This is a genomic window from Vibrio hippocampi (genome assembly GCF_921292975.1).
GTDB lineage: Bacteria > Pseudomonadota > Gammaproteobacteria > Enterobacterales > Vibrionaceae > Vibrio > Vibrio hippocampi.
The window spans coordinates 1-115,343 of record NZ_CAKLCM010000002.1 but is presented as its reverse complement, the minus strand read 5'-3'; the positions used below and the strand labels follow the sequence as shown (position 1 = coordinate 115,343).

The following is a 115,343-nucleotide window of genomic DNA, read 5'->3' as shown; positions in this document are numbered from 1 at the left end:
GTCTCTTATGCAATTGATTTGAGGTGATATTGGAATAAATTCAGTAACTTATAGTTAAAATTTGAACTTATGCCAATTTCTCCTACCTTGATGCGGGCGTATTATAGTGCATTTTTTTTTGTGACGTAACCGAAAACGCAAACGTTTTCGTCATTTTTTTATCATAACGGCAGTTTCCCCCAATAAAGTTCAAAATTTGCCCAGTAATCATGGTTTCATCAATCTGTGTTTGCCAATAATCCCAGCTTTGGTATAAAGACAGCACACTTTCTGTGATGTAGTGAAATTCATGTTAAAGCTATTCGTTGATTCTTGGTTAAAACTCACCTCTATTGTGGTACTTGGCGGCGTACTGGCTGGCTGCCAAATTGATTCCGAACCTAAAAGTGAATTGGAATCCATTCGCGAGCGAGGAGTGCTGCGTGTCGGCACGTTGAATAACCAGCTTTCTTATTACATCGGTCCCGACGGTCCGACTGGATTAGATTACGAATTAGCACTCAGATTCGCCCAAGAGCTTGGGGTTGATCTGGAAATGAAGCCCGCGTTTCGCCAGTCCAGTCTTTTTCCGGCGCTACAAAAAGGCGAGATTGATATGATTGCGGCAGGTTTAAGCCAACTGCCACAACGACTCGACAAATTCAGAGCCGGTCCCGCTTACTATTACGTCAGTCAGCAAATTGTCTATAAGAAAGGACAATGGCGTCCAAGAAACATGGAGCAGTTGGTCAATAACCAGCAGAAGCTAAAACAGGAAGAAAAACCTTCTGACACTCTGGCTATCGTGCAAGATTCTCACTTTGAGCAGACCTTAGAAACGTGGTCACAGACCTACCCTGAGTTAAGTTACCAAATTGACCCCGATGCGGATGTAAACGACCTGCTTAAACTGGTCTCCTTGGGCGAACTGCCTTTCACGATGGCGGACTCGGTAGAGTTGTCTCTTTCACAACGCATCTACCCCGATCTCGCCCTTGCCTTTGAAGTCACCGAGGATCAACCGATCTCCTGGTATATTCGTCAATCGGACGACGAAAGCCTTTATGCGTTGTTGATTGAGTTCTTCGGCGGTCTGAAACAGAGTGATGAACTGGTCAACTTAGAAGAAAAGTATTTGGGTCATATTGGAGTGTTTGACTATGTTGACACCCGTGCGTTTATTCGCGCTCTTGATGGTAAATTGCCTAAATGGTCATCGCTATTCCAACAATACTCCAACGAGTTTGATTGGCGATTGATCGCCGCATTGGCTTATCAAGAATCGCACTGGAATCCAACCGCAAAATCACCAACCGGGGTTCGAGGTATGATGATGCTCACCCTGCCAACAGCGAAAAGTGTCGGCGTCACCAATCGCTTAGATCCTGAGCAATCGGTGCGTGGTGGTGTTGAATATTTGCGTCGCATTGTCGCTCGTGTTCCCGACTCGATTTCTCAGCATGAGAAGATCTGGTTTGCTCTCGCGTCTTATAACGTGGGTTATGGTCACATGATGGATGCCAGACGGCTAACGAAAAAACAAGGCGGCAATCCTGACGCTTGGGCAGATGTTAAAGAGCGACTGCCCCTACTTCGTCAGAAGAAGTACTACAGCCAAACAAGATATGGTTTTGCCCGCGGTGATGAAGCCCAAAATTATGTAGAAAACATTCGTCGCTATTACCAAAGCATCATCGGTCATGTTGATAAGCAATTGGCTGCGCAAGAAGCGCTCGATAACAACACCGACGATCTCACCGTGATACCACCACTTGAGGAAGAGGCAGAAACGCTTTTGGAGCAAGATGAAGTAGAGAAGGCGATTGAAACGGTTGAATAAAGCGACAACATTGAAGATAACCATCAATAATGGATCGTTGCTGGCTATAAGAGACGAGGTAACTTGGGTATATGTTGGTGAATTTGCTGGTTTTTCACTCTAGGAATTTGCAGCCAAAAACGCTTGAATTTACACCAATAAGCCCATAGAGTATCACGCGTATAATATGTTGTTACAAGAGGCGCTATCATGCAGTCTAGAAAAAGGTTAAGAGCGAATAAACTGAATAAAACGGTCTCAGCCAACCGCCGTAAGCGTTACTTAGCAAATAACAAAAAAAGGGTTATCTGGCGTAATCGAGCATTTATGATGCAAATCTTAGATGCGCGTACCTAATCTCGCCCCTACCGACCCACCTCGCTAAAGCATATTTCGTTTAAGTATATGCTTAGTTATGCTTTAGCAAGGTCTCCCTTCTCGACGCGTTAACCCTCAGGCACTAATTTCCCAACGCCTGCTGCTGATGGCGTTTATCCTGTTTGCTTTTTTTGATTTCATCTCGACGACGTTTAAAGAAAGCTTGCAGCTGATGGCGGCATTCCTGCTCCATTAAACCCGATTCTATCTGCGCCTTATGATAAGAGGCTTGGCTTTCAAACAAATTCAATACGGTTCCAGCCGCGCCAGCTTTTAGGTCCGGTGCACCATACACAATACGTTTGACTCGACTGTGTAATAAAGCACCGGCACACATAGGGCAAGGCTCTAAGGTGACATAAAGAGTGGTATCTAACAGGCGGTAGTTTTGCAGCTGCTCTCCGGCTTTACGCAGCACCTGTATCTCAGCATGTGCCGTTGCGTCATGTTGGGAAATAGAACGGTTCCACCCTTCCGCAATCACGTCGCCATCTTTGACCAATAGCGCACCAACGGGAACTTCACCTTCAAGCTCAGCTTGTTGTGCCAATTCCATTGCTCGTGCCATAAATTTGTAGTCATTATCACTAAAGGTCATCGGTTTTCTTCCACTTTCTGGATCATTATCTGAGGTTCGATATTGCGGTGCGACTAAGGTCAAAAACTGCGCGATAATAATGACATTGCTCGCCGCTTAGCTGAAAATCACCACCAAAATGCCGCAAAGCAGCTAATCTTAATGGAGTTTACTCTATTCGTCACATTGAAAGTCTTCTTACCCCTACCTCTAACCCATAAGTAAGGAAGGATCATGGCTGAAAAAATGATTAAATCCCGAGCGGCTATCGCTTGGGCTGCAAACCAACCTCTCTCCATTGAAGAAGTCGACGTTATGTTGCCAAAAGCGGGCGAGGTGCTCGTTCGTATCGTTGCTACCGGGGTATGTCATACCGATGCCTTTACCCTATCGGGAGACGACCCGGAAGGGATCTTCCCTAGTATATTAGGACATGAGGGTGGCGGTATCGTAGAAATGGTCGGCGAAGGCGTCACAAGCGTTGCCGTCGGTGACCATGTTATCCCGCTTTACACCGCTGAATGTGGTGAATGTAAATTCTGTCTATCAGGCAAAACCAACTTATGCCAAGCGGTCAGAGAGACGCAAGGTAAAGGGTTAATGCCCGACGGCACGACGCGCTTCTACAAAGATGGTGAACCTATCTATCACTATATGGGCTGCTCAACCTTTTCCGAATATACGGTATTGCCAGAAATATCCTTAGCCAAAGTCAATAAGCAAGCGCCGCTCGAAGAAGTCTGTCTGCTCGGGTGCGGCGTAACAACGGGGATGGGCGCGGTGCTAAACACGGCCAAAGTTGAACAGGGTGCCACGGTGGCTATCTTTGGTCTTGGTGGCATTGGCTTATCTGCCATTATCGGTGCTCGTATGGCAGGGGCGAGTCAGATTATCGGTGTTGATATCAACGAAAGTAAGTTTGAACTGGCACAGCAATTAGGGGCGACGGATGTGGTCAATCCACAAAAGCTCAGCAAGTCGATTCAAGAGCAGATTATTGAAATGACCGATGGTGGCGTTGATTACTCTTTCGAGTGTATCGGCAATGTCAACGTGATGCGCCAAGCACTTGAGTGCTGCCATAAAGGCTGGGGCGAATCCGTTATCATCGGAGTTGCAGGTGCGGGGCAAGAGATCGCGACCCGTCCATTTCAACTCGTCACTGGACGAGTCTGGCGTGGTAGTGCATTTGGCGGTGTCAAAGGACGTAGTGAACTTCCCGAGATCGTCGAACGTTATATGGCAGGTGAATTTGGTTTGCAGGAATTTATCACTCACACCATGTCATTAGATAAAATTAACGACGCCTTTGATTTGATGCACAAAGGAGAAAGCATCCGTTCGGTTATTCACTATTAAGATCGTTGGAGTCTCTACTTATGCTAGAAAAAATAAGCCAAGCTAAAGTCTTTGGCGGTTGGCATCAGCAATTTACCCACTTATCCAAGGTCGTCAATTGTTCGATGCGTTTCGCGATCTACCTACCGGAAGAAGCAAGCAGTGATAATCCTGTTCCTGTTTTGTACTGGCTATCGGGGTTAACCTGTACTGACGAAAATTTCATGCAAAAAGCAGCAGCATTCAAAGCGGCGGCTAAGCTAGGTATCGCGATTGTCGCGCCAGATACCAGCCCCCGAGGCAAAGAGGTGCCAGATGATGCGGATGAAGCCTATGATTTTGGCCATGGCGCGGGGTTTTATGTCGATGCGCTGCAACTTCCATGGAAAACTCATTATCAAATGTACAGCTATATCGTCGGTGAGCTGCCCGACCTTATTGAAGCTCATTTCCCGGTTAGCAAACTACGCTCTATTTCCGGTCATAGTATGGGAGGGCATGGCGCGTTAGTCATCGGTCTTAGAAATAGCGAACGTTACTGTTCTATTTCTGCCTTTAGCCCAATCAGTCACCCAATAGACTGCCCTTGGGGCACCAAAGCACTGAGTCACTACTTAGGAAAGGATATCGAACTTTGGAAACAGTACGATGCGGTTGAACTGCTCAAACAAGCCATGGCTCGCTTACCTATCCTTGTCGATCAGGGAGAAGATGACCCATTTTTAGCATCACAACTGAAGCCTGATTTGCTGCTATCTGCCGCTGAGCGTTCCGGTAGTGACGTTAAACTTCGTATGCAACCGGGCTACGATCACAGCTACTTCTTTATCCAAAGTTTCATTGAAGATCATCTGCGCTTCCATGCGGGATTTCTTCATAACCAAGAGCGCGCCGAATCTTAGTTATTCTCAAAGAGTAGCCACTATCAGAGAGTAGAAACAAAAAATCCCGCCAACGTTGAAGTTGGCGGGATTTTTACGTGTTATCTAAGAACGACTACGCGACTTACATGGTGTAAGTGTATGGCGCTTGGATACCTAGAGGAATACCCAGAGCCCAATATGCTAGCAAGAAGATCGTCCAACCAATCAGCATTGCGATTGAGAACGGCATCATCAATGAAGCCAGAGTACCGATACCCGTCGACTTAACATAGCGTTGGCAGTACACCACAACCAGTGGGAAGAACACCATCAGTGGAGAAATGATGTTAGAAACAGAATCACCCACACGGTATGCCGCCTGAGATAGCTCAGGAGAGATGCCGACAGCCATCAACATTGGGACAAGGATTGGACCAATCAGTGCCCATTTCGCTGATGCTGAACCCACAAGCAAGTTAACCGCAGCGGTAAGTAAAATCATACCCACAATCGTCGCTTGACCCGGCAGGTTCATCGCTTTAAGACCTTCCGCGCCGTAAAGTGCCAGCATCGTACCAATATTAGATTGACCAAATGCCGCTAGGAACTGCGCACAAAAGAATGACATAACAATGTACGCACCCATCGTCGCCATGGTGTTAGACATCGCTTTGATCACATCGTTACTGGTTTTGAATGTACCAGCAACACGACCGTAAACATAACCAGGGATGATGAATAAGATGAAGATCAATGGAACGATAGACTTCATTAGCGGCGCAGAGAATGCGGTGATTTCGCCTTCTGGAGAGCGAAGAGCTGAAGTTTCAGGAACCACTGCTGCAACCAGCAGCGCAATACCTGCGACCATCGCCCAACCGGCAGCTCTGAACGCTTTCGATTCCGTCGCCGTAAACGTACCAAGATCAGGCGCTTCTTCGGCATCTTCATCAATTGGCGTGTTCGCAAGACGAGGCTCAATGATTTTCTCAGTCACATACCAACCAATCGCAACGATAATCACTGAGGATAGACCAGTAAAGAAAATATTCGCTAGAGGGTTGATCACATACTCAGGGTCTAATACTTGTGCCGCTGTTTGAGTGAAGCCAGCAAGCAGTGGATCGATGCCCGATGGGATAAAGTTTGCAGAGAAACCACCCGATACACCCGCAAACGCTGCCGCAATACCCGCTAGAGGGTGACGCCCTGCTGCGTGGAAGATGATACCACCAAGAGGGATAACCAATACGTAGCCCGCATCCGCCGCTGTGTGTGAAACAATCGCCACAAGAATCAACATAGGCGTGAGTAGTTTCGCCGGCGTGAAGTTCAACATCTTCTTTAGGCCCGTCGTGATGAAACCTGAAGAATCAGCCACACCGACACCCAGCATTGCCACAAGCACGATACCCAGAGGCGCAAAGCCCGTGAATGTTGTTACCATATTGGCAAGGAAGCTCGCAAGCGCTTCACCTGTTAGTAGGTTTTGTACTTGAAGTGCTTCACCAGTACGTGGGTTGATAAGATCAAAACTGACATTAGAAAGCAGCGCTGAAGAGACCCAAACAATGATTAAAGCCCAGAAGAACAGGATTGCAGGATCTGGGATCTTGTTCCCTGCCTTTTCGATAAAGTTAAGAAAGCGATCCATGCCACTCGGCTTTGGCGCAGGCGCTTGGTTGATCGATTGGTTACTCATGGTAACTCCGTAGTTATGTTGTGTTATTGCAAATCGCAGCGAGGTTAGCGCGACGAAAAATTTCTGGGCGCTATTCTATTCGAAATTCAACAGAAAAGTATATTATTTGGTAGTTTTTACGATTACCTTGACATAATTTGAAAAATTTTAGATTTAACACAACAATCATCTAACATTGAAGCTTATTTTGATGAACATTAAAATAACTGGCACATAAAAATCCGTATACAACTAGTCACCATTCGTCATCATTTAGCGAGGGTCATCATTTATCGAAAGGTAGAGAGTGAGTGAGTGAGTGAGTGAGACAGAAAGAGGACTTGGTGTTATCGACTTCAAATACCATCTCTAGAATCGCCTTCTAGAGCCATCCTCTAGAACAGGGCTATCTGTGTTTGAAGCTCAACTCGCTCATTTTGCTCAATATCATCACCCCACCCAACACTGACTCGAACCGAAATCAAATTCAGCAATAGCACTGGTTCAATGGTTCGTTGTATCTCAAAAGGGGGAGCATCAAACTCCACCGTTTGATGTTGATAAGCCAACTTGGACAGTTCGCTATTCATGTTAGTTGCATAAATGTCAGCGTAAACCTGTTCGATTTGGGACTCAGCAATAGCCAGTGCTTGCGTTGTCATCATGACATTATCGACACTTCGTGAAAGCAGCACCTGCCCTTGGCTTATCCCCAAAACAGACGTCGCCAAAATCAGCATACTGACCACGACTTCCAATAGACTGATACCTAAACATTTAGAAATCACGCCAACTTCCTCTCATCCAATAGTCATTGGTTCCCGTTTTAACAAGGTGGGTATCCATGGCAATGACAGAGTCATGATTGATTTGAATTGAGATCTGATATCCCTGCCCCGTAGGTGTGACTTGCAGTGGCAAATCATCATGATGACAGCGAGTAAAGTCATGCTCACTCAACAACGCGTTAGGGTCGCCATTTAACACGGCGATAGCACATTCAACCGAGCTATTGGCTAACCAGAACCTTTGCCTTGATAACACCTCATTACCGACCCGTTTACTTTCAAAGTAAGCGTTTTGATGAGTGGCAATTAACACACTTGAGGCGATCAATAGCATCAAGACACAGGTTAACAAAAGGGCTAATCCGCGGTGGCGAAATAATGGATATTTTTGCTGTTTACTGACCATTTCTCACCCAAATTTGCCGCTGCAAACTCTGATTGATCTCAGGGTTTTGTTTCAGTTGCAACTCAATAATCAAATTCAGCCCTTGTCTCACCCTATCCTGCTCGTTGAGCCAATGTGATTGCACAGAAAAGTCTGAAACCGCCACCCGATGAGGTTCAAATACCGATGTGCATCCCATAGACTCATCAAAGCCCAACGACTTTGCCCCAGAAGCAACACTACTGGTCAGGTAACAAACCGATAAGGTTTGCTCTGTCGGGTTATAACGCCAAACATAGTTTTTTACTGCCTCTAAGCTATTGCCCTGTCTATAATCCCAATAACTGTATTGGATTTTATGCCCATCAGCCGCGACATAAACCGGTAACAAACTGCCTACTGGCATCAATACTTGGTTGATATCATCAGAGCTTCCCGCTCGAGTAAGATCATTAACTAAACGTCTGGTCACGACGGCTATCTCTTGATTCAGCATCAACTGTTTCGATATCTGCCAAGCCTGTGCGTTGAACTGACTGAGCAGCGCGAGTACCACCAACAGCAAACTCACACCTATTGATGAGGCAATCAGTGTTTCCATCAATGTATTGCCATCATTTCGAGTCATCAACAAACGCCTAGCCCCGATAAACTCACTAACTCTGAACAGATAATAATTCGACCTGAAGCGCTATGGGTCTTGATATTGATTTGCCCTTGTAGATTAGACAGGGTGATCGTCCCCGAACTGCGAACCATGCCACTCACCGGATCAAATTTGATGCGCTGATTACCATGATTAGACTGTACTGCGATACCAAGAAATAACTCGCTGTCTTGCTGATAAAAGATCGTCTGCTCACTACTGCCCAATTCATGCTGGTCGGTCAGCCATAACTTCCACTCTGCTTTGCCTGTGACATCAGGTAAGCCTTCAAAGTGCAGCCATAGCGCTTTATTGTGCGCAATGCTTAGTGCTTGGGATTGATTTAGTAAGGTATAAATCTGTTCTGCTGCACCGGTGAGTTGATGCGAATGCTTTTGTTGAGAAAGGTGAGGAGAGCTATAAAGCGCGAGAATTGACATAATCGCCAGGCAAACAAGTAGCTCAATAAGACTAAAACCGTGCATCATCAACCTCTTCTCCAAGCCCAAAATCTGCGTTTAAGCGCTAGACTAAATACTCGGCGGCAGGAAGAAAGTTTAGATTGTTGGTCTTTGCACAGAGTTAGAATGAGTCACTGCAACAAACGATAAAGATGGACTAAGAGTTTGAAGTCTATTCCTAGTTTTACGTCTTCTCGGTCAATTTAACGCTCAATCAGCGATATTGAGAAAAGTTTAGCGATGGATCTTGTGAGCGTTCATTGTCGATAAGACAAACAAAAAGCCCACAGCATGTGCCGTGGGCTTGGTCATCATAAAATAGCGGTTATGCTATTCATTAATTATTAGTTAAGCTGTCTCGTGAGCGAAACAGTCTCGCTCGCTAAAGCGTCTAGTTGGTTAAATCGTCGAAGAATTTCTTAACACCGTTGAAGAAACCTTCCGATTTTGGCTTATGCTTATTAGCGGCTTCGCCACCACAACTTTCTTCAAATTCACGTAGTAGCTCTTTTTGACGCGCGCTTAAGTTGACGGGTGTTTCTACCACTAGCTTAACGATTAAGTCGCCCATGGCACCGCCACGCACGCCCTTCACGCCTTTACCACGCATACGGAACATACGACCGGTTTGTGTCTCTTCCGGTACTTTTAGGCTCACTCGACCATCAAGCGTAGGCACTTCCACTTCGCCACCAAGCGCAGCTTGAGCAAAGCTGACTGGGACTTCACAGTATAGGTTGTTGCCTTCACGTTCAAAAATGTGGTGTTCTTTGACATGCACTTGAACATACAAATCACCAGCTGGAGCACCCTGCTCACCCGCTTCACCTTCGCCAGTTAGACGAATGCGATCACCGGTATCGACGCCTGCTGGGATCTTAACGTTCAGAGTCTTAGACTTCTGTACCCGACCTTCGCCATGACAGCTATTACAAGGGTCTTTGATAATTTGACCTTTACCGTGACACGTTGGACAAGCCTGCTGTACCGCGAAAAAGCCTTGGCGCATCTGTACCTGACCGTGACCATGACAAGTGCCACAGGTTTCTGGTGATGAACCTTTCTTAGCACCGGTTCCCTCACAAGTGTCACAGCCAACTAACGTCGGGATCTCAATTTCTTTATCACAACCACGAACGGCTTCTTCTAAGCTCAATTCCATGTTGTAACGAAGATCAGCACCACGTTGTGCGCGTGTTTGACCACGACCGCCACGTCCACCACCAAAGATATCGCCAAACACATCACCGAAGATGTCACCGAAATCCGCACCGCCGCCACCAAAGCCGCCGCCGCCCATACCACCTTGTTCAAAAGCTGCATGACCGTACTGATCGTAGGCTGCTTTCTTCTGAGGGTTGGTCAGAATTTCATACGCTTCTTTTACTTCTTTAAATTGATCAGCGGTGCTTTCGTCACCCTGATTGCGGTCAGGGTGATATTTCATCGCAAGACGTTTGTACGCCTTCTTGATATCACGCTCTGATGCGTCGCGGCTAACGCCTAATACTTCGTAAAAATCACGTTTTGACATATTGCTCGTTACCAATTACTTACTGCTGCATACAGCTTTCGCTGTCTGGGATTTGTATCGTTCTAGATAAGGATTGTCTCAGATTTCCTTATCTAGAGCGACAGTTTACAAACATGCGGGCGTCAAGGTTACCCAAAACGCCCGCATAGTATTTCTTCAAGAGTTGAAGGCTCATGGCTCAACTCTAACCAGAGCCCAGAGCATGAACGCTGGACTCTGACGTGACCACAATTACTTCTTGTCGTCTTTAACTTCTTCGAACTCTGCGTCGACAACATCATCATCTTGCTTTGGTTGCTCACCCGCTTCTGCGCCAGCTGCTGCCGCTTGAGCTTGTTGTTGAGCAATTTCCATTAGCTTTTGAGACGCTGCCATTAGCGCTTGAACTTTAGCGTCGATAGCTTCTTTGTCGTCGCCACCTTTCACTTCTTCAAGTTCTTTAATCGCTGCTTCGATCTTCTCTTTCTCTTCTGCTGGTAGAGCGTCACCCGCTTCTTCTACCTGCTTACGAGTACCGTGAATCATCTGGTCAGCTTGGTTACGCACAGCCGCTAACTCTTCAAACTTCTTGTCTGCTTCTTTGTTAGCTTCTGCTTCTTGTACCATTTTCTCGATGTCTTCGTCGCTTAGACCACCCGATGCTTGGATAGTGATCTTCTGCTCTTTACCCGTCGACTTATCTTTGGCAGATACGTGTAGGATACCGTCAGCATCAAGGTCGAAAGTCACTTCGATCTGAGGCATACCACGAGGTGCAGGCTGAATGCCTTCTAGGTTAAATTGACCTAGAGACTTGTTGTACATCGCTTGCTTACGCTCACCTTGCAGTACGTGAATCGTTACCGCATTTTGGTTATCTTCAGCGGTAGAGAACACTTGGTTCGCTTTCGTTGGGATAGTTGTGTTCTTCTCAACCAGAGAAGTCATCACACCACCCATGGTCTCGATACCTAGAGAAAGTGGCGTTACGTCTAGAAGTAGAACGTCTTTCACTTCACCCGCAAGTACACCACCTTGAACTGCTGCACCCATTGCAACCGCTTCATCAGGGTTCACGTCACGACGAGCTTCTTTACCGAAGAACTCAGCAACTTTAGCCTGAACCATAGGCATACGAGTCTGACCACCAACAAGGATAACGTCAGTGATGTCGCCTACAGATAGATCCGCATCCGCTAGAGCCACTTTTAGAGGCTCAAGAGAACGTTGTACTAGGTCTTCAACTAGAGATTCTAGCTTGGCACGCGTCACTTTAACGTTCATGTGCTTAGGACCCGTTGCATCAGCGGTCACATAAGGTAGGTTCACGTCAGTTTGAGAAGTAGAAGAAAGCTCAATCTTAGCTTTTTCAGCTGCTTCTTTAACACGCTGCATCGCTAGTGGATCGTTCTTAAGGTTGATACCTTGCTCTTTTTGGAACTCTTCAACTAGGTAGTTGATCATGCGGTTATCGAAGTCTTCACCACCAAGGTGAGTGTCACCGTTCGTTGCGAGTACTTCAAATGTTTTCTCGCCTTCAACTTCGTCGATCTCAATGATAGAGATATCGAATGTACCACCACCAAGGTCATAAACTGCGATAGTGCGATCGCCGCCAGATTTGTCTAGACCATAAGCTAGCGCAGCAGCTGTTGGTTCGTTGATGATACGCTTAACTTCTAGACCAGCGATACGACCAGCATCTTTAGTTGCTTGACGCTGTGCATCGTTGAAGTATGCAGGAACAGTGATAACCGCGCCTGTTACTTCTTCACCTAGGAAGTCTTCTGCTGTTTTCTTCATTTTCTTAAGAACTTCAGCCGAAACTTGAGGAGCCGCCATTTTTTGGCCTTTTGCTTCTACCCAAGCGTCACCGTTATCAGCCTTAACAATTTTGTAAGGCATGATTTCGATGTCACGCTGAACTTCTTCGTCTTCAAAACGACGACCGATAAGACGCTTAATAGCAAATAGCGTGTTCTCTGGGTTAGTAACCGCTTGACGTTTAGCTGGCTGACCTACTAGCGTTTCACCGTCAGTATAAGCGATGACCGATGCGGTTGTACGCTCACCTTCAGCATTTTCAATTACGCGTGGTTTGTCACCGTCTAAAACAGCAACACAAGAGTTAGTAGTACCTAAGTCAATACCAATGATTTTACCCATCAGGCTATCTCCGAATAAATTCTATTGTTTGGCAATATCGTCCCGGACTTGGGACATCGAGGGACAGTAGGTCCGCTCGCAATAGTTTGTTTCTGTATGACCCTTAGATAGGGGCGGCAAATTTCTTTTCAAGGGAAGAAAATAAAAAAAATTTACTTTTTTACAGAAATAACCAAGATTTCGTAGTGAACACCTAAAAAGAGAAGCGAAAAATATCGTGTTAAATCCGCTAGATAGGCAATCAAAAGTTCTCAAACTCAAGGAAAAACGAAAAAAGCCCCTGCAAAACAGGGGCTCATCAATCTTTTTGTCTAAATGCTATGTTTTAAATGCCACGTTCTCAATGCCCATGTTCTAAATACAATACTTAGACGCCATGATCATTATTTAGAGACCATAACCATCGCTGGGCGAATCACACGACCGTTAAGTTCGTAGCCTTTTTGCATCACGAACATCACTGTGTTTGGCTCATGGTCAGCACTTTCTTGAATCGACATCGCTTGATGCAATTCTGGATTAAATGCTTCACCTTCTGGGTTGATCTCTTTTAGACCGTTTTTCGCAACCACATCAGCAAACGTCTTATGTGTTAGCTCAACACCTTCAAGGATTGGCTTCACCACTTCATTGTCAGCATCCGCCGCTGCAATCGCGCGCTCAAGGTTGTCGATGACTGGCAGCAACTCTTCAGCAAACTTGTTCAGTGCGTATTTACGCGCTTTGTCGACCTCTTGCTCGGTGCGACGACGCATGTTTTCAACATCAGCCTTGGCACGTAATACCGCTTCTTGCTGCTCTTTCACTTTGTTTTCGCTTGATAAAAGCGCCGCTTCAAGTTGGGCGATTTTCGCTTCTTGAATGTCTTGCTCGGATTCTTCGTTCCACTCAACATCTGCATCAGAACCTATCACTTCAGCTTCAGCCTCGTTCACGACTGCTTCCTGTGCGTTTAGTTCGTCTTGATTTACTTTGTTCTCTTCGTTGCTCATGGTCTCTCCGCAATCTTCACTTGTGTCAGTGTCTGGGCACAAAGTTGGATCAAAATTATTCCAAACAGTGCCTCTAACTATACTTTGGGTATATTATGGGGATGAAGAATTTTGATTCAAGCATTAATCGAACAGTTTGGAAGTGATATGAACAAAACCTTTGAGGTTATCGCCATAATTGGTAAACCCCGAGCACAGCAAGCGATTCAAACTCATAAAGAATTATTTAATTGGCTGACTTCAAAAGGCTACCAAGTATTAGTCGACGACAGACTGGAGGAACTCTTGGTAGATATTCCTCAACAGCACTTTGTCGGCTTAGTACAGATAGGCAACCAAGCCGATTTGGCGATTGTTGTTGGAGGGGACGGTAACATGCTGGGTGCCGCTCGCGTCTTGTCTCGCTTCGATATTGCGGTCATTGGCGTAAACCGCGGTAGTTTGGGCTTTTTAACTGATCTCAACCCTGAAGGTTTTGAGCACGCATTAGAATCGGTGCTTGAAGGTAACTATAAAGAAGAAAAACGCTTTCTCCTTGAAGCAGAAGTGCACCGCCATGGTCAGGTCAAAAGCCATAATGCCGCCCTCAATGAAGCAGTATTACACCCCGGACAAGTCGCTCATATGATTGAGTTTGAGGTTTATATCGATGAAGTTTTTGCGTTTAGCCAACGTTCAGACGGCTTAATTGTCTCGACTCCAACCGGTTCGACAGCTTATTCACTTTCTGGTGGTGGTCCCATTCTATCAACACAACTCAACGCGATTTCCCTTGTGCCGATGTTCCCGCATACCCTATCCAGTCGACCATTAGTAGTGGATGGTAATTGTCGCATCAAACTCGTGGTCTCTCCCGATAATCGAGGCACGCAAGAAGTCAGTTGTGATGGGCAGATCTCCCTGCCTGTTTCACCAGGCGATGAAATTCACATCTATCAGAGCCCAAATCACCTCAAACTCATTCACCCCGAAGAATACAATTACTATCACGTTCTCAGAAACAAACTGGGCTGGTCGAGCAAATTGTTCTAACCACTAGATAAATCTATTAAATCAAAGCAATACCGACAAAACCCAAGCAACTTTGCCGCAACAAAATCACCGCCATTGCATCAATATTGAATTCTGGTCACAAATTTTATCTGACCAGAATTTTTTTTACCTGGACAACTTTACTGTATAAAGAAACAGTATATACTGAACGCATATACAGTAATGTTAATTTAAACAGGTAACGTAAAATGCTGTCCCATCTAAGTGTTAATAATTTTGCTATCGTAAAATCTCTGCAGTTAGAACTCTGTCATGGAATGACAACAATAACCGGTGAAACTGGCGCAGGTAAATCCATTGCGATTGATGCGCTGAGTCTATGTCTAGGCGGTAGAGCTGATGCCGGCGCTGTGCGCACGGGTGAAGATAAAATGGAGGTCAGTGCGACTTTCTCTACTGACAACAATCTTCACGCGACTCGCTGGCTTGAAGACAATGACTTGCTCGATGGACAAGACTGCATTTTACGCCGCACCATTACCAAAGAGGGACGCTCACGCGCTTTTATTAATGGCAGCCCTGTGCCTCTGTCCCAATTAAAAGCACTCGGTCAACTCTTGATTAACATTCATGGTCAACATGCTCACCACCAGTTGATGAAAAGTGACTACCAACTCTCTTTGCTTGATCAATATGCGGGCCACCATGGATTACTAAAGCAAGCTCGCGCCAGTTATCAGCAATGGCGTAATGCGGATATCGCTCTGACTCAGCTAAAAGAAAATAGCAAAAACAATCTCGCTCAACTTCAATTGCTTGAGTACCAAATTAAAGAACTAAACGAATTAGCGATTGAAGAACAAGAGTTTCCAGAGCTAGAACAAGAACATAAATTGCTCACGAACAGCGGCGAACTGGCAATGACCTGCCAGCAAGCGATGGATATCGTTTATGACAATGAAGAGGCGAACGCCCTATCTATCCTGCAAATGGCAAGCGCTAAGCTCACCGATTTAACGGAACTTGACCCCTCGCTCGCATCACTTCCTACTATGATTGAAGAAGCCATTATTCAAATCGAGGAAGTCAATGGAGAGCTCAGACATTATCTCGACAAAATTGATGTCGAGCCTGAGCGCTTAGCTTATGTAGAGGAGCGCTACAGCAAAATCATGTCACTCGCACGAAAGCATCATGTGATGCCAGATGAGTTATATCAGCACCATCAAGATTTATTGCAACAGATCGATGCATTAGATTGCTCTGACGAGAAACTCGCGACTATGGAACAAGAAGTGGCTGAGTTATATCAAGGGTACGTGGTCGTGAGTGAGAAACTGAGTAAGTCTCGTGGTCGATACGCCAAAGAGTTAACCAAGCTCATTTCGCAAAGCATGCAAGAACTGAGTATGGAAAAAGCGAAGTTCCTGATCGATGTGTCATTTGAAAATAAACACCCCACACCAAACGGGATGGATTCCGTGACATTTTTGGTAACGACTAACCCTGGGCAACCGATGCAGCCGATCGCCAAAGTAGCCTCCGGTGGTGAGCTGTCGCGTATTTCATTGGCAATTCAAGTCATCACGGCGCAGAAAGTCGATACGCCAAGCCTGATCTTCGATGAAGTCGATGTGGGTATTAGTGGTCCTACCGCTGCTGCTGTGGGTAAAATGCTAAGAAAACTGGGAGAGTCGACCCAAGTGCTGTGTGTGACTCACTTGCCACAAGTGGCTGGTCACGGGCACCAACAGTTATTTGTGACCAAAACGACCAAAGCCAATAAAACAGAGACCAATATGGTCACTCTGAACCAAGATGAACGAATCAGTGAACTGGCACGTCTATTAGGCGGGAGTGAAATCACGCAAACCACCCTAGCCAACGCAAAAGAGCTATTGATTGCAGCTTAACAGGTAAGTTCCATCATCATGGCAGAATAAACAAGGTTTGTCGGATTAATCATAAATTTGGCAACTGTTACAACCTTGAACAAAGACAAGTTTTTACTTCTGGCTCATCCTTGTTTATTATCTGTCACAGTTTAAGCAATCACAGTAGTAGTAAAGACTATGCAATTCAAAAAGTGGTTATTAACTCTACCACTCGTTTTTAGTGTCCTGACTGGGTGCTCAGTAATAGAGAAAATCGTTTACCGCATCGATATCAACCAAGGCAACTTTGTTGAACAAGAGTCTGTTGATAAATTACGAGTCGGTATGACCAAAGAGCAAGTACGCTTTGTACTCGGCTCCCCTATGCTCGTTGAAAATGGTTACCCAAATACTTGGTACTACATTCAACATACGACGAAAGGTCATGATGATTCCGAGCAAAAGAACCTAGTGGTTAATTTTGACCAAACGGGTGCTCTAAAGGATATCAGTGGTGATTACCAGCAAAGTGCTTTGTTCGAGCAGCGCCTGAACTAATTCCACTCATCATGAAAAGTTAACCGTCATGAAAAGATAAAAGCTCGCATTGATTGCGAGCTTTTTGTTTTTACCTTGCTGATTTAAGCCCTATCCGCTTTTACGCACAGACGATGGTTTGCCGCCCGTTACGGGATCTGCTCGCCCAGACTCTTTAGCCTGTTCAGCTCGCTTACGGCGGATTTCTTTCGGATCGGCAAGCAACGGGCGATAAATTTCAATTCTATCTTTGTCTCGAACCGTAGCGTCTAAACGAACATTGCGGCTAAAAACACCGACTTTGTTCTGTTTTAGATCTATTTCAGGGTAGGCAGACAATACGCCAGAGCGCTGGATAATATCTTCGACGGTTGAGGCTTCATTGACGACCAAAGCAAACACACGTTGTTCATGAGGCAAGGCATAGACAACTTCAACGTGAATAAGCGAACCTTCAACACTCATAGTGATACACCTCTTTTGCGCGTTTGGTAAACGCAGAAACCATGTTTGAAGTGAGTTCATTAAAGATTTTGCCAAACGCCATCTCGATCATTTTACTCGAGAACTCAAATTCTAAACGAAGCTCTACCTTACATGCCTGCTCATCCAACGGAATAAATGACCAGACACCTTTCAGTGCTTTAAATGGACCATCCACTAGCTCCATAAAAATCTCACTGCCTTGTACTAGGGTGTTCGCTGTTGTAAAGGTTTTACTGATCCCAGCTTTTGACACATCAACTGACGCAACCATACTTGAACGAGATGACTCTAAAACTCTAGATCCTGAACAACCGGGTAAAAACTCATGATAACGGGTTACATCGTTAACCAAGTTAAACATCTGCTCAGCGCTAAACATAACCAGCGCAGAGCGCGTCACTTGCTGCATAACAACTCCTAAAGACAAAAAGCTGGTGTGATTCTACTTTTATACGCTTGAGCACACAAGTCACGTCGAGCGAGACAATATCACCATATTTGCAATAAAAGCCTTTCCTTATCTCGAAAACAGCACTTATAATGGCGCCACTATGGCAAAGAAGAATTCAAAAAATAAAGCGGGTAGCAATACCATCGCTCAAAACAAAAAAGTACGTCACGAGTACCAAATCGATGAGCAAATCGAAGCGGGTCTTGAGCTGCAAGGCTGGGAAGTTAAATCCTTACGCCAAGGTAAAGCCAACATAGCAGAAAGCTATGTCTATATTCGTGACGGTCAAGCTTATATCAGCGGTATGTCAATCATTCCACTTAATCAAGCCTCTACACACGTTGTAGCTGAGCCAACGCGCGTGCGTAAGTTGCTCATGAACCGACGTGAACTCGATAAGCTGATTGGTCTGGTAAACCGCGACGGTATGACGCTAGTCGCAACGGCTCTATACTGGTCACGCTCATGGGCTAAACTAAAAGTAGGCGTTGCTAAAGGTAAGAAACTGCACGATAAACGCGCAGATCTAAAAGAAAAAGATTGGGCTCGCGATAAAGCGCGCATTATGAAGAGTAACAATTTGCGTTAATCTTAACCAATCAATCTCGCAAAGCTAGACAGTTAAAGCTTTTCTGGTACTATGCGGGGAACACTTTGGGGCTGATTTAGGATTCGACAGGAATTTTGCAGTCTGAGGTGCATGCCGTGGGGCGGTTGGCCACGTAAAAAGCCGCAAAAAAATAGTCGCAAACGACGAAAACTACGCACTAGCAGCTTAATAACCTGCTCAGAGCTCTCTCGCCCTAGCTTCCGCACGTAAGACGGGGAATAACGAGAGATCAAATCCAAACGCGCTAGCCCGGATTCTCCCACCTGAGAGATGAACGGCGAAGTATAATTCAGGTTAGTCATTCATTAGCGTGTCGGTTCGCAGGTGGATGGTGAATGTAAAGATCGACTAAGCATGTAGTACCAATGATGAATGGTTTTTGGACGCGGGTTCAACTCCCGCCAGCTCCACCAAACGTTTGGAAAAGGTCACCTCCGGGTGACCTTTTTTTATGATTTCATTGTGCTCCTCCAGCTCAGAAATCCGTTTTTTAAGATCAGGGATCTCGATTCGTTCAGGAGTATGCGGTGAAGCTTTCGGTGTTACACCTTGCTTCTCTTGCTTAAGCTGTCGCACCTACTTGTCCATTGCTGACTTGCCTACATTCAAAGCTTTCGCTGATTCAACAACAGTATAGCCTTGCTCAACGACCAACAGAGTAGACTCGAGCTTGAATTCGGGACTGAAAGTTCTTCTCACACGTTTTTTCATCATTTCATCTGTCGGGTACGAAGTGCATTTTAGCACCTCTAATCAGGTGACCAAATTCACTATGCCACTATACCCGCAGGAGGCGCGACTTTCGGTGGGCTATTGTAGAGCCTCATTTAACCGTTTCAATCCACGCGCCCACAGGAGGCGCGACCAGCCATCAACTTTAAGTGCGTAAACAAGGCTTTGTTTCAATCCACGCGCCCGCAGGAGGCGCGACTTTAGGGAGTTGGGTATATTGCCCGTCTTTGCCGTGTTTCAATCCACGCGCCCGCAGGAGGCGCGACTGAGCATTCGCAAAACTTCTACCGCGCGGTGACAGTTTCAATCCACGCGCCCGCAGGAGGCGCGACTTTTAACTGCGCACGCTTGCCTAAACCCTGTTTTTGTTTCAATCCACGCGCCCGCAGGAGGCGCGACCTAAGAGAGAAAACAAATCAAACCGCTAGTAATAGTTTCAATCCACGCGCCCGCAGGAGGCGCGACCGTATTGAACTGGTCGTGCGTGCGCGAGGTGATGTTTCAATCCACGCGCCCGCAGGAGGCGCGACCGTATTGAACTGGTCGTGCGTGCGCGAGGTGATGTTTCAATCCACGCGCCCGCAGGAGGCGCGACAAGGCGTGGTGCGACGATGAGCTGATACTAATAGTTTCAATCCACGCGCCCGCAGGAGGCGCGACGTATAGAGCCCTTCATTCATAACCACGTTTGCTGGTTTCAATCCACGCGCCCGCAGGAGGCGCGACTTATTACAAATACTGCATTTTAATTTAGTTATTTGTTTCAATCCACGCGCCCGCAGGAGGCGCGACGGTGGATGAGATGACTGACACCAAAGTGTTCAGTGTTTCAATCCACGCGCCCGCAGGAGGCGCGACCTTTTTTCATAAAGTCGCCGGACTGCATTTGCTTGTTTCAATCCACGCGCCCGCAGGAGGCGCGACTTGACCGTTTGGTCCTAACGCGCCAGCATCATAGTTTCAATCCACGCGCCCGCAGGAGGCGCGACTACCACCATAAGCACAAAACCCAACGATGGAATGTTTCAATCCACGCGCCCGCAGGAGGCGCGACCGATAAATCTCTGTTTCTTCAAGTGTATTAAATTGTTTCAATCCACGCGCCCGCAGGAGGCGCGACCACTATTGATGTCAGTCTCATAAGATTTAGGCTTGTTTCAATCCACGCGCCCGCAGGAGGCGCGACCTATTGCAAATAATGACTCGTCCACAGCGACGCGTTTCAATCCACGCGCCCGCAGGAGGCGCGACAGCCTATAATGAGGGTGTCTTTTTGTTTAACGAGTTTCAATCCACGCGCCCGCAGGAGGCGCGACCGTTTTTGCAATCAGGATACCCAAGGCATGACCAGTTTCAATCCACGCGCCCGCAGGAGGCGCGACTTTAACTGCGCACGCTTGCCTAAACCCTGTTTTGGTTTCAATCCACGCGCCCGCAGGAGGCGCGACCGTTTTTGCAATCAGGATACCCAAGGCATGACCAGTTTCAATCCACGCGCCCGCAGGAGGCGCGACGTATTACGACTAGCATTACTGCTCGACCTTTATGGTTTCAATCCACGCGCCCGCAGGAGGCGCGACCGCATCGCGTTGATCAATGCGCGAGTGTTTGAAGTTTCAATCCACGCGCCCGCAGGAGGCGCGACTCTTCGCTTTATATAACGCAGTGCGGCAGGACTGGTTTCAATCCACGCGCCCGCAGGAGGCGCGACGCCAGCCACATAGATAGTATGCTCTGCATCATGTGTTTCAATCCACGCGCCCGCAGGAGGCGCGACCTCACTCACCCATTCGGACACCTTTTTACTGATTGTTTCAATCCACGCGCCCGCAGGAGGCGCGACCGATCAAATGATGCTGTCGCAGCAACTCCTTTTGGTTTCAATCCACGCGCCCGCAGGAGGCGCGACAATGTATTAGCAGGGTTTGTAACTATCTCTAGAGTTTCAATCCACGCGCCCGCAGGAGGCGCGACTGCCTCTTCTTAAAGGCGTGTATAAACTAACACACTCTATTGTTTACCGCTAACTTTGCGCGGTAGAGCAAAACTATTTTGTGTGAATCTATACAAATAAATATTTCCTATATTTTTAAAGAACTTATGTGATCGCTAGATCCCCAATGTTTTACTGAGAACTCAAGCCTAGCGATTATAAAATAAGGGTATCTCTGAATATATCTATGGCGACTTTCGCGCCGTGGTGCTCTACTTTTTTTTGCCAGTTTTTGCCGAGCTTATAAAAACGCAAACTGTCTACTTCAGGCTCGTAAATTGACAGCAGTTTATTTTTAAAACGCAGCCATTGCGCGGCATCTATTTCACATTCGAATACAGAATATTGCACTCTTATGCCATAGTCTAAGCATACTTTTGCTAATTGCCTGAGGCGTTTTTGACCATCTTTACTGGCAAAAGATACATCGTAGGTGACCAATACCATCATTGCTCGCTCTCCTTATTTTTTGATCACAAATGGCGGATAATGGGCCAGATCACCACGAAAATGACGTGCCAGTAGCATAGCTTGAACATGCGGTAATAAACCAATTTGCACCTTTTCTTGCAAAAAAGGGTGCATGACTTCTTCTTGTTTTTTAGCTTGATAAGCCTGAAAAACTAACTTACGTGCTTCGTCTTTTATGGTTACACCACCGAGACAATCTGTCTCAAAGTCCTTCGTTGTGAGGGTTTTATTGTTAAAGAGTTTTAAGGCAATGCTATCGACAATATAGGTCCTAAACTCTTCTAGTATATCAAGGGCGAGGCTATTTCTGCCCGGTCGCTCTTTGTGTAAAAAACCGACTTGTGGGTCTAACCCAACCCCTTGTAACGCGCCACTGATCTCCTGCCCTAACACAGAGTAAAGTAGTGAAATAACGGCATTAACTGGATCCTTAGGCGGCCGTCGAGTGCGCTTATCAAACAGCTGTTTGCTTTCGTTGCCTTTAAACATGTCAGCAAACGCGGAGAAGTAATGCGATGCCGCCTCGCCCTCTAGCCCTAAAATTGTATCGTAGGCGGTAACGCCTTTTAGTTGCTCAATAATTTGCTTTAAGCGCGAAATGGCTTTTTCTAACTGTGGTGTACTACTGTGATTGCGTCTAAAGCGTAAAAGCAACATACGAGATGAACGTATTTTTGCGGCGACAATATGCTTGGCTAGTTCGTTTGCAGCCTGCTCTTTAACGTTAAACTGCTGCCTACGCAGCAATACATTACCCGTTTGTTTACCAACAACATTTGCTAGAAAACGACCATACATATCAAAAAAGGCGAGATGTGTGCCATTTTCACCACAAAAGCCAAGTAGTTGTGGTGAAACCATAATATTGCCAAAACAAAATATACTGCCAATAGAATGAATAGGAAGCTGCATCAGTTTTTGCTTTTTGCCATCCACTTTTTGCTCTATCAGCAACGTTTCGCGCTGTTTATGCAAATACGCTCCGTCTTTGGTGATATAGAGCGCGTTTTGTAGTTTTTTCATTCAGCCTCCATGTTAAACAATGCGGCTACGTAACCGCTTGAACCATCATTATTGGTTAAATCTGGCTGACATATTTCAATCAGAGAACATGCCTTACAGTGTTTACCCTTCGTTGGGGGAGGCGTCTTTCCGTTTGCAAACAGCTGTTGCACTTTCGTAATTAAGGCTTTTGTTTGCGTTCGCAGTTGGTTATCGAATTCAACATCAATGCGTTTGCGTGTTTGCCAATACCAAAGTGCACCATTTGCGACTTCAACTGATAGCATTTCTTCAATACATAACGCTTGCGCGCACAGCTGTACTTTGTCGATATCGCTGGCTTTTGGCTTACCTCGTTTATACTCAACTGGGACGAATTGGTTACTTAGTTTATGGTGCTCTAATAAGTCCAATTTACCCGTGACACCTAATTGTGGCGCAGTAACGACTACGCCACGTTCAAAACGCACGCCTTTGCGGGTTTCTGGCTCACCGTTATCAACTCGCTCATGTAACTGCCTACCTTGTGCCGTCAGGTAGTTTTCTTGCCACACCTGCTCTAAGTGGATCAGCGCACATTGGCGCTGACAAAAAGCAAAATGTTGTAGAGCGGATATGTTGATTAGGCGAGCATCATTCATTAGAAACCTTCAATCACTTCTGGCTCTAAACCTTGTAAAGCACTTACCAGTGAATCATTTAACGCCGATGTTTCAATCGGTAAGCCTTGTTCAATATGCGCTCGTAATGTTTGGTGAACTTTTGCCGAAGAATACTGGCCAGACTTCGAGTCATGCTTCCACCAGACAAGGTGCGAAATACTCATAGAACCTTCAGGGCGCGCTGATGATGCATCACCTTCAAAAAGTTTCACTAACACGTTTTTGATTTTATCGGCATCTTCATTATTAAAACCTGCTTTTTCAGCCAACTGTGGTGTCATAGCACCAAAAGCAACATAGGTTGCTTTGTCGACGCGGTGTTTCATACCCATGGTATCGGACGATTTTTTAGTACCATCACCTTCACCACTCACACTTTTTGTGATTTGCGTACTGGTAATACTCACAGGCTCAATACTAAAAGCACTTTGAATAGTCACAGGTCCTCGAATTGGAATAGACACACCGTCTGCCCCCTTACTTTTAGAAAAGGCAAACACTTGACCAAACGCACGTACATCAAGCCACTTCTCGCAACACTTTTTGGCGGCTTCATCTGGTGCAGTTTTTTTACTATTAAAGGTATCTTTACCTAAACCAACCTCGTCTGATTCAGCGCGGTTGCGCAAGCTTGTCATACCATCGGTTTTCTTTTCATCAGATTGAACAAAAATGCTTTCACCTGCTTCTTGTAAACGATCTCGAATTTTTCGCTTTAAACACACATCAGTAATTTCGCCAAAGCCGTCGTAATCTGTTCGTGGGCGATTGCCATTGAGTGGATCGCCGTTAGGGTTAGCATTTAACACATTGAAAATTAGTGCAAAGTCGATTTTATTTTGTAAAGTCATGGTGATTTCCTTTTCTTAAACTGTTTCTTCTAAATTTTCTTTAACTTGTTCGTCGTTTACTTTCTTAACCCATTGACCTTTCTCTACTTTATGGGTTTCCAACCATATCATTTGGTTATGAAAGCCAAGCAAAAATTCAGGGCTAAGCTTTTGGTTTGACGTAAAGTCTGTTGGGTTAAACATATCGGTAACTTGGCTAATAAGCGCTTTAGTTGCTTTGTCGTACCCTTGGTAGTTATTGAATAGTCGCTGCTGATAAGGCACTAAAGCATTGCTGATATTCAGCCACGTTGAAGAGGGTTTATTAACAAACTGCGTCATAAAACGCTCTGCCGTTGTTAAACGATTGGCTTCGCTGCTTGAGAGCGCAATTTTTTCAACCTTGTTTGCCACCGCCAGTAAACGACCAAACAAATAGTCGCGACTGGCATTGTCTTGCTGTAATGCCATTGGGAATTCCTTTTGAATAGTTGAATGGGTTGCTCGGGTGTAAAACCCTTTGATCAGTGAGCAGGCAATGCCTAAATTTTGTAACCAAAGCCAAGTTTTATCTGATTTATAGGCGACACGGTTAATTGCACGGTGAAACGCGCTTTGCATTATGTCTTGCGGAATTGGTTTACCCTCAACGATACAGGGGTATAAACGGGTAATGAGGTTTTTCTTCAAGGTATCGGCTGATTTAAGTACATCACCGTATACACCATCAAGCACTCGAAATAAACTCGGGGCACTATAAACCCATTGCCACTGTTCGTTTATTTTGACTCTCTGTTGCCACCCAAGCTCGAGTTGCCATTGCTCTAATCGCGCTAGAAACTCTTTTGCTATGGTTTCACGATAATACAAAATGCCCATTCGTCCGGGCGTGGCTGAATCTAGCCCTAGTAATGCGATTTGCTCGTTGTCATCCAGTTGGTTTTTAGTTTTTATACCGTTAAAGTAACGCTTTAACTGATTAGCGTAAGCTCGACCTAAATCCTGTGAGTGATCAACACTGTCGGTTTCTTCTAAGAAACTTGTTAAGTCACTAAAGTCTAGTTCGGTAGGTTCAGGCACCTCTTTACCTGATACCGCCCAAGCTAAATAAACTTGATCGCCATTTCTAAAAACACTTTGCTTAGTTAACAAACTACGCAGTGCATTGTGCGCTTTTTGTGTCACTTCAAAGCTAATGTTGCAAGCTTCTTCATTGGATAAAAAACGACCTCGGAAGGTATAGCCGCTTTTATCGTTAGCAGAGATTAATTTGGCTTTATCACCACTGTGACGTATTTTTGCTGGGTGGTTGCTCGCAGCAAGTTTATTTTCACCAGTGGCGTAACACATGGCTGTGCTATCACCATTTTGGCTATCAAAAGCAATCCAGCTTTGTTGGATACTTGGGTCAAGCCAAGTTTTAGATTGAGGTTCACGGGATGTTTCTACACTCCAACAAACTAAAGCAGAACCTTGGTCAAACACCCCTTTTTCTTTCGGCAGGATTTTTAATAATGCTGGGGCTTCTCCCTCATCTTGCCACCTAGTCAGCAAGTGCCCATCTTGCTCGTGCAACACCTTTTCAGCAATTAAATCTGCAACGACCAAGCCCCTATCTATGTATTGATAGACAGCCCGCACTGCTGGGTGACTATGCTCTGAGTCACACCAAGCTTTTAATTGCACTTGATACAACTCAAATCCAGACTTTTTAATACCACCGAAATCAGCGTAATCTTTCGCAACGTATTGAATTTTATCTGCCAATGCATGTGCACATAAACCACTGCTGCGTCCTGCAGACTGCTCAGTTGCAGGTAAGACTACTTGTGTTTTTTCAAGTACTTCAGCACGAACAAACTCACCTTGATTGTTAATAACGATATGAATGTGTGCTGTTTGTGGAGTGTGACAAATTGGCATCACTTGCTGTTCAAATAGCAAGGTGTCATTAAGTTTTTCAAGTTCATCGTAGGTTTTGTAGAGCGTAGTTAACCAAGTCATAGGCAACTCTCCGTTTGCTCAACACTCTGCACATTTTGTTCAAGCTCAAAACTTTTTGCGTTCATTTTTCTCACATGACGCGTTACTGGGCACGCTGTAACGTGAGGGTATTCAATTACACCGTTTTTCATTACGCCGTGCCAGAATCGACTAATCAGTTCATTGTTGCCCGTTTCATCTGGGTAGCCAAAGCTGTGAAACATTAAACCAAAACCAAGCTCATCAATATTATCGTAAGCACCTTCGCCCTCACCAAATAGACAAGGTTCAACATAACCTTGGCAATCGCGAGTACCAAGAAAGATGTCTTGTCGTCCACCTTTTTCAAGCATGCGTTTAGCAATGGCAAAATGTTTGCCGTCGACACGGTCTTTCGCTAGTTCCGGGCGGTGTTCATTCCACTCAAAATGAGCTTCAATTTGGTATTCAACGTCATGCAAAAAGGTGTAATACGCCAAAGTATTACCACCTCCCCAGTTCAACGGCTTTGTTCCCTTCGTTTGGGTGCGTAGTGGTTTTATCACCCTAACTCTATCAACATGCCAAACAAGCGTTGGTTTCCAGTAGATTGATTTTAAAATCCCCTTAATCGCCTCGTATGTTGGAATGTGATAAGTACACTTTTCACCTCCCACTTTAGTTATGGGGTCGGTAAATAACGCGTACCTGCCCCATAATCTAAAACTAATACTGTTCTTCACATGACTCTCCTTGTTAAAAACATGGTTGCTTTTAAAAAATTAAATCTTGCTGAGCGTTTGTTACCTCTATGCTCAAGCCAAAATCTTGGCTGTAAAATTCTTCACTTAAATAAAACACGGCTTCGTCTTGAGCTATTGGGTACACAGCCTGTTGATCAGTCAATTTTTGCCATACATTCGGAAATATATTCACACTGTACTTTTGCGCCGATTTTAATAAGCTGCGGTAGCTTGCAGCATCAAAGCGTTTATCAAGCGCACATAATTGTGTGATTATGCTTTTCGATTCATCATTAAATGGCACTATTACTGAATGCACGGGTGCATCAATGGCTTTAAACTGTTTCGCAGCCGTCATAAAAGATTGCTTTAGGGCAAATGGTGTTTTATTGATATTTCTTTGATTACTGCTTAGCAAGTTAAGTAAAGTTTGCTCTTGCTTAACGGGATAGGTCATCTCTTTATGACGATCATAAAAGTAGTATTGAAAATACTGACTCATTGCTTGCGGTTTAAGTAAGTCTTCTTCTGAAAACTCAGTGAATATACGGCTTGAGGCTGCAATACCTGTTTTAATATCGTGAAGCATACCGACATTTTCTTGAGCTGGGTTAAGCACAAAAACATAGCCTTTTTGTTGCTTACCATTTCGATTACAACGCCCAGCAGCTTGAGCAATTGAGTCAAGACCAGCGACAAAACGTATAACGCTGCCAAAATCAACATCAACACCCGCTTCGATAAGCTGTGTACTGATACACAAAGTTGCCAGCCCGTTTGACAAACGCGCTCTGACCTCATCTAGAATTTGTTTGCGATGAGCCGAACACATGCCCGTACTTAAATGAAATATTTTTGTTTCGACAGTAATTTGATTTTGCAACGATTGAAACAAGGTTTTTGCCCAGGCTTTGGTATTTACAATCACTAAACAGCTTTGTACTGCTGATAGTTGTTTTTGCACTAGTTCCGTGATTTCTACCTCGCTCCACCCCTCCTTTTTGGTAATGTTCTTTAAACTCACTCGTTCTAATTGTTGATAAAGTTTTTCAATATTTGGGGTTAGTTCATTTTCAAGCGGTAATTGCAACTCACCAAACTGTTTTATTTGTTCGGGTAACTGATTAAGCAAAGGCTGAGTAGCTGTGCACATCAACACCGTGGTGTTACAAAAACGCGATAAATAGTTAATGGTGTTATTGAATAAATGAACACAACGAATAGGGAGCGTTTGGATTTCATCAAACACCAGTACCGCATTACTTAGTTGATGCAACCGCCTTGATCCACGCGTACCACTGGCAAACATACTTTCAAGAAACTGTACCATGGTTGTGAGCACTATGGGCTTATCCCAATTTTCGCATGCGAGCTTTGAACGCCACGTTTGTTGCTCTGGCTCTAAGCTTGAGTGATGCTCTAATACCCAATCATCTGCGTTTATTTCATCCAAAACACCGCGAATGGCATTGGCATTTTGCTCAATGATTGAGGTAAACGGAATTATGTAGATGATCCTATCAAGGTTATGTTTTTTAGCGTGATGCAGTGCAAAGCGCAGGCTAGCGTAAGTTTTTCCTCCACCAGTTGGAACTGTCAAACTGTAGATGTCAGTTTCGCCTTGTGCGCGATTAAAACAGTTGTCTGATATTTCAGCACGAATATGGTCGATTGGATTGACTGGCTCAAACTGTGCGATGAAGCTTTCAATTTTATCGCAAGCAGACGCCCAATCAGGTTGCTTAAAACGCTCAGTTTTATTACTTGGCTGCTCAAAGTCGGCACTGTCAATCCGGTCGGCATCAATCAGGCAACTAAACAGCATTTTAGTAAACATGCCAAGGTAATAATCATGCTCAATTGCTGAAAGCTCGAACTTATCAAACACGCCTTTAAGATGTTGGCTGCTTTCTAAGATAAACTCAAAACTCACGAGTGACTTAGCCTGCTCAATTAATTCAGGAGCCGCATTTTTACTACATTCTTTTAGGTGGGTTAGTTCATTGAGCTTTTTAATTCGGTTTGCAAAAACGTTTTCATTTTCTGACAAGCTATCAATCAACCCGCTGTGGTGCGATGCGATACACATACTTAGTGCTTGAGCAATTGCTAAGCCATAAGATGCAAGCGATTGGTCCTGTTGCTTTAGCTCCCCGCAATGGGGTAAAAGCGAATTTAGAACCCACTGAGCACCCGCACTGGAGTGGTCTATTTTACCTTTTAAGCTTTTGCTCGTTAAAGTTATAGAGCTACCCTCATCATTATCAGGGTTATAGCCTGTTTGCTCAGCAATAATCAGGCGCATGTACTCTTGAAATGCACTGCTGTATTTACCAAAATCATGCATTAAGCCAATTAGTTGTCCTTGCTCGGCAAAACCTATTTTTGCAGCAAGCCTGCCAGTTAATTCGCTAACCGCTTTTAAGTGAACATAAACGCTTTGGTGATGCCCATGCTCAATATCTGGATGGGCAACATAAGATTCACTAGGGCTAAAATCATCCATCAACATCGCTCCCACTGCGTAATGTTCTCGATAAACCTATTGCAAGTCAGTTAATTAAACTTATATCGGTACTTACTTCTATCTTTCATAAACCTCCAAAGGGAAAGGAGCTATAGTTATTTCTGGTGTATAGGAAGGAATGTAATGTAACGAGTTGATTGATCTCGCTAGATCAACAACCAACAATCAACAATCAACAATCAACAATCAACAATATGCATCGACAGGCATAATAACATTGCAGAACTGCACAAACTAGAGAACCCATTGAATGAACTTTTAAAATGGGATCTCACAATTTATTGGCTCAAGCGATTGAGGCTGAACAGCAAGCCTTACTCGAACACTTATCTTCACTTCATTTACTCTACCAACCCAACAGCATCACCTGCACAACCGATACTCACTAAACCTATATTCTATAATCACATTCTGCATACCAAGTATCCCTATAAAACTATGTAATCACTTTTTTACGCGCATTAAAAAGATGCTAACCCACACTTTTATGCGCATAAAAGCGTAAAATAACAACACAAAAATGTGCAGAAGAGAGCCTCCAAGAACGTGCAGCCTATTTCTGTATCTGAGCGAAAAAGTCGCATAAACCAAGTCATTCACGCTTTGCTAATGGGGGAGCTGACGCAAGGGTTAGCACTTAAGGCGCTTAGAATGGAAGTGTTAGGCATTAAACAGGATGCATTTGCCAAGATGGTTGGAGTTTCGAGAAAGACCATCTCTGAGATTGAGAATGATCGAGGCGCTTTCAAAACCGACATTCTCGATAAAGTTTTTAAACCATTCGGATTAAAAGTAGGACTTGTCCCCGTTTCAGTAAGCCTTCTAAGCTCAGTCCTGAATGAATAGGTGTTGATCGCAACCCCCGAACTATACACCCTACCTCTTATTTTATTGTATTAATCGAGGTAAGAATGACTCACCAAATTGAGGAGGGTTCGACTCAAAGTAATCACAAACGGTTGCACCAATATCGGCTAGGGTAAGGCGCTCACCAATACTGGTGCCTTTAACCTGCTTACCATAGGCTAAAAGTGGGGTGTACTCTCTCGTGTGTTTGCTATGACCGATGTATGGATCATTACCATGATCCGCAGTCACGATAAGAATATCATTTTCATTCAAAATTTTGAGGATTTCACTTAAACCTTGGTCGGCTTTTTCTAAAGTAGCCCAATAGCTTTCAGGATCTTGTTTATGACCAGCAAGGTCGGTTTCTTGTACATTGATACAGAAAAAACCGGTTTCTGATTTAGCGATCTCCTCAATACTGATACGACAGATCTCATCAGTATTACTGATTTTCATAAAATTTGTGCCATGTGGGTTTTGAACAATATCGGCTACCTTGCCCACTAATGTAGTGCTGATTCCTTTCGCATTCAGCATTTCAGGTACTTGAACTAAACGATCAACACCGTAACCAAGATGAATGACTTTAAAGCCTTTATCATAAGCACCTGACTTAGGAGCATTCACGCCAATACATTCTCCTTTCACTTCAATAGCATCGATAAGGTTCTGATTTGAAGCTAACTCACCACCAAAGACGACGTTTCTTGCCACATCATTGCTATTGCGTATAACTCGCCCAATTTGCTGAACATCTTCAAATGAAATCTCACTAAGATTTGCTGTTACGTTATAAACCTGACCCAACTCGGCTTCAAGATTATCGCCGACAATCACGCAGTCATTGATCATTAGCAGTGATTGCCCACTGCGGGTAATTCGATTAACTGTATATCCCTCAGAGTGAAGAGAATGTTCAATTTTATCAATAGAGTAGTGAAACGGTTTTACTAGGGGCTTTTTAGGCTTTGTTCCCATAATCTCTTGATGTCCTGCGAAAGTATCACACCCTTCATGCTTTAACTGACTCTTACCAACACAAGCTGTCGAAACAGGCTGCATTGCAGATGTTTTACAACCTACGACATTATTTAAACCAAGCTTTTCAAGTGTCGGCAGCCTTTTATCTGTAAAGGCAGATAAAAGCTTAAATGCAGTGTTAGAACCTATATCTTGAGAACGCTCTGTTGCAACATCTGGCATCTCTCCAATACCAAAGCCATCCAAGACAAATACTATAAACCTACTCATTGATTGCGTCTCCCAATGCGGTATAACAGCCTACAATTTGTGGTTGACCCGATTGAACTCCATCGACGATAACCACATCTGATCGCGTCACAAACACTTGAGTTCTAAATGCCATAATCAGCGGATGACCAATCGGGTGAATCCCTTCAACTTTCAAGTGGTAATCAATTGAATCTTTATCATCATTAATGATCTTAACGACTTTCGAGTTGAGCAGTGCTTTGTCTAAATGTCCTCTGCGGTAATACCCTCCGGCAAAACAGTAAGAATCATTACCGTAATGATGGGCAATCTCGGAAACATATAACATTGCGACTTTTTCAGGTTGCGAACCATCCGTATTCTCCGGAAACGTGCCTGTTAGAGCATGCCCTGGTTCTCCGTGAGTTCCTCCAAAATGAGAGATCATTGGCAATGTTGCGCAGCAAGTTGTCGAGGGCATATTCACTTGGTTCAATGAAAAATCAGACGGCCACTGCTGTTTCGCTTTCACCAATGAGTTCAAGTTATTTGTTGGCTTGGTACTTTCTCCATCGTGCAGAAAACATGGGAAATGAGTCAGACCTTCAACTTTAATACCCACCATTTTCGATAGCTCAGACAATACCGTCGCCATATCCGTCAACTGGAAACCAGACTCTTGGTTAACGTAAAGCAAATCCCCCTCATCAATAAATTTCACCAGCACTCGCTGTGTAACACCGAACTTCTCGGCAATATCAGAAATCGCTTGTGCTTTTTCTAATGAATACACAGTCATCACTTCAGGTTTAATCGCTTGGATGATCTCACTCAACATATTTTCTGGCGGCTGAACTAAATGTCCAAGGTGGCTAATTTTTATGCCTTTCTGATGTAAAACTCTTGCCTCTTTATAATCAACAGCTACGATGCCTTCGTACCCTATATCTTCTAATACTTTCGCAAGAACTGCATTGCGACCAACCTGCTTGGTCATTCCATAAAGTTTTATTCCAAATTCATCCGCTTTATCTTTGATACATTGGGCATTGAGCTTAAATTGTTCCAAATCAACCACATAAGAATCCGGTAATAATTGACCGTCTTTGTGCAGTTTCAGTGTTGCGTCTATCAGTTTGGAGTTTTGAATTTGTAAGGCTTTTAGAAACATTTGCTGATCTACCTCATTTGACGACAAGGTATAAGCCTTACCGCCAACAGTCATTAAGCAGGAACAAATAACCCTAGAACAAATAGGATATTTAGAATGACACCAGTAAGAATTGCAGCAACTGCTGGAGCAGCAATCTTCAATACTGGACGTCCCATTACTTCATTTAAGTAGTACAGGACAGCAAAAATAGTGAAACCTGTGGTGCTGCCCATCTTCATAACAGCCAGTACACCACCAATCAATAGTGCAAATTCCATCAGGATATTCATACTGTTACGAATGTTGTCAGAAGCATTTCGAATCGAGGGGAATTGCTCCAAGAAGCGACCAATACTACGCAGGAGAAGAATTTCCAAGCAAATTGTTACCGCGCCAAGAACCGCTGCCACTGGAACATTGGGAGATAAGTAACCCACTACAAATACAAATGTGAAACCAACGACACCATAAACACCTGTTGCTAAAGCTGTTGTTGCGATTAATGGAATGAAGCCAAGACCACGCATAAATTCAGATAATGCGACCTGATTTAAGGCTTCTTTTTGTGCTGCTGCATCTTCGATTTTATAAGCCTCAGCGAGTGAATAAATCGACACTTCAGAGCCTGCAAAAATACCTGATGCGGCTGCCGCTGCGATCAATGCTCCTGTAACCGCAAGAAACGGCATATTTTTAAAGATGCGTTTGGTACGCTCCTCGAACAAACTACGCATACCACTCATATCTGGTGGCGCAGTGCCATTAGCTTTATCTGTCATATCTTTTCTAATTGCGATGCCCACTAGCATCACCATACCGACAAAAATCTGAATCGATTCTGGGTATATCGCCGTAAATTTAATAACAAGAAGACGAGAAATGAGAATGACAACTGCAGCTACCGCACCGGGTTTCCAGCCAAATTGGTAAAAAATGGCAAGCAATGGGAACAGTGCGAATGCAGACATGACCGGTGTTCCCAACTCGCCTAGAGCCCCTAACGCATCAATAGGCAGACCGGTTAATACTGCATTAACACCCGCTAAACTGGTTACAACTAACACCCCCCAAATTCCGCCACCGATAGCGGCAATGACTCGATTAGCAGCCATAACACCAATGATGTCTGTTGGAAGAAAAAGCAGCCATGGGTTTAAAAGACCTGTAGATAAAGTAAAAGAAATACCCACCGAAGCAACAAAACCAATCGAAAGACCAAATGCTACAGAACCTGCATCGCGTCTCGTCATATTACCTTCAATTAATTGAGGCAAGATTGGACGAATTCCATCGTGAAATACCGCTGCTGACATATGGGCAATTAACGCCGTCATCGCACACAACGCTGCAATTAAACCAATATTGTAAATTTCCATATTACACCTCTTCAGCTAACACCCTAGTTAACATGGGAACAGCATGATCGACATGCTCCACTGATAAACCAAATGCTTTCTTGCCTTCAGAAATAAATTTCCGAACTTCATCTTCTTTTGCTTGGATTGATGGCTTTGCAATAGTACAAGATTCATTAAACCCAATAATTGCAATTGCCATACTGAGTGCGGCACCAGCTCCTGTATTACATGCCCCTATGTAATAATCAATTTCACCAGCTTTAACTTTCATTGCTGCCTCCATATCATTCATAATGTGACACAAAAATGTTCCAGGCGAGGTTTTCTCTATTTCATCTTTTATTTGTTCACGCTGCAATCCAACAATCGCTATAGACTTCATAATCACTGCCTCTATTTAGTAGGAAAAGAATTTATTGGGATTATCCTTCATCATAACTTCAATATAATTGTCATTTACCCCTTTCTTCTTTAATCGCGGGATAAAATTATCGATCAGATATGAGAAACCTAATCCTCCATTGGCTTTTAAATGAGAGCAGCGTGTTATATCCATAGATAGCATTATTTGCTCAACATACCCTCTATTGATCAGCTCCATTATCGTGTTTGCCCTTTTTTCATCAGGGTAATAATTGTTCTTTCCAATCGTGTCGAATTGGATCATGCACCCTGAGTCAACTAACCGAAGTAAATAATCAAAGTTGTCATCAAGATCGCAATGACCAATAGTTACGTTTTCTAAATTAACCTTCATGCTACGTAGCAAATCAATTTGCTCTATGCCGCATGTAGTAAAGGATGTATGGGTTGAAATCGGCGCTCCAGTTTCTAAATGAGCAATGGCAGCTGCTCTAAAAATCTTTTGTTCTGCCTCCGTAAATTGGTTTTCACTACTACCGATTTCACCGATCAATGACGCTGTGAGTCGTGAACCGTCAATCCCTGACGTCAGTTCTACTATCATTTCATCAGCAATTTGCCTTTCACTAAAATGCTGAACTCTATCAGGAAAAAATCCATCAATGTAATATCCTGTCGAGAGCAGTACATTCATCTCTGTATCCCTCATTAAACTTTCAATAAAATGAGGATTTCTTCCCATAAAACGATTTGTTACTTCAATGATGTTCGAAACCCCTTGATTCTTTAAAGAAGCAAGTTCATCTCTAATGTTTTCATATTGATTTAACAAGCAATCTGGATCACCTTTCACATATGAAAGGTCTATATGCAAATGCTCATGGCAATAGGTATAACCACTCTTATCAATTGTCATAATCGTTAGCTTCTCATCTCATAAAGTGATGTGATATTAAATAAGAAAAAAGAGTTCTCTGTTTCAGGTACTTCTCTTAATCCCATCATTCCACATATATAACTATTAATCTCTTTAATAAAAGAAAATTCAGACATTGATTCCATTTCATTGTAAATATCGCAATCCAACCCGTCTTGTATTTCTTTCCCTTGTTTTATTCGATCCGTCGCTCTTACCAAATGAGTCATTATCATTTGATATTGCTCATTTGACTCAGACAACCCCCATTCACGGTTAAAATAATCAATCACCAATAGGATTGATTCAAAAGACTCTTTAGTGATGACATTGTTAGATAACAAAATTTTCATTCTTTCTTTCATTATTTCCACCTAATAAGTAGGAGTTCGGCTACCGGATATAACTTGCTCCTGATGTGATTTTAATTCTTCAATATTTAACATATGATTTAACAGTGCTTTTGTGAAGTTTGCATCCTTTCTGACCATCAAAACAGCAATTGAAAAGTTATCTACATTATCTAAATCACTGATCGCCTCTTGTCTTAGGCTGGAGTATTGCTCATTACTTTTTGAACTTGGATTCCATATAGTCGCATCTATATAATTTGAATTCACTTTATCCAAGCACTCATTATATGGCACAGCAACAATGTCAACATTTCTACCTTTGAAAATCATTTCAGTGAGCACTTTCTGATCTGGTGAATCAGGATCAACGCCAATACGTTTAATCGAATCTCTATCGTCACCTTTGTAGATCAACTTATGCTCGGAAACATAACTATGTACTGGCAGTTCTATCGCTATCTGTAATGTACCTTCTTCAATATAACTTTGTGCGGCCAACTTCGACATGATAGCGATGTCGTATACTCCATTCTTAAGACACTCCGCTCTTACGTCAGCCCCTCTCATATGTGCAAAGTATAGAGGCACGATATCGATCTGATCCTTAATCGCAGAAGCAAGCCCTTCATAACGCTTTGTATAAGGTAAAGGCATCGCACAAACCAAACGACCAAAATCAGCCAACTCCACGAGTTTTTTGAAATTGATCGATTTAACTATGGTTCCATTTCGACCTTGCCTTTCAAGGTGGATAGCGCCGATTGCCTCTATCTCTTTAATTGATTTGGCAATATACCCAACCGAGCAGGCAATTTTTTTGGACAATTCATCGACGGTCAGCACTCTTGTTCCAACCTCCATTAGCATAAAATAACGTGCGAGTTCGATAATTGCTTGACCATTTTTTTTAATATATTGCTTCATCTTCTTAAATCTTCACTTATTTGAATATTTATAATACACAATTAGTCCGAACAAAATAGTGACCTATCGCTCACTTTTTAACAAGCTGTATCCGCACACCGGTGAGCTGATATGGTTAGTAACTTCAGAATTTAGTGACTTTAGGATTGTTCGCTTCAAAGCTCTACTGAACATCATTGTGAGTATTGTGGCTAGACAAGTTACCAAGAAATTAAACCGCAGGGGTAACTGAGAAAAGTGTTGTCCGAAACTCGCCGTTCGAAAAAAAGCGGTCATAATGACCGCTTGCTTATCTTATGGTTTAAAGTGAGGCGAAAGCCGCGTTAGAGACTTTCGATATTCACGGTATGAGTGGCATGATTCTGTCCATGAGATACCCACTTCTTCGTCGTTTTATATCCGGGTGCGCTCACTTCAACATGATAGTTACCCGCTGGCAGTTCCATTCCTGACTTGTAGACAGGTCCAATATTCAAGACTCGAATCCGCGCTTGCTTGACATTGGTTTTCACCGCAAAAGGCACATCTTTAAGCTGACCCGTTTTTTGAATCGCTTGTCGCTGCTCTTCTAAGCTTTGCTGCATCGTCGCATCCGTCACTGCGGTGACTGGGTTTAGCTTAGCCATTATTGTCGTATCAAGATGATGTATGCTGCTTTCGAGATGTGTTTTAAACAACTCCGTGATGCGCATATTCTGATCAAATCGTGCGCCGACTGGCTGAACAACGGGCTGAGTATGCAGCACCCACTTCAACGCCAATGAACCGACCGGTGACACTTTCTCATCAAACTTATCTAAGAAATAAGACGTTGTAGATTGTTCCTTCGTAAACTTAGAGCTGCCCATCGTCAGCGGGATCACAAACACCAGCCCGAGAACAAGGATCGACAGCAGTGGTCCAACGAACTTCTCCCAAGGCTTCGGTTGACGAACGACTGGTTTATCGTAATCAATCAGCGCCCAGAACTTAAACGGCAATTTCACCACAGTTAATAAGATCAGCAGTAGTGACAGTGACATAGAGATTGGCGGGACAATGATAGAGCGTAATGCCGATTTACCGTTCTCCGCCAATGGACCGCCATCGGCAAACTGGGAGCGAGCTGATTCGATATATCGCAACCAATACTCGGTTTCGCGCTGGATGTTAGTCTTAATCACCTTGTTGTAGAATTGCTTGTTGTTCCAGTCCGCCATCATAGGCTTAACGTAATTACGCTGTCCCATTTGACTAGCAATCTGCTGCTGAGTATGCGAGTGAGTCTGAAACGCTTTCCATGACAAGTTTGGCTTCATATCTATGCCGCGCTTCGCCATTTCTTTATTCCACTCTCGCTTGACCTCGATACGAACTTTGTTTTTTACCGTGTTCTTAAAAGTGGTGATTTGCGCCACGGTCCAAGAACTCTTCAGGTGAATACCCTTGCGCTTAACTCGCTCGCGTACTTTCTTACTGGTCACTGGATGAGAACGGAAGGTGCGAATATTCTCAATCCCCATCGGATATCCCGTCTCTTTCTCGAACTTACCTTTCCATAGATTTAAGATACGTGGGGTATAGAAAGCTACTTCATTGGTGTAGATCCATGAAACATCCTGTTTGCCAGAGTCGCCGCTCATTATCTCTAAACCGGCCAGAATAGCCGATAACCCCAAGGTACTTGCGGCTTCACCAAACGAGGTTTCACCCTTGGTGCGTTTAACCTTCTTGGTCAGCCAGTAATCCATATCCACATAAGGAATACCTGCTTTACTCAAGGTTTTGGCATAGCTTTTCTCGACTTTGGCAATACAACTTTGCTCACGACTCCCCTTATAGCGGTCAATACAACGGTTGCGACTCTTAAAGTGATCAAAAATCTTACTCGCCACATCCTGAGCCCTAGCCTCTGCTCGAGCCAAATAGGCTTTCTCCGCATTTTGGTAGCTTTTCCAACCTTGGGCTATCTGAGTTTCGATTTCTTCCCAGCCCTCATTGGCGTGCTTATTCGCCATGCCCATCTGTTGGTTATAGCGTTTAACGCCTTGTTGATACTCCTTATAGGCATCAACTACCTGCACGCGCATCGCTTTATAGTTGGTAAAGTGTTGCTCAAACTGGTTATTGGCGCGATTTTCAATATAGCGGTTCAGTATGGCGCGCTTCTTATCCTCAACATGAACAATGAAGTCGTCATTGGCGTACACCAAGCCACCCATCATGGCTAAAAAGGTCATCTCTGTCGGAGACGTTGCGTGTTCCGGGATATAAGGGAGACCATTAATCTGCACCGCGTTCGCCGCTAAACTGGAGCGCAATACCGAAGAGAAAAACGCTTCTTGACGCTGCTTAGCAGTCGATGGCTCGACTAAGATTTTGTCCACTGCCAATTTTTGGCCAAAGAAAACCGTTGGCCAAACAATAGCGGCAACCACCGCAAAGCTGATCAGGGTTCTTGGTATAGTTTTAACGATTTTGCCTTTTAACAGCAAATCGGCGATTAATAAGGTAACGCCGATACCGGAGATAGAACGGCCAAACAGTTCGACCAGATGCAGCGCTTCTTCATCCGCATCCATGCCTCCCGCCACTTCAACCAACTTGGCATTGAATACAACCTCAGGAATCAAATACAGCAGCGTCAGTACAAAAAAGGTGATCGCCAGCCACTTAGGTTTCCCCTGCTTATTGGTCGATACTTGTGTTTCTTCAGTCATAAATCAGGGTTTCCTTACTGTGGAACGGTAATGATGATTGGGGTTGATTCGAGATCCATCTCTTCATCGACAGGAATAAAGATCGATGACAGCGCTGGCTTGGCACTGGATGTCGAAGAGGATGTTTTTTTGCTACTTGACGCTGTTTTTGTACTGCTACGCAATGGGGTCGGTGTTAACGAGCGCACGCGACCATCGTATGTGAGGTAATGGTTATCCGCGACGTACATCACTTGCTCTTGCAGACGCGTAAAATCGGCATTATTTGGCAATTTCATTATTGCACGACCGTACTCTGTTGTTGGCGTGTAATGCTTGGCTTGTTTCTTCAGCGTTGGATTTAAACGATGACAAATTTCAAATTGAGAGGTATCCATGATCACCTCATCAGGCAAGGCTCTGCCCCGCTGCTTTAACGTGACCAACGCCTGCTGATGATACTCGGTGCCATTGATGGTATAGGTCGCGACACGCGCTAATCCCGCTTGCTTAGAGCGTGATTGAATCGTAGGGGCATCCATATAGCTGCGAATATCGACATGCAGTCCACTGTTGGATCCCAGCGCTTTTTTTACCGTTCTAGCGGAGTATTTCTTGGAGGCTTTTCGGGTGCGTCGACGATATTCATAGTCAGATACCCAACCGATCTGGCGCTGGTATTTCTGATAGAGATCGTCAGAGCGTACCGCTTTTTTCGCTGTCTGTTTCGCTTTAGCAATCGAGGTAGGATGTGGTTCCCAGACATAGCCGAGATAAACGTTAGCATCGATTTGACGCATCAATTCGAGTACCTCAAAGTTAAGGGAACTGTAGAAGTAACTGCCCTTCGGCAACTTAGAGGTGACGATACGGTTCAGCGCAGCAAGTTCGGAAATATCAGCGTCTTGTTTAATTTCGATATTCAACTGTTGCCCACGATAGTAGAAATCACGCCAAGGCTCTAACACATCCACGAGGTATGGCGCACGTTCGTTGGTTAAGCGACCATCTTTGTCACGTACTACCAAAGAGTTCCACTCTTTACCTTTGATTCTCGACATCTTGTAACGCTTACCATCGCTTCGACCAGTAGCGCGTCCGGTTTGGCTATCGTGGTGCACGACCCAATAACCATCTCGAGTCAGCATGACGTCAATTTCAACCCCATCAAAGCCACCAAAAACGCCCATAATTAACGCTGAAACAGAGTTTTCAGGGTAGTTATAATGACCACGGTGGGCATAAACATTGACGGAACATTGGTTATCTAAGTAAGCCGGTGTTTGACCTGCCGTCCAGTATAAACCTCTAGTCTGTAGCGCCAGTTGAATATCAACAACTTGTTGATCGGTAAAGCTTGATTGACGCATCGCGCGCCCTTCAGCTCCCATTGGAAATGAAGATAAACCGTAGAGTGAGTCATCTTTGGTCTGCTGAGTGCTATCTGAAGATGTGGAAGCACACCCTACCAAGCTGAGCATACCCACTAGCACTAATAATCGACGAAAGTTCACTGTCTGTTCCCTGCTTATTGTTATGTTGTTGTATTGTTCTATTGCTGTACTGATCTATTGCTGTACAGCTATTTGGTTGTCCAGTTATATGGTTGCACGGTTATATTGCTATGCCGTTGATATTACATCGGTTCGATATGACTGTTGGCTCGCTCTAACTGCGCTTCAACTTCTTGGTTCCGCTGTCTTAACTGCTCACTTCTCTCATCGCTCACTTGTAACTCGGTTTGGCGAGACTGGCTCTGTTTTTCCAGTGCGCGCATTGCCTGCTCATACTCATCCTCGATACCGGCGGCTTTAAGCAGCAGTTGCGACAGTTCGCTCAGTTTGTCGGCGGTCTGTTGACCGATATGAGTCTGCTGCTGGCAGGTTTGGGTTAGCTCTGAGTAGTTGTCACAAAGAGGCTCTATGATACGCAGTGCGATATTACGACTGGCGTTGTCCTGCCATTGAAGTCGCAGAGTACTCCAGTGGTCAACGTAGTGCGCTTTGGCATACGAAACATTCTCACGCTGTTCATCGAAATGATTAAGTTGATTCTGATAAAAGCTGGGCTCAAAAGAAGGCATGATTTCAATCCATTAATACGAGCGATTGAGTGGTTGATCAAAAGCAATCAGTAGGTTGATCTTGTCTTGTAGGGTGTACTTCAAAGTATAGGTTTCACCCTGCACAGTTTCTTGCTGCGTCTCGAGTTGACGCATATTAATCAGCGCGTCGTTGTGGTCATTATCCAATCGTCCTAGCATGGTACTTTGCTGTTCGTATACCTGCTTGAATTGCTCCAAAATGACTTGAATTTGCGACAACACCGCGGAACATTCATCACTGTATTTAACGCTCAATACCGCGTGGTGCTTGGCATCTCCAGCCAGTTCCACGCCCGATTTAGATAAAGCAACAGCCTCGATAGCATCGTTTCTGGAATCTATTGCCCCATCTCGTTGACGCTCCGCTTGCGCACACTCGTGTTTAGCACGCTTTAACTGCCCTGCTGCAGACTGCAGTGCTGATTGACAACGATTAACATGACTAATCGCACTAGAAACCTGAGCACGTTCATATGAGGTGTCCGGCGGATCATAACGATACTGGGGTTCACCACGGCTATTGTCGCCAATATAAACGCGCACCGGCGGGCGACGGCGGGCGATGTCCAGTTGAGTTTCGGCGTGTCGAAGATCCCGTTGCGCATTATCTAGCTTGTGGCTGGCATCGTTATAGATATCCACACAACGGTTATGCTCTTCAATCGCATACTTAACCCATTGGATAGCTTTGTCTACCTGATGTTGCCAGTGATGCTGAACCTGACCACAGTGATCGAATTGTTGTTCACTCTGCTGTTCTGCTTGAATAGACGCTTCAAGCTGATCTTCAACTCGTTGTGCGCGCATGGCATTCAGCTCAAGGGCTGCCTGATAGCGTTTTTCTAACGTTAGATATTTTTCATAACAGGCATGAACATCGGACTTAGATGCCTGAATCACGTCCGACGTTAACATCAGCAATGACTGAACCTGCTGCACCAACCCTCTGATCATATCTGACTGATAGTCAGTCTGATAATCAAACTCCTCTAACTGAGCCGTTAGCCATCTTGGTTGCATTCAAACTCCTCACTGCTCGGATTCGATAACGCATCCAATTGACGCTGGCAATTTTCAAGCAATTCAAACAAGGTCTGACTTTGCATTTGAATCGAGTTAACTACCTGCTCAGTATCTTCTGCGCCCATGCCCACATAGTGCTCACGCAGCGCAAACCAACGCGCTTGCAACGCATCATAAGCACTTTTTATCTGGTTATGGGAAGTCAACGTCGCTTGTGCTAACTCTTTTGCAGCTTCAATTTGACGAATCTGATCATTGCTAATCGGATCACTCATAAAGAAACGTCCTTAATAGTGACAGCTTGTGATTAAGTTGCTCTGCTAACTCTGAAGCACGAGATTGCGCAATCACAGAAGCAAGCTGCTCTATCTCAGTCAACTGCTTCTCAAATTGCTGCTGATGCTCAGCCGAAAACTCCGGCACATTGCGCTCAGCTTGCGCTATCAACAACTGTATTTGCTTCTCGACCTCTACCGAAAAGACTTGCAACTCCGCCAGAAACAGCGGCAGTTGCTCTTCAACATTCTGTAACGACATGCTTATTCGCTCCAGGCATCACATGCTTGAGAGAGATAGGACAGGTTACGTTCCAGTTCTGCCTCATCAGTATGGCAGTAAGGCATAAACTTGTTCGGGCGATTCTGCATCTGATCGGTATACAAGGCATAGATCGGTTTCTTGCCGTCCATCTGCAACTTGGCGGCATCACGGGATTTCAGCAGTCGGAAGCTATCTTCTTCAGACATCTGTAGTGCCACCTTATGGCGGAACTGGTCAATATCATTACGATCAAAGGCTTTAGTGACCGAGAGAACACTATCAAAATTCAGCAATAGGTGAATACCATATTCAGAGCCGACTTCCAGTAGGGTATTGATGATTTGACCGCCCTCGTCGTCGTGATTACGCATACCGTAAGAGTTTTCTTTTTTGGCTAGCTCTTTAACGCGCTGAGCATCATTGATGACAACAAAGATAGACGGCAGATTCATCATTTCTTCTTCGTCCATCTCCTGACGCTGCTGCAACTCTTGCATCACGTGAGCCAACTGCTGTTCAAACTCGGCATAGGTTTCCGATATCGTTCCCTTGCGTTCACCTAAACTGTTGTTGGCTTGCTCCAGCACCCCGTGCCATTGCGAACCTTTGATTGTGCGCTCTAAAATATGCAACTCAAAAGCTTGTTCACTGACGGTTATCGACAACTGACCGATCATGTAAGCTAACATACCAATCCGAGCCTCAGTGCTATCGCCGACCAGCAACAGATGCTCGTGGGCGCGGCGGCGAAGAATAAACTTGGCATAGCCATGAATGTTCATCTCTTTACCCAACCAGAATACGGTCGGCTTTTCGATTGGATACCATTCACTTTCCTCAAGACCACCCAAGTGTTGTGACTGATTGGCATGCTCTTTACGTGCTTTATCATTCGGTTTTGAACCAAAGTCAGACGTCAATCGGCGCAACTGTTCGTTATTGATCAGCTGTGGCTGCTCGGCACCATCTAGCAAAATAGTCTTGTACTCTTGACCTGATGCCGCTTGCGCTTTTTCATTTAGGCTCGCTAGCATCTGACTACGCTGCTCATCGTCGATATAAGCGACACGACCAGCATCACACGGCACTTCGTCTGCACCACCGCTATGGCTCACCACCACTTGTCCAGTTTCAGTACAACCGCGGATCAGTTGTTTGCCTTTTGAGCCAAACTCTTGCAGTGATGTCACCTCTTCACCACTCATTTTCATCGCGACACGCAAGTTAATGTTACTGAAAATGGCTTGCGGCTGAGACATGCCCGGCACCACAAACTTTTGCGAGCCAACAAACATATGTATCCCAGCGCTTCGGCTCTGCGACGCGATGGCAATCATCAGTTGAGAACCGAAGCCCGTCTTGTCATCTTCAAACAGGGTTTGATACTCGTCGATAATCAGCATCAAGCGTGGCAATTTACCGTTCGGTGAACCCGCTTTGCGATAACGGATAAAGTCAGCAAAACCCAACTCTTTAAACATATCATTGCGGCGGTTCATCTCTTCCAGCAACTCTTCCAGCACACTACGGGCTAACTGAGGGCTGGTATTAAGAGAAACAACGCGCGCATGGGGCAGTTCAGGGTAGCTTTGGAATTCCACCCCTTGCTTACCATCAATCAGATAAAATTGCAGATCGTCTGGGCTATAGCGCGTTGCCAATGACAGAATAAAAGCGTGATATAGGTTCGATTTACCCGCACCGGTCATCGCCGCCAACATACCGTGAGAAGACGGTTGTTTGTTCTTTTCACCAAACCAGAGATTAATATCGTTCTTTTTACTTCCCGAGCCACCAATCGGTGCTGCAATCAGTTCGGTTGCACTCTCTTGCCACCATTGCTCTGGGTCGGTGACAATCACATCACTGATGCCCAGTTTGGTCTCTTTCGGTTTCGCTCGTGCCAAACCATCCAAGATGTGATCGATGGTTTTATCACTGACTGAATCATCAAACTGGTTATCACAGTCAAAGCGCTCTCTTGGCAATCCTTTTTGCTTTTGTAGCGATTGCAAGTTTGGAAACAACTCGTTAGCCGACAGTCCGGCAGGCAACTCCGCCTGACGATCTTGCTCAAGCACTAACATCTTGCCCGCTTTAGGACCCGTGTTAGCAATCTTAGCAAGCAACTCAATCGAGCGGCGGTCATAGGCTTGCGGGAAGTCTTTGGCGATAATCAGCTCAAACTTGGTATTACCCAAGATATCTTCACTCACATCGGTCAATCGCTGAATATTGTTATCCAGATAGCTGTTTTGAATACGGACAATATCCGACAGGATCTCTTCTAGAACACGCGAAACATCGTGTTCCAAGACACGCTTAGACGGCAGACGTTTGGTATACGGAAAGCTTTGTCCCAACTTCGCAGGATCCAGCAGAGTAAACTGAGATGAGTACGGCAGCATGACCGCAAATCGGAACACCAGCGCATTGATCATATCGATTGAGTGTTCACTCTGATCAATGGTGTAACTGTAGTCAGAATCTAAAAATGGGATATGAATCGGCGCGTTGAGTTCAAGCTTACCGAAACGTAAAAAGTCATACTCATAAGGTGCTGCACCCACGACTAATCGCTTAGGGAGGAAAGTGCCCGAAAAATCATATTGGGTCCAATCAACTTGATCGAGAATAGGCTGCAATGGTGCTGGAATACGTGCAATTAATTGCTGTTGAGCATGGGCAATAACGTTGTCGACTCTCGGCTGCAATTCTTGCTGTGACGATTGTTCACGCTCTGCAATGCCGGGCAACATGGTATTTTTGATGAAATCGGTAAGTGCTGCTCTTTTCTCTGTCAGTTTGCTGGAGACTTTAGCTATTTCACTGGCAAATTGCTTTCGCTCTTTCTCAAGGGCTTTGTATTGTTTCTCTTCCGCTAACATATTGGTACTTCCTAACCCATCTGAACTTTAACAAACGCCATAGCGGCAACGATAAATGCACAAGTAAACATCATTTTTTTCACCAAGCTCTTACGGTGCGCTTGAGCGGCAGCCTCCACTTCTTTTTGTTTTCGCTCTGCAATCTCTGCGGCACGTCGTTCTAGCTTTAATTTTATTTCGCGTTCTTCAATTCGCTTCTGTTCTTGGTTCCATTGATTTTGGCAGTACTGGAAATACTCTTTACGGGACTGGTTATTGCGCTTGACGATAGATTCTAATTCGCCTCTTGCCTGGTCGTAGTCACCCATAAGCTGTTTAGCTTGATGATAGAGAGGAAAGTCTTCTGGAAGTTCACGATAAGCGCTATCAAAAGAAGTCACCACCTTATGGATAGAACCACTAATCAACGGAGTTGCATCACTCAAATAGTGAGCAAGCTGATTTTTCACCACTTGCTCAACCTCGTTATCAATTTTCATTTCTGCTTTTTGTTGCAGAGAGAGTAGAGATGATTCAAACTCCGGCTTATTCATGATCAAATTAGTGTACGCTGTACTAAAATGTGCGTTATGGCGGCTTATTTTTGAGCCCCAATCACTAATTCTACGCTGTGCATTGAGCAGTGAAACTTCCTGCTCTGCAAACTCCTTATCGAACTCTTCTATGCTGGTAAATAAGGCATTTGGGTCTTGTTGCTGCATAATTAATCCGTTTTATTATTAACGCTGAATATCAAGATTTGCGTGCTCTCAATACCGCTCATTGAGTTAGGCTCAGCCAAAAATAGAGATTAAATTAGCATGCGTTTTTTTCAGTTTCAATACAGCAATAACGGCATGATCCCCTGCTTTTATTATCTATTCAATAAAAGGATATAAAAATTGAAAGTAAGAGGCGCTTAAATAACTTTAATAGTAATGACAGCTGCGCCTTTAGGTTAATAATTATACAAATCCACATCCAAATAGAAAAAACGTTATTATTTTGACACTCACTGCGTCAAAATAACGTCCGTAGAAATAAAATCTCACACTGAAATAAAATAATATTTTTGTGATTGAAATCGCACTTTCACCGAAAACCGCATCACACTATCATCCTTAATCGCTATTTGCTTTCCATCAATAGCCACTTTTTCTACTGATCTAACTAGAAAAGCATAGCCTGAAAAACGCTCTATTTTTTGGTTAGGCCAAGAGTGGTAATTTTTCATCACTCTGGTTTTGGTGTTATTTAAACAACCCAAACATTATACTCTACTAGTTTAATACTCTATCTATAAGCGGTTTTAATCAATACCTCACCGTCTCTTTGATTAAGATCAAAAATATGTAACCACACCCAAAAATATCATTTACAACTTACATTAAAATGATAAATTTCAAACGCTTAAATGAGTTTCATTACTCATTAATAATAAGGTAACGATAATTCGAAATCAGAAAGGATTCTTATGAACAATAAATTAAAACTATTTTTGGTGGCTATGACGAGTTTTTACTTAATAGGTTGTGTTAGCCCATTAAGTGTTGAGGAGTCAGCACCACAAGTGACGATTAACAAGGTAAATGGAATTTCAATTGCTGTACTTGATCAACGCCCTTATGTATTAAACAAAGACAAAGAACCTAACTTTGAAGGCATTATTCGCAGTGGCTTCGGTATTCCATACAGTTACAGCACCATCACTGGTGAGCCAATGTCGCTCTATCTAGGTAAACGCCTTGAATACGGTATCGAGCAAAAAGGCGTTAACGTTGAGCAACAACAGACCGATACTGCAACCCAGTTCTCTGATTTAATGAGCAAATTGAAGAACGACCAACAACCATCAATCGTTGTTGTACTCAATGAATGGAAATATGACTTCCATGCGCTTTCCGACAACTCTTGGTATGACGTAGATATCACTGTTGCTGATAGTACGGGTAAAACTGTACTAACAAAAAACTATAAAGGCGAGGATGACATTCCCGACGGTGGTGTTATCGGTAATGAAATGATGCTTATCTACAAAGCGCGCTTCGAGAAAATTTTCTCCGATCCTGAATTACGACAAGTGATCGAGCAATAATAATAATCAGGCGAGCTACTCTACAGCTCGCCTTTCTCTGCCACATTTTTGCCTCTTATAATCTTTCACCTATTGAACTCCAACCGAGTTAATCCCCTAGCGACCCATTGCGTATAAAATAACCTAAATTGTTTACTGTAGCTTATAGCTGATATTAGCCAAGCGAAATAGAAAACTCATTACAATCGCCCGCCTATATAACTATAAGGAAGTTGTAATGAAAACAGTTAATAAAGTTGGCTTAATTGGCTTAGCCATTGCGCTCGCTGGGTGCGGTAACGATGTGGAATTTAAAAGTCATAGTGATAAAGACTTTGACTTCTCAAATTACGAAGGCGCTTTGATTGACGCGAAAAAAATCAAAGGTACTTTCTTAGATCGTGACTATGTTGAAGGCATTGTGTCACAAATCAATTCAGCGCAAGACGCGATTAGCTCACGTGGTTTCTTACGCAATACCCCAGAGCCTGTAAAAGTACTGGATCAACATATCGCTAATCTCTCTTCCATTACCGATATCGACACGGCTCCCCTTGTCGCTCGCCTTGGGCAATACAAGAGCAATATTGAACAGTATCTGCTTGCTGAAGAACAACGTAAAAAGCTGACCATTGAGCGTCTAGAAAAAGACCTTAAGCCTCTATTTGCTGATCTCGATGCAAAAACCGCTCAGCTAACGGAATATAAAGCGTTTTTACAACAAGATACTGACGACTACAAAGCAAAAAAAGCCGCTGTTAAGGCGCAAGAAGCGTTGGTTAAGCAGTTAGATGCGAAAACAGAACAAGCTATTGATCAATATATTATCGACAAAGAGATCCCAATCTCTGTAGACAGCGTCGGTCTGAGCGTCGATTTTTCCAATGCGCAACGATTTCGTGACGGTCAGACTTGTAGCGAAGATAGAAAGGTGAAAGCCGATTACCGAGCGACACTTATGACCACTTCTAGCGGTGAAACGGCTTGTATCTACGACTTTGAGTACAAGTTAAGCTACAGCAAATATCGCGTTAGCTTTGATGCAAACACCAAAGCAGATTTGGAAGCCATTATCGCTAAAGCTGAAGCCGCTGATAAAGAGCAGTACATTAAGCTAGGTTATCTAGAACGTATGTACTATAAAGCCGATGATGCTTTATCTCAGAAAAAAACCATCGCAACCAATAAGTATGGTCGCTCATTGCAAAGCACAGAAAATGCCGTGAACAGTATCAAACGTGAAATTGGTCGCTACCCAGAAGGTCTCATCAACGAAGACCGCACGTTGAATCTAGAATCACCTGCATTTGCTAAGACCATGCGTTATACCCGTGGTGTGAAAAGTGTCCGTATCGATACTGACACGCGTATTTTCCGTGACTACAACCAAGTGTCAGACCGCCTATACAGCCAAAAAATCAAACAACAACTTGCGCAAAGCTTAGTGCGATTTGAAGTGGATGAAGCGGGCTTTGATCTTCCCGACGGTATTGCTCAAAACGAGATTGCCTACCTTTATATCACCAGCCAAGAACCAATCCAAGGTCAGCAGCCTGGCTACTTATGGCATGGTTCTTCACTGGCTAAGACCGAAGGTGAGTTGCGCTTGAATGATCGTTTTTCTGAATACTTCAGCAACTCAGATTCTATTCTAGACCGAATTCAACGCGATATTCTCTAACTCTTATTTCGCCAGTTTAGCTAGAACTGGCGTTTTTAATGGTATTCACTATGACAGAACAAGTATCACCGACAATGCTTATTGCACGCGTTGTTAAACTTCCCAATGCAATCTACGCCTTAGCGCCTCTATTGCTGTTAATGGCACTGTGCCAGCCTATTGTCCAAGATCGCGATCTCTATTTTAGTTTTACCCACGCTTATCCAGCTTGGCTATTGGCAATCATTCTGCTTCCAGCCTGCTTTTGTTATCTGTTGGGTTTGCAGGCTCGCTGGTCACGTATCGCTTTGGCTTGTGCCCTTATCCTGCTGTTCGCGATGCCGTTTATTGAGGCATTCCTCGATGAAGAAAGACTAAGAAACATCACCCGCCTATTCGGTGATGACATCCAGTTTCTCTCCAACCAGCACAACTATCGATATTTCCATCGATTCGAAGACAACTGGCAGGACTTTATCGGTCTGGCCTGGCTAACAGTGCCGGCGTTATTGTTTTGCATCGTGGCTTTGATTGCGCCCAAATATCGCCCAAACCAAGAAGGTTTTCCTACTCTTGCTGAAATCAAGTCAGCTTTTTCTAAGCAAGCCTTCTCTAAACAAGCAGTCGCTGAATTTGCAACAAGCTCACTATCGGGCATGCAAGCTCGTGCAGAACTGGCAAAAACGCAACTTCAGCAAAAAGTCGGCGACAACGAGGCGGTAACCAATATGGCAAAAGATAAGATGTCACAACTGAGTCAAGCGGGTAAAGGCTTACTCAACGATGCTCAACCGATTAAAGATAATCTTAAACAGCAGATCAACCAAATCGGTTCTGCCGATGATATTAAGCAACTGGTTATCAAAAATAAGATCTGGGTTGGCGTAGCGGGTATCGTTGTTGTTATTTTAGGCTCGTGGTTGCTCTCCTCCTCAGACTCACCGAGTGCTCGCGATGTGGAAAAACAGGTCGTCGCGATTGTAGATGAAATCGAATGGAAAATTGATATCGACAACTTGGATATCGAACAGTGCGAACAAGCACATAATGGTATCGATTACCGCTGTCTAGTAACGGCAGAAGTCGAGCTTTACGATCCTAACAACAACCGTAAGCGTCTAAAGTCGAGCATCAATGAAACGCCTCGAACCTTTAAATACCGTGACGGTGAATGGCAAATTACCTTGGATCATATATTGTCAACGGACGCACAATTTACTTTGGGGATGATGGTTATTGGCGACATGTTTGAGGGGCTTAAGCGACGCTAATCGCGGCACCTAACCACATGCAATTATCTTAACTCTCTCATAATAAAAAGCCCCTTGGCGTCATTCGCTCAAGGGGCTTTTTGTGTTTTTATCGCCGATTAAGCGGTAACAGGTTGCTGCTCAGCCACGACTTTTTTCTTTTCGCCGACGGGAAGAATAGTACGACCATATTCAGCATTAAGAACCTGTGCCATTGCAAAGTACATCGCACTTGCACCACAGAAAATACCTTCAAAGCCAGCGATGGTGCCGATCAATTCGCTGTCGAAAAAGTCTCGCGCAGCTAGCAAGAAGAACAGAATGGTGAGAGAACCAAAGACCACCTGTTTTGCTACCGGATAGCACAATGAACCAATAAACATAAAGCCAGTGAAAACACCCCAAAGCAGCAAATACCAACCCATAAAGTGCTCTGGACTCGCTGGTAGACCCATTTTCGGCATCACGATTAGACCAACTAGGGTTAACCAAAATAAACCGTAAGACGTAAACGCTGTAGTACCAAAGGTGTCACCACGCTTGAAGCACATCATGCCAACTAGCACCTGACCGATACCGCCGTAAAAAATACCCATCGCTAGGATCATAGAATCCACAGGGAAAAACCCAGCATTATGAATATTAAGTAGAATCGTTGTCATACCGAAACCCATCAAGCCAAGCGGCGCTGGGTTAGCAAGTTTATTTTGCATCAAAAAGAGCCCTAATTAAAAAATAGTGGTAAAAATTACACGAAAATTTTAAAGCAATTCCGAAAAAAGGGCAGATCCGTTATTGGCAATCTTAGATTGAGGTTTTCGTTATATAAAATGGCACGCATAGAAGCGGAAATTGATATTGCTTCCAAGTTACCCAAAGATAAGAGGTAAGGAGCGTGTCGCTTGGAAAATAGACAAAAAAAGAGCCGGCTATTGACCGGCTCTGATTGCTACTGGAATATTATTCCCATTCGATGGTCGCTGGTGGCTTACCAGAAATATCATAAACCACGCGAGAGATACCACCGACTTCATTGATGATACGGTTAGACACCTTACCAAGGAAATCATAAGGAAGATGTGCCCAGTGCGCGGTCATAAAGTCGATCGTCTCAACGGCACGCAGAGAAACCACCCAGTCATACTTACGACCATCGCCCATCACGCCTACCGAACGTACTGGCAAGAAAACAGTAAAGGCTTGAGACACTTTATTGTAAAGGTCGGCGCTGTGCAGTTCTTCAATGAAAATCGCATCAGCGCGACGCAGTAAGTCGCAGTACTCTTTCTTGATTTCGCCAAGAACACGAACCCCTAAACCTGGACCCGGGAATGGGTGGCGGTAAAGCATGTTGTAAGGTAGACCAAGCTCTAAACCAATCTTGCGAACTTCGTCTTTAAACAGTTCACGCAATGGTTCAACCAGACCCATTTCCATATCGTCAGGCAGACCACCTACATTGTGGTGAGATTTAATGACGTGTGCTTTACCCGTCTTAGAGGCCGCAGATTCAATCACGTCTGGATAAATAGTGCCCTGAGCCAACCACTTAGCGTTCTTCAGCTTTTTAGACTCTTCATCGAACACATCAACAAATACGTGACCGATGATCTTACGTTTTGCTTCAGGTTCCGCTTCGCCTTTCAGTGCATTAAGGAAACGCTCTTCAGCATCAACCTTAATGATGTTGAGACCAAACTTATCGCCAAACATTTCCATGACCTGCTCACCTTCGTTAAGGCGTAACAGACCATTATCAACGAATACACAAGTCAGCTTGTCGCCGATGGCACGGTGTACCAGCATAGCAACAACCGAAGAATCAACACCACCGGATAGACCTAGAATCACTTCATCATCACCCACTTGCTCTTTAATGCGTGCAACCGCATCTTCGATGATGGATTCAGAGGTCCATAGACGCTCACAACCACATACGCCAAGAACGAAGTTCTCTAGCATCTGTAGACCTTGTTTGGTGTGAGTCACTTCTGGATGGAATTGTACACCGTAGTACTTCTTCTCTTCGTTCGCCATCGCTGCGTATGGACAAGTATCTGTTTCAGCCACTTTGACGAAGTCCGCTGGGATCTCAACCACTTTGTCACCGTGGCTCATCCAAACGTCTTGAGTCGCTTCAAGATCTTTAAAGATTGCTGACTCGCCAGATACTTTAACCTGCGCATAACCAAATTCACGCTCATCAGATCCGGCAACTTTACCGCCCAGCTGTTCAGCCATGGTTTGCATGCCATAACATACACCAAGTAAAGGAACACCTGAGTCGAATACATACTGTGGTGCGCGAGGAGAGTTTTCTTCAGTGACACTTTCTGGACCACCAGAAAGGATAATACCGTCTGGGTTGAATTCACGAATGTCCGCTTCATCAACATCCCAGCTCCATAGCTCACAGTAAACACCGATTTCACGAACACGGCGAGCAACAAGTTGAGTATATTGAGAACCGAAGTCTAGGATTAGAATTCGTTGATCATGGATATTTTTCGTCATTTTGGGCATCTTTTCAGCTAAATGGGGAGAACGGAGGCGAGTTTACTCGCCTCTATGCAATGCTTCAAGGAAAAAAGCAAACGTTTACGTGAAAGACAGCCGATGCGACTGCCTTTGATAAATACGTTACCTAAGCGCTTAATTTAAGTGCTTAGCCTAAACGTCTAACCTAAACGCCTAACCTAAACGATAGTTAGGAGCTTCCTTAGTGATTTGCACGTCGTGTACGTGAGACTCTTTCATACCTGCGCCAGAGATTCGTACAAACTCTGCTTTGGTACGCATATCTTCGATCGTGGCAGAGCCAGTTAGACCCATGCTTGAACGTAGACCACCCATCTGCTGGTGAACGATCTCTTTTAGACGACCTTTGTATGCGATACGACCTTCGATACCTTCTGGTACCAACTTATCTGCCGCATTGTCCGTCTGGAAGTAACGATCCGAAGAGCCTTGAGACATTGCGCCCAAAGAACCCATACCACGGTAAGCTTTGTATGAACGACCTTGATAAAGAATCACTTCACCCGGTGCTTCTTCGGTACCAGCGAACATAGAACCGACCATCACGCATGATGCACCCGCCACGATAGCTTTACAGATATCACCAGAGAAACGGATACCGCCATCAGCAATAACTGGAATGTCGTATTCATTTGCTACAGACGCTGCATCCGCAATCGCTGTTACCTGTGGAACACCAACGCCCGTGACGATACGAGTAGTACAGATAGAACCTGGACCAATCCCCACTTTAACAGCACTTACACCCGCTTCGATTAGGGCTTTAGCACCTGCTGCTGTGGCAACATTACCGCCGATGATTTCAAGATCTGGGAAAGCGGCACGAGTTTCACGAATGCGTTGTAGAACACCTTCCGAATGACCATGTGAAGAGTCGATAAGCAGAACATCAACACCCGCTTCAACCAAGGCTTTAACACGCTCTTCGTTACCTGCACCAGCGCCTACTGCTGCGCCAACACGTAGACGACCTTTTTCATCTTTACATGCGTTTGGTTTACGCTCGGCTTTGTGGAAGTCTTTTGCTGTGATCATACCGGTCAATTGGAACTCGTCGTTCACAACCAGAACTTTCTCAACGCGTGCACGGTGCATCTCTTCTTGAACGTCTTCACGAGACGCGCCTTCTTTAACTGCTGCAAGACGCTCTTTTGGCGTCATCACGGCTGAAACTTGTTTGCTTAGGTCGGTGACAAAGCGAACGTCACGACCAGTAATGATGCCAACTAGCTCGTTATTTTCACTGACGACTGGGAAACCAGCGAAGCCGTGTTTCTTAGTCAGTGCCATTACGTCAGCAATGGTTTCTTCTGGGCGAACCGTCACTGGGTTAGCAACCACACCCGCTTCGAAGATCTTAACAAGACGAACTTGCTCAGCCTGTTGCTCAATTGACATGTTTTTGTGGATAAAGCCGATTCCACCCTCTTGGGCAAGCGCAATAGCAAGGCGCGCTTCAGTCACTGTGTCCATAGACGCAGAAATCATTGGAATGTTGAGGTCAATACTTTTTGTTAGCCGAGTGCGAAGATCAGCAGTATTTGGGAGAACGGTGGAGTGAGCTGGAACGAGTAGTACATCATCGAACGTCAGCGCTTCTTTGGCAATTCTTAGCATTTGCAATATCTCACAATTAGAGGTAATTAAAGGAGTAATCCGACCTTATCGTTTCGCATAATAAGGCGATTTGGATTAGATATTGCGGTGGGATTATACGCCCGAGAAAATCGATTGGCTACACATTTTTCTGTTTTTTATTTGCATTTACCCCCTTGATATGTATTATATTGCCGCTAATTTCCATACTCACGTCTATGAGATTAGCTGTGTCCCTATCCCCTCGTTCACCTTCTCGCACCTCGGCAAATAACAGCAATATTTTCACTGTTTCGCGTCTTAACGCCGAAGTTCGTCTGCTATTAGAAAATGAAATGGGGATCGTATGGCTCGTCGGTGAGATCTCTAACTTCTCAGCACCCGTCTCGGGTCATTGGTACTTAACCCTCAAAGACAGTCGCGCCCAAGTCAAATGTGCCATGTTCCGTGGCAACAATCGTAGTGTGAACTTTAAGCCAGAAAACGGCAAGCAAGTCCTCGTTAAAGCTCGCCTCTCTCTGTACGAACCCAGAGGGGATTATCAGCTGATCATCGAATCAATGCAGCCTGAAGGCGATGGTCGATTACAACAAGAGTTTGAGCAGTTAAAAATGTCACTGGCTGGGGAAGGTTTGTTTGCTCAAGGCAATAAAAAGCCTCTGCCTTCTCATCCTCAATGTGTGGGAATCATCACGTCCAAAACTGGCGCAGCCCTTTTTGACATTCTCAATGTATTGAAACGCCGTGATCCTTCACTGCCTGTGGTGATTTACCCAACAACCGTACAGGGTGATAGCGCGGCCATTGAGATTGCTCAAGCCATTGGTCGCGCAAACAGCCGTAACGAGTGTGATGTGTTAATTGTCGGTCGCGGTGGCGGTTCGCTGGAAGATTTATGGTGCTTTAACCATGAAGTGGTTGCGCGCACCATTGCGGCCAGTCAAATTCCAATCATCAGTGCCGTTGGGCATGAAGTTGACGTGACGATTGCCGATTATGTTGCCGATGTCAGAGCGCCAACGCCGAGTGCAGCTGCGGAGTTGGTCAGCCAAGATAGTTCTCATAAGCATGAACAGGTGACGCGAAGAAAGCAGAGACTTGAACAAGCGATGCGTCACTTTATGTCGACCCAAAGTCATCGGCTTGCAAGGCTTGAGCAAGCGATGAATGGTCAACATCCCAAGCATCGTTTACAGCGCCAAAGTCAACGGTTAGATGAAATGGAGCTAAGACTGATCACAGCAATGAAGCAGCGTATCGATCAGCAAGCCTTGAGCCTTAACAATAAGCAACACCGGCTTATGCTCTCTTCTCCGGTCATTAAGCTTAATAATAACAAGCAGCAGATCAGTTACTCTGAGTCTAAACTTAAAGCGGCAATGACACGCTATCTTGAACGCCTACAACATCAATTTGCTAGCACGACAGCAAAGCTGAATACCGTGAGTCCTTTGGCTACTCTAAATCGCGGTTATTCGATTACGCAAAATAGCCACGGCGATGTGGTGACAAACGCTGAACAAGTACAAAAAGATGAAGTGATCACCACCAAGTTAGAGCAAGGGATCGTGACTTCGAAGGTAATAAAAAGCGAGCTGTAATGCTCGCTTTTGCGTTGACTCGGTTTTGTGTTAACTCGCTTTTACGTTAATAAGCTACAGAAAGCGGTTCAGTATTAACCTTGAGCGACAAAGTAAAATTGCAGGCGTGATTTAGATTTCAATTCATTGCAGCTATTACAGAAGTAGTTCGCAGCACCGCAAGCCTGTAGTTTCTCTAATTCTGCACCACAATCCGGGCAATCGGCTTTCTTTTGGTAGTGCTTATCACATTGGCGACAGAGATAGCTGCCATCCCAATCCAATTCATTAGCACACACCGGGCATTCATTGATCGTTTGAGTCATTCCAACACCTCGCTTACTCATGACACAACTAGACGATTTTAAATCGAATCGCTAACTTAGGCTAGATTTCACTCGGATCTTTTAGTGATCATTCGCTCTTTCTATTTTGATCAGCGATCTGCTATAAAAAGAACATTTATATCACCACCCACCGAAAGCATAAGTTACATATTCTGCATTTGGATTATAGATAGAATAAAATTCTAACGCGGAGTGAATAAACACAATAATTCAGACGTTAATAAAAAGATCTCTTGTTCGTCACGAACGAATATTTTCATTTACATGAATCTGTCAGTTCAATCTACTGTCGTCAGCATCTCGATATAATTGCTATCCGTCGCACTGAGCTGGATTCGTATTCCAGTCAGTTCTGCCATGTGGCTTGCGTGTGTGCCACCACAAGGCATTGCTACGGTTTGTTCATCGAGTTCACATAGCCAGTAGCGCGAACTGGTAAGGTAAGGACCTTCCAGTCTCATCTCGATGGGCACGGCGTTGGTTAGCCATGCTTGTAGTTGCAGGTTACACGCCGCCTCAATTTGAGCAAGATCTTCAATCATTTCGGCTGTATTCAAGCCACGTTTTCTTAACGTCTTGCCTAAACGGTAGCTATCGACGCATTGATTGGCTGTCACAAAGCTGGTTTCTTGGGCGTAACTATTAAAATCATAATGCCCTAATCCGTCCTTGCGGTCAGCATCCTTTCGCCAGTAGTTTGCAGCCAGCACTTTATTTAGTGCGAATGAAGCGATATGACCAGCACTGTGTCCACGACTCAGCGCCTGCTGAAAATTCTGATCAACTTGCAAACCAATTGCGTCTCCAACAGTCAATTGGTTGCTTGCTTGAATTCGATGTACCACCACAAAAACCCAACCGTCGCTATCCCGCTTCACTGGAATATCTTGACCGACAAATAGAGCTTGAGACGCAGTTTCTACCGCCCCAACCAAACAATCATCAACAGCATAGCTTTGGCTATTAACAGTCAGCGTACCTCTATCGGCAGGATGATCAGGCCACAAATGACTAATGGGATGAAATGGCGTCGCAGCGACCACAATATCGGTGTATTGCTGGTGACAATCAATCAGTAGGATCTCAGACTCAAGTTGCCAAGTCTGATGACAAAAGTAGGTTTTGGTTGCAGGAATCAATGAGCTATCCTTGTAAAAACGCCCTCTAAAAATAGAGGGCGTTATTGGTGTTAAATTATTTCTTTGGACGACCTTTCATCATGCTCATCAAGCGTTTGCGCTTGCGATCTTGAGATAAGGTCATCTTGTTAGATTTACCCTCAAACGGGTTGTCGCTGCTTTGGAACTGGATACGAATCGGCGTGCCCATGATCTCAAGAGAACGACGATAGTAATTCATCAAGTAGCGCTTGTAGCTATCCGGTAATTCATTGACTAGGTTACCGTGAATAACAACGATCGGTGGGTTGTAGCCACCCGCATGCGCATACTTAAGCTTAACACGACGACCACGAACCATAGGTGGTTGGTGATCATCCGTCGCCATCTTCATGATACGAGTAAGCACGGAAGTACCGACGCGTGTTGTCGCCGACTTATAGGCTTCTTGTACCGATTCGAACAAGTGACCAACACCTGTGCCATGCAGAGCAGAGATAAAGTGAATACGCGCGAAGTCGACAAAGCCTAAGCGACGATCTAGCTCTTTCTTCACGTGTTCTTTAACGTCCATATCCAGACCGTCCCATTTGTTCACCGCGATGACAATGGAACGACCCGCGTTAAGTGCAAAGCCCAATAGGCTCAGATCTTGGTCTGAAATATTTTCACGCGCGTCGATTACCAGTAGAACAACGTTAGCGTCTTCTACCGCTTTTAGGGTTTTCACCACAGAAAACTTTTCGACGGTTTCATTAATGCGCTTACGACGACGAACACCTGCCGTATCAATTAAGACGTACTCGCGCTCATCACGTTGCATCGGGATATAAATAGAGTCACGGGTTGTACCCGGCATATCGTAAACAACAACACGTTCTTCACCCAAAATACGGTTAGTTAGTGTTGATTTACCCACGTTTGGACGACCGATAATCGCCAACTTGATTGGCTGGTCTTGCAGACGCTGGAATTCCGCTTCCGCTTCTTCTTCGGTGTAATCCAGTTTCTCATCTTCTGGATCTTCGAAACCGGTTAGGTCTTCAATTTCCGCTTGGTCATTCAGTGATTCAGCAAACGGATTAAGAGCACGATCAATAAGTGCAGACACGCCGCGTCCATGAGCCGCCGCGATCTGATACATGCTTTCAACGCCCAATTGCCAAAATTCGGCACTTGCAGCATCGGCATCAATTCCATCTACCTTGTTAACCACAAGAAAAGCCGGCTTTTCAATCTTTCTTAAGTGTTGAGCAATGGCTTCATCGGCAACCGTTAGACCCGCACGACCATCCACCATAAACAGCACGACATCGGCTTCATCAATCGCTGCAAGCGACTGAGCTGCCATCTTGGTTTCTACACCTTCTTCCGTGCCATCAATACCGCCGGTATCAATTACAATAAACTCATGCTCGCCTAGTTTCGCCTGACCATATTTACGATCGCGAGTGAGTCCCGGAAAGTCAGCAACCAACGCATCACGGGTGCGTGTTAGTCTATTAAACAGGGTCGACTTACCCACATTCGGGCGTCCAACTAGGGCAACAACAGGTACCATATTAACCTCTACACTTATTCTTTATATTGTAGTTATAGGTAAAAAGTCACTATTTTACCTATCTACTTAGAATGATTCTCTTATCTGTTCGCAACTCGGCGACGGAATCACCTAAGTACAACCACTTCATCTATCCAAATGGACAAATCCTTTTGCTTCGCAGCAATAAAACGGCTCCTAACTGAAAACAGAAAGGAGCCAGATGTGAATTGTATCACGAAATTATTATTGGATCGTCAGTTTCTTTAGCTGACCGTCACGAGCCATGATGACGTAACCACCGTCGACTAAAGTCGGTCCGACAGCCATGCCACTATCGTGAATCAATTGCTGAGCAACGAACTCTCCAGTCTCACGATCAAGCCAGTGCAAATAACCCAGGCTATCACCAACAACGAGATAACCATCAATGATCACGGGATCCGTTAACTGTCGGTACTCAAGTTGGTTATTTTTCCAAAGTTCAGTGCCACTACGTGCATCAACAGCGACTAAATGATCGGTATCCGTGACCACATAGAGGTTACGATTGTCCGTCGCCATATCACTCACTGACGAGTAATTACGTTTCCAAACCGGATTACCCGTTCGCAGATCAATAGAGATCAGCTGACCATTAAAGCCGATAGTGAAAAGCTGTCCACCCAAAATAATCGGTGAGGCGTCTACATCCACTAAACGATCAATCTCGGTCGATCCTTTTGGTGTGCCCACGGGTTGTTGCCAAATCAATTGACCACGTTCGACGATTGCCGCAGCAATACGACCATTCGCTGTACCCCAGAAAACACCACCTGATTCTGCAACAGGCGTACTATCACCGCGCAATGTCAGATTTGGCACATCGGTGCTAATTGTCCAGCGCTCGCTGCCATCAGCTTGATCCAGTCCCACTAACAAACCTTGGCTGGTGTGAACCATAATTAGACTGGCATCCGCGACAGGGTTTGCTAAGACTTCACCTTTGACATTCGCTCGCCATAGCTCTTCGCCATTTTCAATAGAAAGTGCAATCACTTCGCCATTTTCGGTGCCGATATACAGCTTTTCATAAGCCGCTGACAGACCACCAGACAAGCGGGGCAACGTTTCAGATTCAACTTTGGTTTGCCACAGTGTGTTTCCTGTCTCGACGTCATAAGCTTTCACAACACCATCACGGCTTGCGACAAACAGGTTGTCGTAAGCATACACAGGTGACAAGTTGGAAAAGTATTGACCAACGCCGCTGCCGATACTAGAAGACCACTCTGTGCTTGGAGTAAATTCACTGTCTACAACAGGTAGAGGCGCCATCACGATAGAGTCTTCTTCGCTAGAACAACCAACGATAATCCCTAATACCGAGATTGGTAACAGCCACTTTTTAAACAGTTTCTTCATTGGCTAAGCCCTTACTTGGCAAGATCGTCCAATTTAACTTGCAATACCTGACTGGCGTCGGCTGATTGCTGAGCTTCTGTGTAGGCAATATAAGCCGCATCACGGTCACCTTCGCTAATCGCGATGTCGCCACGCAATTCGGCAACACGACCTGTCCAAGACTCTTGTTTGATCTTGTCTAGTTCAGCACGAGCACCAGCATTATCGCCTTGTGCCGCCAGTACACGAGCAACACGGAATGTCACCATCGGTGTTAAAGCAGCGTCTTTAGTATTGCTTTGTGCCCACTTTAATTGCGCTAGCGCAGATTCAAGCTCACCCGCTTCCACTTGTGCTTTAGCAAGTTGCATCGCCGCAAGTACTGAATATTCCGTGCCTTGGTTAGCATCAATGAAATCTTGAACGTCTGAGCTAACTTGACTGCCATTTTCAGCAACAGCCTCTACCACTTTCATGTATTGCGCAGAAGCTTGCTCTTGTGCAGCAATGGTCGAATCTTGGTAGTAACGCCAGCCAAACAGACCGCCTAAACCCACCACTACACCGAGAACCACAGCTTTGCCGTTCTCTTTCCACCAATCTTTAATTGCTTCTACTTGTTGTTCTTCAGAATCGTAGAGTTCCACTTCCTGTCCTCATTAAACTTAAACTTTTTAACATCCCGAATGATGGAATGTACTCGCATCATCCGGTTGCTGAATCCAATACTTAGATAATATGAGCTAATTTAACGGCTAACTCAGTTTGAGCAACTGTTTCTTGGTCGCCACCCTGCAAATCTTTGACAACGACCGTATTCTCAGCAACTTCGTTCTCACCAAGCACCAGAGCAAACAGCGCACCGACTTTATCTGCACGCTTAAATTGTTTCTTAAAGTTACCGCCACCAAAGTGATTCATGACACGGATACCAGGAAGAGTTTCACGCAGATTTTCTGCCAACTTCATCCCTGCCATCATCGTTCCTTCGCCACCAGTTACGATGTAAACGTCAACGCTACGACGCACATCCGTCAGTTCAAGCGTTTCCATCATCAGCACAAGGCGTTCTAGCCCCATCGCAAAACCAACGCCTGGGGTTGGTTTACCACCGAGTTGTTCAACTAGACCGTCGTAACGACCACCGCCACAGACAGTACCTTGGGCACCAAGGCTGTCAGTGATCCATTCGAATACAGTACGGTTATAGTAATCCAAACCACGAACGAGACGCTGATTCACGGTATATTCGATACCCGCAGCGTCTAAAAGTTCACAAAGACCGGCAAAGTGTGCTTTCGACTCTTCATCAAGATAATCAGACAGTTCCGGCGCATCGACCAAAATCGCTTGAACCTCTGGGTTCTTGCTGTCTAGAACACGCAGTGGATTGCTGTGCATACGACGCTTACTGTCTTCATCGAGCACATCAATATGCTGTTCGAGGTGCGCAATCAGCGCGCTTCGGTAGTTAGCACGGGCTTCAAGAGAACCGATAGAGTTCAGTTCCAAGCGTACGTGCTTATCGATGCCTAACTCACGCCAAAGACGTGCCGTCATCATAATCAGTTCTGCGTCAACATCAGGACCATTTAGACCAAATACCTCAACACCACACTGGTGGAATTGACGATAACGACCTTTTTGTGGACGTTCATGGCGGAACATAGGACCCATGTACCAAAGACGCTGTTCTTGGTTGTAAAGTAGACCGTTTTCAATCCCAGAGCGAACACAGCCTGCCGTACCTTCTGGACGAAGTGTTAAGCTATCACCGTTGCGATCCTCAAAGGTGTACATCTCTTTTTCTACCACGTCAGTGACTTCACCAATCGCTCGGCTAAATAGATGCGTCATCTCAACGATTGGCATACGGACTTCGTTGTAACCATATGCACTGATAACATGTTTCACTGTATTCTCAACTTTTTGCCAAAGTGGAGATTGAGTTGGGAGACAATCGTTCATGCCTCGGATTGCTTGAATAGTTTTTGCCACAGCTAAATACCGTTTTATCGTTGAGATTATTTGTCTTCGACTTGATTCACTTCAATGCGGTTATTTTCATCCATCATTGAAGCTTTTGCGCGAATTTTCGTTTCGAGTTGGTTGACGAGATCATCGTTATCAAATCGTTCTTTTTGACGAATGCCATCTTGGTAAAATGCACTTTTACGATTGCTGCCAGCCAAGCCAAGGTGGGACACTTCCGCTTCACCCGGACCATTCACCACACAGCCAATAATCGACACATCCATTGGGGTGATAATATCTTCTAGACGCTGCTCAAGCGCGTTCACGGTGCCAATGACATCAAACTCTTGACGAGAACAACTCGGACAAGCGATGAAGTTAATACCGCGCGAGCGAATACGAAGTGATTTTAGAATATCAAAACCGACTTTGATCTCTTCTACTGGATCAGCGGCCAAAGAAATACGCAATGTATCACCAATACCTTCCGCCAACAGCATCCCCAAACCAACCGAGGATTTTACTGCACCAGCTCTCGCCCCACCCGCCTCAGTAATTCCTAAGTGCAGGGGTTGATCAATTTTTTGTGCCAGTAAGCGATAAGAGTCAACGGCCAAGAACACATCGGATGCCTTAACACTGACCTTAAACTGATCAAAGTTGAGTCGGTCTAGAATATCAACATGACGCATGGCTGATTCAACCAAGGCTTCCGGCGTGGGTTCGCCGTACTTCATTTGGATATCTTTTTCCAATGAGCCGCCGTTAACACCAATACGGATAGGAATATTGTTATCTCGTGCACAATCCACAACTGCACGGATACGGTCTTCTTTACCGATATTACCTGGGTTGATACGCAAGCAATCCACACCGTATTCTGCAACTTTTAATGCAATACGGTAGTCAAAGTGGATGTCCGCGACCAGTGGGATCGCAACTTGCTGCTTGATTTGTCGGAAAGCTTCAGCCGCTTCCATCGTCGGAACAGAGACGCGAACGATATCTGCACCCACATTCTCAAGCGCTTTGATCTGAGCGACAGTCGCCGCCACATCTGTGGTGCGAGTGTTGGTCATGGACTGAACTGCGATAGGAGCGCCGTCGCCAATTGGCACATCGCCCACGTAAATCCTTGTCGATTTACGACGTTTAATAGGTGATTCCTGATGCATAGTAATATCTAAGGTAAAGTGAATCGTGCAACTTTACCCGAAGTATAACCAGAAAGGTCGACAGGTTCACTCGCAAATGTCATCGAAACCTGTTCTGGCGCACCTAAAATCACTTTAAATGGCGCTTTACCATTAATATCGACATTTTCACCGGTTTTTTTGATGCCAGTGACGACAGTTTTGCCATTCGCATCTTTAACTTGGATCCAACAGTCGCCAGTAAACGTCATGGTGATTTTTGTCATGCCTTCAGGCACTGGTGTTTCGTCAACCACTTCGGTAACGGCAACCGGCTCAGGTTGAATGTCTGCTGTCGTTGCCGCCTCTTCTGTGCCCTGCGGAACCTCAATTACTGACGGTGCTTGCGGAGCAGTTGCATCTTGCGTGGATAAAGCGGTAGGTTCTTGACCGGTTGGCGGTTGAGGCTGAGAAAGCGCATCGTTTGAACTTGGCTCGACTTGTAAAGTGTTCACTTGAACTGGATTTAACGGCTCAATGCTCGGCTCTGATGGAATGTCACTGTCAGGGTTAACCGCAATCTCGCTCAAGGTATCTTTTTGTTGATTTTGAAACCACCAAACCGATGAAATACCAATAATCACCACCAGAATGCCCCAAGTGAGTTTCATTATACGGCTATCGTGTTTCTCTTTGTTGGTCTTTTTAGAAAAGCTCTGCATCGGCTGCTCGTGAACTTGAGAGCTGGCTTCATCAGGTGAAATCGCACCTAATACCAGTGTCTCATCAACACCTACCGCCTTAGCATACGAGCGTAGATAGCCGCGCGTAAATGTCGCGACTTGTTCACCATCAAACTCGTCTTCTTCAATTTTTTGTATGATAGCGACACGCAAACGAAGTCGATCAGCAATTTGCTTCTGTGTCAGCCCTAAAGCTTCACGCTTCTGCTTGAGCAACACACCTGCTGGTACAAATTCAGTTTCACTATCATTGTTGTCGATTTGGGTATTTTGGTCAGTACTCATTATTGTTGTACTTCTTCTTGTTTGTACTTAATCAGATAGTCGCACTTTATTTATTTTTGTTAACGGCTTTTATCTAACGATAAGTTTAGGTAATACACATACACTTACTCTGACTACAGCATAGTAGTAAATGGCTTATCTCATAACCAACATTTACAGCAAAGTGTCCATTTTTATTAATTCGCTACCCTCAACCACGACCTTGTGATTGATACAAATTTTAGCTATTCATAATAATCGTTTTTGTCCCTGAGTGTAAAACGACTCGTACGCTAAATAGCGAATTTGACAGAAGTTTTGCTAAAAAGAGCACATTACACCGATAGTTTTCGCTCTTTGAATGAGTTAGATTGCAAAGCAAGCCGTTAGTTCATTAATTTACACAACAAATGTAACCAGAGTCATAGCGTTAACCATTGCTTTCGCTTCGGCGTTTTCTCAATAACCATTTTGGGTTAATAGAGACAAAATAGCCCTGAATGAATTCAGGGCTATTTAGAAAAAAAATATCAGATATAAGATTAAGAAACCGACTTCACTGGTATTTCTTCACCCTTTTCCTGAGCTAACTGTTGTTGAGCTAACTGCTTAGTGCGTTTGGTACGGTCGATAACATCACCAACTAGTTGACCACATGCCGCATCAATATCATCACCACGAGTCTTACGAACCGTCACCGTATAATCGTATTGCATCAATGTCTTCATAAAGCGATCAATACGTGAATTGCTCGGTTTTTTATAAGGCGAACCTGGGTACGGATTAAATGGAATCAGGTTGATTTTAGCTGGCGTATCTTTTAATAGCTCAGCCAATTCGCGTGCATGGTCCATGTCATCATTAACATGATCAAGCAAGACATACTCTACCGTTACCTTACCTCTGTTTGCATTTGACGAAGCAATATAGCGACGAACCGAAGCTAAGAATGCATCAATATCCCAGCGATCATTGATCGGCATGATTTCGCTACGCAATTTGTCATTGGGCGCATGCAGAGAAATCGCCAAGGCAACATCGATCTCGCCAGTCATTTGATCCAGCCCAGAAACAACACCAGAAGTGGAGACTGTGACACGACGTTTTGACAAACCAAAGCCAAGATCATCAAGCATAAGCTCAAGCGCTGGCATTAGGTTCTTCATGTTCAGTAGCGGCTCACCCATCCCCATCATAACAACGTTGGTGATTGGACGACGACCCTTATCTTTTTCTAAGCCGACCTCGCGCGCTGCACGCCAGACCTGACCAATGATTTCAGACACTTTTAAGTTGCGGTTAAAACCCTGCTGAGCCGTTGAGCAAAATTTACACTCCAATGCACAACCTACCTGAGAGGAAACACATAACGTTGCGCGGTCATCATCAGGAATATAAACCGTCTCTACATCTTGATCACCCACGCGCATCGCCCATTTGATGGTGCCATCGGAAGAGTGTTGCGCTTCAGAAACAGTAGGCGCTTTGATCTCAGCAACACGAATCAATTTCTCGCGCAGCTTTTTATTGAGGTTAGTCATCTGTTCGAAGTCATCACAACCGAAGTGATAGATCCACTTCATCACTTGATCAGCTCTAAAGGCTTTTTCACCTAGCTCTTCTTGGAAAAACTGTCGCAAGCCTTTGCGATCAAAATCGAGTAGATTAACTTTTTGTGTGGTCATGGTGCCTCGTAAACGACTCTAACTTGGATTAAGGGCGCGAATTGTACAGCCTTTAGGCTGATTCAACAAGCGCTACAAGTCCCTACAATCTTAAGGTATTCATTTTTAAGTGAACATTTTTTGTACAGGCTTTATACGTTTAAATTTTGCTTTATCGCTCACCCAAAAAACAAAAAGCCCGCAGCGACACTAAGCACGCTACGGGCTTTCAAGCTATAAAAAATCACCCATTAAGATCGCGGGCAAATCTCTTGAGTTGGGAAGAAAAATTCAATTTCTCTCGCCGCAGATTCTGGACTGTCTGAACCATGTACGGAGTTATGTCTCATACTCAGAGCATAATCCGCTCTGATACTGCCACATGCCGCTTCTTCTGGGTTCGTTTTCCCCATCAGTTCGCGGTAGCGTGCAATCGCATCTTCGCCTTCCAGTACCTGAACCATAATTGGACCTGATGTCATGAAATCACGCAGATCGTTAAAGAAGGGTTTACCTTCATGCTCAGCATAAAAGCCCTTGGCTTGCTCATCAGTTAAATGAACCATTTTCGCCGCGATAATGCTCAGACCCGCTTGCTCAATACGATGGTAAATTTCACCAATAAGGTTACGTTTTACCGCATCTGGTTTTACGATTGAAAAAGTTCTTTCTAGACCCATAGTTATTCCTTTCTATTGCTCTATTATTGACAGTTTTCTGCTTGTGACGTCAGTAGCTTAGCAAGGGTACGAAGTCCCATACCCGTTGCACCTGCCGCCCACTTTTCAGTCCCTGACTTACGGTAAGTACCTGCGCAGTCAAAGTGCAACCAACCTTTTTTGTAGTCAGTCACAAAGTAAGACAAGAATGCAGCGGCGGTACTTGCGCCCGGTGAATAGTCTCCCGTTGAGATATTAGAGAGGTCTGCAAAATTTGATGGCAACATTCCACGGTGGAAATCTGCCAATGGCAATGGCCATAGACCCTCTTTCTCTTGCTGAGCATTGGTCAGCACTTGATGTGTTAATTCATCATCAAATGACATAACGGCGTGATAATCGTTACCTAATGCATTTTTTGCGGCACCAGTGAGCGTGGCACAATCGATGATCAATTCTGGATTCTGTTCGCTGGCATAAATAAGACCATCGGCAAGAACAAGACGACCTTCAGCGTCGGTGTTCATGATCTCAACCGTCTTACCGTTTTTGTAAGTGATAATATCACCCAGCTTTAGCGCACGACCTGACACCATATTCTCAGCGCAGCAGAGAATAAGCTTAACGCGCTTGTTCAGACCACGAAGAATTGCCAATGCAAAACCACCTGTAATGGTTCCCGCACCGCCCATGTCCGCTTTCATCGCGGTCATAAAGTTGGACGGTTTTAGGCTATAACCACCGGAATCAAAAGTGATCCCTTTACCCACAAGACAAGCAAATACCGGCGCATCGGCATCACCCGTTGGGTTGTAGTCAAGTTGCAGCATCGCTGAAGTACGCTCAGAACCACGACCTACTGCGTAGATCCCTTCCCAACCTTCGGTTAGCAGATCTTTATCTTTAATAATCTTGTAGCTGACATGCTCAGGTGCCAAAGATTTGATAAATTCACCAGCCATCGTTGCAAGCTGACGAGGCGCCACTTCTTCCGCGCTCTTGTTGATGATGTCACGAGTCCAATCCGATGATTTGATGCGGGCATCAAGCTCTTTGCTGTCGGCTTCTGAGAGTTCTGGAAGTGTTAATGAGGTTGATTTTTTGGCATTGCGATAACCTTGATAGAATGCCCAAGCAGACTCAAGATCCCAATCTTTACCGGCAAGCTCAGCTTTACTGATACCTTGCGAGTCAAGTTTACGGGCAGCGCGCTGAATAGCACCTAAGTCATGCCCTTCACCTAAATGGATAGTCGCGCCTTGTTCTGAAAATGAAACGATCGCTTTTTCGCCCCATTGCGGAGCGGCACTTTCCTGACTAAGGAATACTGACATTATTTGGGACATACTGTCTCCTGCCTCTTCTGTTTTTATATCATCCTAAAGTTTGGAACGATGTTAGCATTATGTAGAGGTAATACCAATGTCCCCTAGGACGGAATTAATATCAATGTAACATAGAGGTACAAAAAAACGGACCGTAAGTCCGTTTTTGGGATTGTTGTCAGTAATTTATCTGTATGAGATCAGTCACTGACGCAAAAATGAGATCGCTTTAATCGTATTCATCCAACCAACATAAAATCACAGCTTCAAGAATCTTCTCATTAGAACGATTTGGATCGTCATCAAAGTCTTCCAGCTCGGTAATCCACTTATGGAGATCAGTAAAGCGAACTGTTTTTGGATCCATATCTGGAAACTGGTCACACAGTTCAATGGCAATATCGCGTGAATCGGTCCATTTTAAGCTCATATTCTCTCCCTATATCATCGTCTCATTGTTCACACAGCGTAGCTATCGTGACTAGTGGTCTTCAGATGCGTGATTTAGTGTATATTTTGGGATCTCGACCACGAGATCTTCATCCGTCACTTTTGCCTGACAACCGAGACGAGATTCAGGCTCAAGCCCCCATGCTTTATCTAGCATGTCATCTTCCAGTTCATCGCTCTCATCCAGAGAGTCAAAACCCTCCCGGACCACAATGTGGCATGTGGTACAAGCGCATGATTTTTCACAAGCATGTTCAATAGCGATGCCATTTTTAAGCGCTACATCCAATACGGTCTGACCCGCTTCCGCTTCAAGTACAGCACCTTCTGGGCAAAGTTCATCATGAGGCAATACAACAATTTTTGGCATGATTAGTGGTTCCTATAAATTATCGACTGATTGACCAGATAAGGCTTCACGAATGGATTTATCCATGCGTCGAGAAGCAAATTCTTGGCTCGCTTTATCAGTATCTTTTATCCCTTGTTCAATGGCAGCGGTATCGTCACCATTGCGTAATTCAATTAAGGATTCTATCGCTTGCAGCAACGACGCTTTTTCTTGTTCTTCAAGCAGTGCATCGCCATCGGCTTGCAGCGCAGCAATCAATCCTTCAATGACACGATCCGCTTCAACTCGCTGTTCAGCAAGTGCACGGGCATTCATGTCGTCTTGAGCATAAGTCATCGAGTCTTGTAGCATATCACTCACTTCATTGTCACTGAGTCCGTATGAAGGTTTGACTTGAATATCTGACTTAACTCCAGTGCTTTTTTCCATCGCAGTCACAGACAAAAGACCATCGGCATCAACCTGATAGGTAACGCGAACATGGGCTGCGCCTGCTGCCATCGGTGGAATGCCTTTTAACGAAAATCGAGCCAGTGAGCGACCGTGTTCAACCATCTCACGCTCACCTTGTACCACGTGTACTGACATCGCCGTCTGACCATCTTTAAAGGTAGTGAACTCTTGAGCTCGTGCGACTGGAATGGTGGTATTGCGAGGAATGATCTTTTCAACCAGTCCGCCCATGGTTTCAATACCCAGCGACAGCGGCAATACGTCAAGCAATACCATTTCTGACTCTGGCTTGTTGCCCACTAATACGTCGGCTTGGATTGCAGCGCCAATCGCCACCACTTCATCGGGATTGATACTGGTCAATGGTGTCTTACCAAAGAAGTCACCGACCATTTCTCTCACTAAGCGCGTACGAGTTGAACCGCCTACCATAACGACTTGCAACACGTCTTCCGAAGTCACTTCAGCATCTTTCAATGCGCGACGACAGGACATCAGCGTCTTTTTCACTAGCGGTTGGATCAGTTGATTACACTCATCTATCGTCAGTGTGCCCTGCCAGCCCAGTACATTCACCTCAGCCACTTCGCTGTTGCTCAAGTCGATTTTGGCTTGAGTCGCGGCATCCAACAGTTGGCGTTGTTGTTGCACAGTCAACGTTGATAGACCTACTTGCTGCTGCAGATGATCGGCAATCAGGTGGTCAAAGTCATCGCCACCTAGCGCAGAGTCTCCACCAGTCGCAAGCACTTCAAACACGCCACGAGACAGACGTAAGATAGAGATATCAAACGTGCCTCCACCAAGATCATAAACGGCAATAATGCCCTCTTGACCGCTGTCTAAACCATAAGCGATCGCAGCCGCTGTTGGTTCATTCAATAGACGTAGCACATGCAAACCGGCGAGATTAGCCGCATCTTTTGTGCCTTGACGCTGAGCATCATCAAAGTAAGCTGGCACGGTAATCACCACACCGGCTAACTCGCCACCCAGAGTACTTTCGGCTCTTGCGCCAAGTTTTTTGAGGATGTCGGCGGACACTTGAATGGGGTTCTTTGCCCCTTGGGGTGTCTGAATAATCGGCAGACCGTTATCGCTGGCGGTAAAATCGTAAGGCAGAGAAGGATAGCGTGCCTGCACATCTTCTAACGAACGACCTAGAAGACGCTTTACCGAAGCAATGGTGTTTTTGGGATCTTGCGCCGCATTGTTGCGAGCCTGCAAACCTACCGATATGTCGTCTGCTGAATAGTGCACGACAGAAGGTAGGATCTTAGACCCATCCGTTGCAGCAAGAGGCGCTGCTTCGCCGCTTCTGACACTCGCCACTAACGAGTTTGTAGTGCCAAGGTCAATACCTGCGGCAAGTTTATGTTCATGGGGCGCAGAGCTTTGTCCTGGCTCTGCAATCTGAAGTAATGCCATTCAATTATCCTTGAGTACTTCGATCAACCAAGCAAACTTTCTTCTAATCGTTCTATTTCGCTTTGTAGCTTGGCAATAAATTTCAATTTTCGCACACCATCTGCGGCCACTGGCCATTCGCTTGCAGTCAAATGCTGCTCTAACTCAGACAGTTGCTGTTGATACATTTTGCTAACCTTGGTATCAAAGTCAAATAGCTGTTCATCAGCTGTATCCGAATCAGCAATATCTTCCAGTTCTTCGCGTAATTCCATTTGCTCCATCAGAAACATAGGATCCTGCAAGGTTTGCTGCTCTGCTCTAATATCAACACCGTGCTGCGCAAGCAGATATTCAGCGCGAGAAATCGGACGCTTCAATACATCATAAGCATCATTAATCTGCGCTGCTTTTTGTACTGCGAGTAAACGGTCTCGTTCTGAGTGTGTGGCAAAGTTATCGGGATGAAAACGCTTTTGCAGTTCGAGAAACTGAGAAGAAAGAAGGCTACCGTCAACTTGAAACTGAACCGGTAGCCCAAAGAGTTCAAAATGATTCATGGTATAGACTCACTGAAAAAGAGCTTGGTTAAATAACCAAGCTCCATTAACACTAAACGTTGAAGCTTTCGCCGCAACCACATTCACCTTTGGCATTTGGGTTATTAAACTCAAAGCCCTCATTCAAGCCTTCTTTGACATAGTCCAACTCGGTACCGTCCAAATAGACTAGGCTCTTGGGATCGATAATGACCTTGACACCCGCATGCTCAAAGACTTGATCACCCTCATCGAGATCATCAACGAACTCAAGTACGTAAGCCATACCGGAACAGCCAGTGGTTTTCACGCCTAGGCGGAGTCCAATACCTTTGCCGCGATTATCAAGAAACGCTTTTACTCGGCTTGCTGCTGCTTCTGTCATTGATATGGCCATACTACAACCTTAATTACTTCGTTAACTCTTATGTGAATGAACTATGTGAATGAATGTGTTTATCTAAAAGATTAATCGTGCTTTTTCTTGTAATCCGCAACCGCTGCTTTAATGGCATCTTCGGCAAGGATTGAACAGTGAACTTTCACTGGCGGCAACTCAAGCTCTTCGGCAATCTCTGCATTTTTGATTGCTGCAGCTTCATCAATAGATTTACCTTTTACCCACTCAGTAACCAATGAGCTAGAGGCAATAGCAGAACCACAGCCGTAGGTTTTGAACTTCGCATCTTCGATAATACCTTCTGGCGTTACCTTGATTTGCAGTTTCATTACGTCACCACAAGCAGGTGCGCCTACCATACCACTACCCACATTTGGGTCATTTTTATCGAATGAACCCACGTTTCTTGGGTTCTCGTAGTGGTCAATTACTTTTTCACTATACGCCATAATAAATTCCTCGAATCCTCTACATCCGTGAGACTACAACAGCCTGATTAGTGGTGTGCCCACTCAACCGTGCTTAAGTCAATCCCTTCTTTATACATATCCCATAGAGGAGACATGTCACGTAATTTGTTCACTGCTGTTGTGATTTGCTCAATCGCATAATCAATGTCTTCTTCGGTAGTAAAACGACCGAAAGAGAAACGCACTGAGCTGTGTGCAAGCTCGTCGTCTAGACCTAAAGCACGAAGCACATAAGAAGGTTCTAGACTCGCTGATGTACATGCCGAACCTGATGATACCGCAAGATCTTTAAGGGACATCAGTAGCGACTCACCCTCAACAAAAGCAAAGCTGATGTTTAGGTTGTGTGGTACACGCTGCTCAAAATCACCGTTCACTGTGACGGCTTCAAGACCTTTAACGCCGTTAAATAGGCGATCACGCAACGACTTAGCATGCTCGTAGTCTTTTTGCATATCTTGTTTAGCAATCGCAAATGCTTCACCCATACCGACAATTTGGTGAGTCGGCAATGTACCTGACCGGAAACCGCGCTCATGACCGCCACCATGCATCTGTGCTTCAAGACGAATACGTGGTTTACGACGCACGTAAAGTGCACCAATGCCTTTAGGACCATAAGCTTTGTGAGCTGAAAGTGAAATCAGGTCAACTTTCATTTCTTGTACATCGATTGGCAATTTACCCGCCGATTGAGCCGCGTCCACATGGAATACAATTTTCTTGCTACGGCATAACTCGCCGATTGCCGTAATATCTTGAACCACGCCAATTTCATTGTTGACATGCATAATAGACACTAACACCGTATCTTCACGCATCGCCGCTTCTAACTTGGTCAGATCGATCAGACCATTCGGTTCTGGCTGAAGATATGTAACCTCAAAACCTTCACGCTCTAGTTGACGGCATGGATCAAGCACCGCTTTGTGTTCTGTTTTGCAAGTGATGATGTGCTTGCCTTTCTTGCTGTAGAAATGCGCCGCACCTTTAATCGCTAGGTTATCCGACTCGGTAGCACCCGAAGTGAATACGATTTCACGCGGGTCAGCGTTTAATAGATCAGCAATTTGCTCACGAGCGTTATCGACTGCTTCTTCTGCTTGCCAACCAAAACGGTGCGAGCGTGACGCTGGGTTACCAAAGGTACCATCCATTGTCATAAATTGGACCATTTTGTCCGCAACGCGAGGGTCAACAGGACAAGTGGCAGAATAATCTAAATAAATCGGCAGTTTCATTCTTTACTCCAATGTAAAAGCAGCACTACTTAAGAGCGTACATTGATACCCAAAGGGTTCGTACTGGTACTTTTTCTTGCAAATCCGTGATTTACCGCAAGATCGATATCTTGTCGGCCTGAAATTTCTAATACTTCGTTATCAACCATTAACTCACCGAGAGTAATGTTGTTTAAAAAGTCGCTGATACGAGAGCTTAAATCTCTCCATAATGTATGCGTCAGACAGCGAGTTCCGCCTTGGCAATCGCCCTTGCCTGAGCATTTCGTGGCATCCACTGACTCATCTACAGCTGCAATCACAGTGCCAATCGAGATGTCTGTTGCCTCTGCACCCAAACGATAGCCTCCACCTGGACCACGTACACTAGCCACCAGACCTGCTTTACGCAACTTAGAAAACAGCTGTTCTAAGTAAGACAATGAGATACCTTGTCTTTCCGAAATATCCGCAAGCGGCACTGGGTTTTGCTGTGAGTGCAGTGCGACATCGAGCATCGCTGTTACTGCATATCTTCCTTTAGATGTTAGTCTCATATCACGCTTTCCACATTATCGATGTGGTTGAATCTTTTCATACCTGACTATTTTAATCAAGTATTTATTTGACTAATTTACTCAGGTATTTAACCCAATAGAAAAAGTGGTTATTTTTTATTCGTTATTTGCTTTTCTACTGCGGTCAACACACCACGTAAAATATTGATTTCTTGAGACTCTGGTCTGGAACGACTGAATAATCTACGCAGCTTATTCATCACCAAACCCGGCTTATCTTGTGAAATAAACTGGGTACGATGTAACACTTTTTCAAGATGTTGATAGAATAATTCCAACTCTTTATGCCTTGGATACTCTTGTTGAGCTGCCTCAGCAAACTGCTGTTGTTGCAAATCTAAGTGCGCTACGCGTACTTCGTAGCTCAAGGTCTGCACTGCCATTGCCAGATTTAAAGAGCTGTATTCTGGATTCGCTGGAATGCAGGTATGGAAATGACACAGCTGTAACTCTTCGTTGGTTAAGCCGGTACGTTCGCGCCCAAATACCAAAGCGACAGGATGATTCATCCCTTCTTTAGCAAACTGTACGCCACACTCTCTTGGAGAGATCATCGGCCAATTTAAAGTTCGGCTTCTTGCACTTGAGCCCACCACAAGACCACAGTCAGCAACTGCCTCTTGTAAGGTGGCGACTTTTGTCGCACCGAGCGCGATATCACTGGCACCTGCCGCTAAAGCAACTGCTTGTGAATCCACTTCACATTGAGGATCAACTAAGACCATTTGACTCAAGCCCATCACTTTCATTGCGCGAGCTGCCGAGCCAATATTGCCGGAGTGAGAAGTACCTACTAAGATAATTTTTACGTTGTCTAACATGTGCAAATTGCGTTGGGGTTACAGAACCGAAGAATAATATCATAAACCTGAGTAAATTAGTCTGACTATTTTTATCTCAGATCATAAGAGGTCAATAAATAACCGCTTCCCTTTTATGAAAACTTTGATATACTCCCCGCCGCTTTTTGTTCTTTAACATCCGTTGGGAAAATTCGTATGCATCCAATGCTAAACATCGCAATACGCGCTGCGCGTAAAGCGGGCAATCATATTGCAAAATCTCTAGAAAACACTGATAAGATCGAGTCGGTACAGAAAGGCACTAATGACTTTGTTACTAATGTAGACAAAGAAGCTGAATCTATCATTATCCACACTATTCAGGCGTCATACCCTGATCACTCAATCGTTGCTGAAGAAAGCGGCGCTATTGAAGGTAAAGATAATGAAGTTCAATGGATCATCGACCCACTGGATGGCACTGCTAACTTCGTTAAAGGTATACCTCACTTCGCGGTTTCTATCGCTGTACGCATTAAAGGTAAAACTGAAGTAGCCTGTGTTTACGACCCTATGCTTAACGAGCTATTCACAGCTCAACGCGGCTCAGGCGCACAGCTAAACAGCGCACGTATTCGTGTCAACCCACTGAAAGATCTTAAAGGTGCCACAATCGGTACTGGTTTCCCATTCAAGCAAAAGCAACACTCTGAAAGCTACTTCAAGATCATGTCTGCTATGTTTGTTGAGTGTGCGGACTTCCGTCGCGCAGGCTCTGCCGCTCTTGACCTTTGCTATCTTGCTGCAGGTCGTCTAGACGGTTACTTCGAACTTGGTCTAAAACCATGGGATCTAGCAGCTGGCGATCTTATTGCTCGTGAAGCTGGCGCTATCATCACTGACTTTTCTGGCGGCACAGACTACATGAAGTCTGGTAACGTGGTTGCAGCAAGTGCACGCGGTACTAAGTCAATGCTTAAGCATATTCGTGAAAACGGTAACGAAGCGATTCTTAAATAATCGCTACTGAGATATTACTGGCCCGTCACGCCTGAATTCTGAAGCCCTATCCTAGCGATAGGGCTTTTTTATGCCTTCAGTAAAATATTCTACCTAACGTAGCCCCCAACAAAAAAGGTCTAGCACATGTGCTAGACCTCTATACTTTTAAAATGCAAAACTTTTCTAACGAAAATTTCCCAACAACGCCTTAAGGCATCTCGTCGAACTCTGCGCCTTCTTTTTCGACTTGCGGTGGCATTAGGTGTTCTCTCTCGATACCTAGTTTCAGCGCTAGCGCTGACGCAACATAGATAGACGAGTAAGTACCCACAGTAATACCCAGTAGCAATGCAGCCGCAAAGCCATGGATCATTGCGCCGCCTTGAGTAAACAGTGCGATAACCACGAATAAGGTGGTACCTGAAGTGATCAATGTACGACTCAATGTTTGAGTGATTGAGTTGTTCATGACTTCGGCAGAGTCACCTTTACGCATCTTACGGAAGTTTTCACGAATGCGGTCAAATACTACGATGGTATCGTTGAGTGAGTAGCCCACAACCGTTAGCAACGCAGCCACGATGGTCAGGTCGACTTCAATCTGCATCAACGAGAATACCCCAAGAGTGATAATCACGTCGTGCGCCAAAGCCAATACGGCACCCGCCGCTAAACGCCATTCAAAGCGAACCGACACATAGAGAAGAATACAGATCAGAGAAACGAGGATCGCGAGACCACCCGCCTCTGTCAGTTCATCACCTACATTAGGACCCACGAACTCGATACGACGCATCTCAACGGCATCACCCGTACCTTGCTTAATCGCATCCAGTATCTGGTTGCCTAGAGCTTCCGCTTGCACATCGTCACGAGGACGAAGACGAACCATCACTTCACGAGATGAACCAAAGTTCTGTACCGTTGCATCCCCAAAGCCTTTTGCTTCCAGAGAGCTACGCACTTCTTCTAAATTTGCTGGCTGTTCAAAGCCAACCTCAATCAGCGTACCACCGGTAAAATCTAGACCCCAATTCAACCACTTGGTCGATAGGGTAAAGATAGCCGCTGCGATCATGACGATAGAGAATGCAAACGCTACTTTTGACCAACGCATAAAGTCGATCGTTTTGTCTGCCTTCATTATTTGAAACATAACTAACCCTTAGATCGACAGCTTGTTAACACGCTTACCGCCATACACTAGGTTCACGATGCAACGTGTACCAATGATAGCTGTAAACATTGAGGTGATAATACCGATAGATAGCGTGACCGCGAAACCTTTGATCGCACCCGTACCCACAGCAAATAGAATGATTGCCGTAATTAGGGTTGTGATGTTGGCATCGGCAATGGTACTGAACGCGTTAGCGTAGCCTTGGTGAATTGCTTGCTGAGGACTGCGTCCATCTTTAATCTCTTCACGAATACGCTCGAATATCAGTACGTTGGCATCCACCGCCATACCGACCGTCAGTACGATACCGGCGATCCCGGGTAGCGTCATTGTTGCCCCTGGAATCATAGACATAACACCGACGATCAACACAATATTTGCCATCAGTGCGATATTGGCGAATAGACCAAAGCGACGGTAGTAAACCAAGGTAAACAGCATGACGAGAATCATACCGGTAATACACGCCTTGACACCCATATCAATGTTCTGCTGACCCATTGATGGACCAATGGTGCGTTCTTCAACAATCGAAATCGGCGCAATCAATGCACCCGCTCGTAGCAATAGTGCTAGGTTGTGTGCTTCCGAAGCAGAATCAATACCTGTAATACGGAAGTTGCGACCAAGAGCCGATTGAATCGTTGCTTGGTTAATCACTTCTTCGTGCTTATCAAGAATCACTTTGCCTTCTGGTGTACGGCGACCGCTGTCTTTATATTCAGCGAAAACCGTTGCCATTAGCTTACCGATGTTCTGACGAGAGAATGCCGCCATTTTGTTACCACCTTCGCTATCTAGCGAGATGTTAACCTGTGGACGACCGTACTCGTCGGCACTTGAACTTGCATCGGTAATACTGGCACCGCCAAGAATGATACGCTTTTTCAGTACCACTGGACGACCATCACGATCTTGCTTAATTTCACTACCTGCTGGCGCTCGACCATTGGCAGCGGCTGAGAGATCAGCAGTGCTGTCTACTTCGCGGAATTCTAGAGTGGCTGTCGCACCTAAGATTTCCTTAGCGCGAGCAGTGTCTTGAACACCGGGTAGTTCGACAACAATACGACTAGCGCCTTGACGCTGAACAAGAGGCTCGGCGACACCAAGTTCGTTAACACGGTTACGCAAAATAGTGATATTTTGCTCTACCGCATAGTTACGAATTTCTTGTAGGCGAGTCTCTTTGAAATTAGCCACGATAGCAAAACGACCATTGTCATCTGAACTGATAAAGTCCATATCTTGGTGTTTCGTTTTCAGCAATGCAGTCGCTTCAGCAAGCTGCTCTGCGTTACGTAGTAGGATCTCTACACCATCGTTAGACGTTGGACGAATAGAACGATAACGAATACGTTCTTCACGCAATTCACTGCGGAACGCTTCTTCTTGTTGACCCACCAATTTTTCCATTGCGGCGTCCATATCCACTTCCATTAAGAAGTGAACACCACCACGCAGGTCAAGACCGAGTTTCATTGGAGCTGCACCAATAGCATCAAGCCAATGAGGGGTAGCCGGCGCTAGGTTTAGCGCAACGATAGAATCATTTCCTAAGGATTGGCTAATAACGTCACGGGCACTAATTTGAGTGTCGGTATCATTAAAGCGGACTAGGATTGAACCGTCTTCGAGGGCGATAGATTTGTGAGAAAGTTGCTCTTTGTCTAGAGCTTGGGTGACAGTATCCAGCGTCGACATATCAACAGAGGCGCCACGCGCCCCTGTAATCTGAATAGCCGGATCTTCACCGTATAAGTTGGGAAGTGCATATAAAGCAGTAATGGCGATGATAAAAACCACCATTAGATACTTCCACAAAGGGTAACGGTTTAGCACAGCGAGGATCCTTAAGCTGTTTTTATAAAGACTTCAGCGTACCTTTTGGCAGCACTGCAGTGATAAAATCTTTTTTGATAACAACTTCGTTGCTGTCGTTAAGAGCAATCGCGATATATTCGTTATCTTCAGCGATTTTAGTGATCTTACCAATTAGACCGCCGTTAGTAAGTACTTCATCGCCTTTGCCCATCGAAGCCATCAGGTTTTTATGCTCTTTTGCACGCTTAGATTGCGGGCGGTAGATCATAAAATAGAAAATCGCCGCAAACATGCCTAGCATAATTAGCATTTCAAAACCTGTACCTTGTGGTGCAGCTTCAGCAGCATAGGCTGGAGAAATAAAACTCATCGAAAAACATCCTCTTTAATGTATTTATATATCCCAAATTGGGTTATCCCCATATCTTTTCAAGAAGCAAAGCGTAACTCAATCTTTCTTATTCACTAACAGGCTCAAAAAATGTGACCTATAGCTAGGATTTGTTACCAATCTTGAGGATAACCCACATTATATCCGTTATTTCATGTCCAGTGGTGGGACTTCACGATCACGACGAGCGTAAAATTCTTCCACAAACTGTTCAAAACGGTCTTCATCAATCGCTCGACGAATACTCTCCATTAAACGCTGGTAGTAGCGTAGGTTATGAATCGTATTGAGACGCGCGCCTAATATCTCGTTACAACGATCTAGGTGATGCAAATATGCCTTAGAGTAGTTTTGGCATGTATAGCAATCACAATGCGGATCAAGCGGAGTGGTATCGGTTTTATTCTTAGCATTACGGATCTTGATGATGCCGCCAGTCACAAATAGGTGACCGTTACGAGCATTTCGAGTCGGCATCACGCAGTCGAACATATCGATACCACGACGTACACCTTCAACCAGATCTTCTGGTTTGCCTACACCCATTAGATAGCGTGGTTTATCTTTTGGAAGCAGTGGCGTGGTGTGTTCAAGCACACGGTGCATATCTTCTTTAGGTTCGCCCACCGCAAGACCGCCGACAGCATAACCGTCAAAGCCAATATCCGTTAAGCCTTTTACCGACACATCACGCAAATCTTCATAGACGCTACCTTGAACAATACCAAACAGTGAGTTTGGATTTTCTAGCTTGTCAAAGTGGTCACGAGAGCGTTTAGCCCAACGAAGCGACATCTCCATCGACTTTTTCGCTTCATCGTGTGTGGCTGGATATGGCGTACATTCATCAAAAATCATCACCACATCTGAGCCTAAGTCTTTTTGGATTTCCATAGACTTTTCGGCATCCATAAAGATTTTGTCACCATTAACAGGGCTGCGGAAATGCACACCCTCTTCAGTGATCTTACGGATGTCACCTAGGCTAAATACTTGGAAGCCGCCTGAGTCAGTCAGAATGGGACCCTGCCAGTTCATAAAGTCGTGCAAGTCGCCATGCATCTTCATGATCTCTTGACCCGGACGCAACCAAAGGTGGAAAGTATTACCGAGCAAGATTTCTGCCCCCGTTCCTTTCACCTCTTCTGGTGTCATACCTTTAACCGTACCGTAGGTGCCTACTGGCATAAATGCCGGCGTTTGCACGGTTCCACGTTCAAAGGTAAGTTGACCGCGACGAGCGTGGCCGTTGTTCTTTTTAAGTTCGTATTGTAATTTCACGAAGCCTCCAAATTGCCAGAGACACAGTCTGACTATATTGTAAAACGCACTAACAAGCGTAGCTTGTCGCACTGAAATACACGAGCCGAGAAAACATAAACGACTCGTGCATTGGGATCGTCCTAATCCACTGCTAATGCAAATCGACGATGATTTACGCCGGTTTATCCCTGCTTTTTGGTAATGAACATCGCATCACCATAGCTGAAAAATCGATACTGTTGCTCTACCGCATGCGCGTATGCCTTCATCACGTTGTCGTAGCCAGCAAACGCACTCACCAACATTATCAACGTGGATTCTGGTAAGTGGAAATTGGTTACCAAGGCATCAATCACCTGATACTCGTAACCTGGATAGATAAAGATCTCGGTGTCACCGAAAAACGGCGCTAACGGTGTGCCGTTAGCCTTGGCATTTTGCGCGGCACTTTCTAAAGAACGCACCGACGTAGTGCCGACTGCCACCACACGACCACCCGCAGCTTTGGTGCTTGCGATTGCATCGACCACCTCTTGAGTGACCTCAACATATTCTGCATGCATGTGGTGATCATTGATATTGTCAACACGAACAGGCTGGAATGTGCCCGCGCCCACATGCAGAGTCACATAGGCAAAGTTAACGCCTTTTTGCTCTAGCTGCTCAAGGATGTCATTGTCAAAATGCAAACCAGCCGTTGGCGCTGCGACTGCACCCGGCTTTTGGTTATAGACGGTTTGATAGCGCTCTTTATCCGCATCTTCATCAGGACGGTCGATGTAAGGAGGCAAAGGCATGTGACCAACATCATTTAAGATATCGAGTACCGCCTTCTCTGATTGGAACTCAATCTCAAACAGCGCATCATGTCGTGCAACCATCTCTGCTTGATATTCGTCGTTTTCACCCAAAAACAGGGAGGTTCCCGGCTTTGGTGCTTTCGAGGAACGAACATGAGCAAGAATACGCTTATCATCAAGCATACGCTCTACTAAGACCTCAAGTTTACCTCCTGAGGCTTTGCGTCCAAACATTCGAGCTGGAATCACACGTGTATTATTGAACACTAACAGGTCGCCTGCTTGAACAAGATCGACGATATCCTTAAAGCTACCATCCACAACCTCACCTGTATTGCCAGTTAGTTGTAATAATCGGCTTGCGCTACGTTCGGCTTTTGGATAACGAGCAATAAGCTCATCGGGTAATTCAAAATGAAAATCTGAAACTTGCATAACACTCATCTTGTAAAAGTAGGAGACAAAAATCGGTGCGTAAAAACGCAGGCGCCTAGTATAAAGTGGCACCATGGAATAGCAAGCGAACCAGCAGCGATTCCCGCCTCTTTTCCATTGAGACTAGGCGGTATGACGTCCGGTCTATCTCTTTTATTGAAAAACGACTACCCTCTCAGTTTTCATTGCCAATTGATCTTATATTCTAAGGAGATAATTAAGAATAGGTGGGAGAAAACCATGATCAAGGTTGAAGACATTATGACCCGCAACCCTCACACTCTTTTGTGTTCGCACACTCTTAGTGACGCAAAGGACATGATGCAAGCGCTAGATATTCGACATATCCCTATTGTCGACGTTAATAAAGCCCTACTCGGCATTGTTTCGCAGCGAGATGTATTGGCGGCTCAGGAATCGAGCTTACATAAAGTACCTAATAATCAGTCATACACTCTTTCTACCCCTCTGCACGAAGTGATGCGTAGTGATATCGTGACCGTTGATCCCAAAGGCAGCCTAAGAGCTAGCGCACTTTATATGCAAAAGCATAAAGTTGGTTGTCTGCCCGTAGTTCATAAACGTCAATTGGTGGGGATTATTACGAATAGTGATTTTGTTGCTATTGCGATTAATCTACTAGAAATAGAAGAAGATATTGAACCCGAAGAGATCGATTAATCCTCTGATTGCAGACAGAAAAAAAGAGCGGTTGATATAAAACCGCTCTTAGAAGTGGCGTAAACCACTACTTAAACTGTTGTTCTTCAGTCGAGCCTGTGAGTGCCGTTACCGAAGAATTCCCCCCTTGAATCGTATTGGTCATGCGATCAAAGTATCCCGTCCCCACTTCTTGTTGGTGAGCCACAAAGGTGTACCCTTTCCCAGCCGCTTCAAACTCTGGACGCTGAACTTTTTCAACATAGTGACGCATACCTTCACCTTGCGCATAAGCATGGGACAGTTCAAACATGTTAAACCACATATTGTGAATACCCGCCAAGGTAATAAACTGATATTTGTAGCCCATATCTGCCAACTCTTGTTGAAACTTGGCGATCGTCTCTGAGTCCAAGTTCTTCTCCCAGTTGAAAGATGGTGAGCAGTTATACGCCAGTAGCTGATCGGGGTATTGTGCATGAATAGCTTCAGCAAACTTTCTCGCCTCTTCTAAGCAAGGCGTTGCCGTTTCACACCAAATCAAGTCTGCGTATGGCGCATAAGCCAAACCACGAGAGATCGCTTGATCAATCCCCGGTTTCACTCGATAAAAGCCCTCAGATGTCCGTTCACCAACGATAAAATCGCGGTCATAGGGATCAACATCTGAGGTTAACAGGTCTGCAGCATTGGCATCGGTACGCGCAATAACCAGTGTGGTCGTACCCGCAACATCCGCCGCTAAACGGGCTGCAACTAACTTTTGTACCGCTTCTTGCGTTGGCACCAGCACTTTACCGCCCATATGGCCGCATTTTTTAACCGATGCCAACTGGTCCTCAAAGTGAACGCCCGCAGCGCCCGCTTCGATCATACTTTTCATTAACTCGTAAGCGTTCAGCACGCCACCAAAGCCCGCTTCCGCATCAGCAACAATCGGTAGGAAATAATCAACCGCGCCCTCATCACTCGGTGATTTACCCGCGCTCCACTGGATCTGATCGGCACGACGAAATGAGTTATTAATTCGTTTAACCACCGCAGGGACAGAATCGACCGGATAAAGCGACTGATCGGGATACATAGTACTGGCACTATTGTTATCCGCGGCGACCTGCCAACCCGACAGATAAATGGCTTCAATTCCAGCCTTAGCTTGTTGCACCGCTTGACCGCCAGTTAAAGCCCCCAAGCAATTGACATAACCTTTCTTAGACGAGCCATTGACCAGCGACCAAAGCTTGTCAGCACCTCGTTGAGCAATGGTATTCGCCGGTGTCACCGAACCTCTTAGCTCAACCACTTGCTCTGCGGTATAAGTTCGCTTTACCTGTTTCCAGCGCGGATTGGTTTCCCAGTCTTTCTCTAGTGCTTCAATTTGTTGTCTGCGAGTTAATGTCATCGTTTGTCCCTCTTGGCTGGTTGCTCTGCCGTTCGATACCTTCAAATAAATGGGGTCGAAGCAGCGAGAGCCGTCAGTACTGCTTACTCTGACAATCCTGTTTCACGGTATGGTTTAAGTTATTGTTATTAATCTAAATATTCATAGGCAGATAGCGTTAGGAAATCGGCAAGCTGGTCACTGGTCGTCAGAGCCAACATCAATTGCGCCGCTTCTGAAAAACGTCCATTGCTAAATCGTTCTTCACCCACTTCATTGCGCACTACCTCAATCTCTTCCACTAGGTACTGTTCAAATAGCGGCTTGGTAACACGCTCGCCATTATCGAGATCTTTGCCATGCTGTATCCATTGCCATATCGAAGCGCGTGCAATCTCTGCCGTTGCCGCATCTTCCATTAATCCATAAATCGGTACACAACCATTACCACTGATCCACGCTTCAATGTATTGCAAAGAGACACGGATGTTATGGCGCATCCCCTGTTCTGTTCTTTCACCCGCACAAGGCATCAAAAGATCGGTTTCCGTTACCGGAGCGTCTTGCTCGCGCATCACATCAAGCTGATTGCGCCGCTCACCCAATACCGAGTCAAATACTGCCATCGCTGTGGTCGCAAGTCCGGGGTGGGCAACCCAAGTGCCATCGTGCCCATTATTCGCCTCCAGCGATTTATCGTGGTGGATTTTGTCCAGCACCTGTTGATTGGTCACCGGATCTTTTGAGGGGATAAATGCCGCCATTCCTCCCATCGCAAAGGCACCTCGGCGGTGACAGGTGCGAATCAAAAGTCGGCTATAAGCATTGAGAAACGGTTGATCCATGGTGACGCTTTGTCGATCAGGTAAAACACGGTCTCCATGATTTTTCAGCGTTTTGATATAACTGAAGATGTAATCCCAGCGACCGCAATTGAGTCCGACGATATGCTCTTTCAGTGCAAATAGAATCTCATCCATTTGGAACACCGCAGGCAATGTCTCGATAAGAACCGTCGCTTTAATGGTGCCATTGGCTAACCCAAATCTTTGCTCAGTGTAAGTAAACACGTCACTCCACCACTGCGCTTCTTCGTAAGCTTGTAACTTAGGCAAGTAAAAATACGGTGCGGTGCCATTTTTAAGCAGCGTTTGGTAGTTATTGGCAAAGTAGAGCGCAAAATCAAACAAGGCGCCGGGAATCGATTGACCGTTAAACAGCACATGCTTTTCTGGTAGATGCAAACCGCGCACTCGGCAAATCAATACCGCAGGGTCATTGTTTAAGGCGTAGTGTTTACCGCTATTGGGATCGGTAAAATCAATCTGCCTTAGGTTGGCATCTCTCAGGTTTACTTGACCATCAAGCATTTTGCTCCAATCTGGCGACATGGAATCTTCAAAGTCGGCCATAAATACTTTTACGTTGGCGTTAAGGGCGTTAACCACCATTTTTCTATCGGTAGGTCCGGTGATTTCTACTCGTCGATCGCTCAAATCTTCTGGAATGCCTTTAATCGTCCATTCACTTTGGCGTAGAGTTTGGGTATCACTGCGAAAGTCTGGCAACTCTCCTGCATCGACCTTAGCTTGAAACTCAGCGCGCTGTTGCAATAACTGAGGAATTCGCTCAGCAAACTTGCTGCACAATTCGCTCAAAAACAACTGGGAATCTTCACCGAGAATCGCTTGATGCTCACCTTCGACAGGATGGGTCAACACTACAAATGACTGGTCATCCATGTTTGCTGCTGTTTGTTGTTGTGTATCACTTGCTAACATAACCCTCTCCCTATCGTTAGATTTCAGTTGTAACTAAAACACTACATTTAGAATATTTACTTTATTTATTAATCAGTCCGTTCCACTGAATATAGGTACTCAACGGCTTGTTGTATGTCGCTATCGAAAACTTCATCAAAGCCCGCCAGTGATAAAATTTAACCTCAATAACATTTTCATTACAACCCAAAAACACCGCCAAACCTATAATTCGACACATTGTACTTTCACCAATTTTCACGACTCGTTTTGTATGATTTTCAATAAATTTCGTAATTAAATTACAAGCTGTATTTTTGTTCATTCATCCATCTGAAGGTACATTGAGCTGTTTTTCTGAGTTGAAGTGGTTGGTATTGTGCTGCTTGACGGGAAATAACGAGGAAAGTGTGTCAAATTTCACAATGTAAAATTCACTTTGTGAAACTAATAGAATGACTGAAATGTTTTGTTGAATGTGTTTTGTGAAATTTTACAAGAAAAAGCTAACAGGCAGAGCTTTGCTCTGAACAATTAAAAAAAGGCAGAATTAATCTCTACCTTTTTCTCGCCAATATGAACTGGATGTTAATCCGAAAGCAATAGTCCGGACACAACATCGGCTAATTGCAGGAACGACTCTCGACGCGAGGAGCTCGGTCGCCATACCAGACCGATATCACGGTGAGCTTGGTGACCCGGCGGTTCGATGACCATAAGATTCTGATTTTCCAGTAATCCATGATCAATCGCCATCTGAGGTATAAAGGTGGTTCCCAAGCCATTGGCCACCATTTGTACCAAGGTATGCAAACTGGTTGCGCTGAAAGGGTTAATTTTATCGGTGCTAGTCAATTTACAGGCTGATACTGCATGTTCTGTTAAACAGTGCTCTCTTTCCAAGAGGAATACCGATTCATCTGGTAACTCATCATATTTGATCGGCACTCGGACATTGTGTGCTTGCGAACGGCTAATGACCATTTTGAAAGGGTCTTGACCGACAATACAGCTATCCATATTGCCAATATCCATCGGTAAGGCGAGAATCAGAACATCCAATTCCCCATGCCGTAGCGCCGCCAGCAAATTGGCGGTGGTATCTTCTCTTAACAATAAATTGAGTTGTGGGTATCGAGTATTGACCGCTTGTACTAGATCGCACAGCAAAAATGGCGCGATTGTCGGGATGCAACCCAGTCGAATTTGACCTTGCATCTCTTCGCCTTGACAGATGTTGCCTAACTCAATCAGATCTTGACCTTTCGCCAGCAGTTCGCGACCGTTTTTCACCACCATCTCACCCACTTGGGTAAAAACCAGCGGACTCTTTTTCTCTTTTTTCTCGTATAAAGGACAACCGATTAACTCTTCTAAGTTCTGGATGCCTTTACTTAATGTCGACTGACTGACAAAACACTTTTCTGCGGCATCACTAAAATGCCTTGTTTCATACAAGGTCACCAAATAGTGCAGTTGCTTTAAGCTCGGCCATTTGTTCATCGATACTACCTATCAGACTTAAAAGGAAAAAACTCAATAAAGAGGCCAACAAGTTTATCGTTTTTTTCGATTAAATTAATCTATTAATTTCGCTTTTTTCTATACTAAGCTGTGTAATATAGTTTGTCGTGCATGAACATGGAACAAACCATCAGGTTTGAAACACTCTCAAAATTTAGGAGCAAAAAAATGGTACTAGTTGGTCGCCCAGCCCCAGATTTTACTGCCGCTGCAGTTCTTGGTAATGGTGAAATTGTTGATAGCTTCAACTTCGCTGAGTATACAAAAGGCAAGAAAGCCGTTGTATTCTTCTACCCACTAGACTTCACTTTCGTTTGTCCATCAGAGCTGATCGCTTTTGATAACCGTTTTGAAGATTTCCAAGCTAAAGGTGTTGAAGTGATTGGTGTGTCTATCGACTCTCAATTCTCTCACAACGCATGGCGTAACACTGCTGTTGATGACGGCGGTATTGGTCAAGTTAAATATCCATTGATTGCTGATGTTAAGCACGAAATCTGTAAAGCTTACGATGTTGAGCATCCAGAAGCAGGCGTTGCTTTCCGTGGTTCTTTCCTAATTGACGAAGAAGGCATGGTTCGTCACCAAGTTGTTAACGACCTACCACTAGGTCGTAACATCGACGAAATGCTTCGTATGGTTGACGCACTTAACTTCCACCAAACAAACGGTGAAGTATGCCCAGCACAATGGGAAGAAGGTAAAGCAGGTATGGACGCGTCACCAAACGGTGTTGCTGCGTTCCTATCAGAGCACGCTGAAGACCTTTCTAAATAACTCACACTTTCACCCTGAAGCTCAAGCAGGGTTGGATGGTTGGGACAAAATAAAGCGAAAACGCACTCCAATCGTTGAAAGAGAAATGAGTTAGCCAAATTTAAAAGCCCGAGTCCTTTAAAGACTCGGGCTTTTTCATTATCAAAACGATAAAAAACGCTCACCAGAATATCTCTGTACCCTATGAGTCATTTATTCGAAAATAGTGAGATAGAATAATAACTAGAGCCTAAACCCTATGACGACACACTACCAAATCGAAGTCTGTATCGATAACATCGAGTCTCTCAACTCTGCCGTACAAGGAGGCGCAACCCGCATCGAGTTATGTTCTTCTCTTGCGCTTGGCGGATTGACGCCCAGCATGGGCTTCATCCAATTAGCTGCCCAGCTTTCGACCATTCCCATTTATGCCATGATTCGACCGCGACAAGGCGACTTCTTATACAGTGATGAAGAAGTCGCGATGATGGAGCAAGACATTAAATGCGCCGCTGAAGCTGGTGCAAGTGGCATCGTATTGGGTTTGCTTAACAAGGACGGTAATATCGATATGCCTCATAGCATGCGATTGACTCGAGTCGCGAAACAACTCGGATTGGGGATCACTTTTCACCGCGCTTTTGATCAGTGCCGCGATGCCCATCAGGCGCTTGAAGATATCATCGCTCTTGGGTGTGAACGCTTGCTCACCTCTGGTTTAGCCACAGATGCGATGCAAGGCTGCAACAAAATACATCAGCTACACCAGCAAGCTCAGGGACGCATTGAGATTATGGCTGGCGCGGGTGTCAATGAAGACAATGTTGCGCATATAGTAAAAAATACCGGTATCAATGAGGTTCATTTATCAGGAAAAAGCACTCGCCCAAGCAAGATGCAGTTTGTTTCACCACAAGCCAAAATGGGCAATGAACAAATCGATGACTTTGCTATTCCCATTACGAGTAAAGAGAAAGTTAAGGCGGTTGTGCGGGTACTGCAGCGACAACAGCATTAGGGAATAGGTGGTACTAGGTGCTAGGTGCTAGGTGCTAGGTGCTAGGTGCTAGGTGCTAGGTGCTAGGTGCTAGGTGCTAGGTGCTAGGTGCTAGGTGCTAGGTAAAAATAGACCTAAGCGCAAAGAAGTAGCAAGTTACAAGATATCGTAGATCTGCTTCTCGTCTAGGTGACGTACGTCTTTACCCTTTACAAAGTAGATGATGTATTCACAAATGTTTTGGCAGCGATCGCCGACGCGTTCAATCGCTTTAGCCGACCACATAACTTGCAAAATGCTGGGGATATCGTTTGGCTCGTCCATCATATAGGTGGTGAGTTGCGAGATAACCGAGGCGTATTCGGCGTCCAGTTTATTGTCTAACTGATAAACATCCGCCACCGATTCAACATCCATACGAGCAAAAACGTCGAGTACTTGATGCAGCATGGTAATCGCTAAGCGGCTGAGAGATTCCAAAGAGACATTGTACTTTTGTCCCATCGCAGATTGCTGCTCAATTGCAATATAAGCAATGCGTGTTGCAACATCACCAATGCGTTCAAGATCGGTAATGGTTTTAATGATCGCCATAACCAGACGGAGATCTTTTGCTGTTGGCTGTCTTTTGGCAATAATTCGGGTGCAAGCCTCATCAATCGACACTTCCATCGCATTGACTTTATGATCGTCGCGTACCACTTTCTTGGCTAACTCAAGATCATCTTTATGCAGCGCCTGCATCGCAAACGATAATTGCTGCTCAACCAAGCCCCCCATCGTTAATACATGAGTACGGATAGACTCTAATTCCGCATTAAATTGACCTGAAATATGGCGACCGAGGTGCATCTGTTTCTATTCCTTAACCGTAACGACCTGTGATGTAGTCTTCTGTCTGCTTCTGAGTAGGAGAAGTGAAGATTGAATCTGTATCCGAGTACTCTACCAGTTTTCCTAAATGAATAAAGGCAGTGTGATCACTTACCCGAGCAGCTTGCTGCATGTTATGGGTGACAATGACGACCGTGTATTTGTTCTTCAGCTCGTTAATCAGTTCTTCTATGGTTAATGTCGATATCGGATCTAATGCCGAGGTTGGTTCATCAAGCAACAGAACTTCTGGCTCAATAGCAATGGCGCGAGCGATAACCAGACGCTGTTGCTGACCACCAGACAATCCAAAGGCATTCTCATGCAGGCGATCTTTCACCTCATCCCACAATGCCGCCGCGCGCAATGAGCGCTCTACCGCATCATCAAGATGACGACTGTTCTTAATCCCTTGCAATCGTAAGCCGTAAACTACATTTTCATAGATGGATTTAGGGAACGGGTTTGGACGCTGAAAAACCATCCCCACGCGACGACGCAGTGTCGCCACGTCGACTTTTGGATGATAGATATTGCCACCGTGTAGCTTAACTTTGCCTTCCACGCGGCAACCCTCAACCAGATCATTCATGCGATTAATGCAACGAAGCAAGGTCGATTTACCACAACCGGATGGACCGATAAACGCAGTCACTTGTCCTTTCGGGATCCTCATAGAAACATCGAAAAGCGCTTGTTTATCTTGATAAAACAACTTGAGATCTTCTATCACAATCGCAGTTTGCTCATCATTCAAATTGTTGACATCCAGTGGCGTCGGGTAGCCCAATGTTTGATTGATAGAAAACATAGTTAATCTTGTCCCAGTAAACGGTATTTTTCCCGCAGGTTATTACGAATTCCAATCGCGGTTAAGTTAAGACCAATCACGACGGTAACCAATAAAAATGATGTGGCGTACACCAGCGGTCTTGCTGCTTCAATGTTGGCCGTTTGGAACCCGAGATCATAGATATGAAACCCTAGGTGCATAAACTTTCTTTCCAAATGTAAAAACGGAAACTGGCTGTCGATGGGTAGGCTTGAAGCCAGCTTAACCACCCCAACCAACATCAAAGGCGCCACTTCCCCCGCCGCTCGAGCTACCGCGAGGATCAAGCCAGTGATAATCGCCGGACTCGCCATGGGCAACACAATGCGCCATAAGGTTTCAAACTGTGTTGCCCCCAACGCTAATGAACCGTGTCTCGCCGATGATGGAATACGATTTAATCCCTCTTCCGTCGCTACAATCACGACGGGTAAGGTCAAAAGAGCCAGTGTCAATGATGACCAAAGCAAGCCTGGTGTTCCAAATGTCGGGGCTGGTAAACGTTCTGCATAGAGCAAGGCGTCAAGGCTGCCGCCAATGGTATAGACAAAAAAGCCTAATCCAAACACACCGTAAACAATCGACGGTACACCCGCTAGGTTAATAACACCGACCCGAATCATACGAGTCAGTAAATTGTTCTCTGCATACTCATGCAAGTACACCGCGACCAATACACCAAGCGGCATCACCACAATAGACATAATCAGCACCAATAGCACCGTACCAAAGATCGCCGGAAACACCCCACCCTCTGAGTTCGACTCTCTTGGGCTTTCGGTTAAAAACTTCAAGCCTTGTCCTGACCAATGAGCCACTTTCTGCAAAAACGTCATCTGATTGGGATACCAGAAATCCAAAACTCGATTAAGACTGAGTATCTCCTGCTGCCCTTGCATATCTTCCACCACCAAATATTGGCTGGTCAGCAACAGACGTAAACCATCCAGTTCAACTTCGCTCTGAGTCAATTGCTCTTCGATAATTTGCTGCTGCTGGGTATACAGCGCCAATGCCTCTGGAGTGAGCGTACCATTGAGGCGCTCGCTGCGCTTTTTAAGGCGAATTTGTTCGTACTGCTGAGTGAGCTGCTTAATTTTTCGATCGATCAACTCTGTGATCTGAATTCGAATCGCTGCCACTTTCTCGAGCTCTAAACGTAACGTTGCTGAGATATCTTCTGTAACCGCACCTTGAGTGGTGTGAAACGCGACGATCTTACCGAAGAAGTCACCACCACGAGTACGTTCAATAACAGCAAGATCTTCGGGTGTTGAGACATGATGACCTAACTCGGTTTCCAACAGAGAAACAAAATCTAGCCCGTAGAGATCCCGGTTGGCAATCTTAATGCTGTAGCGCTTGACTCTACCCTGCTCTAAAATTTCTTTTGGCAGCGTGTACTCTGCATCTGATAACTGATGCACGGAGACCCAGTTAGTATCGTAGATTTGACCAACTAACGTTTCGCCACTCTCTGATTGCCATTGATAGATAGGTGCAGGCCAAAAATAGATCAAACCTCGCCAGCCGATCAGCAATAGCAAACCCAGTACGGAGATCAAACTGATACTCACCGCACCTCCGGTCAACCAAATCCAAGGAGCGCCAGACTTAAACCATCTAAGCATGAATTAGCTTCCTATTTCTACCATTGCTATCTCTACCAAAGCTATACCTACAGCGCACTGTACTTCTCCCGTAGCCTTTGCCTTACCCATTCCGCTAATGAGTTAACCACAAACGTAAAGCTAAACAGGATCAACGCAACTAAGAACAGTAATCGATAATGGGTACTGTTGACTTCAGACTCAGGCAGTTCCACCGCCATGGTTGCGGATAGAGTTCTCATGCCCTCAAATACGTTCCAATCGAGAATTGGCGTGTTGCCTGTCGCCATCAATACGATCATGGTTTCACCCACCGCACGACCTAATCCCATCATTACTGCCGAGAATATCCCCGGACTGGCGGTAAGCAATACCACATGAGTTAAGGTTTGCCACTGGGTTGCTCCAAGGGCTAGAGAGCCATCGGATAAATGTTTAGGGACTGAAAAGATGGCATCTTCTGCGATAGTAAAGATGGTAGGAATGACCGCAAAGCCCATCGCAAATCCAACCACGAGTGCATTGCGTTGGTCAAAGTCAATGCCACGCTCTGCTAAAAATGCTCGTGCATCACCAGCAAAGAACAGCGCCTCCATCTCAGGAGAAAAACTGATCGCAACCGCCATTGTCAGCACAATCACCGGTATTAAGATAAAGGGATGAAAACCGCTTGGAAACTTGGCGCTATATCTATCAGGTATCACATACCAAACGACACCAACCGCTAAAGAAACCACGGGGAGCGCCACTAGCAAGGCAACAATCGCAGGCAGGTGACTCTCGACCAGAGGCGCGAACCAAATTCCCGCTAAAAAACCGATAATAACGGTCGGTAGGGCTTCCATGAGTTCAATCGTTGGCTTGACCACCTTACGCATATTGGCAGACATAAAATAGGCGGTATAAATTGCTCCAAATACCGCAACAGGAACGGCAAACAACATGGCAAAGAGAGCCGCTTTTATGGTACCAAAAGTGATGGGGACTAGGCTGTATTTAGCCTCAAAATCATCGGAGGCAGAGGCGGTTTGCCAGACAAAGTCTGGCTCTGGGTAGCTTTCATACCACACTTTTTCCCACAGCGAACTTAAGGAAATCTCCGGGTGTGGATTATCAATATCAAGTACGTTGAGCTGACCATTCTCCACCACCACTAGGGCGTTATTGCCACTTGAAACTCCAAGCGCGGCTGGCTGCGCTGTGTTGATATCTTCGCTGAAAATACGTTTTTCACTGGTTGTGTAAACATACTCAAGACGCTGGTTTTCAAGTAAAGCAAAGAAGCTCTTGCTCATATCCGCTGGCAATACCTGACGGACTGGCGATTCGAAATTAAACGGACGGATCGGAGTCAAGCGGCGCTGTTGATTGGTAACGGTATCAAACCATTGCCATACCTGTTGGTTATCATAAGTCACCAGCAGCGAATGCGCACCAGACAGGAGATTAACCTCTAACACATTGGCATCACTCACCTGCTTTAGACCAACAACTTCTTTCAGAGACAGGTCAACGATTTCTCTCAGAAACAAAGAGCGCTCGCTTTTAACCAACACATATAATTGGTTATTGGTCGCAACAAAAATCTGCTTACCGTCAGGTGTCACTAAAAGCTGAGAAACCTCATCACTTGGCAACTCAAGATTAAAGCGGTAGTCGGTTACTTTTGACGACGGTTGATTATCTTCGTCAAGATTGATCTGTTTGAGGTGCAATCGTCCCTCGTGGTCAATCACCGTCGCTGAAAGGACTCGATTGGATACTGCGGCGGAAAACTTGTCGTCTTGTACATCAAACGCCCAACTTACGGAACCTTGAGGCTCCAGTCTTAATTGATACTGTTCAGTGTCTTGTTGCCAAACAAAATCGACTTTCACTACCGATAGCTGCCCACCCTGCACGACCAACAATTGGTGGCTATCGAGTTTTTGAACCTTATCGACGTTATCGGCAATGTAAAAACGTTGCTCTGCTTGAGTCACTAAAGATTTTTGTATCACTTCGCCAGCATCGGTAATCAACACAGCAATGCGACTTCGAGGGTCGTAAGTCGAGTAAGCCACGGGCTGAGCAACAGTCACCGGTACGCTAGGTTGCCACTTGACTTCCGCATTCTCAAATAAGGGGAAGATCACCAAGGCAAAATAGATAAAGATGCCTATGAGACTAGCAAGCACACTCACTCCACCAAACGACACTATCCATCTCACCAAACGATCTTTCACAAGTCGTTTGTAGTCTTTTGTCTGTAGTGAAAAATTGGCGGTTGCCATAACTTACTTAGCTTCTCTGTATGATTGTGGTGGAATATTATGGGAGCATACTTGAGTATAAACAGATATGCTTGCTGACGTTATCTATCAGCTTGCAGGACTTGTTGCTATATAATATGTCGTTCCCATGACATTTATATTACAACACATATAACATACTGAAATTAATAAATTCTATTGCATATCCATCCTTTTGAAATAAAAACGTCACAAACGTTCACTATCTTTGCCGATCAAGCTATTGTCATACTTATGGTCAAAGCTCGTCAGGCAGAATTATTAAATTGTTAGGTGGTTGAGGTTTATGAGTACGGAAAAGCTTTATGTAGAGAAAGAGTTAAGTTGGTTATCCTTCAATGAACGTGTCTTGCAAGAAGCTGCTGATAAAACTGTCCCGCTGATTGAGCGTATACGTTTTTTAGGTATTTTTTCAAACAACCTCGATGAGTTTTACAAAGTCCGCTTTTCTGATGTTAAGCGCCGCATTTTGATCAACCAAGAACGCGGTAAGGATGATAACTCAAAACATCTTCTAAGCAAGATGCAAAGTAAAGCGCATAAACTGAATTTGCGATTCGATGAACTCTATAATGAATTGATTCTGGAAATGGCGCGTCGTCGTATTTTTCTGGTCAACGAATCTCAACTGACTGACACTCAAAAAAAGTGGGTTAAGAAGTATTTTAAACAGCATGTGCTTCCGCATATCACTCCCTTTATGTTGCATGACGATATCGACGTATTGCAATTTCTCAAAGACGAATACGCCTATATCGTTGCTGACCTAAAGAAAGAAACAGAATCCAACTACGCGCTGCTAGAAATTCCAACCGACCATCTACCTCGCTTTGTTATGCTGCCAGAACAAAAAGGCAAGCGCCGTAAAACCATTATCTTACTCGACAACATCATCCGTTATTGCCTCGACGATATATTCCGCGGTTTCTTCGACTACGATGAGCTTACCGGTTATGCGATGAAGATGACTCGTGACGCTGAATATGACTTGAGCCATGAGGTCGAACACAGCCTACTTGAACAGATGTCAGAAGGTGTAAGCCAACGCTTAACCGCCATGCCGGTGCGATTTGTCTACGAGCGAGATATGCCAGAGGAAATGCTCACTACTTTATGTAAAAAGCTCGGTATCTCAAACTATGACAGCTTAATTCCTGGTGGACGCTATCAAAACTTTAAGGACTTTATTGGCTTTCCCAATGTGGGTCGTGAGTATCTTGAAAATAAACCGATGCCACCGATCCGCTGCGCCGATTTTGATGGCTACGATAACCTGTTTAATGCGATTCGAGCGAAAGATATCCTACTTTACTACCCTTATCACACCTTCGATCATATTACCGAATGGGTTCGCCAAGCCTCCTTTGATCCCAAAGTGATCAGCATTAAGATCAATATCTATCGTGTGGCTAAAGATTCTCGTCTGATGAACTCGCTTATCGATGCGGTGCATATTGGCAAACAGGTCACTGTGGTTGTAGAACTGCAAGCGCGTTTTGACGAACAAGCCAATATTGAATGGTCTAGAGTATTAACAGAAAACGGCGTTCACGTTGTCTTTGGTGCTCCCGGTCTTAAAATCCACTCAAAGCTATTGTTAATTAGCCGCAGAGAGGCAGGGCAAGTTCGCTATTATGCGCACGTTGGTACCGGCAACTTCCATGAGAAAACGGCGCGTATCTATTCCGACTTCTCGTTACTGACTGCCGATCAAGATATTACTAATGAAGTGCGCTCGGTGTTTGAATATATCCAGAACCCATACCGCCCAGTGAAATTTAATCACTTGATCGTGTCACCTCGTAATTCGAGAAAACAGATCTATCGCCTTATCGATACAGAGATTGCCAACGCAAAAGCCGGTAAAAAAGCCCAGTTAACACTCAAGGTGAATAACTTGGTTGATAAAGGGCTGGTCAACAAACTGTACGGCGCCAGTAACGCCGGTGTGCAGATCAGAATGATCATACGAGGTATGTGTTCGCTGGTACCTGGGGTTCAAGGTGTTAGCGACAACATCAAAATTATCAGTATTGTTGATCGCTTTTTAGAGCATCCTCGCGTTATTATTACTCACAATGATGGCGACCCGCAGGTGTATATCTCTTCCGCTGACTGGATGACCAGAAACATTGACCATCGAATTGAAGTGACTGCACCTGTTAGGGATGAACGATTAAAGCAACGTATTATCGATATTATCGAGATTCAATTTACCGATACCGTGAAGGCTCGTTGGATTGATAAAGAGATGAGTAACCAGTATGTTCCTCGTGGTAATCGCAAGAAAGTTCGCTCACAAGTTGCTATTTACGACTATCTTAAACAGGTAGAGAAGCAAACCAGAGAACAGTTAGTAAACGATGAGTCCAACCCCAACCCAAGAGACTGAAATTAAACATGTCGCCGCCATTGATTTAGGCTCCAATAGCTTTCATATGGTGGTCGCCAAAGTTGTTGGTCAAGACTTACAACTTGTCAGCCGCCATAAAAAAAGAGTCCGTCTTGCCTCCGGCTTAGATGCTCACAACAACCTAACCAATACGGCAATAGAGCGAGGTCTAGAATGCCTCGCCATGTTTGCTGAGCGTATTCAAGGCTATGAGCCAGAAAACGTGCGTATTGCTGCCACCCACACCTTGCGTATTGCTAACAATGCACACATTTTCTTGCAGCGTGCCAGAGAAGTGCTGCCATTTCCTATTGAAGTCATTCCCGGAGAAGAAGAAGCTCGCTTGATCTATGCTGGCGTTGCCCACACTCAGACCGAGTCCAACTCTAAATTGGTGATCGATATTGGTGGTGGTAGTACCGAATTGATCATTGGACAAGAGTTTGAACCCATTCTGCTTAACAGCACTCAAATGGGCTGTGTGAGTTATACTGAACGATTCTTTGCTAACGGCAAACTCTCATCAAAAAACTTCTCCAAAGCCATTCTATCGGCTAGACAGCGCCTAGAAGCCCTTGCGCCACGATATAAAAAGAAAGGCTGGGAAGTGGCGTTAGGCTCTTCTGGCACCATCAAAGCAATTCGTGAAGTCCTGATTGGTATCGGGTATGAAGATGGCATTATCACCAGCAAACGTCTCGCTAAGTTAATCGAAAAACTGTGCGAATTCGACTCAATTGATGTGATTTCTCTGACCGGTTTGACTCCGGAAAGAAAGCCGGTGTTTGCCGCGGGTGTCGCTATTTTATCTGCTATTTTTGAGAGTTTAAAAATCAACGAGCTGTTCTTCTCAAAAGGGGCGCTACGTGAAGGCTTACTCTATGAAATGGAAGAACGCTTTGAGCGCACTGATATCCGCATGCGGACGACAGAAAACCTCGCTAATAAGCACTTTGTAGACTTAGAGCATGCCGCAAAAGTGCGTGGGCAAGCCCATGAGTTTCTAAACCAAGTCTATGAAAAGTTGGGATTAAAAAAGAAAAGCGAGCTATTTAGCTTGCTCGAATGGAGCGCATTGCTGCATGAGGTTGGGCTAAGTATTAGCTATCAGGCCTTTCATCGCCACTCAAGTTATATTCTCAACCATACCAATATGCCGGGCTTTAATAGTGAACAGCAACTCGTGCTTGCGACGCTGGCACGATTTCAGAGAAAGTCCCTCAAATTGCAGGAGCTACCAGAGTTCACCCTATTCAAAGCCAAACATATTGTCAGTCTTATTCGCATCTTGAGGCTATCCATCATCGTAAACAGTCAACGTAGTGATGAGCCACTGCCACCGATAGATCTTTCTATTGATGGTGACAACTGGACTCTATCGAGTAGTGAAGATGACTGGTTGCAACAGCACAAGCTACTGTATACCGATCTTATGACAGAACTCACCTATTGGGACAACGCAGGCTGGCAGTTAACCTTAGTCGGTATCGACAAGCTAAACTCGCCCACTGAATAACCCGCATCAATAAAGAAAGACCTTAGCGATGGCTAAGGTCTTTTAGGTTTTACTCTAGGCTGAGTCCCACCTTGGCTAACTCTTGTTGAGCAAATTCCCTAGTGAGTGGCACAAAGCCATCTTGCCCTACGATACTCTGCCCTTCACGGGAATAGATAAAGCGAATATAAGCCTCTTCCAGCGGTTCGAGCGACTCATGGGGATGCTTATCCACATAAACATACAGATAGCGCGCCAGCGGGTACTCACCAGAGATAACATTTTGCTGTGTAGGATAAATGTATTGTGTGCCTTTATTGGCAATCGGAACCAATCTTGCTCCGGAAACTCGATAGCTTATCCCTGAATAACCAATAGTATTGATCGATGAGGCCACCGACTGAACCACGGATGCAGAACCAGGCTGCTCGTTGACATCTTGTCTAAAGTCACCGTCACACAAAGCGACATTTTTAAAATAACCATAAGTGCCCGAGACCGAGTTACGTCCGTACAACTGTATCGCTCTATTCTTCCATTCGCTGTTGATTCCCAACTCAGACCATTTCTTTACATACTCGTTGGAACCACAGCGCAAGGTAATCGAAAAGATACTATCGAGCTCTCTAAAGTTGAGGCCTTGTATCGGGTTGTCTTCGTGTACAAAAATGCCAATCGCATCAATCGCCACTCGCAATGCTGTCGGAGGGTAGCCATGTTCGCGTTCGAATGCGGCGACTTCTTTAAGGCGCATACTTCGGCTCATCGGACCAAATTGAGCAGTGCCTTCTGTCAATGCTGGTGGAGCCGTCGAGGAACCCGACGCCTGTATCTGCACATTGACGCTTGGGTAGAGGGTATTAAATTCCTCCAACCATAAGGTGCTCATACTTGCCAACGTATCTGAACCCACAGAGGAAAGGTTGCCAGATATCCCTGATAATTTCTGGTAACGAGGCAATTCATTGGCAGCGTAACAAGGTACAGCACTTAGCAAGGATAAAAGGGCAACCCGTGTGACAAAGGTGGAAAAATGCATCAGTTAACCAACAACCTAGCCGGTAGGGTAAAACTAAACGCACTGCCTTTACCGACTTCCGAAGCGATTTCAAGATGGGAATCATGGTGCGACAAAGCGTGTTTTACAATGGCGAGCCCTAACCCACTGCCACCAGTGTCACGAGATCTAGCTTTATCGACTCGATAAAAGCGTTCCGTTAATCGATGGAGATGCTGAGCCTCAATACCATCACCGGTGTCAACAACCTCTAAGCGAACCCCTTGAGCAACTTGGTACCATTTCACCTTGATATTTGCTCCCGCTGGCGTGTACTTAACCGCATTGTAAACAAGATTAGATATCGCACTACGCAACTGGTCTTCATCACCAAATACACGCAGGTTGGTATCAATATCAAATTGAATATGATGCTCATTGTCACCACTTAGGCTCACCGCTTCTTTTTCTAATACCTCAAGCATGGCCGGAACATTGACGACTTCATCGAGTTCATGCATCGGCGCTGCCTCGATTTTTGATAAAGTCAGCAGTTGATTCACCAGCGCATTCATTCGATTTAACTGCTCGGTCATTACCCCATGAGCCTTGGTCCACATCGGACCGACGACCATATCTGGGTCTTCGGTCATTTCCAAATACCCTTGCAACACCGTCATCGGTGTACGCAGTTCATGGGAAACATTTGCAAAGAAATTACGACGCATTCCCTCCAACTGCTTAACTTGGCTCACATCACGCACCACCATCAAATGCTCACCTTCCGTATAAGGCACGATACGCAATTCAAGCATACGCTCCACATTGAGAGGCGAGCGCATTTCTAACGGTTCTGAAAAATCATTTTTGTTTAAGTATTTGATAAAATCCGGGGTTCGAATCAGGTTGGAAATCGGCTGACCACTATCGTCTGGCCAACGAAAGCCTAACAGGTACTGAGCCAGTTTGTTACACCATACAATGTTCCCTTCGCCTCTAAACACCACGACAGCATCAGGCAAGGATTCTGCACCGTTTTTAAATCGGCGGATAAGGTTGGTCAGCTCTTTACGCTTGCGACGTTGACGTTGCTGTAAACGGTAAATTCCGTTGAAGAGAGACTCCCAGTTTCCGCTACCTGATGGTGGGGTAAGACGTTTCTCATCCCATAACCAAGCCGACAATTTGAGCTGATTATGTAGGTGCCATATCAACTGCAAAACCGTGGCAGCGAGAAGCAACCACGGCATGTATCCAAATATCCACCCAACAATAATCCAAGGGGTGTAAAAAAAAGCCAGCTCCCAGGCCAGCTTTTTCCAGGTTAATCTTTCAACCATCTATGACTCCAGTTCGATGCTAGCCTTTAGTCGAGAATCGATAGCCAGCGCCTCGAACGGTCTGAATAAGTTTATCGTGTCCTGCTGATTCTAACGCCTTACGCAAGCGACGAATATGTACGTCAACCGTTCTATCTTCGACGTAAACATTGGTACCCCAGACATTATTTAATAGCTGCTCACGGCTATAGACTCGCTCTTGGTGAGTCATAAAGAAGTGCAGCATTTTGAATTCGGTTGGTCCCATGTCTAACGGCTGGTCATTCGCCGTGACACGGTGTGAGACAGGGTCAAGTTTAAGACCTTGCACATCAATAACATCTTCGAGCGCAGTCGGAGTCACTCGACGAATCACGGCTTTAAGACGGGCAACAAGTTCTTTAGGTGAAAATGGCTTGGTGATGTAATCATCCGCACCCACTTCCAAACCGCGTACTTTATCTTCTTCTTCACCACGAGCGGTGAGCATCACAACGGGAATATTGCGAGTCAGTTCTTCTCGCTTCATGTGCTTGATAAAATTGATTCCCGACCCCCCAGGAAGCATCCAATCAAGAAGGACAAGATCGGGATAGGGTTCCGCCAACTTATTGACTGCGGTATCGTAATCTTCAGCTTCAACGGCTTGGTAGCCTTTCTGCTCTAACACAAAACACAGCATCTCACGAATTGGCGCTTCATCCTCTACTACTAGGATCCTTCTAGACATATCTGAATAACCTTATGGAATATGGAATCTAATCAACTTGATACATTATCAGTAATTAGTATGACACTTTTGTGACCAGTGAAAACAATTTTTAATATAACCTTCTCACAAAATCTATTGTCATTATGCAGATTTAGGCTAAGACAATTCGACAAAAATTGCCTATGATGTGCAGCAATCTCGTCAAATGGTGAAAATTAATTATGTGGTTTAAAAACTGTCTGGTTTATCGTTTTAACAAGGAACTTGAGTTTAACGCCGATAAACTTGAGCAGCAGCTAGAAGAGTTTCGCTTTACCCCGTGCGGCAGCCAAGATAAGCAAAAGTTTGGCTGGGTACACGCGCTAGGAAAGCACGGCGATATGATGACTCATGTCTCTGACAATCGTATTTTGTTGTGTGCAAAGAAAGAAGAAAAAATGTTGCCAGCCTCGGTGATCAAAGAGTCGCTAAACGATAAAGTCGACGCACTAGAGCAGCAAGAAGGCCGCCCTCTTAAAAAGAAAGAAAAAGACGACCTCAAAGACGACATTATTATCGATCTATTGCCACGCGCCTTTAGCCGCAGCAACCTAACTTTCATGCTTATTATGCCAAAAGAAGGGTTTGTGATTGTTGATGCCGCTAGCTATAAGAAAGCAGAAGATGTGATTGCTCTGCTGCGCAAGACCATGGGTAGCTTGCCTGTAATTCCCGCTATCCCTGAACAGCCAATCGAAAACACATTGACAGAGTGGGTAAAAACCAACCAAGCCCCAACAGGGTTCCAACTCCTTGACGAAGCCGAGCTTAAGTCAATTTTGGAAGAAGGTGGCATCATTCGCTGTAAGAAACAGGAGTTAGCGAGCGAAGAGATTATCGCGCATATCGACGCTAACAAGCTTGTAACTAAATTAGCCTTAAACTGGCAAGAGCGAATTGAATTTGTTCTCGCTGAAGATGGCAGTATTAAACGCCTCAAATTCAGTGACGATCTCAAAGATCAAAATGACGACATCCCACGTGAAGATGCCGCCGCAAGACTGGATGCAGACTTCTCACTATTGTGTGGTGAGCTGAGCGCTTTATTACCTGACCTATATCAGGCACTTGGCGGACTACCACAGCAATAAACCTAAGGCTCGAGACTCTCGAGCCTTATTTCTATTCAATCATTAGCTTGGAATAGTCTCTATATTAGCGTAAAATTTGCGCCCCTTAGTGCCATTAGGTGGCGCTTTACTGACTTGAAATCAGATATAGAGAAGAAGCAATGTTTACTCCAGAACTCCTGTCTCCCGCGGGCAGCCTAAAAAATATGCGCTATGCGTTTGCTTACGGTGCCGATGCGGTTTACGCCGGTCAACCTCGTTATAGCCTCCGTGTACGTAACAACGAATTCAATCATGAGAATCTACAGATCGGTATCGATGAAGCTCATGCGTTAGGCAAGAAGTTATATGTGGTTTGTAATATCCAACCGCACAACTCAAAACTAAAAACCTTTATCCGTGACCTAAAGCCTGTCGTAGAAATGGGTCCAGACGCACTTATTATGTCTGATCCGGGGCTTATTATGATGGTACGTGAAGCATTCCCAGAGATGCCTATCCACCTGTCAGTGCAAGCAAACGCGGTTAACTGGGCGACGGTTAAGTTCTGGGCGGCGAATGGCGTTGAGCGTGTGATCGTCTCTCGCGAGCTTTCTCTAGAGGAAATTCAAGAGATCCGTGAACACTGTCCAGAGACAGAGTTGGAAGTATTTGTACACGGCGCGCTATGTATGGCCTACTCAGGTCGTTGCCTGCTATCTGGTTACATCAACAAGCGCGACCCTAACCAAGGTACCTGTACTAACGCATGTCGTTGGGAGTACAAAGTCGAGCAAGCAACAGAAAACGATGCTGGGCAAATTGTTGAACAGTTCACGCCTGAAGCGCAAGCGATTGAAGTGCAAGACGAGCGTCCCGACAACACCCTGGGTCTAGGCAAGCCAAGTGATGAAGTCGTACTGCTTTCAGAAAGCCACCGCCCTGACGAAAAGATGGCGGCGTTTGAAGATGAGCATGGTACTTACATCATGAACTCTAAAGACCTTCGTGCAGTACAGCACGTTGAGCGTTTAACTAAGATGGGCGTCCACTCGCTTAAGATCGAAGGGCGTACTAAGTCATTCTACTATTGTGCGCGTACCGCTCAGGTCTATCGCAAAGCGATCGATGACGCTGTCGCAGGTAAACCTTTCGACGAAACGCTCATGGGAACATTAGAGAGCCTTGCTCACCGTGGTTATACAGAAGGCTTCCTACGCCGCCATACTCATGACGCGTATCAAAACTATGATTACGGCTACTCTGTATCTGATTCTCAGCAATTTGTTGGTGAGTTCACGGGGAAACGTCGTGGTGATCTTGCGGAAGTAGAAGTGAAGAACAAATTCATCGTGGGTGATAGCCTAGAGCTAATGACACCTAAGGGCAATGTTGTCTTTACACTTGAAGTCATGGAAAACCGTAAGTCAGAATCGATCGATGACGCAAAAGGCAATGGTCACTTTGTGTTTATTCCTGTCCCTCAAGATATGGACCTTGAGTATGCGCTATTAATGCGTAATCTAAACTCAGGTCAAGATACTCGTAATCCGACAGGCAAATAAGCATGGCCTTGCTGATTACCAATAAGTGCATAAACTGTGATATGTGTGATCCGGAATGTCCAAACGGCGCGATCACCATGGGGGATGAAATCTATCAGATCGACCCTGATCTATGCACTGAATGTAAGGGGCATTATGACGCACCTACGTGCCAGTCAGTATGTCCTATTACAAACTGTATTGTTACCGACCCTAAACATGTTGAAACTGAAGAAGAATTGCTAGAGAAGTTTGTTATCATTCAAGGTTTAACGTAACGAACAGCACCAAAGATAAGAAAGCCCGCTTTTTCAGCGGGCTTTTGTTTATCCTGATTTTTCAATTGGAAATACATTGCAGTACAACTCCTTCTCGTACTGAATTTCCAATTTTTTTCTCCAGTTTTCGGCAGAGTTGACCGGAATTAAATAGAACTTTTCACGGCTCGTATCAGTCACAAAAGCGATGCCATGCTGCATCAACTCATAATGAATGTCATTAATAAAACCTAGGGTAAAGCTCTGACGCCCCGATAATTGGTTTATATCCTGACGAGTCAAAATCACACCAGACTTTTCTAAAGCAAACCGCTCTCTGAGCCATCGGGCAAACTGCCTTGCTGATATCATTGTCATAACAGTATTCCTTACCCACCAAATTAAAGACCATTTCACACTAAGCGTGAGATCAGTTCTAACGCAAAATACCTCAGAAAACACACAACTAATTCACTGAATTACTGATAAACATAGTCAAAAATGTGATGTTTCTCCAGTCGCATTGTTAAGAGATCGCAAATTACCTGATTTGAACAACCGCTTTAATAATAAGAGTTAGAACGTGTTGAGAAAAACGCAATTAATTGTGAGTAATCAATTGGTCTAAATATCGAACTTAATACAAAATGGATGAATGGAAGGAGTAAGTAGTGGCGGAATCCGCTGCTTCTTTTCTTAAGATAAAGAAAAAGGCTCCAGCATTTCTGCTGGAGCCTTGAATAGATGGCAGGGGTGGAGAGATTCGAACTCCCAACACGCGGATTTGGAATCCGCTGCTCTGCCAATTGGAGCTACACCCCTGTCGTTATTTTAATGACTTAACTTTGTCAGAAATAAGTGGCGGAGTGGACGGGACTCGAACCCGCGACCCCCGGCGTGACAGGCCGGTATTCTAACCAACTGAACTACCACTCCGCAGTGGTACTATCTAAAGTCTGACCAAAAAAGGGCTTTAAATAGACAATGTTCAAAGCCTGGCGATGACCTACTCTCACATGGGGAAGCCCCACACTACCATCGGCGCTGTTTCGTTTCACTTCTGAGTTCGGAATGGAGTCAGGTGGGTCCAAAACGCTATGGTCGCCAAGCAAAATTCTTGCTTACTTTCAGCTTTAAAAAGCTAAAGGTAAAAATCTGGAAAGCTGTTCAAATTCTCACACATTCAATCTGTTCTTGCTTTGAGTCCATCAAAACCCTTTGGGTGTTGTATGGTTAAGCCTCACGGGCAATTAGTACAGGTTAGCTCAACGCCTCACAACGCTTACACACCCTGCCTATCAACGTTCTAGTCTCGAACAACCCTTTAGGACACTTAAAGTGCCAGGGAAGACTCATCTCAGGGCTCGCTTCCCGCTTAGATGCTTTCAGCGGTTATCGATTCCGAACTTAGCTACCGGGCAATGCCATTGGCATGACAACCCGAACACCAGAGGTTCGTCCACTCCGGTCCTCTCGTACTAGGAGCAGCCCCCTTCAATCTTCCAACGCCCACGGCAGATAGGGACCGAACTGTCTCACGACGTTCTAAACCCAGCTCGCGTACCACTTTAAATGGCGAACAGCCATACCCTTGGGACCGACTTCAGCCCCAGGATGTGATGAGCCGACATCGAGGTGCCAAACACCGCCGTCGATATGAACTCTTGGGCGGTATCAGCCTGTTATCCCCGGAGTACCTTTTATCCGTTGAGCGATGGCCCTTCCATTCAGAACCACCGGATCACTATGACCTGCTTTCGCACCTGCTCGAATTGTCATTCTCGCAGTCAAGCGGGCTTATGCCATTGCACTAACCTCACGATGTCCAACCGTGATTAGCCCACCTTCGTGCTCCTCCGTTACTCTTTGGGAGGAGACCGCCCCAGTCAAACTACCCACCAGGCACTGTCCTCAACCCCGATAAGGGGTCTAAGTTAGAACATCAACACTACAAGGGTGGTATTTCAAGGACGGCTCCAACGATACTAGCGTACCGTCTTCAAAGCCTCCCACCTATCCTACACATGTAGGGTCAATGTTCAGTGCCAAGCTGTAGTAAAGGTTCACGGGGTCTTTCCGTCTAGCCGCGGGTACACTGCATCTTCACAGCGATTTCAATTTCACTGAGTCTCGGGTGGAGACAGCGTGGCCATCATTACGCCATTCGTGCAGGTCGGAACTTACCCGACAAGGAATTTCGCTACCTTAGGACCGTTATAGTTACGGCCGCCGTTTACCGGGGCTTCGATCAAGAGCTTCGACCTAAGTCTAACCCCATCAATTAACCTTCCGGCACCGGGCAGGCGTCACACCGTATACGTCATCTTACGATTTTGCACAGTGCTGTGTTTTTAATAAACAGTTGCAGCCACCTGGTATCTGCGACTCTCGGCCGCTCCATCCGCTAGGGACTTCACCGCTAAGAGCGTACCTTCTCCCGAAGTTACGGTACCATTTTGCCTAGTTCCTTCACCCGAGTTCTCTCAAGCGCCTTGGTATTCTCTACCCGACCACCTGTGTCGGTTTGGGGTACGATTCCTTACAATCTGAAGCTTAGAGGCTTTTCCTGGAAGCATGGCATCAATGACTTCACATCCGTAGATGCTCGACGTCGTGTCTCAGCCTTAAGAAGGTCCGGATTTACCTAAACCTTCAGCCTACGCACTTGAACCTGGACAACCATCGCCAGGCCCACCTAGCCTTCTCCGTCCCCCCATCGCAATTGTAAGAAGTACGGGAATATTAACCCGTTTCCCATCGACTACGCCTTTCGGCCTCGCCTTAGGAGTCGACTCACCCTGCCCCGATTAACGTTGGACAGGAACCCTTGGTCTTCCGGCGAGGAGGTTTTTCACCCCCTTTATCGTTACTCATGTCAGCATTCGCACTTCTGATACCTCCAGCAAACCTTACAGTTCACCTTCAACGGCTTACAGAACGCTCCCCTACCCAATAACTTAAAGTTATTGCCGCAGCTTCGGTGTATAGCTTAGCCCCGTTACATCTTCCGCGCAGGCCGACTCGACTAGTGAGCTATTACGCTTTCTTTAAATGATGGCTGCTTCTAAGCCAACATCCTAGCTGTCTAAGCCTTCCCACATCGTTTCCCACTTAGCTATACTTTGGGACCTTAGCTGGCGGTCTGGGTTGTTTCCCTCTCCACGACGGACGTTAGCACCCGCCGTGTGTCTCCCGGATAGTACTTACTGGTATTCGGAGTTTGCAAAGGGTTGGTAAGTCGGGATGACCCCCTAGCCTTAACAGTGCTCTACCCCCAGTAGTATTCGTCCGAGGCGCTACCTAAATAGCTTTCGGGGAGAACCAGCTATCTCCAGGTTTGATTGGCCTTTCACCCCTAGCCACAAGTCATCCGCTAATTTTTCAACATTAGTCGGTTCGGTCCTCCAGTTGATGTTACTCAACCTTCAACCTGCCCATGGCTAGATCACCTGGTTTCGGGTCTATATCCAGCAACTCGACGCCCAGTTAAGACTCGATTTCTCTACGGCTCCCCTATTCGGTTAACCTTGCTACTGAATATAAGTCGCTGACCCATTATACAAAAGGTACGCAGTCACCCCATAAAAGAGGCTCCTACTGCTTGTACGTACACGGTTTCAGGTTCTATTTCACTCCCCTCACAGGGGTTCTTTTCGCCTTTCCCTCACGGTACTGGTTCACTATCGGTCAGTCAGGAGTATTTAGCCTTGGAGGATGGTCCCCCCATATTCAGACAGGATATCACGTGTCCCGCCCTACTCGTTTTCACTGATTGCACGTTGTCGGTTACGGGGCTATCACCCTTTATTGCGAGACTTTCCAGACTCTTCACCTGACGTGCTAAAAGCTTAAGGGCTAATCCAATTTCGCTCGCCGCTACTTTCGGAATCTCGGTTGATTTCTTTTCCTCGGGGTACTTAGATGTTTCAGTTCCCCCGGTTCGCCTCATTAACCTATGTATTCAGTTAATGATACTAGCTTGTGCTAGTGGGTTTCCCCATTCAGACATCCCAGACTCACAGGTTGTTACTACCTAATCTGGGCTTATCGCAAGTTACTACGTCTTTCATCGCCTCTGACTGCCAAGGCATCCACCGTGTACGCTTAGTCACTTAACCATACAACCCCAAAGAGTTTCTAAAGAAATCTTGGCGCTGTCGTTAAACAACCAAAGTCGCTATCTCATTATTTGAATGAGCGAGATAGCTTTGATTTTGCCGGACTCAAATAACTCTTTATTTCCGCTTTTTATAAAAAAGCAGAAGCAAAAAGTGAACAAACACAACCGAAGTTATGTTGTTTCCAAGAACACTTGAATGTGTGTTGGTACCTAATCATTCTTTATTGAAAAGAATCACTAGGATTTGAGAACTTTTATTTGAATAACAACGCTTATCTAAAGATAAGGGGATTGTTGTTATTCGTCAGCTTTCCAAATTGTTAAAGAGCAATGTTTCACCTTCTCTATAAAGAAGGAAACCATTTCTAAAGACACTATCACTAATGCGCTTAAAGATGGTGGAGCTATGCGGGATCGAACCGCAGACCTCCTGCGTGCAAGGCAGGCGCTCTCCCAGCTGAGCTATAGCCCCATCAGGTGTTGATACTGTATGCCAAAATCCGTTAGGAGTATTGGTGGGTCTGAGTGGACTTGAACCACCGACCTCTCGCTTATCAGGCGAACGCTCTAACCACCTGAGCTACAGACCCAGTATCGTCTTTAATCTATAAACCATCAATCTGTGTGAACACTCATCGCAATAATCTTATCGTTAAGGAGGTGATCCAGCGCCAGGTTCCCCTAGCGCTACCTTGTTACGACTTCACCCCAGTCATGAACCACAAAGTGGTGAGCGTCCTCCCGAAGGTTAAACTACCCACTTCTTTTGCAGCCCACTCCCATGGTGTGACGGGCGGTGTGTACAAGGCCCGGGAACGTATTCACCGTAGCATTCTGATCTACGATTACTAGCGATTCCGACTTCATGGAGTCGAGTTGCAGACTCCAATCCGGACTACGACGCACTTTTTGGGATTCGCTCACCATCGCTGGTTGGCCGCCCTCTGTATGCGCCATTGTAGCACGTGTGTAGCCCTACTCGTAAGGGCCATGATGACTTGACGTCGTCCCCACCTTCCTCCGGTTTATCACCGGCAGTCTCCCTGGAGTTCCCGACATTACTCGCTGGCAAACAAGGATAAGGGTTGCGCTCGTTGCGGGACTTAACCCAACATTTCACAACACGAGCTGACGACAGCCATGCAGCACCTGTCTCAGAGCTCCCGAAGGCACACCAGAATCTCTTCCGGCTTCTCTGGATGTCAAGAGTAGGTAAGGTTCTTCGCGTTGCATCGAATTAAACCACATGCTCCACCGCTTGTGCGGGCCCCCCGTCAATTCATTTGAGTTTTAATCTTGCGACCGTACTCCCCAGGCGGTCTACTTAACGCGTTAGCTCCGAAAGCCACTCCTCAAGGGAACAACCTCCAAGTAGACATCGTTTACGGCGTGGACTACCAGGGTATCTAATCCTGTTTGCTCCCCACGCTTTCGCATCTGAGTGTCAGTATCTGTCCAGGGGGCCGCCTTCGCCACCGGTATTCCTTCAGATCTCTACGCATTTCACCGCTACACCTGAAATTCTACCCCCCTCTACAGTACTCTAGTCCGCCAGTTTCAAATGCAGTTCCGAGGTTGAGCCCCGGGCTTTCACATCTGACTTAACGAACCACCTGCATGCGCTTTACGCCCAGTAATTCCGATTAACGCTCGCACCCTCCGTATTACCGCGGCTGCTGGCACGGAGTTAGCCGGTGCTTCTTCTGTCGCTAACGTCAAAGATATACACTATTAACGCATACCCCTTCCTCACGACTGAAAGTGCTTTACAACCCGAAGGCCTTCTTCACACACGCGGCATGGCTGCATCAGGCTTGCGCCCATTGTGCAATATTCCCCACTGCTGCCTCCCGTAGGAGTCTGGACCGTGTCTCAGTTCCAGTGTGGCTGATCATCCTCTCAGACCAGCTAGGGATCGTCGCCTTGGTGAGCCATTACCTCACCAACTAGCTAATCCCACCTGGGCTAATCTTGACGCGAGAGGTCCGAAGATCCCCCTCTTTGGCCCGAAGGCATTATGCGGTATTAGCCATCGTTTTCCAATGGTTATCCCCCACATCAAGGCATATTCCCAGGCATTACTCACCCGTCCGCCGCTCGACGCCGCTATCGTTCCCCGAAGGGTCAGATAACTCGTTTCCGCTCGACTTGCATGTGTTAGGCCTGCGCCAGCGTTCAATCTGAGCCATGATCAAACTCTTCAATTTAAGATTTTGATTCCCTATAAATAGGGGAGACTCAACGAATACTGACTTCAAAACTGTCCTTACTCGAAAGTAAGAAGTAATTTTAAAGCTATTACCATTCCAACAGAATGATAATGAATTGACTGTGCCAAGTCTTTCGACTTGCTTGGTCACTCAGTTCATTGAAATCTAAGTGGATACCGAAGTATCTCTTTTTGATTATCATCAACGAGTGCCCACACAGATTGATAGGTTTATATTGTTAAAGAGCTGGCTTTCAGTGCCTTAACACTTAAGCAGGACGCGTATAATACGCTCTCCACTTTGAAAGTCAACATAAAATTCTAATTATTTTTAGAACCTTATGGTGACTTGCTTAGAAACTAAGCAGAGTCGAGATTTAAAGCCTGGCGATGACCTACTCTCACATGGGGAAGCCCCACACTACCATCGGCGCTGTTTCGTTTCACTTCTGAGGGAATGGATCAGGTGGGTCCAAAACGCTATGGTCGCCAAGCAAAATTCTTGCTTACTTTCAGCTTTAAAAAGCTAAAGGTAAAAATCTGGAAAGCTTTAAGTTCTCACACATTCAATCTGTTCTTGCTTTGAGTCCATCAAAACCCTTTGGGTGTTGTATGGTTAAGCCTCACGGGCAATTAGTACAGGTTAGCTCAACGCCTCACAACGCTTACACACCCTGCCTATCAACGTTCTAGTCTCGAACAACCCTTTAGGACACTTAAAGTGCCAGGGAAGACTCATCTCAGGGCTCGCTTCCCGCTTAGATGCTTTCAGCGGTTATCGATTCCGAACTTAGCTACCGGGCAATGCCATTGGCATGACAACCGAACACCAGAGGTTCGTCCACTCCGGTCCTCTCGTACTAGGAGCAGCCCCCTTCAATCTTCCAACGCCCACGGCAGATAGGGACCGAACTGTCTCACGACGTTCTAAACCCAGCTCGCGTACCACTTTAAATGGCGAACAGCCATACCCTTGGGACCGACTTCAGCCCCAGGATGTGATGAGCCGACATCGAGGTGCCAAACACCGCCGTCGATATGAACTCTTGGGCGGTATCAGCCTGTTATCCCCGGAGTACCTTTTATCCGTTGAGCGATGGCCCTTCCATTCAGAACCACCGGATCACTATGACCTGCTTTCGCACCTGCTCGAATTGTCATTCTCGCAGTCAAGCGGGCTTATGCCATTGCACTAACCTCACGATGTCCAACCGTGATTAGCCCACCTTCGTGCTCCTCCGTTACTCTTTGGGAGGAGACCGCCCCAGTCAAACTACCCACCAGGCACTGTCCTCAACCCCGATAAGGGGTCTAAGTTAGAACATCAACACTACAAGGGTGGTATTTCAAGGACGGCTCCAACGATACTAGCGTACCGTCTTCAAAGCCTCCCACCTATCCTACACATGTAGGGTCAATGTTCAGTGCCAAGCTGTAGTAAAGGTTCACGGGTCTTTCCGTCTAGCCGCGGGTACACTGCATCTTCACAGCGATTTCAATTTCACTGAGTCTCGGGTGGAGACAGCGTGGCCATCATTACGCCATTCGTGCAGGTCGGAACTTACCCGACAAGGAATTTCGCTACCTTAGGACCGTTATAGTTACGGCCGCCGTTTACCGGGGCTTCGATCAAGAGCTTCGACCTAAGTCTAACCCCATCAATTAACCTTCCGGCACCGGGCAGGCGTCACACCGTATACGTCATCTTACGATTTTGCACAGTGCTGTGTTTTTAATAAACAGTTGCAGCCACCTGGTATCTGCGACTCTCGGCCGCTCCATCCGCTAGGGACTTCACCGCTAAGAGCGTACCTTCTCCCGAAGTTACGGTACCATTTTGCCTAGTTCCTTCACCCGAGTTCTCTCAAGCGCCTTGGTATTCTCTACCCGACCACCTGTGTCGGTTTGGGGTACGATTCCTTACAATCTGAAGCTTAGAGGCTTTTCCTGGAAGCATGGCATCAATGACTTCACATCCGTAGATGCTCGACGTCGTGTCTCAGCCTTAAGAAGGTCCGGATTTACCTAAACCTTCAGCCTACGCACTTGAACCTGGACAACCATCGCCAGGCCCACCTAGCCTTCTCCGTCCCCCCATCGCAATTGTAAGAAGTACGGGAATATTAACCCGTTTCCCATCGACTACGCCTTTCGGCCTCGCCTTAGGAGTCGACTCACCCTGCCCCGATTAACGTTGGACAGGAACCCTTGGTCTTCCGGCGAGGAGGTTTTTCACCCCCTTTATCGTTACTCATGTCAGCATTCGCACTTCTGATACCTCCAGCAAACCTTACAGTTCACCTTCAACGGCTTACAGAACGCTCCCCTACCCAATAACTTAAAAGTTATTGCCGCAGCTTCGGTGTATAGCTTAGCCCCGTTACATCTTCCGCGCAGGCCGACTCGACTAGTGAGCTATTACGCTTTCTTTAAATGATGGCTGCTTCTAAGCCAACATCCTAGCTGTCTAAGCCTTCCCACATCGTTTCCCACTTAGCTATACTTTGGGACCTTAGCTGGCGGTCTGGGTTGTTTCCCTCTCCACGACGGACGTTAGCACCCGCCGTGTGTCTCCCGGATAGTACTTACTGGTATTCGGAGTTTGCAAAGGGTTGGTAAGTCGGGATGACCCCCTAGCCTTAACAGTGCTCTACCCCCAGTAGTATTCGTCCGAGGCGCTACCTAAATAGCTTTCGGGGAGAACCAGCTATCTCCAGGTTTGATTGGCCTTTCACCCCTAGCCACAAGTCATCCGCTAATTTTTCAACATTAGTCGGTTCGGTCCTCCAGTTGATGTTACTCAACCTTCAACCTGCCCATGGCTAGATCACCTGGTTTGGTCTATATCCAGCAACTCGACGCCCAGTTAAGACTCGATTTCTCTACGGCTCCCCTATTCGGTTAACCTTGCTACTGAATATAAGTCGCTGACCCATTATACAAAGGTACGCAGTCACCCCATAAAAGAGGCTCCTACTGCTTGTACGTACACGGTTTCAGGTTCTATTTCACTCCCCTCAGGGGTTCTTTTCGCCTTTCCCTCACGGTACTCTGTTCACTATCGGTCAGTCAGGAGTATTTAGCCTTGGAGGATGGTCCCCCCATATTCAGACAGGATATCACGTGTCCCGCCCTACTCGTTTTCACTGATTGCACGTTGTCGGTTACGGGCTATCACCCTTTATTGCGAGACTTTCCAGACTCTTCACCTGACGTGCTAAAAGCTTAAGGGCTAATCCAATTTCGCTCGCCGCTACTTTCGGAATCTCGGTTGATTTCTTTTCCTCGGGGTACTTAGATGTTTCAGTTCCCCCGGTTCGCCTCATTAACCTATGTATTCAGTTAATGATACTAGCTTATGCTAGTGGGTTTCCCCATTCAGACATCCCAGACTCACAGGTTGTTACTACCTAATCTGGGCTTATCGCAAGTTACTACGTCTTTCATCGCCTCTGACTGCCAAGGCATCCACCGTGTACGCTTAGTCACTTAACCATACAACCCCAAAGAGTTTCTAAAGAAATCTTGGCGCTGTCGTTAAACAACCAAAGTCGCTATCTCATTATTTGAATGAGCGAGATAGCTTTGATTTTGCCGGACTCAAATAACTCTTTATTTCCGCTTTTTATAAAAAAGCAGAAGCAAAAAGTGAACAAACACAACCGAAGTTATGTTGTTTCCAAGAACACTTGAATGTGTGTTGGTACCTAATCATTCTTTATTGAAAAGAATCACTAGGATTTGAGAACTTTTATTTGAATAACAACGCTTATCTAAAGATAAGGGATTGTTGTTATTCGTCAGCTTTCCAAATTGTTAAAGAGCAATGTTTCACCTTCTCTATAAAGAAGGAAACCATTTCTAAAGACACTATCACTAATGCGCTTAAAGATGGTGGAGCTATGCGGGATCGAACCGCAGACCTCCTGCGTGCAAGGCAGGCGCTCTCCCAGCTGAGCTATAGCCCCATCAGGTGTTTGATACTGTATGCCAAAATCCGTTAGGAGTATTGGTGGGTCTGAGTGGACTTGAACCACCGACCTCTCGCTTATCAGGCGAACGCTCTAACCACCTGAGCTACAGACCCAGTATCGTCTTTAATCTATAAACCATCAATCTGTGTGAACACTCATCGCAATAATCTTATCGTTAAGGAGGTGATCCAGCGCCAGGTTCCCCTAGCGCTACCTTGTTACGACTTACCCCCAGTCATGAACCACAAAGTGGTGAGCGTCCTCCCGAAGGTTAAACTACCCACTTCTTTTGCAGCCCACTCCCATGGTGTGACGCGGTGTGTACAAGGCCCGGGAACGTATTCACCGTAGCATTC

95 protein-coding genes, 6 tRNA genes, 6 rRNA genes, 1 other RNA gene, 1 pseudogene and 1 CRISPR repeat array are annotated in these 115,343 nt (G+C 45.3%); of the genes and pseudogenes, 24 read left to right on the top strand and 85 right to left on the bottom strand.

Translation table 11 applies throughout. The features are described 5' to 3' along the window. Positions 1–289 precede the first annotated feature (289 nt). Together mltF and L9Q39_RS03010 are read left to right on the top strand one after the other, a co-directional pair. Positions 290–1,819 carry a membrane-bound lytic murein transglycosylase MltF gene (gene mltF / locus L9Q39_RS03015; RefSeq protein ID WP_237483645.1) on the top strand — a complete coding sequence of 510 codons (1,530 nt, stop codon included), beginning with the start codon at positions 290–292 and terminating at the stop codon, positions 1,817–1,819. A 189-nt stretch (positions 1,820–2,008) separates the two neighbouring features. Beyond that, positions 2,009–2,155 carry a hypothetical protein gene (locus tag L9Q39_RS03010; protein ID WP_237483644.1) on the top strand — a complete coding sequence of 49 codons (147 nt, stop codon included), beginning with the start codon at positions 2,009–2,011 and terminating at the stop codon, positions 2,153–2,155. A gap of 103 nt (positions 2,156–2,258) precedes the next feature. Here the strand turns inward: L9Q39_RS03010 and tadA are convergent, their stop codons facing one another. Next, the gene (gene tadA / locus L9Q39_RS03005) at positions 2,259–2,774 is read right to left on the bottom strand and encodes a tRNA adenosine(34) deaminase TadA (protein WP_237483643.1); all 516 of its coding nucleotides are present in this window, start codon (positions 2,772–2,774) and stop codon (positions 2,259–2,261) included. A gap of 213 nt (positions 2,775–2,987) precedes the next feature. Here tadA and L9Q39_RS03000 point away from each other — a divergent pair, with 213 nt between their 5' ends. Both L9Q39_RS03000 and fghA read left to right on the top strand, forming a co-directional pair. After that, the gene (locus tag L9Q39_RS03000; RefSeq protein WP_237483642.1) at positions 2,988–4,112 is read left to right on the top strand and encodes an S-(hydroxymethyl)glutathione dehydrogenase/class III alcohol dehydrogenase; all 1,125 of its coding nucleotides are present in this window, start codon (positions 2,988–2,990) and stop codon (positions 4,110–4,112) included. Positions 4,113–4,132: 20 nt separating this feature from the next. After that, positions 4,133–4,993 carry an S-formylglutathione hydrolase gene (fghA, locus tag L9Q39_RS02995; protein ID WP_237483641.1) on the top strand — a complete coding sequence of 287 codons (861 nt, stop codon included), beginning with the start codon at positions 4,133–4,135 and terminating at the stop codon, positions 4,991–4,993. Between the two features lie 103 nt (positions 4,994–5,096). On the opposite strand, the gene L9Q39_RS02990 is transcribed toward fghA, so the two are convergent. From L9Q39_RS02990 to grpE, 8 genes are all read right to left on the bottom strand, one after another. Then, positions 5,097–6,656 carry an AbgT family transporter gene (locus L9Q39_RS02990; protein ID WP_237483640.1) on the bottom strand — a complete coding sequence of 520 codons (1,560 nt, stop codon included), beginning with the start codon at positions 6,654–6,656 and terminating at the stop codon, positions 5,097–5,099. 374 nt (positions 6,657–7,030) lie between these two features. Then, positions 7,031–7,423: a type IV pilus modification PilV family protein gene (locus L9Q39_RS02985; protein ID WP_237483639.1), complete on the bottom strand. Its 393-nt coding sequence runs from the start codon at positions 7,421–7,423 to the stop codon at positions 7,031–7,033. Beyond that, complete coding sequence (locus L9Q39_RS02980; protein WP_237483638.1) at positions 7,413–7,829, bottom strand: hypothetical protein; 417 nt, start codon at positions 7,827–7,829, stop codon at positions 7,413–7,415. Before L9Q39_RS02980 ends, L9Q39_RS02985 begins: the two co-directional genes overlap by 11 nt. Continuing rightward, entirely contained in the window at positions 7,819–8,436 is a 618-nt protein-coding gene (locus L9Q39_RS02975; protein WP_237483637.1) for a hypothetical protein, read from the bottom strand. The genes L9Q39_RS02980 and L9Q39_RS02975 overlap by 11 nt, the downstream gene beginning before the upstream one ends. Then, the gene (locus L9Q39_RS02970; protein ID WP_237483636.1) at positions 8,436–8,942 is read right to left on the bottom strand and encodes a GspH/FimT family pseudopilin; all 507 of its coding nucleotides are present in this window, start codon (positions 8,940–8,942) and stop codon (positions 8,436–8,438) included. The genes L9Q39_RS02975 and L9Q39_RS02970 overlap by 1 nt, the downstream gene beginning before the upstream one ends. 364 nt (positions 8,943–9,306) lie before the next feature. After that, entirely contained in the window at positions 9,307–10,449 is a 1,143-nt protein-coding gene (gene dnaJ / locus L9Q39_RS02965) for a molecular chaperone DnaJ (RefSeq protein ID WP_237483635.1), read from the bottom strand. A gap of 231 nt (positions 10,450–10,680) precedes the next feature. Further along, a complete protein-coding gene (gene dnaK / locus L9Q39_RS02960) occupies positions 10,681–12,594 on the bottom strand; it encodes a molecular chaperone DnaK (RefSeq protein ID WP_237483634.1) in 1,914 nt (637 codons plus the stop codon). A gap of 383 nt (positions 12,595–12,977) precedes the next feature. Continuing rightward, positions 12,978–13,586 (bottom strand): nucleotide exchange factor GrpE, encoded by a 609-nt coding sequence (grpE, locus tag L9Q39_RS02955; protein ID WP_237483633.1) that lies wholly within the window; start codon positions 13,584–13,586, stop codon positions 12,978–12,980. 147 nt (positions 13,587–13,733) lie between these two features. Between grpE and nadK the strand changes: the two genes are divergently transcribed. The 3 genes from nadK to bamE all read left to right on the top strand — a co-directional run bounded on the left by nadK (position 13,734) and on the right by bamE (position 17,011). Beyond that, positions 13,734–14,618 (top strand): NAD(+) kinase, encoded by an 885-nt coding sequence (gene nadK, locus L9Q39_RS02950; protein WP_237483632.1) that lies wholly within the window; start codon positions 13,734–13,736, stop codon positions 14,616–14,618. A 209-nt stretch (positions 14,619–14,827) separates the two neighbouring features. Beyond that, entirely contained in the window at positions 14,828–16,492 is a 1,665-nt protein-coding gene (gene recN / locus L9Q39_RS02945) for a DNA repair protein RecN (protein ID WP_237483631.1), read from the top strand. A gap of 159 nt (positions 16,493–16,651) precedes the next feature. Beyond that, positions 16,652–17,011: an outer membrane protein assembly factor BamE gene (bamE, locus tag L9Q39_RS02940; RefSeq protein WP_237483630.1), complete on the top strand. Its 360-nt coding sequence runs from the start codon at positions 16,652–16,654 to the stop codon at positions 17,009–17,011. Positions 17,012–17,101: 90 nt separating this feature from the next. Here bamE and L9Q39_RS02935 read toward each other — a convergent pair whose 3' ends face one another. Both L9Q39_RS02935 and L9Q39_RS02930 read right to left on the bottom strand, forming a co-directional pair. Further along, a complete protein-coding gene (locus tag L9Q39_RS02935) occupies positions 17,102–17,455 on the bottom strand; it encodes an RnfH family protein (protein ID WP_237483629.1) in 354 nt (117 codons plus the stop codon). Further along, entirely contained in the window at positions 17,445–17,885 is a 441-nt protein-coding gene (locus L9Q39_RS02930) for an SRPBCC family protein (RefSeq protein WP_237483628.1), read from the bottom strand. The genes L9Q39_RS02935 and L9Q39_RS02930 overlap by 11 nt, the downstream gene beginning before the upstream one ends. Before the next feature lie 142 nt (positions 17,886–18,027). Here L9Q39_RS02930 and smpB point away from each other — a divergent pair, with 142 nt between their 5' ends. After that, entirely contained in the window at positions 18,028–18,516 is a 489-nt protein-coding gene (gene smpB, locus L9Q39_RS02925) for an SsrA-binding protein SmpB (protein WP_237483627.1), read from the top strand. 67 nt (positions 18,517–18,583) lie between these two features. Further along, positions 18,584–18,950, top strand: a transfer-messenger RNA (tmRNA) gene (gene ssrA, locus L9Q39_RS02920). Positions 18,951–18,975: 25 nt separating this feature from the next. On the opposite strand, the pseudogene L9Q39_RS02915 reads toward ssrA, so the two are convergent. The 8 genes and pseudogenes from L9Q39_RS02915 to cas3 all read right to left on the bottom strand — a co-directional run. Next, a pseudogene (locus tag L9Q39_RS02915) lies at positions 18,976–19,248 on the bottom strand (transposase); the annotation flags it as partial. Positions 19,249–19,370: 122 nt separating this feature from the next. Continuing rightward, positions 19,371–21,243: direct repeats of the CRISPR family, unit length 32 nt; unit sequence GTTTCAATCCACGCGCCCGCAGGAGGCGCGAC. A 175-nt stretch (positions 21,244–21,418) separates the two neighbouring features. After that, positions 21,419–21,712: a CRISPR-associated endonuclease Cas2 gene (gene cas2, locus L9Q39_RS02910; RefSeq protein ID WP_237483626.1), complete on the bottom strand. Its 294-nt coding sequence runs from the start codon at positions 21,710–21,712 to the stop codon at positions 21,419–21,421. 12 nt (positions 21,713–21,724) lie between these two features. Continuing rightward, on the bottom strand, positions 21,725–22,756 hold the full coding sequence (gene cas1c / locus L9Q39_RS02905; protein ID WP_237483625.1) for a type I-C CRISPR-associated endonuclease Cas1c: 1,032 nt from the start codon (positions 22,754–22,756) through the stop codon (positions 21,725–21,727). Next, positions 22,753–23,376, bottom strand: coding sequence for a CRISPR-associated protein Cas4 (gene cas4, locus L9Q39_RS02900; RefSeq protein WP_237483624.1), 624 nt, complete (start codon positions 23,374–23,376; stop codon positions 22,753–22,755). The genes cas1c and cas4 overlap by 4 nt, the downstream gene beginning before the upstream one ends. Further along, the gene (cas7c, locus tag L9Q39_RS02895; protein ID WP_237483623.1) at positions 23,376–24,248 is read right to left on the bottom strand and encodes a type I-C CRISPR-associated protein Cas7/Csd2; all 873 of its coding nucleotides are present in this window, start codon (positions 24,246–24,248) and stop codon (positions 23,376–23,378) included. The genes cas4 and cas7c overlap by 1 nt, the downstream gene beginning before the upstream one ends. 15 nt (positions 24,249–24,263) lie before the next feature. Continuing rightward, a complete protein-coding gene (gene cas8c / locus L9Q39_RS02890; RefSeq protein ID WP_237483622.1) occupies positions 24,264–26,231 on the bottom strand; it encodes a type I-C CRISPR-associated protein Cas8c/Csd1 in 1,968 nt (655 codons plus the stop codon). Continuing rightward, positions 26,228–26,932: a type I-C CRISPR-associated protein Cas5c gene (cas5c, locus tag L9Q39_RS02885; RefSeq protein ID WP_290369115.1), complete on the bottom strand. Its 705-nt coding sequence runs from the start codon at positions 26,930–26,932 to the stop codon at positions 26,228–26,230. Before cas5c ends, cas8c begins: the two co-directional genes overlap by 4 nt. A gap of 31 nt (positions 26,933–26,963) precedes the next feature. Then, positions 26,964–29,438, bottom strand: coding sequence for a CRISPR-associated helicase Cas3' (cas3, locus tag L9Q39_RS02880; RefSeq protein WP_237483621.1), 2,475 nt, complete (start codon positions 29,436–29,438; stop codon positions 26,964–26,966). Positions 29,439–29,722: 284 nt separating this feature from the next. Here cas3 and L9Q39_RS20640 point away from each other — a divergent pair, with 284 nt between their 5' ends. Then, complete coding sequence (locus L9Q39_RS20640) at positions 29,723–29,848, top strand: hypothetical protein (RefSeq protein WP_290369114.1); 126 nt, start codon at positions 29,723–29,725, stop codon at positions 29,846–29,848. Positions 29,849–30,068: 220 nt separating this feature from the next. Next, positions 30,069–30,305 carry a helix-turn-helix transcriptional regulator gene (locus L9Q39_RS02875; RefSeq protein WP_290369155.1) on the top strand — a complete coding sequence of 79 codons (237 nt, stop codon included), beginning with the start codon at positions 30,069–30,071 and terminating at the stop codon, positions 30,303–30,305. A gap of 42 nt (positions 30,306–30,347) precedes the next feature. On the opposite strand, the gene L9Q39_RS02870 is transcribed toward L9Q39_RS02875, so the two are convergent. From L9Q39_RS02870 to L9Q39_RS02800, 15 genes are all read right to left on the bottom strand, one after another. After that, positions 30,348–31,559, bottom strand: coding sequence for a phosphopentomutase (locus L9Q39_RS02870; RefSeq protein WP_290369113.1), 1,212 nt, complete (start codon positions 31,557–31,559; stop codon positions 30,348–30,350). Further along, a complete protein-coding gene (locus L9Q39_RS02865; RefSeq protein ID WP_237483618.1) occupies positions 31,552–32,691 on the bottom strand; it encodes an alanine racemase in 1,140 nt (379 codons plus the stop codon). The genes L9Q39_RS02870 and L9Q39_RS02865 overlap by 8 nt, the downstream gene beginning before the upstream one ends. 53 nt (positions 32,692–32,744) lie before the next feature. Next, entirely contained in the window at positions 32,745–34,049 is a 1,305-nt protein-coding gene (locus L9Q39_RS02860; RefSeq protein ID WP_237483617.1) for a YhfT family protein, read from the bottom strand. 1 nt (position 34,050) lies between these two features. Further along, complete coding sequence (locus tag L9Q39_RS02855; protein WP_237483616.1) at positions 34,051–34,413, bottom strand: DUF2620 domain-containing protein; 363 nt, start codon at positions 34,411–34,413, stop codon at positions 34,051–34,053. Positions 34,414–34,428: 15 nt separating this feature from the next. Continuing rightward, positions 34,429–35,310: a phosphotriesterase family protein gene (locus L9Q39_RS02850; protein ID WP_237483615.1), complete on the bottom strand. Its 882-nt coding sequence runs from the start codon at positions 35,308–35,310 to the stop codon at positions 34,429–34,431. 5 nt (positions 35,311–35,315) lie between these two features. Then, complete coding sequence (locus tag L9Q39_RS02845; protein WP_237483614.1) at positions 35,316–35,675, bottom strand: PRD domain-containing protein; 360 nt, start codon at positions 35,673–35,675, stop codon at positions 35,316–35,318. 9 nt (positions 35,676–35,684) lie between these two features. Beyond that, positions 35,685–36,587 carry a GntR family transcriptional regulator YhfZ gene (yhfZ, locus tag L9Q39_RS02840; RefSeq protein WP_237483613.1) on the bottom strand — a complete coding sequence of 301 codons (903 nt, stop codon included), beginning with the start codon at positions 36,585–36,587 and terminating at the stop codon, positions 35,685–35,687. 323 nt (positions 36,588–36,910) lie between these two features. Continuing rightward, the gene (locus L9Q39_RS02835) at positions 36,911–39,286 is read right to left on the bottom strand and encodes a hypothetical protein (protein ID WP_237483612.1); all 2,376 of its coding nucleotides are present in this window, start codon (positions 39,284–39,286) and stop codon (positions 36,911–36,913) included. 14 nt (positions 39,287–39,300) lie between these two features. Further along, the gene (locus L9Q39_RS02830; RefSeq protein WP_237483611.1) at positions 39,301–40,779 is read right to left on the bottom strand and encodes a glycerophosphodiester phosphodiesterase; all 1,479 of its coding nucleotides are present in this window, start codon (positions 40,777–40,779) and stop codon (positions 39,301–39,303) included. Between the two features lie 122 nt (positions 40,780–40,901). Further along, positions 40,902–41,348: a hypothetical protein gene (locus tag L9Q39_RS02825; RefSeq protein ID WP_237483610.1), complete on the bottom strand. Its 447-nt coding sequence runs from the start codon at positions 41,346–41,348 to the stop codon at positions 40,902–40,904. A gap of 12 nt (positions 41,349–41,360) precedes the next feature. Next, entirely contained in the window at positions 41,361–42,389 is a 1,029-nt protein-coding gene (locus L9Q39_RS02820) for a hypothetical protein (protein ID WP_237483609.1), read from the bottom strand. Beyond that, complete coding sequence (locus tag L9Q39_RS02815; protein ID WP_237483608.1) at positions 42,371–42,667, bottom strand: hypothetical protein; 297 nt, start codon at positions 42,665–42,667, stop codon at positions 42,371–42,373. Before L9Q39_RS02815 ends, L9Q39_RS02820 begins: the two co-directional genes overlap by 19 nt. Further along, positions 42,660–42,929 carry a hypothetical protein gene (locus L9Q39_RS02810; protein WP_237483607.1) on the bottom strand — a complete coding sequence of 90 codons (270 nt, stop codon included), beginning with the start codon at positions 42,927–42,929 and terminating at the stop codon, positions 42,660–42,662. The genes L9Q39_RS02815 and L9Q39_RS02810 overlap by 8 nt, the downstream gene beginning before the upstream one ends. 2 nt (positions 42,930–42,931) lie before the next feature. Then, the gene (locus L9Q39_RS02805; protein WP_237483606.1) at positions 42,932–45,820 is read right to left on the bottom strand and encodes an FtsK/SpoIIIE domain-containing protein; all 2,889 of its coding nucleotides are present in this window, start codon (positions 45,818–45,820) and stop codon (positions 42,932–42,934) included. A gap of 11 nt (positions 45,821–45,831) precedes the next feature. After that, positions 45,832–46,521: a hypothetical protein gene (locus tag L9Q39_RS02800; RefSeq protein WP_237483605.1), complete on the bottom strand. Its 690-nt coding sequence runs from the start codon at positions 46,519–46,521 to the stop codon at positions 45,832–45,834. Positions 46,522–47,273: 752 nt separating this feature from the next. Here L9Q39_RS02800 and L9Q39_RS02795 point away from each other — a divergent pair. The 3 genes from L9Q39_RS02795 (at position 47,274) to L9Q39_RS02785 (ending at position 50,804) form a co-directional block, all read left to right on the top strand. Then, complete coding sequence (locus L9Q39_RS02795) at positions 47,274–47,894, top strand: YajG family lipoprotein (protein ID WP_237483604.1); 621 nt, start codon at positions 47,274–47,276, stop codon at positions 47,892–47,894. 217 nt (positions 47,895–48,111) lie between these two features. Then, positions 48,112–49,554, top strand: a complete 1,443-nt coding sequence (locus tag L9Q39_RS02790; RefSeq protein WP_237483603.1) for a hypothetical protein — start codon at positions 48,112–48,114, stop codon at positions 49,552–49,554. A gap of 50 nt (positions 49,555–49,604) precedes the next feature. After that, entirely contained in the window at positions 49,605–50,804 is a 1,200-nt protein-coding gene (locus L9Q39_RS02785) for a hypothetical protein (protein ID WP_237483602.1), read from the top strand. Between the two features lie 98 nt (positions 50,805–50,902). Here L9Q39_RS02785 and L9Q39_RS02780 read toward each other — a convergent pair whose 3' ends face one another. The 3 genes from L9Q39_RS02780 to guaB all read right to left on the bottom strand — a co-directional run bounded on the left by L9Q39_RS02780 (position 50,903) and on the right by guaB (position 54,938). Further along, on the bottom strand, positions 50,903–51,496 hold the full coding sequence (locus tag L9Q39_RS02780; protein WP_237483601.1) for an acetate uptake transporter: 594 nt from the start codon (positions 51,494–51,496) through the stop codon (positions 50,903–50,905). A 247-nt stretch (positions 51,497–51,743) separates the two neighbouring features. Further along, a complete protein-coding gene (gene guaA / locus L9Q39_RS02775; RefSeq protein ID WP_237483600.1) occupies positions 51,744–53,297 on the bottom strand; it encodes a glutamine-hydrolyzing GMP synthase in 1,554 nt (517 codons plus the stop codon). A 177-nt stretch (positions 53,298–53,474) separates the two neighbouring features. Further along, positions 53,475–54,938 (bottom strand): IMP dehydrogenase, encoded by a 1,464-nt coding sequence (gene guaB, locus L9Q39_RS02770; RefSeq protein ID WP_237483599.1) that lies wholly within the window; start codon positions 54,936–54,938, stop codon positions 53,475–53,477. Between the two features lie 197 nt (positions 54,939–55,135). Here guaB and xseA point away from each other — a divergent pair, with 197 nt between their 5' ends. Beyond that, the gene (gene xseA, locus L9Q39_RS02765; RefSeq protein ID WP_237483598.1) at positions 55,136–56,518 is read left to right on the top strand and encodes an exodeoxyribonuclease VII large subunit; all 1,383 of its coding nucleotides are present in this window, start codon (positions 55,136–55,138) and stop codon (positions 56,516–56,518) included. A gap of 74 nt (positions 56,519–56,592) precedes the next feature. Here the strand turns inward: xseA and L9Q39_RS02760 are convergent, their stop codons facing one another. From L9Q39_RS02760 to trmJ, 20 genes are all read right to left on the bottom strand, one after another. Then, positions 56,593–56,823, bottom strand: a complete 231-nt coding sequence (locus tag L9Q39_RS02760; protein ID WP_237483597.1) for a zinc ribbon domain-containing protein — start codon at positions 56,821–56,823, stop codon at positions 56,593–56,595. 299 nt (positions 56,824–57,122) lie between these two features. After that, positions 57,123–57,983, bottom strand: a complete 861-nt coding sequence (locus L9Q39_RS02755; RefSeq protein ID WP_237483596.1) for an alanyl-tRNA editing protein — start codon at positions 57,981–57,983, stop codon at positions 57,123–57,125. A gap of 55 nt (positions 57,984–58,038) precedes the next feature. Next, entirely contained in the window at positions 58,039–59,523 is a 1,485-nt protein-coding gene (gene der / locus L9Q39_RS02750; protein ID WP_237483595.1) for a ribosome biogenesis GTPase Der, read from the bottom strand. Positions 59,524–59,748: 225 nt separating this feature from the next. After that, positions 59,749–60,906 (bottom strand): outer membrane protein assembly factor BamB, encoded by a 1,158-nt coding sequence (gene bamB, locus L9Q39_RS02745; RefSeq protein ID WP_237483594.1) that lies wholly within the window; start codon positions 60,904–60,906, stop codon positions 59,749–59,751. A gap of 11 nt (positions 60,907–60,917) precedes the next feature. After that, complete coding sequence (locus tag L9Q39_RS02740) at positions 60,918–61,532, bottom strand: YfgM family protein (protein WP_237483593.1); 615 nt, start codon at positions 61,530–61,532, stop codon at positions 60,918–60,920. 82 nt (positions 61,533–61,614) lie between these two features. Continuing rightward, positions 61,615–62,883 (bottom strand): histidine--tRNA ligase, encoded by a 1,269-nt coding sequence (gene hisS, locus L9Q39_RS02735; RefSeq protein ID WP_237483592.1) that lies wholly within the window; start codon positions 62,881–62,883, stop codon positions 61,615–61,617. Positions 62,884–62,909: 26 nt separating this feature from the next. Next, a complete protein-coding gene (gene ispG, locus L9Q39_RS02730; RefSeq protein ID WP_237483591.1) occupies positions 62,910–64,034 on the bottom strand; it encodes a flavodoxin-dependent (E)-4-hydroxy-3-methylbut-2-enyl-diphosphate synthase in 1,125 nt (374 codons plus the stop codon). A gap of 8 nt (positions 64,035–64,042) precedes the next feature. Continuing rightward, the gene (rodZ, locus tag L9Q39_RS02725; protein WP_237483590.1) at positions 64,043–65,020 is read right to left on the bottom strand and encodes a cytoskeleton protein RodZ; all 978 of its coding nucleotides are present in this window, start codon (positions 65,018–65,020) and stop codon (positions 64,043–64,045) included. 521 nt (positions 65,021–65,541) lie between these two features. After that, entirely contained in the window at positions 65,542–66,684 is a 1,143-nt protein-coding gene (gene rlmN / locus L9Q39_RS02720; protein WP_237483589.1) for a dual-specificity RNA methyltransferase RlmN, read from the bottom strand. Positions 66,685–66,914: 230 nt separating this feature from the next. Beyond that, on the bottom strand, positions 66,915–67,343 hold the full coding sequence (ndk, locus tag L9Q39_RS02715) for a nucleoside-diphosphate kinase (protein WP_237483588.1): 429 nt from the start codon (positions 67,341–67,343) through the stop codon (positions 66,915–66,917). A gap of 23 nt (positions 67,344–67,366) precedes the next feature. After that, positions 67,367–68,668, bottom strand: a complete 1,302-nt coding sequence (gene pepB / locus L9Q39_RS02710; RefSeq protein ID WP_237483587.1) for an aminopeptidase PepB — start codon at positions 68,666–68,668, stop codon at positions 67,367–67,369. Positions 68,669–68,876: 208 nt separating this feature from the next. Continuing rightward, positions 68,877–69,077: a Fe-S cluster assembly protein IscX gene (gene iscX / locus L9Q39_RS02705; protein WP_237483586.1), complete on the bottom strand. Its 201-nt coding sequence runs from the start codon at positions 69,075–69,077 to the stop codon at positions 68,877–68,879. 51 nt (positions 69,078–69,128) lie between these two features. Continuing rightward, positions 69,129–69,467, bottom strand: a complete 339-nt coding sequence (gene fdx / locus L9Q39_RS02700) for an ISC system 2Fe-2S type ferredoxin (RefSeq protein ID WP_237483585.1) — start codon at positions 69,465–69,467, stop codon at positions 69,129–69,131. A gap of 12 nt (positions 69,468–69,479) precedes the next feature. Further along, positions 69,480–71,330: a Fe-S protein assembly chaperone HscA gene (gene hscA, locus L9Q39_RS02695; RefSeq protein ID WP_237483584.1), complete on the bottom strand. Its 1,851-nt coding sequence runs from the start codon at positions 71,328–71,330 to the stop codon at positions 69,480–69,482. A 23-nt stretch (positions 71,331–71,353) separates the two neighbouring features. Next, on the bottom strand, positions 71,354–71,869 hold the full coding sequence (gene hscB / locus L9Q39_RS02690) for a co-chaperone HscB (RefSeq protein WP_237483583.1): 516 nt from the start codon (positions 71,867–71,869) through the stop codon (positions 71,354–71,356). A 52-nt stretch (positions 71,870–71,921) separates the two neighbouring features. Further along, the gene (iscA, locus tag L9Q39_RS02685) at positions 71,922–72,245 is read right to left on the bottom strand and encodes an iron-sulfur cluster assembly protein IscA (protein WP_237483582.1); all 324 of its coding nucleotides are present in this window, start codon (positions 72,243–72,245) and stop codon (positions 71,922–71,924) included. 71 nt (positions 72,246–72,316) lie between these two features. Next, positions 72,317–72,697 carry a Fe-S cluster assembly scaffold IscU gene (gene iscU / locus L9Q39_RS02680; protein ID WP_237483581.1) on the bottom strand — a complete coding sequence of 127 codons (381 nt, stop codon included), beginning with the start codon at positions 72,695–72,697 and terminating at the stop codon, positions 72,317–72,319. A gap of 47 nt (positions 72,698–72,744) precedes the next feature. Beyond that, positions 72,745–73,959 carry an IscS subfamily cysteine desulfurase gene (locus L9Q39_RS02675; RefSeq protein WP_237483580.1) on the bottom strand — a complete coding sequence of 405 codons (1,215 nt, stop codon included), beginning with the start codon at positions 73,957–73,959 and terminating at the stop codon, positions 72,745–72,747. A 29-nt stretch (positions 73,960–73,988) separates the two neighbouring features. Beyond that, positions 73,989–74,495, bottom strand: coding sequence for a Fe-S cluster assembly transcriptional regulator IscR (gene iscR, locus L9Q39_RS02670; protein WP_237483579.1), 507 nt, complete (start codon positions 74,493–74,495; stop codon positions 73,989–73,991). Between the two features lie 110 nt (positions 74,496–74,605). Beyond that, positions 74,606–75,337, bottom strand: coding sequence for a tRNA (cytosine(32)/uridine(32)-2'-O)-methyltransferase TrmJ (gene trmJ / locus L9Q39_RS02665; protein ID WP_237483578.1), 732 nt, complete (start codon positions 75,335–75,337; stop codon positions 74,606–74,608). Positions 75,338–75,514: 177 nt separating this feature from the next. Between trmJ and suhB the strand changes: the two genes are divergently transcribed. Further along, positions 75,515–76,318, top strand: a complete 804-nt coding sequence (gene suhB, locus L9Q39_RS02660; RefSeq protein WP_237483577.1) for an inositol-1-monophosphatase — start codon at positions 75,515–75,517, stop codon at positions 76,316–76,318. Positions 76,319–76,508: 190 nt separating this feature from the next. Here the strand turns inward: suhB and secF are convergent, their stop codons facing one another. The 5 genes from secF to queA form a co-directional block, all read right to left on the bottom strand. Then, entirely contained in the window at positions 76,509–77,456 is a 948-nt protein-coding gene (secF, locus tag L9Q39_RS02655; protein ID WP_237483576.1) for a protein translocase subunit SecF, read from the bottom strand. A 9-nt stretch (positions 77,457–77,465) separates the two neighbouring features. After that, on the bottom strand, positions 77,466–79,322 hold the full coding sequence (secD, locus tag L9Q39_RS02650; protein ID WP_290369112.1) for a protein translocase subunit SecD: 1,857 nt from the start codon (positions 79,320–79,322) through the stop codon (positions 77,466–77,468). Between the two features lie 22 nt (positions 79,323–79,344). After that, positions 79,345–79,674, bottom strand: coding sequence for a preprotein translocase subunit YajC (gene yajC / locus L9Q39_RS02645; RefSeq protein ID WP_237483575.1), 330 nt, complete (start codon positions 79,672–79,674; stop codon positions 79,345–79,347). A 168-nt stretch (positions 79,675–79,842) separates the two neighbouring features. Beyond that, the gene (tgt, locus tag L9Q39_RS02640; protein WP_237483574.1) at positions 79,843–80,976 is read right to left on the bottom strand and encodes a tRNA guanosine(34) transglycosylase Tgt; all 1,134 of its coding nucleotides are present in this window, start codon (positions 80,974–80,976) and stop codon (positions 79,843–79,845) included. Positions 80,977–81,140: 164 nt separating this feature from the next. After that, on the bottom strand, positions 81,141–82,193 hold the full coding sequence (gene queA, locus L9Q39_RS02635) for a tRNA preQ1(34) S-adenosylmethionine ribosyltransferase-isomerase QueA (RefSeq protein ID WP_237483573.1): 1,053 nt from the start codon (positions 82,191–82,193) through the stop codon (positions 81,141–81,143). A gap of 240 nt (positions 82,194–82,433) precedes the next feature. On the opposite strand from queA, the gene L9Q39_RS02630 reads away from it, so the two are divergent. Further along, entirely contained in the window at positions 82,434–82,874 is a 441-nt protein-coding gene (locus tag L9Q39_RS02630) for a CBS domain-containing protein (protein ID WP_237483572.1), read from the top strand. 67 nt (positions 82,875–82,941) lie between these two features. Here the strand turns inward: L9Q39_RS02630 and aceA are convergent, their stop codons facing one another. From aceA to L9Q39_RS02615, 3 genes are all read right to left on the bottom strand, one after another. Next, on the bottom strand, positions 82,942–84,255 hold the full coding sequence (gene aceA, locus L9Q39_RS02625; RefSeq protein ID WP_237483571.1) for an isocitrate lyase: 1,314 nt from the start codon (positions 84,253–84,255) through the stop codon (positions 82,942–82,944). A gap of 128 nt (positions 84,256–84,383) precedes the next feature. Next, positions 84,384–85,976 (bottom strand): malate synthase A, encoded by a 1,593-nt coding sequence (aceB, locus tag L9Q39_RS02620; protein WP_237485488.1) that lies wholly within the window; start codon positions 85,974–85,976, stop codon positions 84,384–84,386. A gap of 606 nt (positions 85,977–86,582) precedes the next feature. Continuing rightward, positions 86,583–87,497, bottom strand: coding sequence for a hydrogen peroxide-inducible genes activator (locus L9Q39_RS02615; protein WP_237483570.1), 915 nt, complete (start codon positions 87,495–87,497; stop codon positions 86,583–86,585). Positions 87,498–87,686: 189 nt separating this feature from the next. On the opposite strand from L9Q39_RS02615, the gene L9Q39_RS02610 reads away from it, so the two are divergent. Together L9Q39_RS02610 and L9Q39_RS02605 are read left to right on the top strand one after the other, a co-directional pair. Beyond that, positions 87,687–88,295, top strand: a complete 609-nt coding sequence (locus tag L9Q39_RS02610) for a peroxiredoxin C (RefSeq protein ID WP_237483569.1) — start codon at positions 87,687–87,689, stop codon at positions 88,293–88,295. A gap of 238 nt (positions 88,296–88,533) precedes the next feature. Then, a complete protein-coding gene (locus L9Q39_RS02605; protein WP_237483568.1) occupies positions 88,534–89,295 on the top strand; it encodes a copper homeostasis protein CutC in 762 nt (253 codons plus the stop codon). A 135-nt stretch (positions 89,296–89,430) separates the two neighbouring features. Here the strand turns inward: L9Q39_RS02605 and phoU are convergent, their stop codons facing one another. Genes phoU through L9Q39_RS02585 form a run of 4 tightly spaced genes read right to left on the bottom strand, consistent with a single transcriptional unit; the run spans position 89,431 to position 94,862 of the window. Next, a complete protein-coding gene (gene phoU, locus L9Q39_RS02600; RefSeq protein WP_237483567.1) occupies positions 89,431–90,126 on the bottom strand; it encodes a phosphate signaling complex protein PhoU in 696 nt (231 codons plus the stop codon). A 13-nt stretch (positions 90,127–90,139) separates the two neighbouring features. Then, positions 90,140–90,958 (bottom strand): phosphate ABC transporter ATP-binding protein PstB, encoded by an 819-nt coding sequence (pstB, locus tag L9Q39_RS02595; RefSeq protein WP_237483566.1) that lies wholly within the window; start codon positions 90,956–90,958, stop codon positions 90,140–90,142. A gap of 2 nt (positions 90,959–90,960) precedes the next feature. After that, positions 90,961–92,610, bottom strand: coding sequence for a phosphate ABC transporter permease PstA (gene pstA / locus L9Q39_RS02590; protein ID WP_237483565.1), 1,650 nt, complete (start codon positions 92,608–92,610; stop codon positions 90,961–90,963). Positions 92,611–92,657: 47 nt separating this feature from the next. Continuing rightward, positions 92,658–94,862, bottom strand: coding sequence for an ABC transporter permease subunit (locus tag L9Q39_RS02585; RefSeq protein WP_237483564.1), 2,205 nt, complete (start codon positions 94,860–94,862; stop codon positions 92,658–92,660). Positions 94,863–95,166: 304 nt separating this feature from the next. Here L9Q39_RS02585 and ppk1 point away from each other — a divergent pair, with 304 nt between their 5' ends. Together ppk1 and ppx are read left to right on the top strand one after the other, a co-directional pair. Beyond that, on the top strand, positions 95,167–97,272 hold the full coding sequence (gene ppk1, locus L9Q39_RS02580; RefSeq protein WP_237483563.1) for a polyphosphate kinase 1: 2,106 nt from the start codon (positions 95,167–95,169) through the stop codon (positions 97,270–97,272). Next, a complete protein-coding gene (gene ppx / locus L9Q39_RS02575) occupies positions 97,244–98,788 on the top strand; it encodes an exopolyphosphatase (protein ID WP_237483562.1) in 1,545 nt (514 codons plus the stop codon). Before ppk1 ends, ppx begins: the two co-directional genes overlap by 29 nt. Positions 98,789–98,837: 49 nt before the next feature. Here ppx and L9Q39_RS02570 read toward each other — a convergent pair whose 3' ends face one another. From L9Q39_RS02570 to phoB, 3 genes are read right to left on the bottom strand one after another with little or no spacing between them, the layout of a single operon-like run. After that, positions 98,838–99,806, bottom strand: a complete 969-nt coding sequence (locus L9Q39_RS02570) for a PstS family phosphate ABC transporter substrate-binding protein (RefSeq protein WP_237483561.1) — start codon at positions 99,804–99,806, stop codon at positions 98,838–98,840. Continuing rightward, positions 99,806–101,104: a phosphate regulon sensor histidine kinase PhoR gene (phoR, locus tag L9Q39_RS02565; RefSeq protein WP_237483560.1), complete on the bottom strand. Its 1,299-nt coding sequence runs from the start codon at positions 101,102–101,104 to the stop codon at positions 99,806–99,808. The genes L9Q39_RS02570 and phoR overlap by 1 nt, the downstream gene beginning before the upstream one ends. Positions 101,105–101,123: 19 nt before the next feature. Continuing rightward, on the bottom strand, positions 101,124–101,813 hold the full coding sequence (phoB, locus tag L9Q39_RS02560) for a phosphate regulon transcriptional regulator PhoB (RefSeq protein WP_237483559.1): 690 nt from the start codon (positions 101,811–101,813) through the stop codon (positions 101,124–101,126). Positions 101,814–102,016: 203 nt separating this feature from the next. Here phoB and rdgC point away from each other — a divergent pair, with 203 nt between their 5' ends. From rdgC to L9Q39_RS02545, 3 genes are all read left to right on the top strand, one after another. After that, positions 102,017–102,925, top strand: a complete 909-nt coding sequence (rdgC, locus tag L9Q39_RS02555) for a recombination-associated protein RdgC (protein WP_237483558.1) — start codon at positions 102,017–102,019, stop codon at positions 102,923–102,925. Between the two features lie 140 nt (positions 102,926–103,065). Further along, positions 103,066–104,448, top strand: coding sequence for a prephenate-dependent tRNA uridine(34) hydroxylase TrhP (trhP, locus tag L9Q39_RS02550; RefSeq protein WP_237483557.1), 1,383 nt, complete (start codon positions 103,066–103,068; stop codon positions 104,446–104,448). A gap of 2 nt (positions 104,449–104,450) precedes the next feature. Further along, positions 104,451–104,705, top strand: a complete 255-nt coding sequence (locus tag L9Q39_RS02545) for a YfhL family 4Fe-4S dicluster ferredoxin (RefSeq protein WP_237483556.1) — start codon at positions 104,451–104,453, stop codon at positions 104,703–104,705. Positions 104,706–104,753: 48 nt separating this feature from the next. On the opposite strand, the gene L9Q39_RS02540 is transcribed toward L9Q39_RS02545, so the two are convergent. From L9Q39_RS02540 to L9Q39_RS02480, 13 genes are all read right to left on the bottom strand, one after another. After that, on the bottom strand, positions 104,754–105,062 hold the full coding sequence (locus L9Q39_RS02540; RefSeq protein WP_237483555.1) for a hypothetical protein: 309 nt from the start codon (positions 105,060–105,062) through the stop codon (positions 104,754–104,756). 367 nt (positions 105,063–105,429) lie between these two features. Then, a tRNA-Trp gene (locus L9Q39_RS02535) sits at positions 105,430–105,506 on the bottom strand. A gap of 37 nt (positions 105,507–105,543) precedes the next feature. Continuing rightward, a tRNA-Asp gene (locus L9Q39_RS02530) sits at positions 105,544–105,620 on the bottom strand. 57 nt (positions 105,621–105,677) lie between these two features. Continuing rightward, positions 105,678–105,793: ribosomal RNA gene (gene rrf, locus L9Q39_RS02525) — 5S ribosomal RNA — on the bottom strand. 120 nt (positions 105,794–105,913) lie between these two features. Next, positions 105,914–108,802, bottom strand: a 23S ribosomal RNA gene (locus tag L9Q39_RS02520). A 398-nt stretch (positions 108,803–109,200) separates the two neighbouring features. Then, positions 109,201–109,276, bottom strand: a tRNA-Ala gene (locus L9Q39_RS02515). Positions 109,277–109,317: 41 nt separating this feature from the next. Continuing rightward, positions 109,318–109,394 (bottom strand) — tRNA-Ile (locus L9Q39_RS02510). 63 nt (positions 109,395–109,457) lie between these two features. Then, positions 109,458–111,011 (bottom strand): 16S ribosomal RNA (locus tag L9Q39_RS02505). A gap of 384 nt (positions 111,012–111,395) precedes the next feature. Then, positions 111,396–111,507 (bottom strand): 5S ribosomal RNA (rrf, locus tag L9Q39_RS02500). Between the two features lie 118 nt (positions 111,508–111,625). Beyond that, positions 111,626–114,508 (bottom strand): 23S ribosomal RNA (locus L9Q39_RS02495). Between the two features lie 397 nt (positions 114,509–114,905). After that, positions 114,906–114,981 (bottom strand) — tRNA-Ala (locus tag L9Q39_RS02490). Between the two features lie 42 nt (positions 114,982–115,023). Beyond that, positions 115,024–115,100, bottom strand: a tRNA-Ile gene (locus tag L9Q39_RS02485). A gap of 63 nt (positions 115,101–115,163) precedes the next feature. Continuing rightward, positions 115,164–115,343, bottom strand: a 16S ribosomal RNA gene (locus tag L9Q39_RS02480); the annotation flags it as partial.

Coding starts and splice junctions, on each gene's coding strand:
- queA (WP_237483573.1), bottom strand. CDS start 82,193: ATGCAAGTTTCAGATTTTCATTTTGAATTACCCGATGAGCTTATTGCT.
- cas3 (WP_237483621.1), bottom strand. CDS start 29,438: ATGGATGATTTTAGCCCTAGTGAATCTTATGTTGCCCATCCAGATATT.
- dnaK (WP_237483634.1), bottom strand. CDS start 12,594: ATGGGTAAAATCATTGGTATTGACTTAGGTACTACTAACTCTTGTGTT.
- L9Q39_RS02980 (WP_237483638.1), bottom strand. CDS start 7,829: ATGGTCAGTAAACAGCAAAAATATCCATTATTTCGCCACCGCGGATTA.
- L9Q39_RS02825 (WP_237483610.1), bottom strand. CDS start 41,348: ATGCCTTCTTTTGAGCCCAGCTTTTATCAGAATCAACTTAATCATTTC.
- L9Q39_RS02630 (WP_237483572.1), top strand. CDS start 82,434: ATGATCAAGGTTGAAGACATTATGACCCGCAACCCTCACACTCTTTTG.
- yhfZ (WP_237483613.1), bottom strand. CDS start 36,587: ATGAAGCAATATATTAAAAAAAATGGTCAAGCAATTATCGAACTCGCA.
- L9Q39_RS02850 (WP_237483615.1), bottom strand. CDS start 35,310: ATGACAATTGATAAGAGTGGTTATACCTATTGCCATGAGCATTTGCAT.
- trmJ (WP_237483578.1), bottom strand. CDS start 75,337: ATGTTAGACAACGTAAAAATTATCTTAGTAGGTACTTCTCACTCCGGC.
- smpB (WP_237483627.1), top strand. CDS start 18,028: ATGGCAAAGAAGAATTCAAAAAATAAAGCGGGTAGCAATACCATCGCT.
- L9Q39_RS03000 (WP_237483642.1), top strand. CDS start 2,988: ATGGCTGAAAAAATGATTAAATCCCGAGCGGCTATCGCTTGGGCTGCA.
- bamE (WP_237483630.1), top strand. CDS start 16,652: ATGCAATTCAAAAAGTGGTTATTAACTCTACCACTCGTTTTTAGTGTC.
- phoU (WP_237483567.1), bottom strand. CDS start 90,126: ATGCACCTCGGTCGCCATATTTCAGGTCAATTTAATGCGGAATTAGAG.
- L9Q39_RS02970 (WP_237483636.1), bottom strand. CDS start 8,942: ATGATGCACGGTTTTAGTCTTATTGAGCTACTTGTTTGCCTGGCGATT.
- xseA (WP_237483598.1), top strand. CDS start 55,136: ATGAGATTAGCTGTGTCCCTATCCCCTCGTTCACCTTCTCGCACCTCG.
- L9Q39_RS02610 (WP_237483569.1), top strand. CDS start 87,687: ATGGTACTAGTTGGTCGCCCAGCCCCAGATTTTACTGCCGCTGCAGTT.
- pstB (WP_237483566.1), bottom strand. CDS start 90,958: ATGTTTTCTATCAATCAAACATTGGGCTACCCGACGCCACTGGATGTC.
- L9Q39_RS02570 (WP_237483561.1), bottom strand. CDS start 99,806: ATGCATTTTTCCACCTTTGTCACACGGGTTGCCCTTTTATCCTTGCTA.
- tadA (WP_237483643.1), bottom strand. CDS start 2,774: ATGACCTTTAGTGATAATGACTACAAATTTATGGCACGAGCAATGGAA.
- cas8c (WP_237483622.1), bottom strand. CDS start 26,231: ATGACTTGGTTAACTACGCTCTACAAAACCTACGATGAACTTGAAAAA.
- der (WP_237483595.1), bottom strand. CDS start 59,523: ATGGTACCTGTTGTTGCCCTAGTTGGACGCCCGAATGTGGGTAAGTCG.
- aceB (WP_237485488.1), bottom strand. CDS start 85,976: ATGGATGACCAGTCATTTGTAGTGTTGACCCATCCTGTCGAAGGTGAG.
- mltF (WP_237483645.1), top strand. CDS start 290: ATGTTAAAGCTATTCGTTGATTCTTGGTTAAAACTCACCTCTATTGTG.
- pepB (WP_237483587.1), bottom strand. CDS start 68,668: ATGTCCCAAATAATGTCAGTATTCCTTAGTCAGGAAAGTGCCGCTCCG.
- L9Q39_RS03010 (WP_237483644.1), top strand. CDS start 2,009: ATGCAGTCTAGAAAAAGGTTAAGAGCGAATAAACTGAATAAAACGGTC.
- nadK (WP_237483632.1), top strand. CDS start 13,734: ATGAACAAAACCTTTGAGGTTATCGCCATAATTGGTAAACCCCGAGCA.
- cas7c (WP_237483623.1), bottom strand. CDS start 24,248: ATGACTTTACAAAATAAAATCGACTTTGCACTAATTTTCAATGTGTTA.
- L9Q39_RS02605 (WP_237483568.1), top strand. CDS start 88,534: ATGACGACACACTACCAAATCGAAGTCTGTATCGATAACATCGAGTCT.
- iscR (WP_237483579.1), bottom strand. CDS start 74,495: ATGAGACTAACATCTAAAGGAAGATATGCAGTAACAGCGATGCTCGAT.
- cas1c (WP_237483625.1), bottom strand. CDS start 22,756: ATGAAAAAACTACAAAACGCGCTCTATATCACCAAAGACGGAGCGTAT.
- L9Q39_RS02975 (WP_237483637.1), bottom strand. CDS start 8,436: ATGACTCGAAATGATGGCAATACATTGATGGAAACACTGATTGCCTCA.
- L9Q39_RS02540 (WP_237483555.1), bottom strand. CDS start 105,062: ATGACAATGATATCAGCAAGGCAGTTTGCCCGATGGCTCAGAGAGCGG.
- fghA (WP_237483641.1), top strand. CDS start 4,133: ATGCTAGAAAAAATAAGCCAAGCTAAAGTCTTTGGCGGTTGGCATCAG.
- pstA (WP_237483565.1), bottom strand. CDS start 92,610: ATGCTTAGATGGTTTAAGTCTGGCGCTCCTTGGATTTGGTTGACCGGA.
- cas2 (WP_237483626.1), bottom strand. CDS start 21,712: ATGATGGTATTGGTCACCTACGATGTATCTTTTGCCAGTAAAGATGGT.
- L9Q39_RS02805 (WP_237483606.1), bottom strand. CDS start 45,820: ATGTTAGCGGAAGAGAAACAATACAAAGCCCTTGAGAAAGAGCGAAAG.
- dnaJ (WP_237483635.1), bottom strand. CDS start 10,449: ATGTCAAAACGTGATTTTTACGAAGTATTAGGCGTTAGCCGCGACGCA.
- hscB (WP_237483583.1), bottom strand. CDS start 71,869: ATGAATCATTTTGAACTCTTTGGGCTACCGGTTCAGTTTCAAGTTGAC.
- iscA (WP_237483582.1), bottom strand. CDS start 72,245: ATGGCCATATCAATGACAGAAGCAGCAGCAAGCCGAGTAAAAGCGTTT.
- iscX (WP_237483586.1), bottom strand. CDS start 69,077: ATGAGCTTAAAATGGACCGATTCACGCGATATTGCCATTGAACTGTGT.
- L9Q39_RS02820 (WP_237483609.1), bottom strand. CDS start 42,389: ATGCAACCAAGATGGCTAACGGCTCAGTTAGAGGAGTTTGATTATCAG.
- L9Q39_RS02930 (WP_237483628.1), bottom strand. CDS start 17,885: ATGCAGCAAGTGACGCGCTCTGCGCTGGTTATGTTTAGCGCTGAGCAG.
- suhB (WP_237483577.1), top strand. CDS start 75,515: ATGCATCCAATGCTAAACATCGCAATACGCGCTGCGCGTAAAGCGGGC.
- grpE (WP_237483633.1), bottom strand. CDS start 13,586: ATGAGCAACGAAGAGAACAAAGTAAATCAAGACGAACTAAACGCACAG.
- L9Q39_RS02785 (WP_237483602.1), top strand. CDS start 49,605: ATGACAGAACAAGTATCACCGACAATGCTTATTGCACGCGTTGTTAAA.
- L9Q39_RS02675 (WP_237483580.1), bottom strand. CDS start 73,959: ATGAAACTGCCGATTTATTTAGATTATTCTGCCACTTGTCCTGTTGAC.
- cas4 (WP_237483624.1), bottom strand. CDS start 23,376: ATGAATGATGCTCGCCTAATCAACATATCCGCTCTACAACATTTTGCT.
- secF (WP_237483576.1), bottom strand. CDS start 77,456: ATGTTTCAAATAATGAAGGCAGACAAAACGATCGACTTTATGCGTTGG.
- L9Q39_RS02795 (WP_237483604.1), top strand. CDS start 47,274: ATGAACAATAAATTAAAACTATTTTTGGTGGCTATGACGAGTTTTTAC.
- L9Q39_RS02585 (WP_237483564.1), bottom strand. CDS start 94,862: ATGGCAACCGCCAATTTTTCACTACAGACAAAAGACTACAAACGACTT.
- ndk (WP_237483588.1), bottom strand. CDS start 67,343: ATGGGTCTAGAAAGAACTTTTTCAATCGTAAAACCAGATGCGGTAAAA.
- L9Q39_RS02835 (WP_237483612.1), bottom strand. CDS start 39,286: ATGACTGAAGAAACACAAGTATCGACCAATAAGCAGGGGAAACCTAAG.
- ppx (WP_237483562.1), top strand. CDS start 97,244: ATGAGTCCAACCCCAACCCAAGAGACTGAAATTAAACATGTCGCCGCC.
- L9Q39_RS02780 (WP_237483601.1), bottom strand. CDS start 51,496: ATGCAAAATAAACTTGCTAACCCAGCGCCGCTTGGCTTGATGGGTTTC.
- aceA (WP_237483571.1), bottom strand. CDS start 84,255: ATGACATTAACTCGCAGACAACAAATTGAAGCACTAGAGAAAGACTGG.
- rdgC (WP_237483558.1), top strand. CDS start 102,017: ATGTGGTTTAAAAACTGTCTGGTTTATCGTTTTAACAAGGAACTTGAG.
- L9Q39_RS02935 (WP_237483629.1), bottom strand. CDS start 17,455: ATGAGTGTTGAAGGTTCGCTTATTCACGTTGAAGTTGTCTATGCCTTG.
- L9Q39_RS02990 (WP_237483640.1), bottom strand. CDS start 6,656: ATGAGTAACCAATCGATCAACCAAGCGCCTGCGCCAAAGCCGAGTGGC.
- L9Q39_RS02855 (WP_237483616.1), bottom strand. CDS start 34,413: ATGAAGTCTATAGCGATTGTTGGATTGCAGCGTGAACAAATAAAAGAT.
- L9Q39_RS02845 (WP_237483614.1), bottom strand. CDS start 35,675: ATGAAAGAAAGAATGAAAATTTTGTTATCTAACAATGTCATCACTAAA.
- L9Q39_RS02615 (WP_237483570.1), bottom strand. CDS start 87,497: ATGAACAAATGGCCGAGCTTAAAGCAACTGCACTATTTGGTGACCTTG.
- L9Q39_RS02870 (WP_290369113.1), bottom strand. CDS start 31,559: ATGAGTAGGTTTATAGTATTTGTCTTGGATGGCTTTGGTATTGGAGAG.
- L9Q39_RS20640 (WP_290369114.1), top strand. CDS start 29,723: ATGGGATCTCACAATTTATTGGCTCAAGCGATTGAGGCTGAACAGCAA.
- L9Q39_RS02760 (WP_237483597.1), bottom strand. CDS start 56,823: ATGACTCAAACGATCAATGAATGCCCGGTGTGTGCTAATGAATTGGAT.
- ispG (WP_237483591.1), bottom strand. CDS start 64,034: ATGCATCAGGAATCACCTATTAAACGTCGTAAATCGACAAGGATTTAC.
- fdx (WP_237483585.1), bottom strand. CDS start 69,467: ATGCCAAAAATTGTTGTATTGCCTCATGATGAACTTTGCCCAGAAGGT.
- guaB (WP_237483599.1), bottom strand. CDS start 54,938: ATGCTAAGAATTGCCAAAGAAGCGCTGACGTTCGATGATGTACTACTC.
- phoR (WP_237483560.1), bottom strand. CDS start 101,104: ATGGTTGAAAGATTAACCTGGAAAAAGCTGGCCTGGGAGCTGGCTTTT.
- recN (WP_237483631.1), top strand. CDS start 14,828: ATGCTGTCCCATCTAAGTGTTAATAATTTTGCTATCGTAAAATCTCTG.
- L9Q39_RS02865 (WP_237483618.1), bottom strand. CDS start 32,691: ATGTTTCTAAAAGCCTTACAAATTCAAAACTCCAAACTGATAGACGCA.
- L9Q39_RS02545 (WP_237483556.1), top strand. CDS start 104,451: ATGGCCTTGCTGATTACCAATAAGTGCATAAACTGTGATATGTGTGAT.
- rodZ (WP_237483590.1), bottom strand. CDS start 65,020: ATGAGTACTGACCAAAATACCCAAATCGACAACAATGATAGTGAAACT.
- phoB (WP_237483559.1), bottom strand. CDS start 101,813: ATGTCTAGAAGGATCCTAGTAGTAGAGGATGAAGCGCCAATTCGTGAG.
- L9Q39_RS02875 (WP_290369155.1), top strand. CDS start 30,069: ATGGGGGAGCTGACGCAAGGGTTAGCACTTAAGGCGCTTAGAATGGAA.
- bamB (WP_237483594.1), bottom strand. CDS start 60,906: ATGAAGAAACTGTTTAAAAAGTGGCTGTTACCAATCTCGGTATTAGGG.
- guaA (WP_237483600.1), bottom strand. CDS start 53,297: ATGACGAAAAATATCCATGATCAACGAATTCTAATCCTAGACTTCGGT.
- yajC (WP_237483575.1), bottom strand. CDS start 79,674: ATGAGTTTTATTTCTCCAGCCTATGCTGCTGAAGCTGCACCACAAGGT.
- L9Q39_RS02810 (WP_237483607.1), bottom strand. CDS start 42,929: ATGTCGTTACAGAATGTTGAAGAGCAACTGCCGCTGTTTCTGGCGGAG.
- L9Q39_RS02800 (WP_237483605.1), bottom strand. CDS start 46,521: ATGCAGCAACAAGACCCAAATGCCTTATTTACCAGCATAGAAGAGTTC.
- hscA (WP_237483584.1), bottom strand. CDS start 71,330: ATGGCATTACTTCAGATTGCAGAGCCAGGACAAAGCTCTGCGCCCCAT.
- L9Q39_RS02815 (WP_237483608.1), bottom strand. CDS start 42,667: ATGAGTGATCCGATTAGCAATGATCAGATTCGTCAAATTGAAGCTGCA.
- L9Q39_RS02790 (WP_237483603.1), top strand. CDS start 48,112: ATGAAAACAGTTAATAAAGTTGGCTTAATTGGCTTAGCCATTGCGCTC.
- iscU (WP_237483581.1), bottom strand. CDS start 72,697: ATGGCGTATAGTGAAAAAGTAATTGACCACTACGAGAACCCAAGAAAC.
- ppk1 (WP_237483563.1), top strand. CDS start 95,167: ATGAGTACGGAAAAGCTTTATGTAGAGAAAGAGTTAAGTTGGTTATCC.
- trhP (WP_237483557.1), top strand. CDS start 103,066: ATGTTTACTCCAGAACTCCTGTCTCCCGCGGGCAGCCTAAAAAATATG.
- rlmN (WP_237483589.1), bottom strand. CDS start 66,684: ATGACCACACAAAAAGTTAATCTACTCGATTTTGATCGCAAAGGCTTG.
- L9Q39_RS02860 (WP_237483617.1), bottom strand. CDS start 34,049: ATGGAAATTTACAATATTGGTTTAATTGCAGCGTTGTGTGCGATGACG.